Here is a 112,474-nt window from a genome sequence, read left to right on the forward strand (position 1 = left end):
GAACGCGCTTCGTCTCCCCTTTGTTGTTTCCCCCCCCCCCCCCCCCGCGACAGACCGCAACGAGTGGCGTCCTGCCACTCGACGTGACACACCTTGCGCACGCAGGCATGCTGCGGCGCAAGGTGTATTCGTCCAGGAGACCCATCAATGAATTCCGCCTCTTACCCTGCCGCCCAGCACGTCATGGTGCTCTATACCGGCGGCACCATCGGCATGCAGGCCAGCGCCAACGGCCTGGCCCCGGCGTCCGGCTTCGAAGCGCGGATGCGCGACTACCTGCACAGCCAGCCCGAACTCGTCATTCCGCAATGGCGCTTCCGGGAAATGGCGCCGCTGATCGACAGCGCCAACATGACCCCGGCGTACTGGCAGCAACTGCGCGAAGCGGTGGTCGATGCCGTGGATGTGCAGGGCTGCGACAGCGTGCTGATCCTGCACGGCACCGACACCCTGGCCTACAGTGCCGCGGCCATGAGTTTCCAACTGCTGGGCCTGCATGCACGAGTGTGCTTTACCGGCTCGATGCTGCCGGCCGGCGTGACCGACAGCGATGCCTGGGAAAACCTCAGCGGCGCGCTGGTCGCCCTCGGCCAGGGCCTGGCGCCGGGCGTGCATCTGTATTTCCACGGTGAGCTGCTGGCGCCGACCCGCTGCGCGAAGGTGCGCAGCTTCGGTCGCCATCCGTTCAAGCGCCTGGAGCGCCAGGGCGGTGGCGTGAAAGCCGCGTCCTTGTCTGCGCAATTGAATTACGACCAGCCCAAGCAGCTGGCAAATGTCGCCGCGCTGCCGCTATTCCCCGGCATCAGCGCCGAAATCGTCGACGGCCTGTTGGGCAGCGGCGTAAAGGGGCTGGTGCTGGAATGCTACGGCAGCGGCACCGGGCCAAGCGACAACCCGGCCTTCCTCGCCAGCCTGGCGCGGGCACGGGACAATGGCGTGGTGGTCGTAGCGGTGACGCAATGCCATGAAGGCGGCGTCGAGCTGGACGTCTACGAGGCCGGCAGCCGTTTGCGCGGGGTCGGCGTGCTGTCCGGCGGCGGCATGACCCGCGAGGCGGCGTTCGGCAAGTTGCAGGCGTTGATTGGCGCCGGGCTGGCGGTGGAAGAGGTTCGGCGGCTGGTTGAGCTGGATCTGTGTGGTGAGCTTATCTGACACGGCCCTCCATCAACTTGTGGTGAGGGGCTTTTGTGGCGAGGGAGCTTGCTCCCGCTCGGCTGCGCAGCAGTCGTAAAGCAGACAGCGCCATTTGACCTGGATAGAGCCGGTTGCCTGTTGGGGGCTGCTGCGCAGCCCAGCGGGAGCAAGCTCCCTCGCCACAACAGCGACGTCACACTAAAGTACCCGGCATATAACTTGCTCCGTTTCCAGCTTCCCAAGGCTGGAAACGGACATGCTGCATTCCCACCTCACCACCCTTAACGCCGTCTCCCTGGTCCTCAGCACCTTTGAACACGAAGGGCTGTCCGGTGAGGTATTGCTGGCCGGCAGCGGCATCAGCCCGGCGGACCTGAGCCGCGCCGACACGCGCATCACCACCAACCAGGAACTGCAGGTCTGCGCCAACGCCGTGGCCCTCAAGCGCGACATCGGCCTGGAGTTGGGGCGCAGCATGCACGTTTCGTCCTACGGCATGCTCGGCTATGCCCTGCTCACCAGTGCCACCTTAGGTGACGCCCTGCAACTGGCGCTGCGCTACCCGGCGCTATTGGGAACACTTTTCGACCTGAGCCTGGTGGAAGACGGCGAGCACATCTGGTTCAGCGCCAGCAACTACCGGGAGGACCCGGCCCTGGCCGCGTTCAATGCCGAGTTCTGCATGGTTTCGCTGAAAGTCATCTGCAACGACCTGCTCGGCCACCCGCTGCCCCTGCACGCGGCGCGCTTCGAACACCCGGCGCCCGATTACCAAGGGCGCTATGGGACCTGCTTCGATTGCCCGGTGCAGTTCGACAGCCTCGACAATGCGTTCGCCTTCGACCGGCGCTGGCTCGCACAACCGCTGCCGCTGGCCGACCCGATCACGCACCAGGCCATGGCCGAACGCTGCCGCCGGCAAAACACCGAATTCACCGGCCGCCAGGCCTGGCTCGGGCGAATCCGCCAACTGCTCGACGCCCAACTGGACGCCGCCCCCGGCCTGGAAGGCCTGGCCGAACAGATGAACTGCTCGGCACGCACCTTGCGCCGACACCTCAAGGGCCTGGGTTGCAGCTACCAGGACTTGCTGGACGAGCTGCGCTTCGAGCGGGCCAAGCAAATGCTCTGCGAAGCCCAACTGCCGATCTACCGGATCGCCGAAAAGCTGGGCTTCAGCGAAACCGCCAGCTTCCGCCACGCCTTTGTACGCTGGAGCGGCGTCGCGCCGAGCCAGTTCAGGAGCTGAAACCAAACCAGGGCTTCATGCACAACCGCTAGCCCCGTGACGAGGGAGCTTGCTCCCGCTGGGCGGCAAAGCCGCCCCGCACCGGCTGCCCTCATCGCGAGCAGGCTCGCTCCCACAGGTATTGGCGGCGATCACGCATTTTTGCGAACACCTCGGAACACTGTGGGAGCGAGCCTGCTCGCGAAAGCGCTTTCATCAATCCCGCAAAAAAGCCCGGTGCAACTCATCCACCGTCTGGAAGTGATACGCCGGGCTTTCGGCGCTGAGTTCTTCGTGGCTGCCGAACCCGTAGCCCACCGCCACTGCGCTCAAGCCGTTGCTGCGGGCACCGATCAGGTCGTGTTTGCGGTCGCCGATCATCAATGTGTCGTTTGGGTCGAGGCCTTCTTCAGCGAGCAGGTGGGCGATCAATTCGACTTTATCGGTGCGGGTGCCGTCCAGTTCGCTGCCATAGATCACTTTGAAGTGCCGGGCGAAGTCGAAGTGGCGGGCGATTTCCCGGGCGAAGACCCAGGGCTTGGACGTCGCGATGTACAACTGCCGGCCCTGGCTGCCCAGGGTTTCCAGCAACGGCAGCACGCCGTCGAAGACGCGGTTTTCATACAACCCGGTGACCTTGAACCGCTCGCGATAGAAATTCACCGCTTCCCAAGCCTTCGCTTCGTCGAAGTCGTAGAACTGCATGAACGCCTGCAACAGCGGCGGGCCGATGAAATGTTCGAGGCGGGTCAGGTCGGGTTCGTCGATGCCCAGTTTGCCCAGGGCGAACTGAATCGAACGGGTGATGCCTTCGCGCGGGTCGGTAAGGGTGCCGTCGAGGTCGAAGAGTAGGGTTTGGTGGTGCATGAAAGCTCCCAGCAGCGGTGCAATTGCCGTCCATTTTAAGGACTGAAACGAGTACGTGGCGAGGGAGCTTGCTCCCGCTTGACCGGGCTGGCGCTCCAGCGCGAAGCGCTCACAAAAAAAAGAGGACTGCTTCGCAGCCCAGCGGGAGCAAGCTCCCTCGCCACGATGAATCACCGTGATCGACAGCGGGCGCCTCAAACCTGATCGTAACCTTCCGCCAGGTGCAAATCCTTGAGCTTCACGTAGTTCGCCGCGCTGTAGGTGAAAAACGCTCGTTCCTTGTCGGTCAGCGGCCGCGCCTGTTTGACCGGGCTGCCCACGTACAGGAAGCCGCTTTCCAGGCGTTTGCCCGGCGGCACCAGGCTGCCGGCGCCAATGATCACGTCGTCCTCGACCACCGCGCCGTCCATGACGATGCTGCCCATGCCGATCAATACCCGGCTGCCCACCGAGCAGCCGTGCAGCATGACTTTGTGGGCGATGGTCACGTCGTCGCCGATCAGCAACGGGAAGCCATCGGGGTTGAAGGGACCTGCGTGGGTGATGTGCAGCACGCAGCCATCCTGCACGCTGGTGCGGGCGCCGATGCGGATGCGGTGCATGTCGCCGCGGATGACCGTCAGCGGCCAGACGGAGCTGTCTTCGCCGATTTCGACGTCGCCGATCACCACCGAGGTGTTGTCGACAAAGGCACCTCGGGCAAGCCGCGGGCGGTGATTCTGGTACGTGCGAAGGGTCACGATAGGCTCTCTCTCTGCTACTGATAGGCGCTGCTAGCTGCGGTGGACGTCGATTGTAATTACTATGGCTGCAAGTTTCTTCCAGCCAAGGTGCCAACCGTGAGCGTGAACAATCCTCTTTTGCAGCCCTACGACCTGCCGCCATTCTCGGCGATCCGTGCCGAGCATGTGCAACCGGCCATCGAACAGATCCTGGCTGACAACCGCGCCGCCATCGCTGAAATCCTCAAGACCCAGGGTCAACAACCGTCCTGGGCCGGCCTGGTGCTGGCGATGGACGAGCTCAATGACCGCCTGGGCGCCGCCTGGAGCCCGGTCAGCCATTTGAACGCCGTGCGCAACAGCCCTGAATTGCGCGAAGCCTACGAGGCCTGCCTGCCGGCATTGAGTGCCTACTCAACCGAGCTGGGCCAGAACCGCGAGTTGTTCCAGGCCTTCGAAGCCTTGGCGAACAGCCCCGAAGCTGCCGGCTTTGACGTCGCGCAGAAAACCATCCTCGAACATTCCCTGCGGGACTTCCGCCTGTCGGGCATCGACCTGCCGCCCGAGCAGCAAAAGCGCTACGCCGAGGTGCAGAGCAAGCTGTCCGAGCTGGGCAGTCGCTTCTCCAACCAGTTGCTGGACGCGACCCAGGCCTGGACCAAGCACGTCACCGATGAAGCCGCCCTCGCTGGCCTGACCGACTCGGCCAAGGCGCAAATGGCTGCGGCCGCCCAGGCCAAGGGGCTGGACGGTTGGCTGATCAACCTGGAATTCCCCAGCTATTACGCGGTGATGACCTACGCCGAAGACCGCGCCCTGCGCGAAGAAGTCTACGCCGCCTACTGCACCCGCGCCTCGGACCAGGGTCCGAACGCCGGCCAGAATGACAACGGCCCGGTGATGGAACAGATCCTCGACCTGCGCCAGGAACTGGCCCGATTGCTGGGCTTCGCCAACTTCGCAGAGTTGAGCCTGGCGACCAAGATGGCTGAATCCAGCGATCAGGTGCTGAGCTTCCTGCGCGACCTGGCCAAACGCAGCAAACCGTTCGCCGCCCAGGACCTGGAACAGCTCAAAGCCTTCGCCGCCGAACAGGGCTGCCCCGACCTGCAAAGCTGGGACAGCGGTTTCTACGGTGAAAAACTGCGCCAGCAACGCTACAGCGTCGCCCAGGAAGCCCTGCGCGCCTACTTCCCGATCGACAAAGTGCTCAGCGGCCTGTTCGCCATCGTGCAACGCCTGTACGGCATCGAGATCGCCGAGCTGAAGGGTTTCGACAGCTGGCACCCGGACGTACGCCTGTTCGAGATCAAGGAAAACGGCCAGCACGTCGGTCGCTTCTTCTTCGACCTCTACGCCCGCGCCAACAAGCGCGGCGGCGCCTGGATGGACGGTGCCCGCGACCGTCGTCGCACCGTCGACGGCGTGCTGCAAAGCCCGGTCGCCAACCTGGTGTGCAACTTCACCCCGGCCGACAGCGGCAAACCGGCGCTGTTGACCCACGACGAAGTCACCACCCTGTTCCACGAATTCGGCCATGGCCTGCACCACCTGCTGACCCGCGTCGATCATGCCGGCGTGTCCGGCATCAACGGCGTGGCCTGGGACGCAGTGGAACTGCCGAGCCAGTTCATGGAGAACTGGTGCTGGGAGCCGGAAGGCCTGGCGCTGATTTCCGGCCACTACGAAACCGGCGAACCGCTGCCCCAGGACCTGCTGGAGAAGATGCTCGCGGCGAAGAACTTCCAGTCCGGGCTGATGATGGTCCGCCAACTGGAGTTCTCGCTCTTCGACTTCGAACTGCACGCCACCCACGGCGACGGTCGCAGCGTGGCGCAAGTGCTCGAAGGCGTGCGCGACGAAGTCTCGGTGATGCGTCCGCCGGCCTACAACCGCTTCCCCACCAGCTTCGCCCACATTTTCGCCGGCGGTTATGCGGCGGGCTACTACAGCTACAAATGGGCCGAAGTGCTGTCGGCCGATGCGTTCTCCAGATTCGAGGAAGAAGGCGTACTCAATGCCGACACCGGCCGCGCCTTCCGCGAAGCCATCCTCGCCCGTGGCGGTTCCCAGGAGCCGATGGTGCTGTTCGTCGACTTCCGTGGCCGCGAGCCGTCGATTGACGCACTCTTGCGCCACAGCGGCCTGAGCGAGGACGCGGCAGCATGAGTGAGGGGCCTGTGATTACCAAGAAACGCTTCATCGCCGGGGCGGTCTGCCCGGCGTGCAGTGAGCCGGACAAATTGATGATGTGGAACGAAGACGGCGTACCGCACCGCGAGTGCGTGGCCTGCGGTTACAGCGACACGCTCAACGAGCAAGGCCTGTCGGTGCCCAAGGAATTGGGTACCCGGGTCAACACCTCAACGCTCAAAGTGCCGGACGCCAAGGTCCAGGCGGTGCAATTCTTCCCCAACCCCAAGTTGAAGAAGAAACCCGACTGAATGAACCTTATGCTGTTCACTAAAGGACAGCGCGAAACCCGTGGCGAGGGAGCTTGCTCCCGCTGGGGAGCGTAGCGGCCCCTTCTTGTGGGTGCTGCGCACCCAAGCGGGAGCAAGCTCCCTCGCCACAAATGTATTCATCCTGTCGTAAGTGAGCGGACTGAATGATCCGGTATCACCCCCACCCCGGGGGCGATACATAGTTACCGCAGGCGCGCTTCCCTTCCTTTGCAGACTGGCCATCAAGCCCAGACTCACAGGAAGCTTTCCATGCTCGACGAAGACAATCCGCTGTTGCAGGCCTATGACCTGCCGCCGTTTGCCCAGATCCAGGCCCGGCATTTCGCGCCGGCCCTCGACCGCCTCCTTGCCCAGAGCCACGCTCAAGTGGCCGACATCATCCGAACCCAGACGCCCTTTCCCACCTGGGACGATCTCGTGCTGGCGATGGATGGAATCCACACACGCCTGGAAGGCTTCGGTTATCTGCTGCACGTTTTGACCACGACCCGGACCGGCGACGCCTGGGCGCGGGCCGCGTTTGATTGCAACGACCGGCTGCATGACTTCCAGGCGTCGTTGAAACGGCATCCCGCGCTGTTCACGCTCTATCAACGCCTGGCGAGCAGCCAGATTGCCCAGCATTTTTCAGCGCCTCGCAAACGCGCCCTGGAGAAAATCCTTCGCGAATTCCAGCAGAACGGCTCGGCTGACAGCCTGCCGGCCGACCTGAGCCTGTTGAAACTGCGCATGAAAGAGGTGCAGGGGCTGTTCCTGGAAAACCTGCACCTGGCCAACAAAGCCTGGAGCAAAACCGTTGACGACGAAACCCGGCTGAGCGGCCTGCCATCATCCTTCAAGCAACAGATGGCCCTCCAGGCAAAAAACGCCGGTCACTCAGGATGGTTGCTGACCCTGAGCGATGAATCGTTTCGCATCGTGACCCACTATGCCGACAATCGCCTGTTGCGCCAGGAAATGTACGAGGCCTACAGCACCCGCGCCTCGGACCAAGGCCCTCAGGCCGGCCAGTTCGACAACGGCGATGTCCTCAGGCAATTGCTCGGCGACCGTCATCAGTACGCCAGGGCCCTGGGCTACAGCGACTTTGCCCAAATGGCGGTCGAGCCGGAGCAAGCCGCGTCCACCGAGGAAGTCCTGGCGTTCCTGCGGGCACAGCTGGAACGACAGCGCCGGATGTTCAAGCACGACGCCCAGCAGCTAAAGGTGTTTGCCGCACAGCAAGGTTTCAACCAACTCCAGCCCTGGGACTACCCCTACCTGGCGAACCGGCTTCGCCAGCAGACAGCGGGTATTTCCAGGCAGGCACTGAGCGCCTGGTTCGAGCTGGAGTCGACATTTTCACAGCTGCTGCTGATCGCAACGCAGCTGTTCGGGGTGACCTTCACCGAGCGCCAGGACGTGGCGACCTGGCACCCGGACGTGCGTCTTTTCGAGGTCAGCGAATGGGGTGCGGTGATTGGCTATCTCTATTTCGACCCGTTCGCGGACAGCCACCGAGACGGCTTTCCCAACACCACCACACTGCGCAATCGCCAGATCACCGCCGAAGGCCGGCCCCGGCATCCCATCGCCGCGCTGCATGCCTGGCTACCGCGCAGCTCGGGACCGGAACCGGTGCTGCTCGATCATCTGCAATTGCGAATCCTGTTCCATGAGTTCGGCCACTGCCTGCAACATGTCCTGACCCGTGCCGAATATCGCGACCTGTCAGGCATCACCGGCCTGTCCCGCGACACCGCCGAATTTGCCGGGGTGTTGTTCGAACAATGGTGCTTCTCCAAACAGTGCCTGGTGCGCGTTTCGAAGCATCATCAGACCGGCGCGACGATGCCTGACGAGGTCGCCGATCAACTGCTGGCCTTCGCCACGACCCAGGCCAGTTGGGAAACCGCCGCCCTGTTGCGCGACGCATTGTTCGACATCGAGCTGCACCGCACCCATGGCGACGGGCGCAGCGTGCAGCAGGTCTACGAATATGCCAGCGCGGAGGTCGGGCACTTGCCGATGACGGAAAATGACCGCTGGGCCAATAGCCTGGACTATCTGGTGACAGGCTATGGCGCACGGATCTACGCCTACGCCTGGTCGAAGGAGATGGCTGTCACGGTGTTCCGCCGATTCCAACGCGAGGGGCTGTTCAACCCGGCAACGGGACGAGCGCTACGGGAAACCATTTTCGCTCCAGGGGATTCGCGGCCTCTGGCTGAGTCCATAGCGGCTTTCTCGGCTACTTGATCGATCAGTGACCGGGAAGGGCCGCTTGCGGATCCAGGTGTCGGGGCGGCGTCGTCGAGTTGACCCAGCTTTCCAGGGAGCAAAGGGCAAATACGCTGGTACTGCAATCGCCGTTCGCCAACGCGGTGCGAAGTTTTTCCACATCGGCCTGCATCATGTAGCGCACCCCGTCCTTGAAGTGGTGACTGTCACCGAAGCCCCCTTCAGTCATTTCGTTCAGCGCGTCTTCCTTGCTCCAGCCCTGCACCACCACCCGGTACATGGCGGCCACCAGCCCGGTGCGGTCCGAGCCATGCTTGCAGTGCATCAGCACCGGCCCCTTGGCTTCGGCGGCCTGCACCGCGCGCAAGGCCTTGAGTATGTCGCTGTCGTCGACGTGATTGGTGCGGTAAGGCAACTGCACCTGCTCAATGCCCGGTGTGGACAGCCAGCGTGCGTCAGACTCCGGCAGAAAGGTGATGACCGTGCCGATCCTGAGTTTCGTCAGCAATGGCAGGGCCCCGCCGTCCGGCAGCGAACTGCGGTAGAGCGTGGGGGACATCTGGTAAAGGTTGTAGTCCTTTTCCACTGGCTGGGCCCATTCCGGCGGTCGGGTTTCAGTGGCATCGGCCGCCTGGGCCGCGGTCTGGGCAAATCCGGCGAACAGGGCGAGGCACAGCAGTGAACCAAAACAGAGCTTGAGCATGTACGGACGACCGCGACCATGAAATAGAAGGCCAGCAGTTTCGGTTCGCCCCGGTTAAAAACCCGTAACAAGGACGTCAAAGCGTTGTGAACTGGCTGCGATTTCATCATGGCGTGAGGTCGGCCTGCCAAACGGCACTGGCCTGAACCGCGAGGGGAAGATACTGTATGCACATACAGTTTTCGGAGTACCCCCATGTCAGCTCCTCTTCCGCCTCGCGGCCGTGGCACCGCTGCCAACCCGCACAATCGCTTCGCGCCGAGTCGTTCGGTGGCCGAGGATGACGGCTGGTACCACGAAGTACCGCCGACCCAGGGCACCGAAGTGCGCATCGAGACGGCCAAGACCATCATTACCCGCAACACCTCGCCGGACATTCCGTTCGATCGCTCGATCAACCCTTATCGCGGCTGCGAGCATGGCTGCATTTATTGCTTTGCGCGGCCCAGCCATGCGTACTGGGATCTCTCGCCAGGGCTGGATTTCGAAACGAAGCTGATCGCCAAGACCAACGCCGCCGATGTGCTGGAAGAGCAACTGTCCAAGCGCGGCTACCAGTGCGCGCCGATCGCCCTGGGCTCCAACACCGATCCTTATCAGCCCATCGAACGCGAGCAACGAATCACTCGGCGGATCCTCGAAGTGCTGCTGCGCTACCGGCATCCGGTGACCATCGTGACCAAGGGCTCGCTGATCCTGCGGGACCTGGACCTGCTGGCCGAACTTGCGAAACAGCGGCTGGTGGCGGTGATGATCAGCCTCACCACGCTGGATGATGAACTCAAGCGCATCCTCGAACCTCGGGCGGCGGCGCCCAAGGCGCGGTTGCGGGCGATCAGGGTCATGCGCGAGGCGGGAATCCCGGTGGGGGTGCTGTGTGCACCGATGATTCCGATGATCAACGACAGCGAGATCGAGGCGCTGCTGGCCGAAGCCCATGCCGCCGGCGCCCAGACGGCTTCCTACATCATGTTGCGCCTGCCTTTGGAGGTGGCGCCACTGTTCGAAGAATGGTTGCAGGCGCACTACCCGCAGCGCGTCGCCCATGTGCTGAGCCTGGTGCGCCAGAGCCGTGGCGGCGAGCTGTACGACAGTCAGTTCGGCAAACGCATGCGTGGCGAAGGGCCGTTCGCCGAGCTGCTGGCCCAGCGCTTCACCAAGGCGATCAAGCGCCTGGGGCTCAATCGCCGCGAAGGTTACAATCTCGATTGCGAGGCCTTCTGTCCGCCGGGTCGACAGATGTCTTTGATTTAAATACGGTTGCCCTTAAATTGGGGCTCGGCATACCGGCGGTCCGGGGTTCCAAGCGTTCTGGTCACGCTTGGGAATCTACGTCCTAGAGCCTTCGATTCAGTTTGAGTTAAGTTTCGGCCGCTACCTTGTTCATCGAGTGACTGATGGGTCGGGCCTTTCGACCTGGACGTTTTTCAACAGCCACTGGCGTCTCAAAGAGGATGAATCATGAGTGACAAGGATAAACAGCCGTTGGCTGCGTCGGCTTCAGCCCAACCCCAGGCGGAGACCGCCGATGCAGCGCTGCAGCACATTGTTGACGGCTTTTTGCATTTCCATCACGAGGTCTTCCCCCAGCAGGAAGAACTCTTCAAGAAACTCGCCACCGCCCAGGCACCCCGGGCGATGTTCATCACCTGCGCCGACTCGCGCATCGTGCCCGAGTTGATCACCCATAGTTCTCCTGGCGATCTGTTCGTGACCCGTAACGTGGGCAACGTCGTTCCGCCGTACGGGCAAATGAACGGCGGCGTTTCCACCGCCATCGAATACGCGGTACTGGCCCTCGGCGTGCAGCACATCATCGTCTGCGGCCATTCCGATTGCGGTGCCATGCGCGCAGTCCTCAACCCCGAGACCCTGGAGAAGATGCCCACGGTCAAAGCCTGGTTGCGCCACGCCGAAGTGGCCAAGACCATGATCCATGACAACTGCCCGTGCGGCGACGAAAAACAGACCATGCCCATCCTCACCGAAGAGAACGTGATCGCGCAGCTGCACCATCTGCGAACGCATCCCTCGGTGGCTTCGCGCATGGCCAGCGGTCAGTTGTTCATCCACGGTTGGGTGTACAACATCGAGACCAGCGAGATCAAAGCCTTCGACGCGGACCAGGGCCGTTTCCTGCCGCTCGATGGCAGCCATCCGATCCCGGTGGCGACGCCCAAAGCGCGCTTCTAACCGCTCCTAAACATCCTTGCGTGGTTCTGCCCTGCCTGCCGTTCGGGCGGGAGGGCCTTGCCATGCCTGAAGAAAACGTCGGGAGAGTCTCCATGCGTGCTGCTCAATTAAAAGCTGTCCTGCCACGGGAGCTGCTGGCTTCGGTGGTGGTGTTTCTGGTGGCGCTGCCCTTGTGCATGGGCATCGCCATCGCGTCCGGCCTGCCGCCCGCCAAGGGCCTGATCACCGGGATCGTCGGCGGACTGATCGTCGGTTTCCTGGCCGGCTCCAAGCTGCAAGTCAGCGGCCCGGCCGCGGGCCTGGCGGTGTTGGTGTTCGAATTGGTACGCCAGCACGGCGTGGCCATGCTCGGGCCGATCCTGCTGCTGGCCGGGCTTTTGCAACTGCTGGCCGGGCGTTTTCGCCTGGGCTGCTGGTTCCGGGTGACGGCGCCGGCGGTGGTCTACGGAATGTTGGCCGGTATCGGCGTGCTGATCGTGTTGTCCCAGGTGCATGTGATGATCGACGCGGCGCCCAAACCGTCCGGGCTGGAAAACCTGACCGCGTTTCCTGGCGCCCTGGCCCAGGCCTTGCCGTCGTTTGGCTGGCAGGCTGGCTTGCTGGGCCTGTCGACGATTGCAGTGATGTGGCTGTGGGAAAAGCTGCGCCCCCACAGTCTGCGTTTCATCCCCGGCGCCTTGCTCGGCGTGGGTTTGGCGACGATTGCCAGCCTGATGCTGGCGTTGCAGGTCAAGCGGGTGGAAGTCCCGGAAAACCTCGCCGAAGCCATCGACTGGCTGCGCCCCGCGGATCTGCTGAACCTGGCCGACCCGAGCGTGCTGATCGCCGCGTTCGCCGTGGCCTTCATCGCCAGCGCCGAGACCTTGCTGTCAGCGGCGGCGGTGGACCGCATGCACAGCGGTGAGCGTGCGGACTTCGACCGGGAGCTGTCGGCTCAAGGCATCGGCAACATGCTCTGCGGCCTGCTCGGCGCCCTGCCGATGACCGGCGTGATCGTGCGCAGCTCGGCCAACGTCCAGGCCGGCGCGACCACGCGGATGTCGACGATTTTCCATGGCTTGTGGTTGCTGTTGTTCGTGCTGTTGCTGTCCAGCGTGCTGCAAAGCATTCCGGTGGCGAGCCTGGCGGGCGTGCTGGTGTACACCGGTTTCAAACTGGTGGACCTCAAGGCCTTCCGTGGCCTGGGCCGCTATGGCCGGATGCCGATGTTCACCTATGCCGCGACGGCCTTGGCGATCATCTTCACCGACCTGCTGACCGGCGTGCTGATCGGTTTCGGCCTGACCCTGGCGAAACTGGCCTGGAAAGCCTCGCGCCTGAAAATCAGCCTGATCGACCTGCCCCAGGAAGGCGAGATGGAACTGCGCCTGGTCGGCGCGGCCACCTTTCTCAAGGTCCCGGCGCTGACCCAAGTGCTGGGCACCATTCCCGAGGGCGCGACGGTACACGTGCCGCTCAACAACCTGAGCTACATCGACCACTCCTGCCTGGAGCTGCTGGAAGAATGGGGCCGAGCGAACGCCAGCAAGGGCTCGAAACTGCTGATCGAATCCCGCGGGCTCAAGCGTCGATTGGAAGGAAGGTTGCGGACGAATGTGGGGGTGGGTGCAGCGTCTGCCTGAGGCCCCCACAGGCAACCGCTCACTTAAAGTTTGCTTGATTCATTGTGGCGAGGGAGCTTGCTCCCGCTGGACTGCGCAGCAGGCCCATTTTATGAGTGCTTCGCACTCAAGCGGGAGCAAGCTCCCTCGCCACGGGCTCAGTGAATGCCTTAAGTGAGTAGCTCGCTCCCACAGGGGTTGAGGTTTCAATCTCGCTCAAGCCACCGGCTGTTCCAGCTCCAGGCCGACGCCCAAACGGCGGGACATGCACGGCCAGCGCTTCCAGGCGGCGCCGGTTTGCGGGCTGCTGAGTTTCTCGCGGTAGGTTTCTACCGACTCCAGTGCAAAGGTCTCTTCGTTGAGCATTTCATCGAAGGCGTGGTGCACCACTTCGTCGAGTTGGTTGGCAAATTCCTCACCGATCAACTGGTGAGCAATCAGGTTGGCGACCGTCATGTCCAAGGGGATCAAGGGCTGGCCGAAATGCTTGATATACAAGTCGTTGACCTCTTCAACGAACCGGTGCGCCAGGTAGGCCTCATCCAGCAGGCTGTCGAGCCCGACATGGCCGGCCATGATCGACGGTGGCTGGAGGAAGTACTGCTCGGCGATCTTCAACACTGGCTTGATCTGCGACTCGATCCCCGCTTCCCGGGCGACGTCGTTGGCGGCGTCCAGCAGGTCAGGGACTTCATCGATGTAGGCGGCGACGAAACGCGCCAGCACGTCGTTGGCGTTGACTTCAGGTAACTGGATGGCACGGTGCAGGTGTGGCAGTTGGGCTTCCAGCTGTCGGGTCAATTGGCCGGTCTGGGCCTCATGTTGTTGGGCTTTTTGGATCTGCTCGCGCAATGCGGCGGTGTTCATGAAAACTCCAGGAAAACTCAAGGCAATGAAATAGGAAGACATAACTTAGCTGGCGAATAAACACTCCTAAGACCTATTTTTCATAACCCCCTCTTCCTTGATGCGTCAAAGTTATATCGGTTTGCCATCATCTGGTGACGCATCCTTCTCCATTCGCGGGCTCTGGCGCAAGCCCCCTGTGTTTCAAAAACGATTTTCACCATCGCGTTGCGAGGTTCGAGTCGCTGTCTATACTCGGTTTTGAATGGAGTTAGCTGATGACACCCGATGCATAAGCAGCAAGGCACGGCGGTGGAGTTCGCAGTCTGATGGAGCCGCTCTCCCTTGCCGCAGGCGTTACGCCTACGGGATAACAAGAACGATAAGGGGAACCCGCAATGACGCGACATCCACACGTATGGATGGGCCTCCTGTTGTGGTCGATTTTCAGCCCGGCGCAAGCAGCCTGGACTGTGAATATGGCGCCTGGAGCGACACAGATCAGCCACGCAGTGTTCGACCTGCACATGACCATATTCTGGATCTGTGTGGTGATCGGCATCATCGTCTTCGGCGCCATGTTCTGGTCGATGATGATGCACCGCCGCTCCACCGGCCAGAATGCGGCGCACTTTCACGAAAACACCCGCGTTGAAATCCTCTGGACCATCGTGCCGTTCCTGATCCTGGTGGCCATGGCGATTCCCGCCACCGCCACCCTGATCAAGATGTACGACCCCAGCGAGTCGGAGATCGATGTCCAGATCACCGGCTACCAGTGGAAGTGGCACTACAAATACCTGGGCCAGGACGTCGAGTTCTTCAGCAACCTGGCCACCCCCGCCGAACAGATCCATAACCAGACCACCAAGGGCGAGCATTACCTGCTGGAAGTCGACAAGCCGCTGGTGCTGCCGGTCGACGCCAAGGTGCGCTTTCTGGTGACGTCCGCCGACGTGATCCACTCCTGGTGGGTGCCGGCGTTCGCGGTCAAGCGCGACGCAATCCCAGGGTTCGTCAACGAGGCCTGGACCAAGGTCGACAAGCCCGGCATCTATCGCGGCCAGTGCGCCGAGCTGTGCGGCAAAGACCACGGCTTCATGCCGATCGTGGTGGAGGTCAAGAGCAAGCCCGATTACGAGAAATGGCTTGGCGAACGCAAGGCCGAAGCGGCGCAGCTCAAGGAGCTGACCAGCAAGGAATGGACCCTCGACGAGCTCAAGGAGCGCGGCGACAAGATCTATCACACCACCTGCGCGGCCTGTCACCAGGCCGAAGGCCAGGGCTTGCCGCCGATGTTCCCGGCGCTCAAGGGCTCGAAGATCGCCACCGGGCCCAAGGCTGATCACCTGAGCATCGTCTACCACGGCAAACCCGGCACCGCCATGGCCGCCTTCGGCAAGCAGTTGTCGGAAGTCGATATCGCGGCGGTCGTGACCTATGAACGCAACGCCTGGGGCAACAACAAGGGCGACATGGTCACGCCGAAAGAAGTGCTGGAACTCAAACAGGCGGAAAGCAAATGAGCCGGCCTGACGTGTATTCCCGCAACCGGTCGGGGCTCATTGCCCCGCGCCGTCCAGCCCATTCGTTCGAAGGAGACAGGACATGAGTGCTGTGATCGATGACCACGGTCATGCCGGCGCCGACCACGCCCACGGCCCCGCCAAGGGTCTGATGCGCTGGGTATTGACCACCAACCACAAGGACATCGGCACGCTGTACCTGTGGTTCGCGTTTTCCATGTTCCTCCTGGGCGGCTCGTTCGCCATGGTGATCCGCGCCGAGCTGTTCCAACCCGGCCTGCAGATCGTGCAGCCGGAATTCTTCAACCAGATGACCACCATGCATGGCCTGGTAATGGTGTTCGGCGCGGTGATGCCGGCCTTCGTCGGCCTCGCCAACTGGATGGTCCCGTTGATGATCGGCGCGCCGGACATGGCCCTGCCGCGCATGAACAACTTCAGCTTCTGGCTGTTGCCGGCGGCGTTCCTGCTGCTGGTGTCCACGCTGTTCACACCGGGCGGCGGGCCGAACTTCGGCTGGACCTTCTACGCGCCGCTGTCCACCACCTATGCGCCGGAAAGCGTGACGTTCTTCATTTTCGCGATCCACCTGATGGGCATCAGCTCGATCATGGGCGCGATCAACGTGATCGCCACCATCCTCAACCTGCGCGCCCCCGGCATGACGCTGATGAAAATGCCGCTGTTCGTCTGGACCTGGCTGATCACCGCGTTCCTGCTGATCGCGGTGATGCCGGTGCTGGCCGGGTGCGTGACGATGATGCTGATGGACATCCACTTCGGCACCAGCTTCTTCAGCGCCGCCGGCGGCGGTGACCCGGTACTGTTCCAGCACGTGTTCTGGTTCTTCGGCCACCCCGAGGTGTACATCATGATCCTGCCGGCCTTCGGCGCCGTCAGCTCGATCATCCCGGCGTTCTCGCGCAAGCCGCTGTTCGGCTACACCTCGATGGTCTACGCCACAGCGGCCATTGCGTTCCTGTCGTTCATCGTCTGGGCGCACCACATGTTCGTGGTGGGCATTCCGCTGGTGGGCGAGCTGTTCTTCATGTACGCGACCCTGCTGATCGCCGTGCCCACCGGGGTCAAGGTGTTCAACTGGGCCAGCACCATGTGGCAAGGCTCGCTGACCTTCGAGACGCCGATGCTGTTCGCCGTGGCCTTCGTGATCCTGTTTTCCATCGGCGGTTTCTCCGGATTGATGCTCGCCATCGCCCCGGCGGACTTCCAGTACCAGGACACCTACTTCGTGGTCGCGCACTTCCACTACGTGCTGGTTCCCGGCGCGATCTTCGGGATCTTCGCCTCGGCGTACTACTGGCTGCCGAAATGGACCGGCCACATGTATGACGAAACCCTCGGCAAGCTGCACTTCTGGCTGTCGTTCATCGGGATGAACATGGCGTTCTTCCCCATGCACTTCGTGGGGCTGGCGGGCATGCCGCGGCGGATTCCCGACTACAACCTGCAGTTCGCCGACTTCAACATGGTCTCGTCCATCGGCGCGTTCATGTTCGGCACCACGCAGATCTTCTTCCTGTTCATCGTGATCAAGACCATCCGTGGCGGCCCACCGGCACCGGCCAAGCCATGGGACGGCGCCGAAGGGCTGGAGTGGAGCGTGCCATCGCCGGCGCCCTACCACACCTTCACTACGCCGCCGGAAGTGAAATGAGATGACACACAGGCCTCCTGTGGGAGCGGGCTTGCTCGCGAATCAGACGACGCGGTCTGACAGAAACACCGCGTCATCGTTCTTCGCGAGCAAGCCCGCTCCCACAGGGTTCGGTGCAAGGAGCCGATGCCATGGCTGATTCGATTTCGCTGAAGAAACTCGTCACCCGCCTGCTGATCGTGGTGGTGGCGATGTTTGTCTTCGGCTTTGCCCTGGTGCCGATCTACGACGTGATGTGCAAGGCGTTCGGCATCAATGGCAAGACCGCCGGGCAGTACGAGGGCGAGCAGACTGTCGATGCATCACGCCAGGTGCGCGTGCAGTTCCTGTCGACCAATGCGGTGGACATGCCCTGGGACTTTTTCCCCAAGGGTGACCAATTGGTGGTCCAGCCGGGGGCCGTGAATGAAATGGTGTTCGTCGCCCACAACCCCACCGACCGGCCGATGAGCGCCCAGGCGGTTCCGAGTATCTCGCCCAGCACTGCGGCAGCCTATTTCCACAAGACCGAATGCTTTTGTTTTACCCAGCAAGTGCTGCAACCCGGCGAACGCATCGAAATGCCCATGCGCTTCATCGTCGACCGGGACATGCCCAAGGAAGTGAAGCACCTGACGCTGTCCTACACGCTGTTCGATATCACCGCTCGTCATCCACCGGTGGCTCTAAACACTGAACGATAGCGTGCCCGATAAGGAGAACAATAAATGGCAACTCATGAGCACTATTACGTTCCGGCCCAGAGCAAATGGCCGATCATCGCCACGGTCGGGATGTTCGTCACGGTGTATGGGCTGGCGACCTGGTTCAACGACCTGAAAGCCGCCCGCCCGGAATCCCACGGCCCGCTGGTCTTTTTCGTCGGTGGCCTGTTGCTGGCCTACATGCTGTTCGGCTGGTTCGGCGCGGTAATCAAGGAAAGCCGCGCCGGGCTCTACAGCCCACAGCTCGACCGCTCGTTCCGCTGGGGCATGAGCTGGTTCATCTTTTCCGAAGTGATGTTCTTCATTGCCTTCTTCGGCGCGCTGTTTTATGTGCGCCACGTCTCCGGTCCGGCCCTGGGCGGTGAAGGCACCAAGGGCCTGGCCCACATGCTCTGGCCGAACTTCCAGTTCACCTGGCCGCTGCTCAACAACCCAGACTCGAAGCTGTTCCCGCCGCCCAAGGACGTCATCAGCCCGTGGGGCCTGCCGTTGCTCAACACCGTGCTGCTGGTGAGCTCCAGCGTCACCGTGACCATCGCCCACCACGCCTTGAAAAAGGGCCATCGTGGCGCGTTGAAACTCTGGCTGGCGATCACCGTGCTGCTGGGTTGCGCGTTCCTGGCGTTCCAGGCCGAGGAATACATCCACGCCTATAAAGAGCTGGGCCTGACCTTGGGTTCGGGGATCTACGGCGCGACGTTCTTCATGCTTACCGGTTTTCACGGCGCCCACGTCACCATCGGCACGATCATCCTGTTCGTGATGCTGATGCGCATCCAGCGCGGGCACTTCGACAACGAGCATCAGTTCGGCTTCGAGGCCGCGAGCTGGTACTGGCACTTCGTCGATGTGGTGTGGATCGGCTTGTTCATCTTCGTCTACGTGCTCTGAGGCAACCGCTACCAGGGCGCATGCGATACCAACTGGCCGCTGAAAAAACCCCAGGCGATCAAGCCGACGGTGACAGCGGCCAGACTGACGCGCACCGCCAGGGCGATGACCAGCCGATTGGACTCTCTACCGTCCTTGACCAGAAAAAACAGGCCGCCGAACAGGCTCACGACGGTCGCAATCAGCATCAGGACGATGGCTGCTTTTAGCATCAGGAACACTCCGGGGGGACGCAATGCACCTGAGTATAGCTAGCTCGCTCAACGGTTTTCGGACGGCGCCATGAACGGCTTCCGGCCGGGCCTCGTGCCGTCATTGGTGGTGGCCGTGCTGGTGCCGGTGATGGTGTGCCTGGGGTTCTGGCAACTGGGCCGGGGCGAACAGAAACGCGTGCTCATGCAGACCTACGCCGAGCGCCGCGTCGCGCCGGCGCTGGACAGCACCGAGCTGCAACACACGGCCGATCCGGCGTTTCGCCCCGTGCAGCTCAACGGTCAGTTCGACGCCGAGCACAGCATCCTGTTGGACAACCGCCAGCACGACGGCAAGGTCGGCGTCGAATTGCTCCAGCCATTCCTCGACCACGCCAGTGGCCTGTGGTTGCTGGTCAATCGCGGCTGGCTGCCGTGGCCCGACCGCCGCACCGCGCCGGTCTTCGACACTCCCGAACGCCCCGTGAGCCTGCAGGCCTGGGTCTACATCGCGCCGGGCGCCACCTTCCAACTGCACGCCGACCCGGCCAACGCGCCGTGGCCGCGCCTGGTCACGGCCATCGAGCCGGACAAGCTCTGGGCCGAACTGGGCCGCAGCGGTTTCGCCTATGAACTGCGCCAGCAAAGCGGCCCCGGCGCCTACCGCACCGATTGGCCGGTGGTGAGCATGGGCCCGGAAAAACACCTCGGTTATGCCGTGCAGTGGTTCGCCATGGCGGCGGCGCTGTTCGGCCTTTTTCTTTATCTCGGATGGCATAACGCAGGGAGACACCATGGGAAGCGCCATGAATCCAACCAACACGTCTGAGGCACCCTCGGCCCACACCCGCCGCAAGGGACGCCTGCAATTGCTGCTGATCGTGTTCGGGGTCGTCGGCCCGATGATCCTCGCCACCGGCATGTACAAATTCCAGTTCTGGGTGCCCGACAGCCGCAGCTACCACGGCGAACTGATCGGCACCGGCCAGACCCGCGCCGAGATCGGCGTGCAGGCCGATGAACAGCGCTGGCAGATCCTCGTCACCGCGCCGAAGGAATGCGCGGTGGACTGCCGGCAACTGGTCTACCTGGCCCGCCAAGTGCAGATCGGCCTGGGCCGCGACGCCGCCCGCGCCAGCCACGCCCTGGCCATCGCCCAGCCGCTGGACGCCGAGTACGACGCCCAGTTGCAACGCGAATACCCGCAACTGCAACGCTACCCGCTGGACCTGCCCGCCTATGAAAAAGGCGCCCAGGGCTCCGGCGGCGCGCAGCTGTGGATCATCGACCCCCACAGCAACCTGGTGCTGCGCTACGACGCCCGCGTCAAAGGCAAGGACCTGCTCAACGACCTGCGCCACTTGCTGAAACTGTCGAACATCGGATGAGGGCATCGACATGGCCAAACCTGGATTTCGCCTCGCGCTGTTCGCCACGCTGCTGGCACTGATCGTCGTATTGCTGGGCGCCTACACCCGACTCACCCACGCCGGCCTCGGTTGCCCGGACTGGCCCGGCTGCTACGGTTTCATCAGCGTGCCCAAAAGCGAAGCCCAACTGGCCCATGCCGAGCTGCATTTTCCCGACGCACCGGTGGAAGCTCATAAAGGCTGGAACGAGATGGTCCATCGTTACTTCGCCGGGACCCTGGCCTTGATGATCGTCGCGTTGGCAGCACGCTCCTGGATGAACCGCCACCGCCCGGGCCAGCCGTTGAAGTTGCCGCTGTTCCTGTTGGCGGTGGTGTTCGCCCAGGCCGCGTTCGGCATGTGGACGGTGACGCTCAAGCTCTGGCCGCAGGTGGTCACCGGGCACTTGCTGGGCGGCTTCGCGACCTTGAGCCTGTTGTTTCTGCTGACCCTGAGATTGTCCGGCGTACTGCCCGCGCTGACCGTGCCCAAGCGCCTGCAACACTGGGCCACCGCCGGGCTGTTGCTGGTGATCGGCCAGATCGCCCTGGGCGGTTGGGTCAGTTCCAACTACGCCGCCGTGGCCTGCATCGACTTCCCTACCTGCCACGGCCAATGGCTGCCGCCTGCGGATTTTGCCAACGGCTTCCACCTGACCCAACACATCGGCCCGAACTACCTGGGCGGCCAGCTCGACAGCGATGCCCGCACGGCCATCCACCTGACCCATCGCATCGGCGCTTTATTGGTGACGCTGGTACTGCTCGGCCTGGCCTGGCAATTGAAAACCGTGGGCATGACCCGCCTCGCCGGCCTGGTGCTGGCCGCCCTGGCCGCGCAAATCACCCTGGGCATCAGCAACGTGCTGTTCCACTTGCCGTTGCCGGTGGCCGTCGCTCACAACGCCGGGGGCGCCGCGCTGCTGCTGACCCTGGTGTTGGTCAATTATCACGCGCGCACCAGCCTGGTCCGGGTGCGGCATCAGGTCCCGCTGCGCTGGCGCTTCAATCCGCATAAACACAGCATCAGCCCCATTACGATAAAAGGAGAGATGCCATGGCAACCCTGACCGGTGAACGCCACAGCCGGGCGATCTGGCGCGATTACCTGGAACTGACCAAACCCAAGGTCGTGGTGCTGATGCTCATTACTTCGCTGGTGGGCATGTTCCTCGCCACCCGCGCCGGCGTACCGTGGACCGTGCTGGTGTTCGGCAACCTGGGCATCGCCCTGTGTGCCGGCGGCGCGGCGGCGGTCAACCATGTGGTCGACCGGCGCATCGACGCCGTCATGGCCCGCACCCATAAACGCCCCCTCGCCGAAGGCCGCGTCTCCCCCGCCGCCGCCCTGGCCTTCGCCCTGGCGTTGGCCGTGGCTGGGCAAGCGCTGCTGCTGGCCTTCACCAACCCGCTGACCGCTTGGCTGACCCTGGCCTCCCTGCTCGGTTACGCGGTGGTTTACACCGGTTTCCTCAAACGGGCCACGCCGCAGAACATCGTCATCGGCGGCTTGGCCGGCGCCGCCCCGCCGCTGCTGGGCTGGGTCGCCGCCACCGGCCACGTCAGCGCCGAACCGCTGTTGTTGGTGCTGATCATCTTCGCCTGGACCCCGCCGCACTTCTGGGCGTTGGCGATCCACCGCAAAGAGGAATATGCGAAGGCCGACATTCCAATGCTGCCGGTGACCCACGGCGAGCACTACACCAAGGTGCATATCCTGCTCTATACGCTGGTGCTGCTGGCGGTGAGCCTGATGCCCTTCGTGATCCAGATGAGCGGCATGCTCTACCTGGTTTGCGCCCTGGTACTCGGCGCCCGGTTCCTGCAATGGGCCGTGGTGTTGTACCGTGGCAGTCGGCCGCATGCCGCGATCAACACCTTCAAGTACTCTATCTACTACTTGTTCCTGCTGTTCATCGCCCTGCTTGTCGATCACTACTTACTGTTGAGCCTATGACCCGAACCCAGAAAACCGTCTTCATCCTCGTGGCCGTGATCGCGCTGATCCTCGGCCTTACCATCAACAAGGTGCTGTCGGGCAAAGGCCAGGGCGACCCGACGGCCCTGATCGACGCCGGCATCATCCTGCTGCCGCAAAGCCGTCACCTGCCGGACGTGAAAATGACCGACCAGGACGGCCAGCCCGTGGTCATGGACGCGTTGAAAGACAAATGGAGCCTGCTGTTCTTCGGCTACACCTTCTGCCCGGACATCTGCCCCACCACCCTCGCCCAACTGCGCCAGATCAAAAGCGAACTGCCGCCCGAGGCCGTGGATAAACTGCAAATCGTCCTGGTCAGCGTCGACCCGAACCGCGACACGCCCAAACAACTCAAGCAATACCTGGGCTACTTCGACCCCCAATTCAAAGGCCTGACCCCGAGCTCCATCGAAGACCTGCAAAAACTCGCCAACGCCGTCAGCATCCCCTTCATCCCGGCCGACACCAGCAAACCCAACTACACCGTCGACCACAGCGGCAACCTCGCCGTCATCGGCCCCGACGGCACACAACGCGGCTTCATCCGCGCCCCGCTGAACAACCAGAAACTGGTCGCCCAGTTGCCGGAAATGCTCAAACGCAAATAGCCCCATCCATCAAGCCCACTCCCACCACCCTCCCCTGTGGGAGCGAGCTTGCTCGCGATGAAATCAACACAATCCCGGTGGCGAGGGAGCTTGCTCCCGCTCGGCTGCACAGCAGCCGCAAACCCAGACAACGCGGTTTACCTGAAGAAACACAGAAGCCAGCTACACAGACCAGCAGAAGCGAGCCCCCGAGCCACAGCGGCTGGCGATAAAACCCACTATCCGCAACACCCCCGCCCCCCTGTGGGAGCGAGCCTGCTCGCGATGAAAACAACACGATCCCAGCGCCAAACACCCCACCCACACCAACAAAAATCCCTTCTCCTACAGCCCCCACCTACCCCCCTCCAACAAGCTACGAATCCTTGCGACTTTAACTACAACCGCATCGGAATCCGCCGGCTTTTCAGCTTTGCCCTCGGGCTCTATCGTTTCCTCACCACTGGCCGAGCCGGTATCGATGACACTCAGGCATGCTAGCACCCCGGGAAAGTCATAGGCTCGACCGCATCAAGCTTTCGGCAGCTGGCTTTGGTGGCTCATGTTCACCGGTACACACCGTCTATATACTCAAATCATGGAACGTATCCAATCAATCAATCTCGCGCGGATAGACTGGTGTTGTACCGATCACGGTATGACGCGGGACGAGCTCGCCCGTGAGATCGATATAGCACCTGCCAGCTTTGAAAAAGTGATGGCCGGCGAGGCGGGGCTGACCTTCAACCAGCTGCGTAAGCTGGCGGCCTTTTTCGGGCGAGGCACCTTATTTTTCATGGAGCCAGGGCCGGTCAACGAGGCAAAGGTGCACTCGCCGCAGTTCCGCACCTTGAGCAATCAGAAACCGGAGCTTTCGCACCGCCTGAAGCTGCTGGTTGAGCGAGTGGAGCACCATCGCACCGTGTACCTTGCACTACGTGAAGAGCTTGATCCAGCGGAGGCCGTGCGTTTCTCGCCGCCAGACCTGGCGGGCCTGAGTATCCCCGATGCGGCCAGCCGTGTGCGTGACTGGCTAGGCCTGGCGAGCCGCAACAATTTTGACAGTTACCGTAAGGCCATCGAAGCACGCGGCTTGCTGGTCTTCCGCAGCAATGGCTACAACGGTAAATGGCAGATTGCGAAGGAAAGCCCGATTCTCGGTTTTTCGCTCTACGACCCTGAATGCCCGGTAATCGTCGTCAAAAAGCAAGATGCGGATACCCGCCAAAGCTTCACGTTGATGCATGAGTTGGGGCACCTGCTTATCCATCGTGCAAGCTCGATTGACGATGAAGAAGATTTGTATTCGACGGACGATGAAGAGCAAGAAGCGAACGCCTTCGCCGGTCATCTATTGGTCCCAGATCGGTTTCTGTTGAGCATTCATGACAATGAGCGCCCTGTTGAGGCGGCCGAGTTTGATGGCTGGCTGGAACCACAACGCAGGGCGTGGGGTGTGAGCGGCGAGATGATTCTACGGCGTCTGATGGATGCCGGACGTTTGCCAAGCGAAGCCTATGCCGCATACCGGCGGTGGAGCACGCAACGAGTAACGCCTGAAAAAGAGGGTGGCAGCCGAGAGCACCGCAATCGCGAACCTAGGCACATTTTCGGCGATGGTTACGTGCGCACAGTGCTTGAAGCCATGAACGCTCGTCGTATTACTCTCGCTAAGGCAAGCAGCTATCTCGACAACCTTAAGATCTCGGACCTGCACAAGCTGGAACGCTTCTATGCAGGTGTTTGATGCCTCATCCATGCTTTACGCATGGGATAACTACCCTATCGCGCAGTTTCCGGGTCTTTGGGCATGGATGGCGGATCGAGTGATGCAAGGGGTGATTCGCATGTCCGAGGTTGCCGCCGAAGAGGTTGGACACAAAGCACCGGAGTGCGTGACCTGGCTGAAGGAGGGAAACCTGCAAAAGATGCCCGTGACCGAGGCGATCCTGTTGGAAGCCTTCCGTATCAAAGGATTGCTCGAGATCGAAGAAGACAAATACGGTGCTGGGGTCGATGAAAACGATCTATATATCATTGCCACCGCGAAGCTACATGGCTGCGAGTTAGTTACGGATGAGGCGTTTCAGCCTTCTGCGAACAAGCTCAAACGCAATTGGAAGATTCCTGCTGTTTGCAATATGGAAAGTGTGCAAACCCCCTGGATCAACTTCCTCGACTACATCAAGCGATCACAAGCGGTTTTTGGTTGATGACTTCAAGTGGACATGGGATGGCCCCGAAGCCGGCTCGCCATAGCATTCTGTCTGTTAACAGAGATGTCGACTGATACGGCCCCATCGCGAGCAAGCTCGCTCCCACAGGGGGATTGTGGTCTGGTCATTAACCGAGCGGCGCTTTTTGGGGTGCTTCGCATAAAAAACCCGGCGTCTTGCGCCGGGTTTTGGTTAGCACGCGATCATTACTTGGCACTGGCCTGCGCCGCTTCAACGATCAGCTCTGCAACTTTGTCCGGGTTGGACGTCATCACCACATGGGAGGCGCCTGGGACGGTGACAGTCTTTTTAGAGCCGGCGCGGTCGGCCATGAATTTCAGGGCGGCTTCGGGGATGTTTTTGTCCGCCGAGCCGTAGATGAACCAGGACGGCAGTTTTTTCCAGGCCGGGTCGCCAGACGCTTCCTTCAAGGCCGCCTCGCTGATGGGGCGTTGGGTGGCAGCCATCAGTGCGGACTCGGCGGCTGGGACGTCGGCGGCGAACTGTTGGCCGAATTTGTCCTGCTGGATGTAGAGGTCTTTATTGCCGTCGTCCAGCGGTACCGGAGCGGCCAAGGTCGGTCCGAGGGTGCCGCCAGGGTAGCGGCCGGACAGTTCGATGGCGGTTTCGCCTTTGTCCGGCGCGAAGGCCGCGACGTAGACCAGTGCCTTGACCCGAGGGTTGTCGTGCACGGCGTTGGTGATCACGGCGCCGCCGTAGGAGTGGCCCACGAGGATCACCGGGCCGGCGGTGTGCTCGACGATGTCGGCGACGTAGTCGGCATCCTGCTTCACGCCGCGCAGCGGGTTGGCTGCGGCCACCACCGGGTAGCCCTGGTTCAGTAAGCGGGCGGCCACGCCGTTCCAGCTGGACGATTCGGCGAAGGCGCCATGCACCAGTACGACGGTGGGCTTGGCGGCGTCGGGTTGCGCGGCGGCGGTGCTGTGGAGGGAGGTCAGCGCCAACGCAGCGGTAATGGTGGCGGCCAGGAGCGATTTGATATTGAGCATGATGATTCCGTTTTCATTATTGGTATGAGCCGTGATCGTGCCGCGCTGGGCGGCACACGGGCAGGTGCGATGGGCTTACTGGCCCAGGAAGCCCAACAGGTCCTGGTTCAGACGGTCCTTATGGGTGTCGGTCAGGCCGTGAGGCGCACCCGGATAAACCTTCAATTCAGCGTTCTGCACCAGCTCGGCAGCGGCATGTGCGGAGGCGTCAATCGGGACGATCTGGTCATCGTCACCGTGCACGATCAGAGTGGGTACGTCGAACTTGGCCAGGTCGGCGCGGAAGTCCGTCGCCGAGAACGCCGCGATGCAGTCATAGGTGTTTTTGTGGCCGGCTTGCATGCCCTGTACCCAGAACGAATCGATCAGCCCTTGGGAGACTTTCGCCCCGTCGCGGTTGAAGCCGAAGAACGGGCCAGAGGCGATGTCGCGATACAGTTGCGAACGGTTGTCCAGCGAGGCCTGACGCAGGCCATCGAAGACTTCGATCGGCAGGCCGCCTGGGTAGTCTTCGGTCTTGAGCATCATCGGCGGCACGGCGCTGATCAGCGCGGCCCTCTTCACCCGATCGGTGCCGTGGCGACCGATGTAGCGGGTGATTTCGCCACCACCGGTCGAGAAACCCACCAGGGTGATGTCTTTGAGATCCAGGGTGTTGATCACCGCAGCCAGGTCATCGGCGTAGTGATCCATGTCGTTGCCTTCCCACGGTTGGCTGGAGCGGCCATGGCCGCGGCGGTCGTGGGCGATGACCCGATAACCCTTGTCCGCCAGGAACAGCATCTGCGACTCCCAGCTATCGGAATTCAGCGGCCAGCCGTGGCTGAAGGTGACGACTTGTCCATCCTTCGGGCCCCAATCCTTGTAGTAGAGCTGTACGCCATCCTGGGTGGTGATATAGCTGCCGGTTTGGGTAGGGATGCTGGTGCTCATTCTTTTGCTTCCTTGTTTTAGGCAGTCGGGATGACTGCTTCTGAGAACTGTATTGGAGAAATATGTCGTGCCTGAGAAGGCGACTTCGCTTGTTGCGGATCAGGAGGCCACTGCTGCCCGGCGTATCGACGCCTGCCTGGCTTGGCTGCGTTTGTTGGCCATGGCCAGCTTGCCGACCAGTCGAATCGCCACCGCGGCGCAGATGAGGCCGAAAGGCAGTACGTACCAGTCGCTCATGGGGATGCGCTTGAAGTTGGAGAAAGCAAATACGGCGGCGATGACCCACATGCCAGTGACGTGCAACGTCTTCCATGCCTTGGGGCCCATCAGCCGGGCGGGTCCCTTGAATGAGGTCAGTGCCATCAGCAGGATGAAGGCGTAAGCGGTTCCGCCAGGGATGTTGTTCGCCACGGTGCGGGCCGGCCAGAACTCGGTATTGAGCTGCCCGTAGGCGTAGATCAACACGGCATGCACCAGGTGCGAGAAGGCGAAGGCGAGGCCGATGAAGCGCCTTTCACGAACCAGTGCCTTGGAGAGCGCCGACGGCACCAGTACGGCAAAGGCCGAGGCGGTGAATGCGATCAGAAACAGTGCGAAGGAGGAACGGGCGGTGGCGCGAATAGCGCTGCGCAATCCCTCGACCAGGTCAGGTTGCGCAGCGACTGCCGTGACACTCATCGCCACCACCAAGGCTGCGACCAGGCCGAACAGTTGCCAGCCCTGGGGACGGAAGGTTGATGTATTCATGGCAAGAACTCCTGTAGTCAGGTCTCGCTATTCGGGGATCCGATGGCGAGTCGATGGGGAGAATTCTTGCAGGGGCATGTATACCGGCTATGTTCGGCAACCGGCGCTTATACGTTCTTTTGAGTCTGTGAATACGCTGGATACAATGGCTTACAAACCGCCGCAATGGGCGCCGGCCGGTACGGGCTGCACTTGACGTGCAGCCCGCAATACCTATCGATTGGGGCCGAAATCGAGGGTTACGCAGAGACCGCCGCCGTCGCGGTTGCGCAGGCTCAGCGCCCCACCAATCGCGACAGCCAATTGCTGGGCGATGGCCAGCCCCAGGCCGGTGCCGCCGGTACTGCGGTTGCGTGAGCTTTCCACCCGATAGAACGGCTTGACCACCTCGGCCAGGACCTCTTCGGGAATGCCCGGGCCTCGGTCGAGCACACTGATCGAAACGCCCGTGCTCGCGTCGCCACCGATTTCCACCTCGGCGGTGCCGGCGTACTTCAGCGCGTTATCCACCAGATTCACCAGGATCCGGCGCAGGGCATGAGGGCGTGTCTCGATGACCGCGCCGTTCGTGCCGCGCAGGCTGACCTCCCGACCGGTGTCCTGATAGTCGCAGACCAGGCTGTCGAGAAAGGAATCCAGCCCGATGCGGCAACTGGCCTCGGTCGCCCCATGGACACTGCGAGCATAGGCAACACCTTCGCGCACCAGGTGCTCGATTTCGTTCAGGTCGTTGCCCAGTTTGTCTTTCTCTACCGAGTCGTCCATGAATTCGGCGCGCAGCTTCATGCGCGTGATGGGCGTCTGCAAGTCGTGGGAAATGGCCGCCAGCAGTTGCATGCGCTCTTTCAGGTATGCGGCGATACGCGCCTGCATGCTGTTGAAGGCCCGGGCGGCGTACGCCACTTCCCGAGGGCCGCTTTCATCCAGCTGCACGGGGTGTGCGTTCGGGTCGAGGTTCTCGACCGCCTCGGCCAGGCGACTGAGTGGGCGTATCGCGATCCGCACGGCCAGCCAGGTGCAGCCGATCAGCAACACCAGTTGACCCAACAGGACAAAGGGCAACCAAGGCGACAAGGGCCTGACCGAGGGGCGCACGTCGATGGTGACCGGACTGCCGTCAGCCAGCCGCACCTGGGCCTGGAAATGCTGCTGCGGACCGGGGATCTGGACGAAGGTCAGGGCATAGTTGCGACCCAGCGCGACTTGAAGCGATTGCGCAGCCGTCGCCGCGAGATCACCCGACGCCAGTGCAATGCCGGGGTCATGTTCGCGCAGCAGGTAGTCATAGTTGCGCCGCTGCAGGCGCTTGGTCCACGCCGGGCGCTCGTCGACAGGCAGACGATCGAGGATGGCGATGGAGGTCGCCGTGTCATGCTCGAAGTTGCCCAACATCGCCGTCTTGGTGCTTTGGTAGCGTTCGTAATACTGGGCGGCGAATGTCAGGGACTGGGCGAGTATCAGACCGACCAGGAACACCAGCCATAGCCGCGACGCCAGCGTGCGGGGCCATTGCAACGCGAGTTTCATGCCTGCTCCTCGAGCATTTCGACCGCAAAGGTAAAGACGTAGCCTTCATTGCGCACGGTCTTCAAGTAGAGCGGTTCGCGGGCGTCATCCAGCAAGCGCTGCCGCACGCGGCTGACCAGCAGGTCAATGGAGCGGTCGAAGATGTCCGCGTCACGGCCCTGGGTCAGGTTGAGCAACTGGTCGCGACTCAGCACCCGCTGAGGATGATCGAGGAACACCCGCAGCAGCCTGTACTCGGCGCCGCTCAGCGAGACGAGGGTGTCGTCTTCATCGAGCAGATGTCGGGCGGTGGTGTCCAGGCGCCAGCGACCGAACTTGAGCAGGCGACCGCTTTCGCTGACGACGAAGTTGGGCGGCAGCATGCGGGTACGCCGCAGCACGGCGTTGATACGCGCGAGCAGCTCCCGGGCGGCGAAAGGTTTGGCCAGGTAGTCGTCAGCGCCCATTTCCAGGCCAATGATGCGATCGGTCTCGTCGGTGCGAGCGGTCAGCATCAGCACCGGAGTCGCCTTGTGCTTTCCGACGCGCAGTTCGCGGCACAGCAGCAACCCATCATCCCCCGGCAGCATGATGTCGAGGACGATCAGATCCACCTGGTTGGTTTCGAGAAAGGCCCGCATCTGACGACCATCGGCGACCACGGTGGTGCGCAGACCATTCTTCTTCAGGTAGTTGCCGACCAGCTCCCTGATCTCGCGATCATCATCCACGATCAATACGTGATCGACATGTTCCATGCCCTGCTCTCCGAAATACGCGCAACCATTGCGCAATGTGCGATGCCCTGTTGCCGGTTGGCTGGGCTGCGTGGATCGATGTGGCCAGCTCGATATAAAGCCAGAGCCCTGTCAAAACAGCGGCGATTGTATCGCTCCGTACGTGCGGCTTGGTGAATGCGCAGCTACGAGTGATACCCTGCTTTGATAACTCTTCAAGGCCGTCATATGGACATACCGCCTCGCTTCATCATTTATGAGTCAACGCACTGGGTTGTGAACCACCGTATGGACAGTGCGTTGCCTGGCTATCTGATGCTCAGCGCAAGGGAGATGACCAACTCGTTGGCCGCGCTTCCGGCGCAAGCGCTCGTAGAGTTAGGGGCGCTCCAGGCAAGAATCCAGCTGGCCATCGAAACGCACCTGCATCCACAACGCTTGTACATCAGCCGTTTTGGTCATGATGCGGGATATTCCATCCATTTCCACTTCATCCCGATTTACCCTTGGATCGAGGCTCTGTTCTGGCAAGACGACAGGTACAGGTCGCTCCAGGCTTTTGGCTCGCTCGATGATACCGTGCTTGAAACGGACGGTGCGGAGCTGACCCTTTTTGTATGGCGGGAGTTTTGCGAGCGTCCTGATCCTCCGGTGGTACAAGGCCCATCCATCGAACAAACCATCAGCGTACTGCGCAGGGAATTGCGTGATCAAAGTCTTGCTGAGCAACGACAATAAGGTACGGCGGCGCACAAAAACGCCCTTACCGATCAAAAACGAAGGAAGCAGTGGCATCTGGAAAACGATCTGCTTGCTGGGTTTTAAAGCGGTTTCCGGGCCCTGATTCTCGCTGGCGTAGAAAAGGTGAGGCCTGCATATAGGTCTCACCCCTTTTCAGCTCATCGGTCAGAGAGCGCTTGATTGATACTTACGGAGCCTTTTCCGCATTGAAACCATCAGCGTTTTCAAATACGCCCATGAATCCCGCAACAGTCGATTCCCGCGCCCAATCACGCTGGAGTTCGCAATACATCTGCACGCGGCTGATCAGTTTGGCTCCCGCCTGCTCGATTCGGCGTAACGCGGCCTCGTGTGCGGCAACGGACGTGCCGCCGACGGCATCGACCGGTACGTAGACTTCATAACCTTCCTGTATGGCATCGAGTACCAGAAAGGTCAGACACGCTTCAGTCCAGAGTGCGGTCATGATGAGTTTGCGCCGGCCAGTGGCCTTGACCGCTTGATTGAACTCGACGTCTTCCCAACTGTTGATCGAGGTTCGGTCATGAGTGGGCAGACCGCCGCCTCCGGCAGGGGCCTATGTCGTGCGCCCACCAGGGCTGCATCCGGCTCGGAAGATACATGCACTCACCGAGCTGTTGATCGAGTCGTTCGGGCAGTCGCCGCACTTTGCCAAGCCGGTGCCCGTATGACTTTTTGTGGGAGCTTCGCACCCAAGCGGGAGCAGGCCCCCTCGCCACAGGTTGGAGTCACTGAGGCTTTGTCAGCAGCATCACAATACGCTGCTAATCTCAAAAAAAGCGGCTAGAGCAGTGCCGTCACTATGACTGATATTGACGCGGTGCTCAGAGCTAAAGCCCATGAAGACATTGAATTTAGCCTTACTGCTTTTCTGTTTTCCCTATTCCGCTCTCGCTGAAACCCTCACCTTCGCAACATGGAACCTGGCTTGGCAGCGATCAGCGCCTCTGAGCCAGAGCCAGTTCGATGAATGCATCAAAATCAAGCCGGCCAAGCGCGAGCAACTTGAAGAAACACACCCCTACCGCTGGGAGTGCAAATCCCCTGCGCAGATAGAGGACTTGAAGGCAGTGGCGAAAAAGCTGAATGCGGACGTGATCGCTGTACAGGAAGTCGAGAGTCCGCAAGCGCTTCAGCAAATCTGGCCGAAGGATGAATACGATTTTTACGTGAACATGCGCAGCCCCTGGATTCAGCGCACCGGATTCGTTGTTCGCAGATCCAGCGGGTTTGAAGTCGGGACGATGGGCGATATTGAGTCGCTGGGCGACGCCTTTGAAAACCATGCTCGACATGGAACGGAGTTACCCGTGACCATCAACGGCATGACCACCAAGCTTCTATCCGTGCACCTCAAAAGCGGTTGCTTTGATCACGCGTTGAATAGCGGGTATGCGACCCAGCGCGACAAAGCCAGCGGCGTCATCACCTGCGAGGTGCTTAAGAAGCAAGCGCCTGCGCTTGAAGCGTGGCTCGATAGTTCAATCAAGTCAGGCTTTCCCTCCATGATCATCGGCGATTTCAACCGTCGATTCGATACTCCCATCGAACGCAAGTCGGATCCTGAAGTAAGTCTCTTCGCCGAGCTTTCAGATGGCGAACCGTCAGCGGCCCAGTTGTTTCGTCCAAGTGAGGGCTTCAAGGCGCTATCTGAATGTCGGGGCGGAGGGTCGAAGTGGTTGATCGACCATGCGCTGATGAGCAGCGATTTGAGAGAGCACTATGTGACAGGGTCGTTATTGGAGTTTCCCGTCCCGCTGAAAGGTTCGGATCATTGTCCCGTGAGTTTCAAGATGAAGTTCTAACTACCGGCGGTCCCATCGAGTGTATTGGGCAGGAAAAAGGGAAAGGGTTCATTTCAGAGAACGAACCCTTTCCCACTTTCAAAGTGAAACATCCCTTTAGCCGGACCTAAAAGCTGTCCCCTTCAACATGGTAGACCTTCGGTTCCTCCGAAAAATAATCCTCCAACCCCAGCATGAACAGGCGATGGTCTTCGCTCGCTTCGAAGCCGGGTGTGTGGTCTTCCAGCGATTGCCATCGCACGATCAGGTTGAACTGCTCGGGGGTTTCGATCCCTTGCGCCAGCATGTGGCCGCCGTAGCCCTTGGCCCGGGTGAGCAATGGGGCGACTTCGGCAAATGCGCTTCGGAACGTTTCGATGCGTTCTTTGTGAACGGGGAGCACAGCGATTTCATAAATCATGGCGTACCTCTGAATTGTCTGAAACTGCGCGCTCACGGAATGAGCGATGGCTCGACGGCAATCGCGATTTTGCCTTGCAGACCATTGTTGGGGCTTTCCAGTCGAGCGTGGGCCAGGGGAATGTCGGCCAGCGAGTAGACGGCGCCGACGTGGGGGCGCAGCTGACCGCGGGCTATCAATGCACTCAATTCGTCGAGCTTGCCGCGGTTCTGTCGGGTGAACACGAAGTGATAGCTCGCGTTCTTGCCCCAGGCCTGGACGAGGTTTTGTGGCTGGGCGATGTCGACGATCGAGACGACGCGGCCCAGTTGGGCGAGCACGTCGGGGCTGCGTGAGAGTGTGTTGCCGCCGATGGTGTCGAACACGACATCCACGCCGTGGCCAGCGGTTTGCCGAAGGACGGCGTCGACATAATCTTCTTTCTCGTAGTCGATGATCACGTCGGCACCCAGGTTGCGGGCGAACTCCGCGTTCGCTTCGCGCACGGTGGTGAACACGCGGGCGCCCATGGCTTTTGCCACCTGGATTGCGACATGACCGACGCCTCCGGCGCCGCCGTGGACAAGGATGCTCTCCCCGACCCTGAGCGCCGCACGCACCACCAGGGCTTCCCACACCGTCCCGCCCACCAGGGTCAGGCTCGCGGCCTCGAGATGGCTCAGCTCGGGCGGCTTCTTCCCGACGATGCTTTCGGCCGCGACGTGGTACTCGGCATAACTGCCGTGCCCGTCAAATATCTGCGGCGTGTACCAGACTTCGTCCCCTGGCTTGAAGGTGGTCACGCCAGGCCCTACGGCTTCGACCACACCCGATACATCGTGGCCGGTGATGGCCGGCAATGGCACCAGATCAGCATAGTCGCCGCGTCGAACCTGGTAATCCAACGGGTTGATGGAAGTGGCGTATACCCGGACCAGGACCTGGCCCGCTTGCGGCACGGGCTTGGGCACCTCGCGCAGTTCGAACGATTCAGGACCGCCGAATGATTCCAGCATCATCGCTTTCATGGTAAATCCTCGTATCTAGAAAAAGGGATATCGAGATATCTCGATATCATGCGGTAAAAAAATGCTACAGATCTTTCCCGATGATCTCGGCGAGCGCACTGATGGTTGCTTCATTGCGCTTGTAGTAGGTCCACTGACCGATACGCCTGACTTCCACCAGGCCCACCCGTTGCAGCGTCGCCAGATAACCGGACACCGTTGACTGCGACAGGCCGATCCCTTCCTGGATACTGCTGACGCAGACGCCGACCGTATGAACGTCACCCTCATCCTGCGGGGGGAAGTTCTTTGCCGGATCCTTCAAACCTTTCAGGATTTGGAGTCGTGTCGGGTTTGAGAGGGCTTTGAAGATTTCGAGTAGGTCCATGCGGCGAGGATATCGAGATTTTACGATATGTCAATACACGGATTGAACGACGCTTGGCTGGGGCTCTGGGGCCGCTTCGCAGCCCAGCGGGGATAAATCCCCTCGCCACACAAAGGTCCGGGCGTTTTTTGTGAGTGCTGCGCACTCAAGCGGGAGCAAGCTCCCTCGCCACGGGTGCTCTTTGACGGTAGTGCGAGCCGTCTGTAGGAAGCTTGAACCGAAGGCGCATATAGAAACTTGAGATGACAAAAAACCGCAATTAGCTTCTACGCAGGTCTTCATTCCTGTTGAAAACTCCAGGCCTTACGGATTCGTTAAGGACGCTATACATGGAGTTCACTAGGCACCAGCTCACCGCCCATCACGGCATTATCTTCTGCATCACTCGTTTCACCGTCATGCCAAGTGACCGTGGCAGGCTCGGCACGCTGTATTTTCAGGAAGCCAAAGCGGCGCATTTCGAGGTCACTCGGCTGCTGGTGGAGCTCTATGACAAGATGCTCGCCCGGGATCTGCCCTGCGTAATGAGCGTCGCAATCTCCCGTCCGCTGACACGTAAGCAGGGGGATACGCTCAACGATCAGCGCACAGACGTCATCAACATCACCACCGGATTCTTCACAGGGGTGACTGGTCAAGTACCGGTAGTGGGTCTAGCTATCGCACCGGTGGCGGGCTACGTAGGCAGAAGGTGGGCGAAGGGCATCTTGCCGACCTATCACGCCGGCGACGTCATTGTCAGCCTGGATGCGCAGGTCAGCGGCGGTATCGGGCCACAGCGTTCGATGTCTTCCATGATCATCCAGTCCTGAGGAGCTATAGGCCATGAGTGTAACAACCCAATATCTGCTGGCCGGCCTGGGGATTGTGCTGCTGCATCTTTGTGTGAGGCGTTATGTACTCAGGTTACGACTAGGCCTGACCCTGGTTTGCTTGGGTTTTGTTGTGCTATTTGTTTTGCCACCCTTCATTGGCAGCATCGATGTCGGGATTTTTGCAATCGCAGCGGTAGCGGCGGGATCGGGGATGTTTTCCAGCCGGAGGATGTATGAGAAATGAACTGGGCAGAGCGGTCGAGTCGCTGCGGGCTTAGGGGTGGCGGTCGAGTTTTTTGAGGAACACGGTCATTTCTTTTTCGGCTTGTTTGTCGCCATGGGCTTGGGCGGCTTGCAGGCCTTGTTCCCAGGCTTGGCGGGCGGCGGGGAGGTTGCCTTGGCCTTGGTGGGCCTTGCCCAGGAGTTTCCAGGCGGCGGAGTATTTGGGGTCGAGTTCGATGCAGCGTTGCAGGTGTTCGGCAGCGCGGGGGAAGTCGCCGAGGTCGAGGTAGCCTTTGCCCAGGCCGAAGCGTAGCAGGGGGTTGTCGATGCCCTTGGCTAGCATTTTTTCCAGGGATTCGAGCATGGGGGGCATGTCCTTTTTCTGGTGTTTCCAGTGACTGATTTGTTGAATGTTAGATGGCTATCGTCGGATCGCCGGCCGGAGCAAGCTCGCTCCCACAATGGATCTGCGTTGTTCACAATTGTCGTTAACAACCCCAAACCCTTGTGGGAGCGGGCTTGCTCCGGGCGGCGATCCGACGAAAGCAATCGACCAAGCACCCCATATTCTGGATCAGAAAAAGCTCAACCCCACATGAAACAGCTTCTCGACATCGCGAATGTGCTTCTTGTCCACCAAAAACAGGATCACATGGTCGCCCGTCTGAATCCTGGTGTCGTCATGGGCGATCAGCACTTCCTCGTCGCGGATGATCGCGCCGATGGTGGTGCCGGGCGGTAGGCCGAGGTCGCGGATGGCTTTGCCGATGACTTTGCTGGACTTGGCGTCGCCGTGGGCGATCGCCTCGATGGCTTCGGCGGCGCCGCGGCGCAGGGAGTGGACGCTGACGATGTCGCCGCGCCGTACGTGGGCGAGCAAGGTGCCGATGGTTGCCAGTTGCGGGCTGATGGCGATGTCGATGTCGCCGCCCTGGATCAGGTCGACATAGGCTGGGTTGTTGATGATGGTCATGACCTTCTTCGCCCCCAGGCGCTTGGCTAGCAGCGAAGACATGATGTTGGCTTCGTCGTCGTTGGTCAGGGCCAGGAAGATATCGGCGTCGGCGATGTTTTCTTCCAGCAGCAGGTCGCGATCCGAGGCGCTGCCTTGCAGGACCACGGTGCTGTCGAGGGTGTCGGAGAGGTAACGGCAGCGCGCCGGGTTCATCTCGATGATCTTGACCTGATAGCGGCTTTCGATGGCTTCGGCCAGGCGTTCGCCGATCTGCCCGCCGCCGGCGATCACGATGCGTTTGTAGTTCTCGTCGAGGCGGCGCATTTCGCTCATCACTGCACGAATATTCGCCTTGGCGGCGATGAAGAAGACTTCGTCGTCGGCTTCGATCAGCGTATCGCCCTGGGGCAGGATCGGCCGGTCCCGGCGGAAGATCGCCGCGACCCGGGTCTCGACATTCGGCATGTGCTCGCGCAACTGGCGCAGTTGCTGGCCGACCAACGGCCCACCGTAGTACGCCTTGACCGCCACCAGTTGCGCCTTGCCTTCGGCGAAGTCGATCACCTGCAACGCACCCGGGTGTTCGATCAGGCGCTTGATGTAGTTGGTCACCACCTGTTCGGGGCTGATCAGCACGTCCACCGGGATCGCTTCGTTGTCGAACAGGTCATTGCGGGTCAGGTAGGCCGCCTCGCGGACCCGAGCGATCTTGGTCGGGGTGTGGAACAGCGTGTGGGCCACCTGACAGGCGACCATGTTGGTTTCGTCGCTGTTGGTCACGGCCACCAGCATGTCGGCATCGTCGGCGCCGGCCTGACGCAGCACGGTCGGCAACGAACCGCGCCCTTGCACGGTGCGGATGTCGAGGCGATCACCCAGGTCGCGCAAGCGCTCGCCGTTGGTGTCGACCACGGTAATGTCGTTGGCCTCGCTGGCCAGGTGTTCCGCCAGCGATCCGCCGACCTGCCCTGCGCCGAGGATGATGATTTTCATCCGCTCACTCCTTTCGAATCGGTCTTAACCGCGTGCGGCGGCGATCTTGATCAGCTTGGCGTAGTAGAACCCGTCGTGGCCACCTTCCTGGGCCAGCAACTGGCGACCGTGGGGCTGCTTCAGACCGGCCTGACTGGCGATGTCCAGCTCCCGGGCGCCGGGGGTGCGAGCGAGGAAGGCTTGAATCACTTCGGTGTTCTCGGTCGGCAGCGTCGAGCAAGTGGCGTAGAGCAACATGCCGCCCACGTCGAGGGTCGGCCACAGGGCATCGAGCAGTTCGCCCTGCAACACCGCCAATGCGGCGATGTCGTCCGGCTGGCGGGTGAGCTTGATGTCCGGGTGACGGCGGATCACCCCGGTGGCCGAGCATGGCGCGTCCAGCAGAATGCGCTGGAATGGCTTGCCGTCCCACCAGCTCCCGGTGTCGCGGCCGTCAGCGGCGATCAGCTCGGCGTCGAGGCCCAGGCGTTCGAGGTTTTCCTTGACCCGCACCAGACGCTTGGCTTCCAGGTCCACGGCCACCACGCCGGCCAGCTTCGGCTCGACTTCAAGGATGTGGCAGGTCTTACCGCCCGGCGCGCAGCAAGCGTCGAGCACCCGCTGGCCCGGCGCCAGTTCCAGCAGGTCGGCGGCCAACTGCGCGGCTTCGTCCTGGACGCTGATCCAGCCTTCGGCAAACCCTGGCAGGCTGCGCACGTCAGCGGGAGTTTCGAGGACAATGCCGTCGCGGCTGTACTGGCAGGGGATCGCCGGGACGCCCGCCTCGCCCAGCAAGGCCAGGTAGGCATCGCGGCTGTGGTGGCGACGGTTGATCCGCAGGATCATCGGCGGATGAGCGTTGTTGGCCGCGCAGATGGCTTCCCACTGCTCGGGCCAGAAGGCTTTCAGGGATTTCTGCAACCAGCGTGGGTGGGCGGTGCGCACCACCGGGTCGTGTTCCAGCTCGGCCAGCAGAGCTTCGCCTTCGCGTTGGGCGCGGCGCAGCACGGCATTGAGCAGGGCCTTGGCCCAGGGCTTTTTCAGTTTGTCGGCGCAGCCCACGGTTTCACCGATGGCGGCGTGGGCGGGGACGCGGCTGTAGAGCAATTGATAGAGCCCGACCAGCAGCAGCGCTTCGACGTCGGCATCCGCAGCCTTGAAAGGCTTTTGCAGCAGCTTGGCCGCCAGCGCCGACAAGCGCGGCTGCCAGCGGGCGGTGCCGAACGCCAGGTCCTGGGTGAAACCGCGATCACGGTCCTCGACCTTTTCCAATTGGGTCGGCAGGGAACTGTTGAGAGAGGCTTTACCGCTGAGGACAGCGGCCAGGGCCTTGGCGGCGGCCAGACGTGGATTCATGAGGCGTCCGCCGCTTGGCCGAGCACGGTGCCGAGGGCGAATTTCTCACGGCGGCTGTTGAACAGATCGCTGAAGTTCAGCGCCTTGCCGCCGGGCAATTGCAGGCGGGTCAGGCACAGCGCCTGTTCGCCACAAGCGACGACGAGGCCGTCCTTGCTGGCGCCGAGGATTTCACCCGGTGCGCCCTGCCCTTCGGCCAGACTGGCCGCCAGGACTTTCAGGGCTTCGCCGTTCAAGGTGCTGTGGCAGATCGGCCACGGGTTGAAGGCGCGCACCAGGCGTTCCAGTTCGATGGCCGGGCGGCTCCAGGCGATGCGCGCCTCGTCCTTGTTCAACTTGTGAGCGTAGGTGGCGAGGCTGTCATCCTGCACTTCGCCCGGCAGGGTGCCGGCGGCCAGTCCGGCGATGGCCTGGACCACCGCTGGCGGGCCGATCAGCGCGAGACGATCATGCAGGCTGCCGCCGGTGTCTTCGGCGCTGACAGGCGTGCTGACCTTGAGCAGCATCGGCCCGGTGTCCAGGCCGGCTTCCATGCGCATCACGGTCACGCCGCTTTCGGCATCGCCCGCTTCCACGGCGCGCTGGATCGGCGCCGCACCGCGCCAGCGCGGCAGCAGCGAGGCGTGGCTGTTGATGCAACCCAGGCGCGGGATGTCCAGCACCACTTGCGGCAGGATCAAGCCGTAGGCGACCACCACCATCAAGTCCGGCTTCAGCGCGGCCAGTTCGGCCTGGGCCTGCGGGTCGCGCAGGGTCGGCGGCTGCAACACCTGAATGCCATTTTCCACAGCCAGCTGTTTGACCGGGCTGGGCATCAGTTTTTGCCCGCGACCGGCCGGGCGATCCGGCTGGGTGTAGACCGCGACGATCTCATGGGGGCTGGCCAGCAGGGCCTTGAGGTGTTCGGCGGCAAATTCGGGGGTGCCGGCAAAGACGATGCGCAGTGGCTCAGTCATGGAAGGCTCTCAGTTCAAAGCAGTCGCAAAAAGAAAAAGGCTTGCCGCGGCAAGCCTTTGAAGGGGGGCATCAAGCATTCTGGCGATGAATCTTTTCCAGTTTTTTCTTGATCCGGTCACGCTTGAGGGTCGACAGGTAATCGACGAACAACTTGCCGTTGAGGTGGTCACACTCGTGCTGGATGCACACCGCCAGCAGGCCTTCGGCGATCAGCTCGTAGGGCTGGCCGTCGCGGTCCAGGGCCTTGATCCTGATCTTCTGCGGGCGGTCGACGTTTTCGTAGAAGCCCGGCACCGAGAGGCAGCCTTCCTGGTATTGGTCCATCTCGTCGGTCAGGGTTTCGAACTCGGGGTTGATGAACACCCGGGGCTCGCTGCGGTCTTCGGAGAGGTCCATGACGACAATACGCTTGTGCACATTGACCTGGGTCGCGGCGAGGCCGATGCCCGGCGCCTCATACATTGTTTCAAACATGTCATCGACCAACTGACGCACTTCGTCGTCCACTACGGCCACCGGTTTGGCGATAGTGCGCAGGCGCGGGTCCGGAAATTCGAGAATGTTCAAAATGGCCATAAGCTTGATAAATGCACGTGTGAGGTAAAGTCGGGTGGCTGGCCTGGCGTGTCTGGGGATGCAGGCTACCGTTGTAAAACACAGCTTCGAAGCACAGCGATCGAATCGGAGCGAGCCACGGGGGCTCTGGCGTTTTACGCGAACGCACATAATAAAGGGATTCACCGCATGAGGAAATCACTACTCGCCCTGCTGCTCCTGGCCTCGGCCGGTATCGCACATGGGCAAGTGCAACTTCGGGAAGGTTTTCCCCAGCAATACACGGTGGTGACGGGCGACACGCTTTGGGACATTTCCGGCAAATACCTGCGCGAGCCCTGGAAGTGGCCGGAACTCTGGCAGGCCAACCCGCAAATCGAAAACCCCAACCTGATCTACCCCGGCGACACCCTGACCCTGGTCTACGTCAACGGCCAGCCGCGCCTGACCCTCAATCGCGGCGCCTCGCGGGGCACCATCAAACTGTCCCCACGGGTGCGCAGCTCACCGGTGGCCGATGCCATCCCGAGCATTCCGCTGCAAGCGATCAACAGCTTCCTGCTGAGCAACCGCATCGTCGACAGACTCGAAGACTTCGACAAGGCGCCGTACATCGTCGCCGGCGATGCCGAACGGGTGCTCAGCGGCACCGGGGACCGAATCTTCGCCCGCGGCAAATTCGATGACAATCAGTCGGCCTACGGCATCTTCCGCCAGGGCAAGGTCTACACCGATCCCGAAACCAAGGAATTCTTGGGCATCAACGCCGATGACATCGGCGGCGGCGAGGTGATCGCCACCGAAGGCGATGTCACCACACTGGCGCTGCAACGCACCACCCAGGAAGTGCGCCTCGGCGACAGGCTGTTCAGCGGCGAGGAACGCTCGATCAATTCGACCTTCATGCCCAGCGCGCCGAACACCGAGGTCAACGGGCTGATTCTCGACGTGCCTCGCGGCGTGACCCAGATCGGTGCGCTGGACGTGGTGACGGTGAACAAGGGCCGGCGCGACGGCCTGGTCGAAGGCAACGTGCTGGCGGTGATGAAGACCGGCGAAACCGTGCGCGACCGTATCAATGGCCAATCAGTGAAGATCCCAGATGAAAGGGCCGGTTTGCTGATGGTGTTCCGCACCTACGACAAGCTCAGCTATGGCTTGGTGCTCTATGCCTCGCGCTCGTTGGCGGTGCTCGACAAGGTGCGTAATCCGTAACGGGTCTCACAACTTACCAACAGAGTTATCCACAGCTTGTTCCCGTTTCTGCGGGACCTATAACGATCAAGGATGATCGCATGTCATTACCTGAATCTGCTCCGGTTTCCCCGGCGGAACTGGAGGCGCGGCTACGCCTTCATCGGTTGCCGCAACTTGGGCCTAAACGTTTCATGACCCTGATGGAGGCCTTCGGCTCGGCCTCGAAAGCCATCAGCGCGCCGGCCAGTGCCTGGCGAGCGCTGGGGTTGCCGGCGGCCTGTGCCGAGGCGCGGCGTGATCCGGATGTACGCGATGGCGCGGCCCATGCATTGGCCTGGCTAGAGCGTCCGGGCCAGCATTTACTGATGTGGGACCAGCCTGGTTACCCTGCGCTGCTGGGGGAAATCAGCGACGCGCCAGCGCTGTTGTTCGTCGCCGGTGACCCGACGATTCTGGAGAAACCGCAGCTGGCGATGGTGGGCAGCCGCCGAGCGTCGCGTCCAGGCATGGACACGGCGGCGGCGTTTTCCCGCAGCCTGGCCGGGGCCGGTTTTGTCATCACCAGCGGCCTGGCCTTAGGGATTGATGCGGCGGCCCATCAGGCAGCACTGGATGTGGGTGGGCGCACCGTCGGGGTGCTCGGCACCGGGCTGGAAAACTTTTATCCACAGCGCAATCGTCGGCTGGCCGATGCGATGATCGACCAGGGCAGCGCGGTGCTGTCGGAGTTCGCGTTGGACGCAGCACCCCATGCCAGCAACTTTCCGCGGCGCAATCGAATAATCAGCGGTTTGTCCCTGGGGGTGCTGGTGATCGAGGCCAGTATCGCCAGCGGCTCGCTGATTACCGCGCGATTGGCCGCCGAACAGGGCCGCGAGGTGTATGCCATACCGGGTTCGATTCATCATCCCGGCGCCCGGGGCTGCCATCAGTTGATCCGCGACGGTGCGGCGCTGGTGGAAACCGTCGAGCATATTCTTGAAGCCTTGCGCGGCTGGCAGCGGTTGCCGCCAGCCTCCACGCCGGAGCCGGCAACCCATCCGCTGTTGCGCCTGCTGCACGCCGCGCCGCAGAGCAGCGAGGCGTTGGCCGACGCCAGCGGCTGGGGCCTGCCCAAGGTGCTGGCGGCGCTGACGGAACTGGAGATGGAGGGACGAGCCATCTGCGATAACGGCCGCTGGTTTGCACGCTAGGTTTTACGAGGAAGATCGGTAAACTGCGCACAGCCTTATTTGCGTTGCGGAGAATCTTTCATGGTCAACAGTTGGCGTGTGCAACAAGCCGCACGAGAAGTTCGTGCCGGGGCGGTGATTGCCTATCCAACCGAAGCGGTCTGGGGTCTGGGTTGCGATCCGTGGAACGAAGAGGCGGTGGACCGGCTGCTGGCGATCAAGTCGCGGCGGCCGGACAAAGGCCTGATCCTGGTGGCGGACAACATCCATCAGTTCGATTTCCTGTTCGAAGACTTCCCCGACACCTGGATGGACCGCATGGCCAGCACCTGGCCGGGCCCCAATACCTGGCTGGTGCCGCACCAGAACCTGCTGCCCGAATGGATCACCGGCGTGCACGACACCGTCGCATTGCGGGTCAGCGACCACCCGACCGTGCGCGACTTGTGCTCGCTGGTCGGCCCGCTGGTCTCCACGTCGGCCAACCCCCAAGGCCGCCCGGCGGCACGCACGCGGATCCGCGTCGAGCAGTACTTCCGCGGGCAGCTCGACCTGGTCCTTGGCGGCAACCTGGGCGGACGCAAGAACCCCAGCGTCATCCGCGACCTGGCGACCGGTAAAGTCGTCCGCCCGGACTGAGCCCAAACACATCCCCGCCTGGCCCTATGTGGGAGCGAGCTTGCTCGTGATGGCGTCCGGTCAGCCAGCACCGATGTTGACTGACAAACCGCTATCGCGAGCAGGCTCGCTCCCACAGTGGTTTTGTGTCGGACCCAGCTTTTGTGAGCACCACAGCCCATGTGGGAGCGGGCTTGCTCGCGAAGACGCCGGCACATTCAGCACAGATGCAAGCTGATCCACCGCTATCGCGAGCAAGCTCGCTCCCACAGTAGTTTTGTGTCGGACGCAGCTTTTGTGAGCACCAAAGCCCATGTGGGAGCGAGCTTGCTCGCGATAGCGTCGGGTCAGCCAGCACTGATGTTGACTGACACCCCGCTATCGCGAGCAGGCTCGCTCCCACAGTGGTTTTGTGTCACACGCAATAGTTGTGAGCTGCACAGGGTTTGACGCCTGACTCAAGGCAAGAGGACGGTCGACCCGGTCGTGCGTCGGGCCGACAACTCAGCCTGGGCCTTGGCCGCTTCCGCCAGTGGATAACGCTGGTTGATGTCCACCGTGAGCTTGCCGCTGCTGATCATTGCGAACAGTTCATCGGCCATGCGTTGCAGGTTTTCGGCGTTGTTGGCGTAGGTCGCCAGGGTCGGGCGGGTGACGTAGAGCGAGCCCTTGGCCGAAAGGATGCCCAGGTTCACGCCCTCCACCGCGCCCGAGGCATTGCCAAAGCTCACCAGCAATCCACGAGGGGCCACGCAGTCCAGGGAGGTCAGCCAGGTGTCTTTGCCGACGCCGTCGTACACCACCGGGACTTTCTTGCCGTCGGTCAATTCCAGCACGCGCTGTACGACATTTTCCTTGCTGTAGTCGATGGTTTCCCAAGCGCCATGGGCCTTGGCGATGGCGGCTTTTTCCGGCGAGCTGACGGTGCCGATCAACTTCACGCCCAAGGCCTTGGCCCACTGGCAGGCCAACGACCCCACGCCACCGGCCGCCGCGTGGAACAGAATGGTTTCGCCACCCTTGAGCTCATAGGTCTGACGTAACAAGTACTGCACGGTCAGCCCCTTGAGCATCACCCCGGCGGCCTGCTCAAAGCTGATGGATTCCGGCAGGTGCACCAGATTGGCCTCAGGCAGCACATGCACATCGCTATAGGCCCCCAGCGGACCGCTGCCATACGCCACCCGGTCACCGACCTTGAAGCGCTTGACCTCGCTGCCGACCGCCTCGACCACGCCCGCGCCTTCCGCGCCCAGGCCCGACGGCATCGCCGGTGGCGGATAGAGACCGCTGCGGTAATAGGTGTCGATGAAATTCAGGCCGATCGCCCGATTGCTCACGCGCACTTGTTGCGGGCCCGGCTCGGCGGGCTGGTAGTCCACGTACTCGAGCACGTCGGGGCCGCCGTGGGAACTGAACTGGATACGTTTGGCCATCTTCACTTTCTCCTTGTCGCGGGACTTTTTACCAAGCCTGCTATCGGACTCCTAAGCTTGACCGACGTCAACTGTGGCGTGGGCAGGTGCGGTGGTATCCTGTGCGCCCATTTGCCACCGGCCCTTTGTATGCCGCGTAGCGTAGCCCTGATCAAGGTGATGTCATGTCCACTCGCACCGAGGCGGTGAAAGCCTATCTGCTCGACCTGCAAGACCGTATCTGCGCCGCCCTGGAAACCGAGGACGGCGGCACGCGCTTCGTCGAAGATGCCTGGACACGGCCTGCCGGCGGTGGCGGTCGTACGCGAGTGATCGAAAACGGCACGGTCATCGAAAAAGGCGGTGTGAACTTTTCCCACGTCTTCGGCAGCGGCCTGCCACCGTCGGCCAGTGCCCATCGGCCGGAACTGGCCGGGCGCGGGTTCGAGGCCCTGGGCGTGTCGCTGGTGATCCACCCGCACAATCCCCATGTGCCGACGTCCCACGCCAACGTGCGCTTTTTCATCGCCGAAAAAGAAGGCGAGGAGCCGGTCTGGTGGTTCGGCGGCGGCTTCGATCTGACGCCTTACTACGGCGTCGCGGAAGATTGCGTGCACTGGCACCGAGTCGCCGAACAGGCCTGCGCCCCGTTCGGCCCCGAGGTGTACCCACGCTACAAGGCCTGGTGCGACAGCTATTTCCACCTCAAGCATCGCAATGAGCCCCGGGGCATCGGCGGCCTGTTCTTCGATGATCTGAACGAGTGGGATTTCGACACCAGCTTCGCTTTCATGCGCGCCATTGGCGACGCCTACATCGATGCCTATCTGCCGATCATGCGCCGCCGCAAGCACGACCCATTCACCGCCAAACAACGGGAATTCCAGGAGTACCGCCGCGGACGGTACGTGGAATTCAACCTGGTCTACGACCGCGGCACCCTGTTCGGCCTGCAATCGGGCGGGCGTACCGAATCGATCCTGATGTCGCTGCCGCCGCAAGTGCGCTGGGGCTACGACTGGAAAGCCGAGCCGGGCAGCGAAGAAGCACGCCTGACCGAGTATTTCCTGCAGGATCGCGATTGGCTGGCGACGGCCTGAGGGGATGTCCATGGATCGCTACGTTGTCATGGGTAACCCGATCGGCCACAGCAAGTCGCCACTGATTCATCGCCTGTTTGCCGAACAGACCGGGCAAGCGTTGGACTACACCACGCTGCTGGCGCCGCTGGAGGATTTTGCCGGTTGTGCGCGAGAGTTTTTCCGCGAGGGTCGTGGGGCAAATATCACCGTGCCGTTCAAGGAAGACGCCTACCGCTTGGCCGACAGCCTGACCGAGCGCGCGCAGCGGGCCGGGGCGGTCAACACCTTGAGCAAACTGACTGACGGTCGTCTGCTGGGTGATAACACCGATGGCGCCGGGCTGGTCCGCGACCTGACCGTCAACGCCGGTTTCAGCCTCAAGGGCAAGCGCATCCTGTTGTTAGGTGCCGGTGGTGCGGTGCGTGGTGCCCTGGAGCCGCTGCTGGCCGAGGGCCCGGCTTCGGTGATCATTGCCAATCGTACGGTGGAGAAAGCCGAATTGTTGGCCGAACTGTTCGCCGACCTGGGCCCGGTCTCGGCCAGTGGTTTCGACTGGCTGCAAGAGCCGGTGGACCTGATCATTAACGCCACGTCGGCCAGCCTGTCGGGGGATGTACCGCCGATTGCCGGAAGTTTGATCGAGCCCGGCAAGACGCTTTGCTACGACATGATGTATGGCAAGGAGCCTACGTCGTTCTGCCGTTGGGCCAGCGAACAAAACGCCGCGGTGGCGATGGATGGCTTGGGGATGCTGGCTGAGCAGGCGGGCGAAGCGTTCTACCTGTGGCGTGGGGTGCGTCCGGATACGGCGCCGGTGCTGGCTGAGCTTCGAAGACAGCTAGTGCTATAAACCGTGGCGAGGGAGCTTGCTCCCGCTGGGCTGCGCAGCGGCCCCAAGAAACTGAGGACACCGTTTATTGGGGAGGGCTTCGCCCTCCAGCGGGAGCAAGCTCCCTCGCCACAGGGGATATCTCAAGTCGCTGGGAATGTTCATTCCTCAAAGAGAATCGGGCATTTCTCCGCGCCCTCCAGCTTCTTCAACTCCTCCACCACCTGCGGCCTGGCCTGACGCAGGGTCAGGCTGCGGCCCTGGCTGCGCAGGCGTCGGGCTTCCTGGTGGAGCATTTCCACCCCGGAGTAATCGATGAAGTTGATCTGCTGGGCATCGATCACCACCTGTTGCCCCTGCAACCGTTGCAGGCGCACTTGCAAGTAATGGCTGGCGCCGAAGAAGATCGAGCCACCGACCCGCAAGATATCTGCCTCGCCTTCGCGCAAATGCTGTACCCGAGGTTGCGAGGTGCGCTTGAGGTAGAAGAACAACGACGCCAGCACTCCCGCGTAGATCGCGGTTTGCAGCTCCAGCAGCAAGGTCGCCAGACAGGTCAGGCTCATCACCATGAACTCTGAACGGCTCACCCGGTACAACGCCCGGATGCCGCGATGATCCACCAGGCCCCAGGCGATCAGCAGGATGCTGCCGGCCATGGCCGGAATCGGGATGTGTGCGATCAGTTGCGCCCCCGCCACGGCAAACAGCGCCACCCACAACGCCGAGAACACCCCGGCCAACGGCGAGCACGCCCCCGCTTCATAGCTGAGACCGGAACGGGTAAAGGAACCGGCCGACAACGACCCGGCGAAAAATCCGCCGACAAGATTGGAAAGTCCCTGCGCCCTCACCTCCTGGTTCGCATCGAGCAACTGCCCGGAGCGCACCGACAGTGAACGGGCGATGGACAGACTGGTCACCAGCCCGAGCATGCCCACCGCGACGGCACCGGGCAGCAGCCGCAGGATCAGTTCCAGATCCAAGGGCAGCGGCGTGAACGGTGGCAAACGTCCGGCAAAGGCGCTGACCAGCGCCACATGCCCGAACATGGCCGGCCACGCCCAGACCACCAGACTGCCGATGACCAAAGTTATCAACAAACTCGGCCAGCGCGGCAACAAGCGCTTGAGCACGATGCCCAGCACCAGCGTCCCCACCCCCAGCAACAGCGACGGGTTATCCACAGCCCCGATATGACTAAGCAACGCCAGCAAGCCTTTCAGTGCGGTGGCCTCGTTCGGCAGGTCCAGGCCCAGCAGGTTCGGCAGTTGCCCCAAGGCAATGACCACCGCCGCCCCCAGGGTGAACCCCAGCACCACCGAGTGCGAGACGAAATTGACCAGCGCCCCGAACCGCAACAGCCCCAGCAACCACTGGAAAATACCCGCCAGCACCGTCAGCAACAGGATCAGCGTGACGTAATCCTGCGTAGCCGGTACGGCCAGTGGACTGACGCTGGCATACAGGACGATGGAGATCGCCGCCGTCGGCCCACAGATCAAGTGCCACGATGAACCCCACAGGCATGCGATCAGCACCGGCACAATCGCTGCGTACAAACCGTACTCCGGTGGCAACCCGGCGATCAGGGCGTAGGCGATCGATTGTGGCAGGGCCAGGATCGCGCCACTCAGGCCGACGATAAGATCTCGCCCGACACTGGCCCGGGTCTGCCGGGGCAGCCAGCTCAGGAATGGAAAAAGCGAATGGCGCGAAGGGATTGCCATGGAGCCTCAAGGATGGGGTTTGGTGAAAGAGTAACAGGCGATCTCATGACAAGGGCTTACCGTGGCGAGGGAGCTTGCTCCCGCTGGAGGGCAAAGCCCTCCCATAACCGGTCCCTCCGGTTTTTGGGGCCGCTTCGCAGCCCAGCGGGAGCAAGCTCCCTCGCCACCAAAGCCGCTGGCAGGATATGAAGTTTCAGAGCTTCGCCTTCACCGCCGCCAACGCATCCTGACCATCAACCGTCTTCACACCGTCCAGCCATTTATCCAGCACCGCCGGGTTGGCCTTGATCCAGGCCTTGGCCGCGTCGGCGTTGCTGACTTTCTTGTTCACGACTTCGGCCATGATGCTGTTTTCCATTTCCTGGGTGAAGCTCAGGTTGCTCAGCAGCTTGCCAACGTTCGGGCAGGCCTGTGCATAACCCTTGCGGGTCAGGGTGTAGACGCTGCCGGTTTCGCCAAAGTATTTCTCGCCGCCTTTGAGGTAATGCATTTTCAGTTGCACGTTCATCGGGTGCGGCGTCCAACCGAGGAAGGTCACGAATTTCTGCTTCTTCACCGCCCGGGAGACTTCCGCCAGCATCGCCTGCTCGCTGGATTCCACCAGTTTCCACTCGCCCATGCCGAAATCGTTGGCCTTGATGATCTCTTTCAAGGACAGGTTGGCCGGAGCACCGGAGCCGATGCCGTAGATCTTTTTCTCGAACTTGTCGGCGAATTTGTTCAGGTCGGCAAAGTTATGCACACCCGCATCCCAGACGTAGTCCGGAACCGCCAGGGTGAATTCGGTGCCATCGAGGTTCTTCGCCAGTTGGGTGACGTCGCCATTGGCGACGAATTTGTCATAGAAGCCCTGCTGCGCCGGCATCCAGTTCCCCAGGAACACGTCCACCTGCCCGTCCTTCAGGCCACCGAAGGTAATCGGCACCGCCAGGGTGTCGACCTTGGGCTTGTAGCCCATTCCTTCCAGCAGGAACCCGGTGATGGCGTTAGTCGCCGCGATGTCGCTCCAGCCCGGGTCGGCCATCCTCACCGTCTCGCAGCTCTGCTCGGCCCACGCCGAAGCACTGCTCAACGCCAGCAGCCCGGCGGCCAGTACTGTGGATAACTTTTGCATGTGCTTCCCCTTACGTTATTGGTGTTGGCAGGGTTGTGGATAACGGGCCTTGCGTTCCAGATCGTCGAGGTCGATGTGGTTACGCATGTATTGCTGGCTGGCGTCCACCAGCGGCTGGTGATCCCAGCTCTTGAGTTTGCCCAGGGTCAGCGCCTGGGCAACGAAACGACGGCGTCGCTGGCTGGCGAGCACCTGTTGGTGAATGGTCGGGATGTCCCATTTGGCGCGCGCTTCGGCGAGAAAATCACTGAACAGTTGCTGATGTTCGGCGGACCGGCTGAGGTCTTCCAGCTCCTCGGGATCGTTACGTACGTCGAACAACAGACACGGATCGTCCTCGCTGTAGATGAATTTCCAAGGTCCGCGACGGATCATCATCAACGGGCTGATGGTGCCTTCGGCCATGTATTCGCCAAACACTTCGTCGTGCCCGCCCTGCCCTTGCAGATGCGGCACCAGGGATCGGCCATCCAGCGGCAAACCCGATTCCAGCGTGCCGCCGGCCAGTTCGACCAGGGTTGGCAACAGGTCGGCGGTGGATACGGAGGCGCTCACGCGGCCGCTGGCGAACTGCCCCGGCGCGCTGATCAACAGCGGTACGCGTGCCGCCATCTCGAACCAGTGCATTTTGTACCAGAGGCCCTTTTCGCCGAGCATGTCCCCATGATCGCCGGAGAACACGATGATCGTATCTTCCAATAGCCCGGTGTCCTCCAGGGTTTGCAGCAGCTTGCCGATGTTGCTGTCGATGTAGCTGCAAGCGCCGAAATAGGCACGGCGTGCATCGCGGATCTTATCCACAGGCAACGGCTTGTCCCACAGATCGTAGACTTTCAACAGGCGCTGGGAGTGCGGATCGAGTTCGAATTGCGCCGGGGTGTGCGGCAGAGGAATGTCGTTGTCGTCGTACAGGTCCCAGAAGGCCCTGGGGATGGTGTAGGGATCGTGGGGATGGGTCATCGACACCGTCAGGCAGAACGGCTGGTCGCCGTCTTCGCGGATGTGATCGAACAGGTATTGCTGGGCCTTGAACACCACTTCTTCGTCGAAATCCAGCTGGTTGGTGCGCACGCAAGGCCCGGCTTGCAACACCGAAGACATGTTGTGGTACCAACTCGGCCGCACATCCGGCTCGTCCCAGTTCACCGCCCAGCCGTAGTCGGCCGGGTAGATGTCACTGGTGAGACGTTCCTCGTACCCGTGCAACTGGTCCGGACCGCAAAAGTGCATCTTGCCGGACAATGCCGTGCGATAGCCGAGACGGCGCAGGTAGTGGGCGTAGGTCGGCACATCCGCCGGGAAATCCGCCGCGTTGTCGTAGGCGCCGATCTTGCTGGGCAACTGCCCGCTGACCAGGGTGAAGCGCGACGGCGCGCACAGCGGGCTGTTGCAATAGGCAGAGTCGAACACCACGCCTTGCTCGGCCAGACGCGTCAGGTTAGGCAGCTTGATCGGCGAAGGGCCGTGGATCGGCAACATTGGCGCGGCCATTTGATCGGCCATGATGAAAAGAATGTTCTTGCGCTTCATGTGATCGCGGCATTCCATAGTAGGCAGTTATGCGAGATTGCTGCTATCGAGCATGTAGCCCCCAACTATTGGGGTAAAGCCCACGCAGGATAATGACTAGGATAAGCACAGCTTATGTATGACGCTTTGGGTGACCTGTCCCTCGAACTGCTGCGCTCCTTCGAATCGGCGGCCCGCCAGCAAAGCTTTACGGCAGCGGCGATTGAGCTAGGTACCACGCAGCCGGCCATCAGCCAGCAGATCAAGCGCCTGGAAGAACAACTGGGCACCCGGTTGTTCGATCGTATCTACCGAGGGATCGAGCTGACCGAGGCCGGGTCGATCCTGTTCGAGCAGGTGCAGGCCGGTTTGCAATGCATCGACGCGGGGCTCAGCGCGATCACCGCCCAGCAGCAACACGAAGTGCTGCAAGTGGCCACGGACTTCGCTTTTGCAGCTTATTGGCTGATGCCTCGACTGCACCGGTTTCACGCGGCCAACCCGCAGGTGGACGTTAGCCTGGTAACGGGTGAACGCAACCACAACATGCTGCGCACCGATATCGACGTAGCCGTGCTGTTCGGCGATGGTCGCTTCAAACAAGGCGAAAGTCGCTGGCTGTTCAGCGAAGAAGTGTTTCCAGTATGTAGCCCCCTGCTGCTCAAGGATCGCCCGCCGCCCCTGCCCGCCCAGGCCCTGGCAGAGTTTCCATTGCTGCATTTGCGGGCTGGGAATGGCAGCAGCTGGTTCGATTGGAGCGGCGTGTTTCGCGAGCTGGGCATCACCTCGCCCCCGGCCCCTGGGCAGTTGCGCTTCGACAATTACACACTGCTGATCCAGGCGGCGATTGGCGGCCAGGGCGTCGCCATTGGCTGGCGCCACCTTGTGGATAATTTGTTGGCCCAAGGACTGTTGTGTCGGCCGATCAGCGAAACCGTGCTGTCGCGGCTGGGCTACTACGTGGTCCTGCCCCAGCGTAAGAGGCGCGGGGCGTTGATCCGGCAGTTCGTGGATTGGTTGATGGAGGAACAGGCCAACAGTGCCGAGTCGCTCACGGGACTGCCGCTGCCTTCCATTGCTGTGTGACTGTGGCGAGGGAGCTTGCTCCCGCTGGGCTGCGTAGCGGCCCTCGCTTTTCTGCGGTCGCTACGCAACCGAGCGGGAGCAAGCTCCCTCGCCACAAGTTTTACGCAGCCGTCAGGTGGCTGGCACGAAATTCACGTGCTGGCCTATGTGCAAGTTCAAGCGCAACTCATCGGCGATGCCGACCGCCACCCGGTTGAGCCGTTCCAGGGCTTCGGCCATGCCGGACTCCAGGCTGGTGCTGACCTGGCTGAAATGCTCGATGCCCAGGCCGGGCGTGGCATACGGGGCGTTGATCAAAGTCCATTGCAGGGAGCTGTTCTTCAGCGCGTCGAGCACTTCTTCAGCGGCGTGGCGCTGCAAATCATCGTCGCCCTGCTCCTCGTCGAGCACGGCAAAATCCCCGATCAGGAATAACCGCGAAACATTCACCGCCTGCATCCCGGCGATCAACGCATCCACCGCCAATACCTGCTCCACGGGCCCTGGAATCAGCGTACGCTCCACCTGTTCGCTGCTCATCGGCAGGCCCGGTGCGTTCAGCAGGCACACCACGGCGCTGGCACCGGCCACACTTTGCTTGACCCGCTCGGGATCGAACAGATCGCCGGTCTTGGTCCGCAGGCCCGGACGCGGAGCCAGGGCCGTGAGGTCGTCAAGAATGGCAATGATTTCATGCTGGCGCCGCAGCATCTCCGCCATCAATGCACTGCCGAGGCTGCTCATGGCACCATAAAGCACCACTTTGATGACCGGGGTTTCGGCATTTTTCATGGCTACTGTTCCTTTTTCCCGCGTATAAGCCCTCTGACCCGCGGAAATCGGATAGGGTTCGGCCTGTTTTACGGGAGCGACACATGCAGCGGATCAAGGGTTACCACGCCCACGTGTATTTCAACGCCGAAACCATCGACCAGGCGCGGGCGCTATGCGAGGCGGCCGCGCAACTGTTCCCGCTGAAAATGGGCCGCGTCCACCAGCGCCCGGTCGGCCCGCATCCGGACTGGAGCTGCCAACTGGCATTCGATCCGCAGTACATCGGCGTGGTCCTGCCGTGGCTGGCGCTCAATCGCAAGGGGCTGGTGATCTTTCTGCACCCCAACACTGGCGATGACTTGCTGGACCACACCGAGCATGCGATCTGGATGGGCGCGATGCGACCGTTGGATCTTTCGGCGTTCTGAGCTTCTGTGGCGAGGGAGCTTGCTCCCGCTGTGCTACGCAGTAGCCCCAAAAAGCAAAGGGCCGCTTCGCGCCCCAGCGGGAGCAAGCTCCCTCGCCACGGGTTCGCCACGCCTCCAAACCAAGACGTTTGCGGTTGACCGCTACGACAGCGAAAGCTGGCTGAAAGCTTGCCCGATTAGGATCGCCTCACTACCGGCACAAGACCGGTGGCCAGAAACGGATTTCCACATCCTGTTTGGCCCTTTTAACAACAACAATGGTGATTCTGATGTCCGCTGTTACCTACCTCGTCGCACCCACTCCATTCGTCCGCCCCGCGTTTTTCGTTCTGCGCTGACCTGCCCGGTTCGCCTTCGCCCGCCGCGCCACGCCTGGAGTATTTCCTATGCTGACTTTCCTTGGCTTCGCCATGGTCATCACGTTCATGTTCCTGATCATGACCAAGCGCCTGTCGGCGCTGATCGCCCTGATCATCATCCCGATCCTGTTCGCCTTGTTCGGTGGCTTCGCGCCGAAGATCGGCCCGATGATGCTCGAAGGCATCACCAAGCTCGCCCCGACCGGGGTGATGCTGATGTTCGCCATTCTCTATTTTGCCTTGATGATCGACTCCGGCCTGTTCGACCCGGCTGTGCGCAAGATCCTCAAGCTGGTCAAGGGCGACCCCTTGAAAGTTTCGGTCGGTACCGCCGTTCTGGCGCTCGTCGTTTCCCTCGATGGTGACGGCGCGACCACTTACATGATCTGCGTGGCCGCGATGCTGCCTCTGTACAGCCGGATCGGCATGAGTCCACGGATTATGGCGGGCCTGATCATCCTCGCCGGTGGCGTGATGAACATGACCCCTTGGGGTGGCCCGACCGCCCGTGCGGCCAGTGCGCTGCATGTCGATCCGTCGGACATTTTCGTACCAATGATTCCGGCGATGGGTTTCGGTGTGGTGGCGATCCTGATCATTGCCTACTTCTACGGCAAACGTGAACGTGCGCGCCTGGGTGAGTTGCACCTGATCGGCGACGAGATCGATCACAGCGAAATCAGTGTCTCGCAATTCCCGGATGCCCGTCGTCCGAAACTGATCTGGTTCAACGGCCTGCTGACCCTCGCGCTGATGTGCACCCTGATCGCCGGTCTCCTGCCGCTGCCCGTGCTGTTCATGGTGGCGTTCAGCATCGCCATGATCGTCAACTACCCATGCCTGCAACAGCAGAAGGATCGCGTCGCGGCCCACGCTGGCAGCGTATTGTCGGTGGTCAGCCTGATTTTCGCGGCAGGTATCTTCACCGGCATCCTGTCCGGCACCGGCATGGTCGATGCCATGTCCAAGAGCCTGCTGGCGGTGATCCCGGACTTCCTCGGGCCGTACCTGGCCGTCATCACTGCCCTGGTGAGCATGCCGTTTACTTTCTTCATGTCTAACGATGCATTTTATTACGGGGTGTTACCGGTTCTCGCCGAAGCGGCCAGCCATTACGGCATCACCGCCGTCGAAATGGCCCGTGCCTCGATTGTCGGCCAACCCGTGCACCTGCTGAGCCCGCTGGTTCCGTCCACCTATCTGCTGGTGGCCCTGGCCGGGATCGAATTCGGCGATCACCAGCGCTTTACCCTGAAGTGGGCAGTATTGGTTTGCCTGTGCATAATGGTTGCCGCCTTGCTGATGGGGACCTTTCCGCTGTTCAGCACTCTATAAAAGCAATGCCCGTCGCCTCGCGCCCTCGACTGTCCGAAGGCGCGATGTGGCCTAACACTCGCTAAAGGAACTCACATGGAATGGCTGACCAACCCGGAAATCTGGGTTGCCTTCTTTACCCTGACCGCCCTGGAAATTGTCCTGGGCATCGACAACATCATCATGATCTCGATCCTGGTCAGCCGCATGCCCAAGCACATGCAGGCACGTACCCGGATCTTCGGTCTGGCGCTGGCCATGATCACCCGGATCCTGCTGCTGCTGTCTATCACCTGGGTGATGCGCCTGACCGCCGATCTGTTCGAAGTGTTCGGCCAGGGCATCTCCGGGCGTGACCTGATCCTGTTCTTCGGTGGCCTGTTCCTGCTGTGGAAAAGCTCCCAGGAGATGTACCACGCGCTGGAAGGCGAAGATGAGAGCAGCGACGAACCTTCGGGCAAGGGCGGCAACTTCCTCTACACCATCATCCAGATCGCGATCATCGATATCGTGTTTTCCCTGGACTCGGTCATCACCGCCGTCGGCATGGTTTCCCATGTACCGGTCATGGTCGCGGCCATCATCGTCGCCGTGCTGGTGATGATGCTCGCCTCGGGCACCATCAGCGAGTTCATCGACAAGCACCCGTCGTTGAAAATGCTCGCGCTGTCGTTCCTGCTGGTGGTCGGCACCGTGCTGATCGCCGAATCGTTCGATGTGCACGTGCCAAAAGGCTATGTCTACTTCGCCATGGCGTTCTCCCTGGCCGTGGAAGCGATCAACATCAAGATGCGCACCACGATTGCCCGCAAGCGCAAGCAGCAGGATCCAGTGAAACTGCGCAAGGACGTCCCCGGTCAGTAACTTACGGGGCAATGAACGAAGGGGCTCTTGGAGCCCCTTTTCTTGTCCATTGGAAAGTACCAAACCCTGTGGGAGCGAGCTTGCTCGCGATAGCGTCGGGTCAGTCACCACCTGTGTCCACTGACATACCGCTATCGCGAGCAGGCTCGCTCCCACAGGGTTTTGTGGTGGATTTGAGGGGCGGGCTTTATGACAGTTTTGTTTCAATCGGTTCTTTAGCTGTGCGATGCTGGCGTCCAGGCCTTTTGCCAACTAAATCTTTAAGTACAAGTAGAACGAAGTGGCATCGTCAATTGGTCCCTTTGGGACGCTAACAGGGGGCTACTCATGCTGACCCTGCTGAATCTGCTCTCCGCCGTGGCCCTGTTGATCTGGGGCACGCATATCGTGCGTACCGGCATCCTGCGGGTCTACGGATCGAACCTGCGCCATGTCATCGGCCAGAACATGTCCCGGCGCTGGCTGGCGTTTATCGCCGGGATCATGGTCACCGCCATGGTCCAGAGCAGCAACGCCACGGCCATGCTTGTTACCTCGTTCGTCGGCCAGGGGCTGATGGCGCTGACTCCGGCCCTGGCGACCATGCTCGGGGCCGATGTCGGTACGGCGCTGATGGCGCGGGTGCTGACCCTGGACCTGTCGTGGCTGTCGCCGTTGCTGATTTTCCTCGGGGTGATTTTTTTCCTGTCGCGCAAACAGACCCGGGTCGGGCAAATGGGCCGGGTCGCCATCGGCCTGGGCCTGATCATCCTGGCGCTGCAACTGATCGTCGAAGCCGCGACGCCCATCACCCATGCCCAAGGCGTGAAAGTGATCTTCGCCTCGCTGACCGGCGACATCCTGCTCGATGCCCTGGTGGGTGCGCTGTTCGCCATGATTTCCTATTCGAGCCTGGCCGCCGTGCTGCTGACCGCGACCCTGGCCGGCGCGGCGGTGATCAGCCTGCCGGTGGCAATCGGCTTGGTGATCGGCGCCAACATCGGCAGCGGCGTACTGGCGTTCCTCAGCACCAGCATGCAGAACGCCGCCGGGCGCCAGGTGGCGCTGGGCAGCCTGCTGTACAAACTGATCGGCCTGCTGTTGATCATCCCGGTGCTCGACCCGCTGGTGAACTGGCTGGACAGCCTGGATTTCAGCCCCCAGGAAACGGTCATCGGTTTCCACTTGCTCTACAACAGCGTGCGCTGCCTGGTGCTGCTGCCCAGTGTCGCGCCGATGGCCCGGCTGTGTGCCTGGCTGCTGCCGGAGCGTCCGGAGGTCAACGGCACCGCCAAGCCCCGCCACCTGGACGCCACGGCCCTCGCCACCCCGAGCCTGGCGTTGGCGAACGCAGCCCGGGAAACCCTGCGCATCGGCGACCTGATCGAAAACATGCTTCAAGCCATGCTCGACGTGCTGCGCGGCCAGCAGACGGCAGTCACCCAGGACGTGCGGCGCATGGGCGATGACGTTGAGGCATTGTGCAGCGCCATCAAGTTGTACCTGGCCCAGATGCCCCGCGAGGACCTCAGCGAGCAGGACAGTCGCCGTTGGGCGGAAATCATTGAGCTGGCGATCAACCTGAAGCTGTCCAGCGACCTCATCGAACGCATGCTGCGCAAGGTCCAGCAGCAGAAAACCGCGCAACGCCGCTCGTTTTCCGACGTCGGCCTGGAAGAGTTGGCGGGGCTGCACAGCCAGCTGATCGCCAACCTGCGGCTGGGGATGTCGGTGTTCCTCAGTGCCGACCGGGAAAGCGCCCGTCAATTGCTGCGTGAAAAACGGCGCTTTCGCGCCCAGGAACGGCGAATGGCCCACGCCCACGTCAGCCGCCTGCAACGCAAGGTCCTGCAAAGCCTGGAGACCAGCGCCCTGCACCTGGAGCTGATCGCCGACATGCGGCGCCTCAATTCGCTGTTCTGCAGTAGCGCCTACGTGGTGCTGGAAACCTCCGAGACAGGCGCCCTGGCGGTGGATGAAATTTCTGACATCACCCATTCGCCTTGAACATCTGGCGCGTTGTCCAGTCAGTAAGATTGGACTCGTCAGCCGCCAGGAAGCCCTTATGCGTTGTCTGTTGCTCACCGTTCTATTGCTCGGCTCGCTGCCTGCACTGGCCCTGGATCGGTTCCAGGTCGAAGGCTATGCGTTGCCCAACGGTATGCAACTGTTACTCAAGCCCGGCAATGACCGCGGGCACGTGGCGATCCGCCTGGTGGTGGGCGTAGGCCTGGATGACTTCAGCTGCGCAGACAAGGAACTGCCGCATCTGCTCGAACACCTGCTGTTCAGTGGCGTCGATGAAACCGGCGAGGGCGGCCTCGAAGAACGTATGCAGGCCCTGGGCGGCGAGTGGAACGCCTTCACCAACAACGCCGACACCACCTTCGTCATCGAGGCACCGGCGAGCAATCAACGGAAAATCCTCGACCTGCTGCTGGCCCTGTTGACACGCACCCGCATCGACGAAAAAGCCTTGGACGCCGCCAAACGGGTGGTGGAACGCGAGGACGGCGGCCACTACACCCATTTGCAGCGCTGGCTCGATCGCCAGGACCTGAGCCACAAGGCCAGTAATCAACTGGCGGTCGAACTGGGCCTGCGCTGCGCCGAACGGGCCGAGGTCGGGCCCTTGACCCTCGCTCGGATCGAGCAGGTCCGCAAGGCTTGGTACGCGCCCAACAACATGACGCTGATCGTGGTTGGCGACCTCGACCGCTTGCTCCCCGCCTACCTGGAACGCACCTTCGGCAGCCTCAAGCCGGTCGAACCGAGCATCCATGAGCCCTTGGCGCAGATCCGCTACAGCGCTGTCGCCAAGCGCAACCTGATCCGCGGCATGGTCGGCAACAATGCCAAGCTGCACTGGCTGTTTCCCGAACCGGTGCTGGACGAACAACACGACGAAACCTTCGACCTGCTCAAGGACTACCTGGACTGGGCGCTCTATCGCCAGCTGCGCCTGGCCCACGGCCTGTCGTACGGGCCGTGGACCGAGCGCGAAGTGTTCGGCGGCGTCGGCTTCTTCAGCCTGAACGCCGACCTGGCCCGCGAAGACCTGCCCGAAGCCGAGCAAGCCCTCGAAGCACTGCGCGGCAGTCTGCTCAAGGACGGCCTGGACCCCGACACATTCATGCGCATCAAACGCGCAGCCATCGCCCACCAGACCTGGGCGGTCCAAGGCAACAGCGCCCTGGCCGACTACTACTGGAGCGCCCTGGGCGACTACGAAGACGGTCGCTTCGCCAACCCCGCCGTACGCTTGCAGGCCGTAAGCCTTGAACAAGCCAACCTGGCCCTGCGCGAACTGCTCAAAGACCCCGGCTACCTGCGCATCGAGAAGCCGCTGTTCAGTGACGATGAGATTGTGTGGGGCGTGGGTGGGTTGCTTGGGTTGTTACTGTTGGGGTTGGTGATGTGGCGGGTGCGGCGCCGAGCCTGACCGACCGCTATCGCGAGCAGGCTCGCTCCCACATTTAAACTTAGGCACAACCGGAAGAAACAGGCCGGCCGCTAGGCAGCCTCGCTTTTGCTTTGCTTTGGCTTTTGATCTTGAACGCCCCATTAACCACAAGGGCCGAACGCAGGCATTGCGCAGTGGGCATCCCGGCATGGATGCCGGAATAGCCGCGTTGGGCCATGGAGGGCCCTTCGCGGCGGGCCCACGGAGCAATGCCGGAGTGAGGGAACACCGAGCCTTGGCGAGGTGCCTAGTGGTGGGGCGAGGCGCTTTTGGTTACTTTTGGCGCTCTTCCAAAAGTGACCCGCCGTAAGGGCGGAACCCTAAGTGGCCGTTACCGCAGAAATGGATATGTACACAGAGGGCCAATGGCGATAAACGCGCTCGTCACATCGAGTGGCTGACGATACCCTGTCAGGGATATTTCCTACGACTTACTGCGAAACCGCCTAATGCAAACCCTGACCCATCTCATCCAGCGCATCCTTGAATTAATGAAGCGCTACCCAGGCGTCATTGCATTCGGTGGTTTCGTCTCCGGGGTCGGCAGTTTCATGCTGGTAGACCGCCAACAGGGCCTGGCGACCTGGATCGCCGTGTTGATGCTGGTGAGCTGGCTGTGGCTGATGGTAGAGAACAGCATGACCCGGCTGTTCACCCGCATCTTCAAACGGGAAATTCCCCAGCCGCTGCTGCGTTACGCCACGCAGATGATTCACCAGGAAAGCCTGTTTTTCGTATTGCCGTTTTTCTTCATTACCACCACCTGGAACAGCAGCCAGCTGATTTTCACCGGCCTGCTCGGGGCGGCAGCGCTGATTTCGATTACCGACCCGCTTTATTACAAGTGGCTGGCACCTCGGCGCTGGGCGTTCCTGGCGTTGCACACGCTGACGCTGTTCGCCGCGCTGCTGACCGCGTTGCCGGTCATTGTGCACCTGACCACCGACCAGAGCTTCAAGCTGGCCCTGGGGACCGCCATGCTGCTGTCGTTTCCAAGCCTGGCGTCGATCTTTCCGATCCGCACGGTGCGCAACGCTCTGGCGATCCTGTGCATCACCCTGGGGATCGGCGCCGCCGGATGGGTGCTGCGCTCCTGGGTACCGCCGGCGACCTTGTGGATGACGGAAGTGGCGATCAGCACCCAGGTCGAAGACCGCACCCCGGGCGACAGCCTCAAGGAAGTGAGCGCGGCGCAGATCCGCGGCAATGGGCTATACGCCTATACGGCCATCAACGCCCCGCGTGGGCTGGATGAGCGGATCTATCATGTCTGGCAGTTCAATGGCAAAGAAGTGGACCGCATCGCCCTGGACATCCATGGCGGGCGCAAGGAAGGCTATCGGGCCTGGACCCACAAGCAGAACTTCCCGGACGACCCGACCGGCAAATGGCAAGTGCGGGTGCTGACGGAGAATGGGCAGATGATCGGGGTGTTGCGGTTCAATGTGACTGGATCAGCAGGTGGCTGAACACCGTGGCGAGGGAGCTTGCTCCCGCTGGGGGGCGAAGCACCCACCGCAAAGGGGCCGCTGCGCAGCCCAGCGGGAGCAAGCTCCCTCGCCACAATGAATGTCGCCAGGCTGAGTCGCTGGCCTCAGCCAAAGAACCAGTAGCAAACCCCGATCGCCGACAAGACCCCCGCCAGCTCAGCCAGCAGCGCGCAGCCCACGGCATGACGGGCCCGCTGGATGCCCACGGCGCCGAAATACACCGCCAGCACATAGAACGTGGTCTCGGTACTGCCCTGGATTGTCGCGGCTATCAGCGCGGGAAAGCTGTCCACGCCGGAGGTCTTCATGGTTTCGATCAGCATCGCCCGGGCGGCGCTGCCGGAGAACGGCTTGACCATGGCCGTGGGCAAAGCATCGACGAAGCGCGTGTCCCAACCGGCCCACTGGACCAGGTGTCGGATGCCATCCAGGCCGAAATCCAGCGCCCCCGAAGCGCGCAGTACACCGACCGCGCACAGCATCGCCACCAGGTAGGGCAACAGGTTCTTGGCGACGTCGAACCCTTCCTTGGCCCCTTCGATGAACGTTTCATAGACCTTGACCTTGCGCAGCGCGCCGATCACCAGGAAGACGATGATCAAGCCAAACAGCGTCAGGTTGCCGAGGATCGAGGACAAGCTCGCCAGCGCGGTGGCCGAGAGCGTCGCCAACAGCGCCATGAAACCGCCCAGCGCCAGGGCACCGGGAATCAGGTAAGCCAGCACCACCGGGTCCCACAGCCGCAGGCGCTGCATGAACGCCACCGACAGCAGCCCCACCAGCGTCGAGCCGCTGGTGGCGATCAGAATCGGCAGGAACACCAGGGTCGGATCCGGCGCGCCTTGTTGGGCGCGATACATGAAGATCGTCACCGGCAGCAGCGTCAGCGAAGAGGCGTTGAGCACCAGGAATAGGATCTGCGCATTGCTGGCGATGGTCGCGCTGGGGTTGAGGTCCTGCAGGGCGCGCATCGCCTTCAGGCCAATAGGGGTGGCGGCGTTGTCCAGACCCAGGCCGTTGGCGGCAAAGTTCAGGGTAATCAGGCCGATGGCCGGGTGACCGGCGGGCACTTCCGGCATCAAGCGCAGGAACAACGGCCCGAGGACCTTCGCCAGCCAGTCGACGATGCCGGCTTTTTCGGCGATCCGCAGGAAGCCCAGCCACAAGGTCAAGGTGCCGAACAGCAGGACCATGACCTCCACCGACAGCTTGGCCATGGCGAAAATGCTCTCGACCATGGCCGCGAAAATCCCGGCGTTGCCGCCGACCAGCCACTGCACCAGCGCCGACACGGCTGCCACGATAAAGAAGCCAAGCCACAGGCCATTGAGCATCGGTCTAATTCCCCGGAAGATGCCGCGAATGATAGCGGGGCTGGCAGAAACGACAAACCCCGGATTTCTCCGGGGTTTGTCTTGGTCGCAATGGGATCGAAAGATCCCTGCTCACTTGAGGTTGCTGGATCATTGTGCGAGGGAGCTTGCTCCCGCTGGGCTGCGCAGCAGCCCTTTTTTATGAGTGCTTCGCACTGGAGCGCCAGCCCGGTCAAGCGGGAGCAAGCTCCCTCGCCACAGGTTTTGCGTTTTACGAATAAACCTGGGGAGCAGCTTCAAGCCTGCCTCACCGGCTGGAAGTTTCCCCCGTCGGCAGCGGCTCTTTGCTGCGCCAGTGCGGCAGGGAATTCCAGTAGCGCTGGCCCTTGGCATCGTCGTACATGCCTTCCCAGCGGGCGATGACCAGCACGGCCAGAGCGTTGCCAATAACATTCAGGGCGGTCCGGGCCATGTCCATGACGCGGTCGACGCCAGCGATGAACGCCAGGCCTTCCAGCGGAATGCCCACGCTGCCCAAGGTCGCCAGCAACACCACGAACGACACGCCCGGCACGCCGGCGATGCCTTTGGAGGTGACCATCAGGGTCAGGACCAGCAGCAATTGCTGACTGATGGACAGGTCGATGCCGTATAGCTGGGCGATGAAAATCGCCGCGATGCTCTGGTACAGGGTCGAACCGTCGAGGTTGAACGAATAACCGGTCGGCACCACGAAGCTGCAGATGGCCTTCGGCGCGCCGTAGGCTTCCATCTTCTCGATCACCCGCGGCAGCACGGTTTCGGAGCTGGCGGTGGAGTAGGCCAGGACCAGCTCATCCTTGAAGATGCGCATCAGCTTGAGCACCGAGAAGCCGAACAGCCGCGCAATCAGACCCAGCACCACAAAGGCGAAGAACGCGATGGCGACGTAAACCAGGATCACCAGTTTCGCCAGGGGCAGCAGGGAGGCGAAGCCGAAGTTGGCGACCGTCACCGCGATCAGCGCAAACACACCGATCGGCGCGTACTGCATGATCATGTGCGTGACCTTGAACATGCTTTCCGACACGCCCTGGAACATTTTCACCAACGGCTCGCGCAGGTCCGCTTGCAAGCTGGACAGGCCCAGGCCGAACAACACGGAAAAGAAAATGATCGGCAGCATCTCGCCACGGGTCAGTGCGGCGAAAATGTTGGAAGGGATCAGGTTGAGAATAGTCTGGACGAACGCATGCTCGTGCTGGACTTCAGCGGCGGTGGCCTGGTACTTGGAAATATCCACGGTACCCAGCGTGCTCATGTCGATGCCTGCACCAGGCTGGAAGAAGTTGGCCAGCAGCAGGCCGACGACAATGGCGATGGTGGTGACGATTTCGAAGTACAAGATGGTCTTGATACCGATGCGCCCGAGCTTCTTGGCGTCACCGACCCCGGCAATCCCGACGATCAGCGAAGAAATCACGATCGGGATAACGATCATCTTGATCAGACGGATAAAGATATCGCCCGCCGGTTGCAGCACGTTGCTGATCCACCAGGCCTTCTCGGCGCTGAAATGATTGAGCAATGCGCCCAGTGCAATCCCCAGAACCAGACCGATGAGGATCTGCCAGGCGAGGCTCAGCTTTGCCTTCTTCATATCTTTACCCTTGCTTCAGTTGGACTCGGACAGCGGCACCGTCCGTTATCGCCAAGACGATAAAGGAGGGTGCCGCTGCCCCCGTATAAGGTCACCCCGAGCGCTCGATCGGCTTGCTGGCAGGCGAAAAAAGGCGCAACTATTGCGATGCGGGGATGGTCCGTCTAATGCCGTAACCGCCTACCCCATGCCGAATCGGCATGAAGATTTTCAAACGAGACCGGCGTCAAGGCCGGTTCGAATGCGTCACTTCAGCAGGCATAAGTGCCGTGAGGCGGCCATTTCGGCGTCTGCGGCTTTTTCCTGCCTGAATTGCGGGCCGATGTGAAATTGACCCATTACGAAGCCGTCGGCGACGAAATCCGTGCATGCATTCTCCGATATACGGTCAGGCACGAGGGAAGAAATCTATGAGAGGAGACAATATGCCGCAGCGAAGTGTGGTGGATGGCGTCCATTGCCTGACCGCTCTGGCTCAAGCCTTTTCGGCTCAAGCTCTTCGCAAGTTCGCCAAGTCACAGGGACTTTGCGAACCTGCGTCGCAGCTTTTTTCCTGACCCGGCCCTTTCGCAGGCACCCCTTGTGCCCGTAGGTCACTCCGACCCGAATCGGTCAGAACGTCCCAGCCCCCTGGTCATGCACCGGCCCTCCTCGGGCTGTGCAGCAGAGAAAAGCACGGCGCTTTTCCCGTTTTCAAATTCAGTACCAGTTCGGATCTTTCTTGAGCTGCTCCATTAACAGTTCCTGCATACCTTCATCCGGTTTGCCAAGGAAACGGTAGTCGGCGTGACGGGTCGGTGACTTGTCGGCCGGCAACCCGGCGGGGACTTGCACCCACATCGCGTAAGCCTCGTCCTTGTCGAAACTGAAGGCAACGATCAGGCGATTGCTGCGGCAGGTTGCCTGGGTTTCGCACAACGGACCGACCAGGTATTTGTCGCCATCTTCCTCGACAGCATTCATCTGCTCGGAATCGCCTGACAGATTCATCACCCATTCCGGCAGACGCTCTTCCTTCTTGACGACCTGCTGCCAGGTTTCACGGTATTGCGGGTCCGCCTCAAGTAGCTGGTTGACTCGCATTTGCCCGTCGTTGGCAGCCATTGCCGTGGCACTGCCGCCCAGTAACAGGGCGGCGGCCAGTCCTTTAAGGAACACGCTCATGGTCAGCCTCGACCGCGACGGCCAAAGAAGAAGGAAGCGATGAACATCACCAGGAACACGACAAAGAGAATCTTGGCGATGCCCGTGGCGGTGCCGGCGATACCACCGAAGCCCAGTACGGCAGCGATGATGGCAATGATCAGGAAGGTAATTGCCCAACTCAACATGGTGATTCTCCTTACGCTTTTCTACTTAGTTAGGGTCTGACGGTGATGGTTCCGGTGCGACGGACGACCGGTCCATCGAGTTAAAACACCCAACGCTCCTGGCGAGGCAGGTCGGTTACAGGCTGAGCCTGGTCGACGTCCATCATGCGCATCGAGGTGGAAGCTTCTGCGACGCTGCTGACAGCGCTGAAATGACTCTGCGGGGCGCGATAAACCGAAACCTGCGGCGCTTCGGGTTTCTGGCTCTCCTGCCAGAGCAGCCATTGCTGCCCGGCAATCAGCGTCACCAATAACGCCAGCACTGCCCACAGGCCCTGCTGGATATGCAAGGAAGAGATCCGAAACTGGGCGGCACGTTGACGATTCATCCTGGAATTCCTCCCCACCCGGGGTGCAGTGATCTGGTTAAGGCGCGCTGACGCCACGTTTGAAGAGGTTATTGCAGTCGGCGTGCCAGAATTTTCCGACAGAAAAATTCTTATAAATCAAGCAATTACAATATGTTGTCAAAACACTGGGGGCGCATCCTGCACGATGGGCCCGTGGGACGTCGTGCGTAATGCACGACTGAGAGGAGGAGACGTTAGATTCTTTTCGAATGTTCCGTCAGAAACAGCTGTCGGATGGAGCGAAGCGAATCGGCCAAGCGCTGCGGCTGGGGAAAAAAACGGATCCAAATCAACCATTTAGGAGTCTGAGGCCCACAGGGTCGATTTCAATGGGTAATATTCCATCAGAATTAACCATGCAACTTGCCCGATTTTTCTGACACTAACCAAGACATTCATGAAAGGAGCGTAGGAAAGATGGAATCCGCCACCGAGCACCAAGGCCGCATTCTGCTGGTAGACGATGAGTCCGCCATCCTGCGTACGTTCCGTTACTGTCTGGAAGATGAAGGCTATACAGTCGCTACTGCCAACAGCGCTGCCCAGGCCGACGCACTGCTGCAACGCCAGGTCTTCGACCTGTGCTTCCTCGACCTGCGCCTGGGGGAGGACAACGGCCTGGATGTCCTGGCCCAGATGCGTATCCAGGCGCCGTGGATGCGCGTGGTGATCGTCACCGCTCATTCGGCAGTCGACACGGCCGTCGATGCGATCCAAGCCGGGGCCGCCGATTATCTGGTCAAGCCGTGCAGCCCGGATCAGCTGCGCCTGGCCACCGCCAAGCAGCTGGAAGTGCGACAATTGTCCGCCAGGCTCGAAGCGCTGGAAGGGGAAATCCGCAAACCCAAGGACGGCCTCGACTCCCACAGCCCGGCGATGAAGGTCGTTCTAGAAACCGCCCGCCAAGTGGCCAGCACCGATGCGAACATCCTGATCCTCGGCGAGTCCGGTACCGGTAAAGGCGAGCTGGCCCGGGCGATCCATGGCTGGAGTAAACGGGCAAAGAAGTCCTGCGTGACCATCAATTGCCCGTCGCTGACCGCCGAACTGATGGAAAGCGAATTGTTCGGCCATAGCCGCGGCGCCTTTACCGGCGCCAGCGAGAGCACGCTGGGGCGGGTCAACCAAGCCGACGGCGGTACGCTGTTTCTCGACGAGATCGGCGATTTTCCCCTGACCTTGCAGCCCAAGTTGCTGCGTTTCATTCAGGATAAGGAATACGAGCGGGTAGGGGACCCCGTCACCCGCCGTGCCGACGTACGGATCCTTGCGGCAACCAACCTCAATCTCGAAGACATGGTGCGCGACGGGCGTTTTCGCGAAGACCTGCTGTATCGCCTGAACGTCATTACCCTGCACCTGCCGCCCTTGCGCGAGCGCGCCGAGGACATCCTGACCCTGGCCGACCGCTTCCTGGCCCGCTTCGTCAAGGAATATGCACGCCCGGCCCGTGGCTTCAGCGACGAGGCGCGCGAAGCGCTGCTAGGCTATCGCTGGCCGGGCAATATCCGGGAGCTGCGCAACGTGGTGGAACGCGCCAGCATCATTTGCCCACAGGAAAAGGTCGAAATCAGCCACTTGGGGATGGCCGAGCAACCGGTGAACAACGCACCGCGCATCGGCGCCGCGCTGAGCCTCGATGAATTGGAAAAAGCCCATATCGGCGCCGTGCTGGCAACGGCCGACACTCTTGATCAGGCCGCCAAGACCCTGGGTATCGATGCCTCCACGCTGTATCGCAAACGCAAGCAGTACAACCTGTGAGCGACACCTTATGAAATTGGCGATGAAGCTGCGCACCCGGCTGTTCCTCAGTATCTCGGCGCTGATCACTGTGGCCTTGCTGGGGCTGTTGCTGGGCCTGGTCAGCGTGATGCAGATGGCCAGCACCCAGGAACAATCGGTACGCGACAATTTCATACTGCTGGATCTTGGGCTCAAGCTGCGCCAGACCCTGGGCGATCAGTTGATGATCATGCTCGACGAAAAGCCCGACCTCCCATCGCTGGAAGCCTCCAAACAGCAATACCTGGCGTTGATCGATGAAGGCATCGCCCATGAGCGGGAGCTGGACAGCACCGCGCTCAGCTTCACCAAGGCCAAGGCCGATTACATGGAATTTCTCGATGCCTTCAGCGCATCGCGCCAGCCTGACGGACAACTTGCAGGCATCCAGACGCTCACGGAGAAATTCAATGTCCTGCGCAATGGCCTGATCGAAGGCTACCGGCAGGCATTGAACAATATCAGCGATACCCAGACCCGCGCTCGCGAGCGGGCGCTGTTGATTTCCGGTCTATTGGGGCTGGTGGGGTTGGCGGTATTGATCATCGGCTTCATCACCGCCCACGGCATCGCCAAGCGTTTCGGCGCGCCGATCGAGGCGCTGGCCGCCGCTGCGGACGACATCGGCCAGGGCAATTTCGAAGTGACGCTGCCGGTTTCCACCGCTGCGGAGCTGAATCTGCTTACCCGGCGTTTCGGCGTCATGGCCCAGGCATTGCGCGAACATCAAGCCACCAACGTCGATGAACTGCTGGCCGGCCAGCAGCGCTTGCAAGCGGTGCTCGACAGCATCGACGACGGCTTGCTGATGATCGACCGCCAGGGCCGGCTGGAACACCTCAATCCGGTGGCCCAACGGCAGCTGGGCTGGGACGGCGAACGCCTGGGCATGGGCCTGGGCGAGGCGCTCGGGCGCCTTGAGCTGGACGATGAGCTGCAACTGGTGCTGCGCGGTGGAACGCTGGAGCGGGCGCCGGAAGACTTGAGCATCGAGGTGGACGGCGAATCCCGCGTGCTGACCTACAGCCTCACCCCCGTGAGCCATACCCAGGGACATATCCTCGGCGCCGTGATGGTGCTGCACGACGTCACCGAGCAACGGGCGTTCGAGCGAGTGCGCAGCGAGTTCGTCCTGCGGGCGTCCCACGAACTGCGCACGCCGGTGACGGGCATGCACATGGCGTTCGGCCTGTTGCAGGAGCGCCTGCACTTCCCGGCGGAATCTCGTGAAGCGGACCTGCTCAACACCGTCACCGAAGAGATGCAGCGGCTGATGCAACTGATCAATGACCTGCTGAACTTCTCGCGCTACCAGAACGGTTTGCAAAAACTGGTGCTGGCACCGTGTTCCATCGAGGATTTGCTGGAAGCAGCCCGGCTGCGCTTTGCAGCCCAGGCGCAAGCCAAGGGGATCGAATTGCTGGTAGCACTCCAGGGGCCGCTGCCGCACCTGCACGCCGATGCGTCGCAGTTGGAGAGGGTGCTGGATAACCTGATCGATAACGCGATGCGCCACACCGGCGATCACGGGCAGATTCGCTTGCAGGCTCGTCGCCACGGCGAGCGCGTGATCATCAGCGTCGAAGACAATGGCGAGGGCATTGCCTACGGCCAGCAGGGACGCATCTTCGAGCCCTTCGTCCAGGTGGGACACAAGAAGGGCGGCGCCGGCCTTGGCCTGGCATTGTGCAAGGAAATCGTCCAGTTGCATGGCGGCCGCATGGGCGTTTACTCAAGGCCGGGGCAGGGCACGCAGTTCTACATGGCGCTGGCGGTCTGAAGACCCTCAGGCCTCGTCGTCCAGGCGCCGGGACAGCAGGCGTCGGCCACGGGTAATCAGCTCGATGAGCTGCACTGCGCTGAGGGCATGGGCGAACAGCCAACCCTGGCCGAACTTCACCCCTTCGCTGCTCAGGTAGGACGCCTGGGCTTCGTATTCGATACCTTCGGCGATCACCTTGAGCTCCAGCGCGTGGGCCATGCGGATGATATGCGGGGCTACACCGCTGCTGGCGGCATCGTGTCCCAAGGCGTCGATAAACGCCTTGTCGATCTTCAGGTAGTCCACCGGCAACGTTTGCAGGTACGCCAGGCTGCTGTAACCGGTGCCGAAATCATCGATCAGCACCTGATGCCCGAGGTCGCGCAGCGATTGCAGGTTATCCCGCGCAACCAATGCGTCGACCAACCCGCGCTCCGTCACCTCGAAGGCAATCTGGCGCGCCGACACCCGGTGTCGCGCCAGCAGACGGGCGATCACTTCGCCGATACGGGGCACCATCACATCGCAGGCCGCCAGGTTCACCGAGATGTAGAGCTGCGGATTGGCCCGCAATAGCTGACCCAACTGGTCAAACAACCGTTGCAGCACGAAATCGGTGATCTGGCGGATTTGCCCGGTGTCTTCTGCCATCGGGATAAACAGATCCGGGCTGGTCAGGGTGCCGTCCGGTCGTCGCCAGCGCAACAAGGCTTCCGCGCCCACACAATTGCGGCTGTTCAGGTCGAAGATCGGCTGGTAGAGCACCTGCAATTCTCCGCGGCGGATGGCGCCATGCAGTTCGGCGTCCATCGACTGACGCTGGCGCGCCAGCAGGAAGACCTGGAAACCGATGCCCAGGCCCAGCGCCAGGCTGACGGGCAGCATCCACCAGGCGTTGTCCGGAACGTGGAAACCCTTGCGCTGGGCGATCAGCACCAATTGATATTCCGGGCTGTCGGTGGGCATCCGATAAATCAGTCGGCTCTGGGTGACTTGCAGGGCTTTATGGCTTTGAGGCGGCCAGGGCTCAGTCGGCGGCCAGTATTGGTCGCTTCCCAACACCGGGATGGCGCGCCTGCCATGATCCAGGACCACCAGCAGGCTGCTGCCAGACGGCAGATCGACCACATCGGTCAGATGCCCGCGAGAGGTGGCGACTCGAAAATTACCGCGCCCCAGCATCAACACAGCGCGGTCTTCATCGGGTTCGGACGTCGTGTTCAGCCAGTAGCTGTAGGTCGGTCCGCGCAGGTCGGGCGCACGGGTGACTGCCAGGCCGCCCTGGCGCGGACGATTGGAGCAGACGCCGCTGCCATCGATATATACCGCTTCATACACGAAGCGGTAATTGAAGCTGACTTGGCGTAATGTCGCGATCATCTCGTCGTCGCAGCCGCGCAGTGGCTGGTTCTGCAAGTCGTCGAGGCCTTCGCGCAACTGCCCGAACAGTTGTTCCAGGCGTTGCAGGAAGCGCTCGCCCTGGGCATTCATCTGCTCGCTCTCGCGTTGCTGGATCTGTTGCATCACTACGAACAGACTCCCCGCCAACAGCAGGGCCGTACTCAAGGCAGCCGCCACCATCGCCAGGAACAAGGGGCGATGCAACCAGCTCTGCAAGGTTTCGCGGGCAGCCGTCATCAGCGGTAATCCGAAAGTTACCAATGAGTTATAGCTGCTGATTTGAATTTGGCCCGATCCGTCAGACGGGCGTCATTATTTTGTCTGGTTGAGCACCTGCAAAATCGCCGCGCTTTGCGCATCCGGCGTGCCATCGAAACGGGACGGCCGGTAGTGCATCTGAAACGCGGCCAATACATGGCGGGTGGCCACATCCCATTCGCCAGTCTGGGGCGTCGGGTAGCCGAGACGGGCCAGTTCAGCCTGGAACCAGCTGGCTGCGGGTAACTGCGTCGCGAAGGACGCTTGCTGGCGCGCCACGGCCTGCTCGTCCGGCCAGACACCCAGACCCGCTTGTGCCAGGCGCTTCCAGGGAAACAGCGGACCCGGATCGAGTTTGCGCAACGGCGCGATGTCGCTATGGCCAATGATGCTGCGTGGGCTGATGCCGTTGCGCTGGATGATGTCCTTGAGCAGGACGATCAGGGCCTGGACTTGGGCTTCGCTGTACGGATACCAAAGGCGCCCGGTCGGCGTATCGACGTAGCCCGGATTGACGATTTCAATGCCGATAGAGCTGGAGTTGAGCCAGGTCCGTCCTTCCCACTCGCTTTCCCCGGCGTGCCAGGCGCGACGGCTCTCATCCACCAGCTTATAAATAGTCGCGTTCTTGTCGTCGCCGATCAGGTAATGGGCACTGACCTCCCCGTGGGTCAACAGCGCCAGGGAGCGTTCCAGGGAAGCCGAGGTGTAATGGACCACGACGAACTGAATACGGTTGTCATGGTTGACCGAGGGATGACTGGTATCGAGCCGCGGCCCGCTGGTGCAGCCGGCCAGAGCCAACAGAGCAACAATAAGCGAGAAAAACTTCATGGTGAAATGCTGTACGCGCTGAAAATAATGCAACAGTGTAACGTATCGCTTCGGAATGATCCGGTACACGCCGCGATATTAAACAAAATGGAACAAAAATGGCCTCAGCCCAGTTCCACGCGGTTGCGCCCAGAATTTTTCGCGCGATACAGCGCCTGATCGGCTCTTTTCAGCACCAGATCACTGTTTTCACCGGCTTTGAAAGCCGTCATGCCCATGGACACCGTTACGGTCACCGGCTCGCCCTTGAAGTGGAACGGGCAAGCCTCGATGGCAGCCCTCAGCGTCTCGGCTAACTGGACGCCGGTCGCCAGCGGGGTATCCGGCACCAGCAGGACAAATTCCTCGCCACCGAACCGGGCGATGAAATCTCCGCCACGCAGGCGCTTACGCAAGACCGAGGCGATGAGCTTCAACACCCGGTCACCGGCCAGATGGCCGTAGTTGTCATTGATCCGCTTGAAGTGGTCCAGATCGAGCATCGCCAGGAGCAGGCTGTTGCCGTGTTGCTGCCATTGGGTGACTTCCTGTTCGAGACGCTCGGACCAGGCGGCGCGGTTGGGCAGTCCGGTCAAGGGATCGACCAGGGCTTTCTGGCGCTGTTCTTCCAGGTTTTCACGAACGATCAGAGCATCCTGTTCCATCAGCGCAACGCGCTCGGCCAGGCTTTTCAGGCGAGCCGAAACCTCCTGCTCGCGCAGATCCCGCTGCTTCTGGTGCTGATCCATGGTTCCGAGCAAGCCTTCAAGGTGGTTCTCCAGCACCTGTTTGAGGCCTTCGAGGTCGTCGGCTTGTTGCACGCTGCTTTGCAGGCCGTCCACTTGCTCGCGAATCTGCGTGTCCATTTCCCGAGAGGCCGACAGGCCGTCGGCATGATCTTCGCTGGCGGCGCGCAGGCTGCTCTGGAATGACTCGAGCCGATCGTTGAGGCGCTGTAAGTACGCTTCGAATTCATGCTGGCCGCTGTCGGTGATCGCCAGCATGAGGACCGCCAGGTCATCGAGGATCGGCAGCAACTCGTACCAGTTCAGCCCATTTTGCAGGCGCTCACGCATGGCTTCGGCCTGGGGTCGATGACGCTCTGGCAAGGTCAGGTCGCCCAACAGGCCTAAAAGAGTGTCTTCGATATGCCTGGCCACCGAGCTGTAGGAGGGTTCCGGCGAGTCGGGCAGGGCGTAGTGAGCGTCGGTCGCTTCGGTTGGTGGCGTGGACTCGCTCGATTCGGCTGGAACGAGCGGCGTGTCGGGCAGGGCCGGGGCCGGCTCCTCGGGCATCAGCTCGTCCGGGTTTTCGAGGGCGGCTTCCGATGCCGGTTGTTGCTCAGGAGCAGGTTCAACGGCCTCGCTGGTAGACTCGACGACTTCGGGAACCGGTATCGGAGCGGCGGCAGGTTCGGCCTCCGGCTCAGTTTGGGTGAGCGACTCGGATTCCGTTTTCAACAGGGGAGCTTGCGCCGGTGCCGGTGCCGGTGCCGGTGCCGGTGCCGGTGCCGGTGCCGGTGCCGGTGTAATGGATTGTGCATCCGCTGCAGGCTGTACGGGTGTGAAAGGTACCGGCTGCGCCGTTTCCACTACGGGCGCCACGCTGGTCGGGGCGGCCTCTTGCGGCTGGGGTGCGGCTTCGTCGTGACCATGGCCGCCAAACAAACGTTGCAGCAGGCCTGGGCGACTCGGTTCTTGCGGAGTTTCCAGTGCGCTGAGCGCTTTGCCCTGCAAACTGCTCAATTCACTGAGCAAAAGCGGAATCTCGCGTGCCTGGCCGACCCGATCCTCCAACTGCTTGGAAAACTTCTTCAGGGGACGGCTGACTTCCTTGGGTAGCGGCAAGGTTTGCAACTGGGTTACCAGGGCCGTCAAGGCGGCGTTCATCTGCTCGATCCGCGTCTCGCGGCGTTGCTCGGAATCGAGTACGGCTTTCTCCAGGCGCGGCAGCAAGGCGGCCAGTCCCGCGTCCATGTCGTCGGCGCGCACCACTTCGCGCATTTCTTTCATGCACTGATCGACAGCCTTGTCAGTACCCTCGGCAGCCAAGGTGCTGCGCACCAGCCCGCGACGCAGCAAGTCGAGCCGGGCGTCCCAGCGGCGCTCGAGCTTTTCCTGCTGTTCGATACTCTTGAGGTACTTTTCTCTCCAGCGTTCGGCGTCGTCGCTCATTCTTCGGATCCGCGAGGGGCAGGACTCAGCGCGGGAAATGCATCGGCCGTGAGCGAACCCGGCAAACGAATCTCGACCGCGACCGGCAGGTGATCGGAAATGGGTTGGGCCAGCACCTCGACGCGTTCAAGGGTCAGGCTCGGGCTCAATAGAATATGGTCCAGGCAGCGTTGGGGGCGCCAGCTGGGGAATGTTGCCTGCAATTGAGGTGCGAGCAGGCCGAGATCGCGCAACGGTGACGTTTGCAGCAGGTCGTTGGCGTGGGTATTCATGTCGCCCATCAGCACCTGGTGCTTGTAGCCACCGATCAGCTCGCGGATATAGGCCAACTGCATCGTACGGGTCCTGGCGCCCAGCGCCAGGTGCATCATGACCACCACCAGCGCCTCCGGCCCTTCGCCGAAACGCGCCAGGATCGCCCCGCGCCCCTTGGGCCCGGGCAGCGGATGATCCTCGATCGCCCAGGGTCGCAGGCGGCTCAACACACCATTGCTGTGCTGGCCGAGACGTCCCAGATTGCGATTGAGTTGTTGGTACCAGTAGGGAAATGCGCCCAATTGAGCCAGATGCTCGACCTGATTGACGTAGCCGGACCGCAGGCTCCCGCCATCGGCCTCTTGCAGCGCCACCAGGTCGAAATCCTTCAGCAGATCGCCGATTTTCTGCAAGTTGTCGGCGCGCCCGGTGTGCGGTAGCAGATGTTGCCAGCCCCGCGTCAGGTAATGTCGGTAGCGCTCGGTGCTGATGCCCACCTGGATATTGAAGCTGAGCAGCCGTAAACGGCTGTCGGCGGGCAGGCCCGTGGACGTGAGGTGATGCTCGTTGACCTGCGGTTCATGCAGGCCAACGATGCGTTCGCTGCTCCAGCGGGCCATGGGCGTAGCCGCGCTTAGTTGGCGACAGCCTTACCGGAAGCCCGCTCCTTGGCGATCAGCTTGTCAGCCAGCGCCAGCGCATTTTCCGCGCTGCCGGCAGAACCGATGTCAAAGCGGTATTTGCCGTTGACGATCATGGTCGGTACGCCAGTGATTTCGTATTTTTTCGCCAGGTCCTTGGCCTTGGCAATCTGGCCTTTGATGGCAAAGGAGTCAAAAGTGGCCAGGAACTTGTCCTTGTCCACGCCTTGGGTCGCGAGGAAATCGGCCATGTCTTCTTTCTTGACCAGCTTCTTGCCTTCCTTCTGGATGGCATTGAACACAGCGGCGTGAACCTTGTGCTCCACACCCATGCTCTCAAGGGTCAGGAACATCTGGCCGTGGGCGTCCCACGGGCCGCCGAACATGGCAGGGATGCGTACGAAATTGACGTCAGAAGGCAGTTTGTCGACCCATGGGTTGATGACCGGCTCAAACGCGTAGCAATGCGGGCAGCCGTACCAGAACAGCTCCACCACTTCGATCTTGCCAGGCACCGCCACCGGAACAGGATTGTTCAGTTGGACGTAGGGGGCCTTCGTTTCGTCGGCATTGGCTTGGACGCCGATGCCGAACAGACTGGCGACGACGAGCGCGGCGCTGATGATCAGATTACGCATGCTTTACTCCTGGACAATAAAATGGCCTCGCGGGGCGTGTTGTTCAGACAGGCCGTGGCGGGTTCAGGTTCGCTAGTGTAACGGCAGCGGCCACAAAAAAGGGCGGCCAAAGCCACCCTTTTGATGCTTGCATCGACAGATTAATCGAGCGTTAACGTTGCAAGAGGTGTAGCCCCCTCGCAACGCCCGACGCAGAGCCCTGATGCAGTTTCAACTCAGTGCAGACCCTGGATGTAGCTGGACAAGGCGGCAATGTCTTCGTCGCTCAGCTTCTTGGCGATGGTGCGCATGGTCATCGCGTCGCCGTCGTTGGCACGACCGCCTTCTTCCTTGCGGAAATCGGTCAACTGCTTGGCCACGTACTGGGCATGCTGGCCACCCAGGTGCGGGAAACCGGCCGGTGCGTTGCCGGCGCCGTTCGGCGAATGGCAACCGGTGCAGGATGGCAGGCCTTTATCCAGGTTGCCGCCGCGAAACAGGGCTTCGCCGCGTGCCACGAGTTTTGGATCGGCAGCGCCGACGCTGCCCTTCTGGCTGGCGAAATAGGCCGAGATATCCGCCAGGTCCTGGTCGCTCAGGTTGTTCAACAGGCCGGTCATCTCCAGCACCGTGCGCTTACCGGACTTGATGTCGTGCAACTGCTTGTTCAGGTAGCGCTCGCCCTGGCCCGCCAGTTTCGGGAAGTTGGGCGCCATGCTATTGCCGTCCGGACCATGGCAGGCCCCGCATACCGCCGCTTTCGCCTGACCGGCAGCGGCATCGCCAGCGGCGTGGGCTACGCCGGTCATCCCCAAGGTCAACAGCAGACTCACGATCAGTTTGTTCATCAGCTAATCCAACTACGGCTAAGGGTTAAAGAGTTATGGACCGGGATTACTCGCTCATCCACTGGATGATGGCTCGGTAATCCTCGGCACTGCAGTCCATGCACAAACCACGCGGCGGCATCGCCTTGAAACCCTGGGTCACGTGTTGCACCAGCGTCTCCATACCTTTCGCCAACCTCGGCGTCCAAGCTTCCCGATCGCCCTTGCGGGGCGCCATGGGGAGTTGGCCAGAATGACAGGCACCACAAACACGGTCGTACACAGCTTCCGGATCCTGTGTAGCCTGAGCGCTGTAAAGCGGCATCAAGACACCGGCAGCTAGCAGCCATTTCGTCATAAAACGACCTTTTCAGGGTTGAGAGCGAGCTGCGTTCTAGTGCGCAATTTCGGTCAATCGCTCCCGTGAGCCTCATCCTACGCTGGGACAAAGCGCACACAAAATCTGCGGCATTATATACTGGCGTCACTGAAACGGAAACGACACCGCTTGCCGCGTCCTTTCCCGACGCCGCCCACATCGGAAATCCCATGCAACTGAAAAACCCCATCCTTGGTCTGTGCCAACAGTCCACCTTCATGCTCAGCGCCGCCAAAGTCGATCAATGTCCTGACGACGAAGGCTTCGAAGTGGCATTTGCCGGTCGTTCCAACGCCGGTAAATCCAGTGCGCTGAACACCCTGACCCACGCCAGCCTGGCCCGCACTTCGAAAACCCCAGGCCGCACGCAACTGTTGAATTTCTTCAAGCTAGACGACGAACGCCGTTTGGTCGACCTGCCCGGCTACGGCTACGCCAAGGTGCCGATCCCGCTCAAGCAACACTGGCAGCGTCACCTGGAAGCCTACCTGGGCAGCCGCGAAAGTTTGAAGGGGTTGATTCTGATGATGGACATCCGCCATCCGATGACCGACTTCGACACGCTGATGCTCGACTGGGCCGTTGCCAGTGGCATGCCCATGCACATCCTGCTGACCAAGGCCGACAAGCTGACCTACGGCGCGGCAAAGAACACATTACTCAAGGTGCAGTCGCAGATTCGTAAGGGCTGGGGCGACGCGATCACCATCCAGCTGTTCTCGGCGCCCAAGCGCATGGGCCTGGAAGAGGCCTACACGGTCTTGGCCGACTGGATGGAATTGGCGGACAAGGGCAGCGACGCGGCTGAATAAGCCAAATCGCAGGCAAAAAAAACCCCGGACTTCGTATGGGGAGGGGGAAGTTCGGGGTCCAAGTTCCGGACCGCTAGGGCGGGGTCCAGATATCTGCCAACACTTAACACAACATAGGAGCATTGAAGGGCTTCACCAGCCATTCAGAATCTCTGAGTGGCAATTCACGGGTTTAGTTCAGATTATTTTTGGAAATAACCGTAGGACTTTTCCGAACTGAAACGTTTTTGCCGGTCGCGCAGTGCTCGCTGTGGCGAGGGAGCTTGCTCTCGCTGGGTGGCGTAGCCGCCCCAAAAACTTGTGAGCGCTTCGCACTCAAGCGGGAGCAAGCTCCCTCGCCACGGGGTTCATTGCTGGGCTCAGTGTGCCTCATCCCAGTTGTTGCCTACGCCCACTTCCACCAGCAGCGGCACGTCCAGGGTGGCGGCCGCGCTCATGTGCTGGCGGATTTCAGTACTGACCTGTTCGACCAGGTCTTCGCGCACTTCCAGCACCAGTTCGTCGTGGACCTGCAGGATGACTTTCGCGTCCAGTCCGGAGCTGGTCAGCCAACGATCAACCGCGACCATGGCCTTCTTGATGATGTCCGCTGCCGTGCCTTGCATCGGTGCGTTGATCGCCGTGCGTTCGGCGCCTTTGCGCAGGGCCGGATTTTTTGCGTTGATGTCCGGCAGGTACAGGCGGCGACCGAAGATGGTTTCGACGAACCCCTGCTCTGCGGCCTGAGTCCGGGTGCGCTCCATGTACGCCAGCACGCCCGGGTAACGGGCGAAGTAGCGGTCGATGTAGGCCTGGGACTGCTTGCGGTCGACGCCGATCTGCTTGGCCAGGCCAAACGCGCTCATGCCGTAGATCAGGCCGAAGTTGATCGCCTTCGCGCTGCGCCGCTGGTCGTGGGTGACAGCTTCCAACTCGACGCCGAAAACCTCGGCCGCCGTTGCCCGGTGCACGTCCAGGTCATTGCGGAATGCATGCAGTAAGCCTTCATCTTTCGCCAGGTGCGCCATGATCCGCAGCTCGATCTGCGAATAGTCCGCCGCCAGCAGCTTGTAGCCCTTCGGCGCGACGAACGCCTGGCGGATCCGCCGGCCTTCGGCGGTGCGGATCGGAATGTTCTGCAGGTTCGGGTCGATGGACGACAGGCGCCCGGTGGCGGCGACGGCCTGTTGATAATTGGTGTGCACGCGCCCGGTGCGGCTGTTGATCTGTTCCGGCAGACGGTCGGTGTAGGTGCTCTTGAGTTTGCTCAGCGAGCGATACTGCATCAGGACCTTGGGCAGCGGGTAATCCTGCTCGGCCAGTTCGGCCAGCACTGCTTCGGCGGTGGACGCCTGGCCCTTGGCGGTCTTGCTGAGCACCGGCAAGCCGAGTTTTTCGTAGAGGATCACGCCCAATTGCTTCGGCGAACCGAGATTGAATTCCTCGCCGGCGATGGCAAACGCCTCACGCTCCAGCGCCACCAGTTTCTCGCCCAGCTCGACGCTTTGCACGCCCAGCAGATTGGCATCCACCAACGCGCCCTGGCGCTCGATGCGCGCCAGGACCGGCATCAGCGGCATTTCGATTTCATTGAGCACGTTGCCCAGGCTTGGCGTGGCAGCGAGCTTTTCCTGCAACGCCTGGTGCAGACGGAAGGTCACGTCCGCGTCTTCGGCGGCGTAAGGGCCGGCCAGTTCCAGGGCGATCTGGTCGAAGGTCAGCTGCTTGACGCCTTTGCCGGCGATGTCCTGGAAATCCGTCTTGCTCTGGCCCAGGTACTTGAGCGCCAGGCTGTCCATGTCGTGGCGGGTCGCGGTGGAGTCCAGGACGTAGGATTCCAGCATGGTGTCGAAGGCGATGCCCTGAACGTAAATACCGTTGTCCTGATCACCACCGATGGCGCAGTTGGCGAGGATATTGGTCTCGAATTTGGCATGCTGGCCGACCTTGGGCTTGTCGGGGTTTTCCAGCAGCGGCTTGAGGGCCTTGAGCACGGTGTCGCGGTCCAACTGCTCCGGCACGCCCATGTAGGAATGGGTCAGCGGGATGTAGGCAGCTTCGAACGACGCCACGGCGAACGACAAGCCCACGAGCTGCGAGTGCTGGGCATCGGTGCCGTTGGTTTCGGTGACGAAGGCAAACAGCGGGGCTTTTTCCAGCTTGCTCAGCCAAGCCTCAAAGCGCGCCTGATCGAGGATGACCTCGTATTTGGCTTCGGCGCTCGGCTGCTCGTCGGCCACTTCGGCGATTTCCTGGCCGGAACGCTTGGCGTCACGCTGGTTTTCTTCGAACCAGCTCTTGAATTCCAGCAGGGTGTAGAGCTCGGCGAGCTTCTCGTGATCCGGCTCGCCCATCTTCAAGTCGTCGAGGCCGATATCCAGCGGCACGTCGGTCTTGATCGTGGCCAGCTCGTAGGACAGGAAAGCCATTTCCTTGTGCTCTTCAAGCTTGGCGGGCAGGGTCTTGGCGCCACGGATCGGCAGCGTCGGCACGATGTCCAGTTGCGCGTACAGCTCGGTCAGGCCGCCGTTGACGCCCACCAGCAATCCAGACGCGGTCTTCGGTCCGATACCCGGAACGCCCGGGATGTTGTCGGACGAATCGCCCATCAGCGCCAAGTAATCGATGATCTGCTCCGGAGCGACGCCAAACTTCTCCTTCACGCCAGCCACGTCCAGCGAACTACCGGTCATGGTATTGACCAGGGTAATGTGCCCGTCGACCAACTGCGCCATGTCCTTGTCGCCGGTGGAGATCACCACCGGACGGTCGGCCGCCGCGCTGCTGCGAGCCAGAGTGCCGATCACGTCATCGGCCTCGACGTTATCCACGCATAGCAGCGGGAAGCCCAGGGCCTTGACGCTGGCATGCAGCGGTTCGATCTGCACGCGCATGTCGTCGGGCATGCTCGGGCGGTTGGCCTTGTATTCGGCGTACAGCGCATCGCGAAACGTCCCACCCTTGGCGTCGAAGACCACAGCGAAGGGGCTGTCCGGATACTGCTTGCGCAGGCTCTTGAGCATGTTGAGCACGCCCTTGACCGCGCCGGTCGGCAGGCCTTTGGAGGTAGTCAAAGGTGGCAGCGCGTGAAAGGCGCGGTACAGATAAGAAGAACCGTCCACCAGGACGAGGGGAGCTTGGCTCATGAGCACGATCAACCTTTTCGGCGGGTCCGGGGCTAGAATAGCGGGACCGTTGACGACAAAGGGACAAGGTTATCATGCGTACATTAAATCGCCTGTTACTGGCTGGCTTGTTTGCAATCACCCCGTTGGCCGTCATGGCGGCGGACGATGCACCTTCGGCCGACCCGGACGTCACCATTCGCACGGACGGCGATAAGACTATCCAGGAGTATCGGCAAAACGGTTTCCTGTACGCGATCAAGGTCACGCCCAAGAACGGCAAGCCTTATTTCCTGGTGCGTGCCGACGGTAGCGATGCAAACTTCATTCGTTCGGACCAGCCGGATATGCTGATCCCCTCGTGGAAAATCTTTGAGTGGTAATGCCGCTCTCGACTTCAACCGGCGCCCGCTGAAGGGCGCCCGTACTGGCAGTTCTAACCATGTCTGTGTTCACCCCCCTGGCTCGGCCCGAGCTGGAAACCTTTCTCGCCCCTTACGGGCTTGGCCGCCTGCTTGATTTCCAGGGGATCGCCGCCGGCAGCGAAAACACCAATTTCTTCATCAGCCTGGAGCAGGGCGAATTCGTCCTGACCCTGGTCGAGCGCGGCCCGGTCCAGGAAATGCCGTTCTTCATCGAGCTGCTGGATGTGCTGCACGAGGCCGACCTGCCGGTGCCTTACGCCTTGCGCACCACCGACGGCGTGGCGCTGCGCGAGCTAGCGGGCAAGCCAGCGCTGCTGCAACCGCGCCTGGCGGGCAAGCACATCAAGCAGGCCAACGCGCAGCACTGCGCTCAGGTGGGCGAATTGCTGGCGCATCTGCACCTGGCAACCCGCGACAACATGATCAAGCGCAAGACCGACCGCGGGCTGGACTGGATGCAGGAGGAGGGCGCCAAGCTCTTGTCACACCTGGACACCGAGGCCCGTGGGCTGCTTGAAGCAGCGCTGGATGAAATCGCTGTGCAAAAGACCGCGATCCTGGCGCTGCCTCGGGCCAACATCCACGCGGACCTGTTTCGCGACAACGCGATGTTCGAAGGCACGCACCTCACCGGGCTGATCGACTTCTACAACGCCTGCTCCGGGCCAATGCTGTATGACGTCGCCATCGCCTTGAACGACTGGTGCTCGGATGACGACGGCGTGCTCGATGGCGCCCGGACGCGGGCGCTGCTGGGGGCCTACGCGGCGCTGCGACCATTCACCGCCGCCGAGGCCGAGCTATGGCCGACCATGCTGCGCGTGGCCTGCGTGCGGTTCTGGTTGTCGCGGTTGATCGCCGCTGAGTCGTTTGCCGGGCAGGATGTACTGATTCATGACCCGATGGAGTTCCAGCAGCGGTTGGGGCAGCGGCAGGATGTTCACACACTGTTGCCGTTCGCCCTGTAACAGCAAAGCCGAGCGCTCTTGTGGCGAGGGAGCTTGCTCCCGCTGGGGTGCGCAGCAGCCCCAAGATCTTGCGGTCGCTGCGCAACCGAGCGGGAGCAAGCTCCCTCGCCACGAGGTTCTGCAAAGCAGGGGGTTAAAGTGACTCCAGACACCCCGCCAAATCATTCCCCAACTTCTCCAATAGCTGCTCATACCCCTGCGCCGTCGCCGGGGTGTAGCCGCCCAGCGCATCCAGTTCCGCCAGTTTCACCGGCAACCCGGCCACCAGGGTTTCGGCCAGACGCGGGCGCAGGGGCGGTTCGCTGAAAACGCAGGTCTTGCCTACCGCCTGCAAGCGCGTGCGCATCGCCGCCACGTGCTGAGCGCCGGGCTGGACCTCGGCGGCCACGGCGAAGACCCCGGCGTGCTTGAGCCCGTAGGTGTCTTCGAAATAGTCGAACGCTTCGTGGAACACGAAATAGGGTTTGCCCGCGATCCCGGCCAAACGCGACTTCAGGCGCGCGTCCAAGGCATCGAGACGCTGGCTGAAGCCCTTCAGGTTACTTTGATAGCGAGCGGCATTGGCGGGATCGGCCGCACTCAGGTCGGCGGCCATTTTCGCCGCGATCACCCGGGCATTGATGGGAGACAGCCACAGGTGGGCGTCGATGGTGCCGGGGCGGTGGTCATGATCGTGCTCATCGCCGTCATCGTCGGTATGGGAATGGCTGTCCTCGGCAAAGTGCCGCAGCTTGAGCCCCGGCAGTTCCTGCACAGCAACGGAGGGCAGCGTACGCCCATTCAGCACTCGCGGCAGGAAGCCTTCCATGTCCGGGCCGATCCAGTACAGCAGGTCCACCGACTGCACCTTGCGTACATCGGAGGGGCGCAGCGCGTAGTGATGGGGCGACGCACCGGGTGGCAACAGCACCTCGGGAGTACCCACGCCGTCCTGCACCGCCGCGGCGATCAACTGTAAGGGCTTGATGCTGGTAAGGACCTTGACGTCGGCCTGGGCCGGGCCGATCAACAGAAAACTTGCGACAAAAGCGACAAACAGCGAAAAAAATCGGGACACGATGACCACTCAACGAGGCGAGAACCGGTAACATAATAACGTCTCTCACTGAACTCGTCGCTGCCCATGCCTATTACACCCCTTGCCAGTCGCCCCCACGATCACTCCCACTGCGTGCACAGCGCGCTGTCCGAGGCCGACGCCATCTGCGCGCGCCAGGGGCTGCGCCTGACCGCCCTGCGTCGGCGGGTGCTGGAACTGGTCTGGCAAAGCCACAAGCCGTTGGGCGCCTACGACATCCTGGCCGTGCTCAGCGAGCAGGACGGCCGTCGTGCCGCACCGCCAACGGTTTACCGTGCGCTGGATTTCCTGTTGGAAAACGGCCTGGTGCATCGCATTTCCTCACTGAACGCTTTCGTCGGCTGCAACCATCCGGAGCACGCCCACCAGGGCCAGTTCCTGATCTGCCGCGAATGCCACGCCGCCATCGAGCTGGAACAGAAGTCCATCAGCGATGCCATCGTCGCCAGCGCCGAGGAGGTCGGCTTCGTGGTCGACACCCAGACCGTCGAAGTGGTCGGCCTCTGCTCCGGTTGCCAGGGGGCCTGATGAGCAATGCCTTGATCCGCCTCGAACAGGTGGCCGTGACTTTCGCCGGGCAGAACGTGCTGGATAACATCCACCTGAGCGTCGAGCCACGGCAGATCGTCACGCTGATCGGCCCCAACGGCGCCGGCAAGACGACGCTGGTGCGCGCCGTGCTCGGTTTGCTCAAGCCGGACAGCGGCAGCGTCTGGCGCAAGCCGAAGCTGCGGATCGGCTACATGCCGCAAAAACTCCACGTGGACCCGACGCTGCCGCTGTCGGTCCTGCGCTTCCTGCGCCTGGTGCCCGGCGTGGACCGCGCACGCGCCCTGGCGGCGCTCAATGAGGTAGGCGCCGAACAGGTGATCGACAGCCCGGTGCAAGGTATTTCCGGCGGCGAAATGCAACGCGTGCTGCTGGCCCGTGCCTTGCTGCGCGAGCCTGAGCTGCTGGTGCTCGACGAGCCGGTGCAAGGCGTCGATGTGGCCGGTCAGGCCGAGCTGTACAGCCTGATCACTCGCCTGCGCGACCGTCACGGCTGCGGCGTGCTGATGGTGTCCCACGATCTGCACCTGGTGATGAGCACGACCGATCAGGTCGTCTGCCTCAATCGCCATGTCTGCTGTTCCGGACACCCGGAGCAGGTCAGCGGCGACCCGGCGTTCGTCGAGCTGTTCGGCAAGAATGCCCCCAGTCTGGCGATCTATCACCACCACCATGACCATGCCCACGACCTGCACGGTTCAGTGGTCATCGGTGCACCGGTTACCCCCCACGTTCATGGAGATGGCTGCAAGCATGGCTGATTTTTTGTTGTACGCCCTGCTTGCAGGCCTGGCCTTGGCGTTGGTGGCCGGTCCCCTGGGCTCGTTCGTGGTCTGGCGACGCATGGCCTATTTCGGCGACACCTTGTCCCACGCCGCCTTGCTCGGCGTGGCCCTGGGGTTCCTGCTGGACGTCAGCCCGACGGTGGCGGTGACAGTCGGTTGCCTGTTGCTGGCGGTGGTGTTGGTAACCCTGCAGCAACGCCAACCGCTGGCGTCCGACACGTTGCTGGGCATCCTGGCGCCGAGCACGCTTTCCCTCGGGTTGGTGGTGCTCAGTTTCATGCACGAGGTGCGCATCGACCTGATGGCCTACCTGTTTGGCGACCTGTTGGCGATCAGCCCGGTGGACTTGTCATGGATCCTCGGTGGCAGCGCGGGGGTGTTGCTGTTGCTGGTGGCGTTGTGGCGTCCGTTACTGGCGATTACCGTGCATGAGGAACTGGCGCGGGTCGAAGGCCTGCCCGTGACAGGCCTGCGCATGGCGTTGATGCTGCTGATCGCAGTGGTCATCGCGGTGGCGATGAAAATCGTCGGTGTGTTGCTGATCACTTCGTTGCTGATCATTCCGGCGGCTGCGGCACAGCGTCACGCCCGCTCGCCGGAACAGATGGCCCTGGGCGCGAGCCTGCTGGGCATGCTTGCGGTGTGTGGCGGGCTGGCGCTTTCCTGGTTCAAGGACACCCCGGCCGGCCCGTCAATCGTGGTCAGTGCCGCTGCGCTGTTTCTGCTGAGTTTTGTCCTGCCCCGTCGAGGGGTGTAGACTTGCTCGCTTTTTGCGCAAATAGAGAGTCGCAGGAATGAAGCCGTTCGCCTCCCGTTATCTGCTCCTTGTCGCGTTTTCCCTGCTGCTGGGTGCTTGCCAGAGCACCCCGCCGGTCACCGAGGCTCCCGATACCCGGGGCCCGGCCATCGCACAGTTGGAACAAAGCCTGGCCACCAATGAGCTGGCCACCGCTGAAGACCAGCTTGCCGCGTTGCAGGCACAGTCGTCCGCAGACCCGTCGCTGGAGCCGTATCAACGGCAACTGGCCGAGGCCTATCTGCGTCGCAGCCAGATCGACCTGCAAAAAGGCGATGTGAACGCCGCCGCGACGGCCCTGAGCCGCGCCCGCGCGTTAATGCCCAAGGCCCCGGCGCTGACCGGTGAAGTCAACAACGCCATTGCCGAAGCCCGGAAAGCCGAGCTGGATAAGGCCGAAGCCGACCTCAAGGCCGCCGAGACCAAACCCGTCGCCAAGCTCATCGACCCGAGCGCGGAGAGCACCACGGTTGCGTTGAATATTGGCGATATTCAGCAAATGCGTCGGCAACTGGATGCTATCGCCGCTGATGTGGTGGCTTATCAGTGTGACGTCAGCCTCCAGGTGCCGCGTACCGATGATTACCCGTGGTTAGCGAACCTGCTGACCAAACGGGTCAAAAAGCTCGACCCCGGGTTTGAACTGAAACTGCGCAAACAGATTTTGCGTAGCGTACCGGCGCAGATGGTCCTCACACCGCGCAAGCATTAAAAGCATCGCGAGCAGGCTCGCTCCCACAGTAGGGTGTGGTGGATACAAAATTTGTATTCACACCAAATCCACTTTGAGAGCGAACCTGCTCGCGATGGCGGTGGGTCAGCCAGGCAGATGTTGAACGTACCGCCGCCTTCGCGGGTAAACCCGCTCCCACAGGGTTCTTTGGCGGATACCAAATCTGTATTCACACCAAATCCACTGTGGGAGCGAGCCCGCTCGCGATGGCGTCCTACCAGCCGCCACTCATCAAGCCGGAACCGCCTTGGCCTTGGGCTCCCGTGCCCAAACTCGATGCTGTGCAATCGCCGCAAAAAACCGCGAAAAACCGCTCGCCTCTGCATCCTCTATCAAGCCTGCATCCACCTCCAGCTTCAACTCCACCAGCAACTGCCGAGCCTCACCATGAAGCCCGATGGCCTTCAGATGCTTGTAGGCTTCCAGCACGTAATGCAACGCCACGCCGTCCCGGCTCAGGGCCTTGATCGACTCTGCGCCGCCCGGTACGAATACCGCGTCGAAAGCAATCGACGGCATGCCTTCCATGGATGCATCCACCGCCAGAGGCAGCCCATCGGCCGTGGTCACCGGCGCGGAAGACGGCCCGAGCACTTTGGCGTGAGCACCCTCGGCCTTCAGGGCCTGTTTGAGCGCATCGATAATTGCCCCATCCACCCCGTTCGCGACCAGCACCGCGACTTTGCGCGTCTTGATGTCACCCGATAACAGGTTCGCCTGGCTCAATGCCGGCGATTTCTCCAGCGAAGGCGTCGGCACATCGACTGTGCAAGCAGTCGGCGCCGGTAACCCCAGGTTCTTCGCAACCCGTGCCGCCAGCTCCAGATCAATGTTGGCAAGGATCTCATTGACCTGCCGCGCCCGGATGAACTCGCGCTCCACCTTGCCCAGCTCGAAGCTGTAGGCGGCGATGATATGCTCCTGCTCGTGCGGGCTCATGCTCTTATAGAACAACCGCGCCTGGGAGAAATGATCGCCGAACGAGTCGCTGCGCTGGCGGATCTTGTAGGCATCGATCCGCTCCGGATAGCTCTCGAAACCGCCATCCGCGGGACCTGCCGGGGTTTCCTTCGGCCAGCCACCGTCGATGGAGTTCGGCTCGTAGGAGGTGCGCCCCTTGTCGATGGTGCTGCGGTGCATGCCGTCGCGCTGGCCGTTGTGTACCGGGGTGATCGCCCGGTTGATCGGCAGCTCATGAAAATTCGGCCCGCCGAGTCGGCTGATCTGCGTATCCGTGTAGGAAAACAGCCGGCCTTGCAACAACGGGTCGTTGGTGAAGTCGATACCCGGCACGATATGCCCTGGGCAGAACGCGACCTGCTCAACCTCGGCAAAGAAGTTGTCCGGGTTGCGGTTCAGCACCATCTTGCCCAATGGCGTTATGGGCACGAGTTCTTCCGGGATCAGCTTGGTCGGGTCGAGCAGGTCGAAGTCGAACTTATGCTCGTCTTCCTCGGCGACGATCTGTACGCCCAGTTCCCATTCCGGGTAGTCCCCCATCTCGATCGCCTCCCAGAGATCGCGACGGTGAAAGTCGGTATCTTTACCCGCCAGTTTCTGGGCTTCGTCCCACACCAGTGAACAGGTCCCGACCTTGGGCCGCCAGTGGAATTTGACGAAGCTGCTGCGACCTTCGGCATTGATCATGCGGAAGGTGTGCACGCCGAAACCCTGCATGCTGCGCAGGCTCTTCGGAATGGCCCGGTCGGACATCGCCCAGATCACCATGTGCGCCGATTCCGGCACCAGCGAAACGAAATCCCAGAACGTGTCATGGGCCGAGCCGCCAGTAGGAATCTCGTTGTGCGGTTCGGGTTTTACCGCATGGACAAAGTCGGGAAACTTCACCGCGTCCTGGATGAAGAACACCGGCATGTTGTTACCTACCAGGTCGAAGTTGCCTTCGTCGGTGAAGAACTTCACGGCGAAGCCACGTACGTCACGCACGGTGTCACCGGAACCCCGTGGACCTTGCACCGTGGAAAAGCGCACGAATACTGGCGTTTTTTTCGCCGGATCCTGTAGGAATCCGGCCTTGGTCAACGCCGAATGCGCTTCATAGCTCTGGAAGTAACCATGGGCGCCGGTGCCGCGGGCGTGAACGATGCGCTCCGGGATGCGCTCATGGTCAAAGTGCGTGATTTTCTCACGCATGATGAAGTCTTCCAGCAGCGACGGCCCGCGAGCCCCGGCGCGTAGGGTGTTCTGGTTGTCCGAGATTTTCACGCCCTGGTTGGTGCGCAACGCCTGCTCGGTGGCGTCGGAGCGGAACTGTTCCAGGCTCTCGAGCTTGGCATTGGTGTTGCCGCGATCCAGGGTGTCGGTTCCGGCCAGTTGGCTCTCGGTGCCGGTGGGCTTTTGGGTACTCATCAGGCGTAACTCCTCTTTTGCATCCCTGCCAGGGCCAGGATTCTTGAGTGGTTTAATGAGTGACCGACACCGTTGCGCTGCGTTCCTTTTTTGTGTCCTTTGATCGTCTTATTGCCAAATCACTGGCCCAATCGCAAATAAATGCTAAGTACCTCTATACGGACAGGCTAAAATGCGCGCCCGGCTAACCGCTGACCCTTTTCCAACGCGCCTCACAAGGTTCGCTACGTGATCGAGTTTCAAAACGTCCATAAAACCTACCGGGTTGCCGGTAAGGATATCCCCGCCCTGCATCCGACCAATCTGAGGATTGAGAATGGCCAGGTCTTTGGTCTGATCGGCCATTCCGGTGCGGGAAAAAGTACCCTGCTGCGTCTTATCAATCGCCTGGAAGAGTCCAGCGGCGGCAAGATCATCGTCGACGGCGAGGAGATCACTGCCCTGGACGCCAACGGCTTACGGCGTTTCCGTCAGCAGGTCGGGATGATTTTCCAGCACTTCAACCTGCTGGCCTCCAAGACCGTTGCCGACAACGTGGCGCTGCCGCTGACCCTGGCCGGCGAGTTGTCACGCCATGAAATCGACCAGCGCGTTGCCGAGCTGCTGGCTCGCGTGGGTTTGTCCGACCATGCCAGGAAATACCCGGCGCAATTGTCCGGCGGCCAGAAACAGCGCGTCGGCATTGCACGCGCCTTGGCGACCAAGCCCAAGATTTTGCTGTGCGACGAGGCCACCAGCGCCCTCGACCCGCAGACCACTGCGTCAGTGCTGCAACTGCTGGCGCAGATCAACCGCGAGCTGAAGCTGACCATCGTGCTGATCACTCATGAAATGGACGTGATCCGTCGGGTCTGCGATGAAGTCGGTGTGATGGACGCCGGTGTGATCGTCGAGCAAGGCCCGGTGGCCCAGGTGTTCCTGCACCCCAAGCACCCGACCACCAAGCGTTTCGTCCAGGAAGACGAGCAGATCGACGAAAGCGAACAGCGCGACGACTTTGCCCACGTACCGGGGCGCATCGTGCGTCTGACATTCCAGGGCAACGCGACCTACGCGCCGCTGCTCGGAACCGTCGCTCGGGAAACCGGGGTGGACTACAGCATCCTGGCCGGCCGCATCGACCGCATCAAAGACACCCCCTACGGGCAACTGACCCTCGCCATCACCGGCGGTGACATGGACGCGGCGTTTGCCCGCTTCACCGCAGCCGATGTCCACATGGAGGTGCTGCGCTGATGGAATTTTTTGCAAATATCGACTGGCTGGAAATCTGGCTGGCCACCGGCGACACCTTCCTCATGCTGTTCGGTTCGCTGCTGTTTACCGTACTGCTCGGCCTGCCGCTGGGGGTGCTGCTGTTCCTGTGCAGCCCGCGTCAGTTGCTCGAAGCCCGGGGCGTTTATGCGCTGCTGTCGCTGATCGTCAACATCCTGCGTTCGCTGCCGTTCATCATCCTGTTGATCGTGATGATCCCGTTCACGGTATTGATCACCGGTACCTCGCTGGGCGTAGCCGGGGCGATTCCGCCGCTGGTGGTCGGTGCGACACCGTTCTTCGCCCGCCTGGTGGAAACCGCCCTGCGCGAAGTCGATCGCGGCATCATCGAAGCAACCCAGGCCATGGGCGCAACGACCCGGCAGATCATCGTCAACGCCCTGCTGCCGGAGGCCCGCCCGGGCATCTTCGCCGCGATTACGGTGACAGCCATTACGCTGGTGTCCTACACGGCCATGGCCGGCGTGGTCGGCGCCGGTGGCTTGGGCGACCTGGCGATCCGTTTCGGTTACCAGCGTTTCCAGACCGACGTGATGGTAGTCACGGTGGTGTTGCTGCTGTTGCTGGTCCAGGTCCTGCAAACCGTGGGCGACAAACTGGTTGTGCATTTTTCAAGAAAATAAGGCCTCGCGCCCATAAACCATGAGCCAGCCATTCGCTGGCAGGCGCCGCAAGCGGGCGCCCAAAGGAGTTAGCTGAATGAAGAAATTACTGGTTGCCTTCGCTGCCGTCGCAGCGTTTTCCGCCCACGCCGACACCCTGACCGTCGCGGCCACGCCGGTGCCCCACGCGGAAATCCTCGAATTCGTCAAACCGGCGTTGGCCAAGGAAGGCGTGGACCTCAAGGTCAAGGTCTTCACCGACTACATCCAGCCGAACGTACAAGTTGCCGAAAAACGCCTGGACGCCAACTTCTTCCAGCACAAGCCGTACCTGGATGAATTCAACAAGGCCAAGGGCACACACTTGGTGGGCGTGACCGGCGTGCACCTGGAACCTCTGGGCGCGTACTCCAGCAAGTACAAGAAACTGGAAGAACTGCCGGGCGGCGCCAATGTGGTGATCCCTAACGACGCCACCAACGGTGGCCGTGCGCTTCTGCTGCTGGCAAAAGCCAAGGTGATCACGCTGAAGGATCCGACCAACATCCTCTCGACCACCAAAGACATCATCGAGAATCCCAAGGACCTGAAATTCCGCGAACTGGAAGCCGCGACCATCCCGCGGGTGCTGACCCAGGTTGACTTGGCGCTGATCAACACCAACTATGCGCTGGAAGCCAAACTCGATCCGTCCAAGGATGCGCTGGTGATCGAAGGCAGCGACTCGCCTTACGTGAACATCCTGGTGGCGCGTGAGGATGATAAGGACAGTGAAGCGATGAAGAAGCTGGAGGCGGCGCTGCATAGCCCGGAAGTGAAGGCGTTTATTCTGGAGAAGTACAAAGGCGCGGTTTTGCCGGCGTTCTGATTTGATCGGGTAGTAAAAAAAACGGGGCTGCGGGGGAATGCAGCCCCATTTTTTTTGGAATGTTGATGCCATTTCTCGGAACTCAGTCATAGCAATATGGATAGCCCCATCCGGCCGATAAGAAACACCAGTAAAAAAAGAAACAATATACGAATTAATCCACTCCCATACCGTAAGGCCAAAAAAGTCCCCGTTAAAGCCCCCGCCATATTACACACCGCAACCCATCCACCGATGAGCCACAGCACATGTCCTGAAGGTATAAAAAACAATAGCGCCGCGCTAAACGTTCCCAAGTTGATCAGTTTTGCTGAAGCCGACGCATTGAGGAAATCGTAGCCAAAATATTTGACAAAAATAAATAACAGAAGGCTACCACTGCCAGGACCAAAAACCCCATCGTAAAACCCTACCAACCCACCAAAAAAAATCCCTAATAAGACTTCTCTGGTTCCACACTGAACGTTTGAGTGAACACGCCCTAAATCTTTTTTTGCAAATGTATAGATAGCCATCGCTACCAATATGAAAAAGACAACATATTCCATAATCGCTTTTGGCACGAGCGAAACGGAAAGTGCGCCCAGAAAGGAGAATACAAAGGCTGAAGCCATCGTTGGAAGCATGAGCCTCCAAACGATTTTTATTTTCTTGAGGTAACTGAATATAGAAGAAATATTTCCTGCAAGAACAGCCAGCTTATTGGTTCCAAAAACAGTGCTCAACGAGTAATGGGGCAATGCTTGGAGGAGAGCTGGCACTTGCACCAACCCGCCGCCTCCCACGGCCGCATCTATCATCCCACCGCAAAAAGCAAAAAAGCCCAACGCAACCATGGCATATTCAATTTGCATAAATCACCCGTCCTTGAACCCCCTGGTTTCACTATGCATTATTTCCCAATCACGAACTCACGCCTGCACAGATTTTTTTACTATTCTTTATATATACCAATGATTTTTGATTAATCCTGAAGGTTGCGGCGGGCAACGATCCAACGTCCGAGCCACCATTAAGTGCAGGTAAACGATAGAAAACCTGGACCGGGCGGACAAGCCAGCGGATTCCGGCGTAGGTGTAGGCAGAGGCGCAAGGATGGGTAGCTTGGTGGAAAGGTTAGTGATGGGGGATTAAACAGGAGCGCTTTTTGGATTGTGATTGGAGGTTGGTCTGTGGGAAAGGGGGCTGGGTTGCGGCGGCTGCACAGCCCAGCGTGAGCAAGCACCCTCGCCACGGTGGGCCCGTTTAAGACGGGGGACAACTCGCGCCTGGGTTGGAAATCTCCAAAGCGGGTTTCCATGAGCCATTGCGTTCAAATTTTCATACGAACCGCCTTGGCAGCGTTTCGGCGTATGGCGTTTCGCCTGCCGTCTACGCTGCCAACCCTAGGATCTGCTTCATTGTTTTACACCCGCCATGATAAATTCCCGCCGCGACCTCTAATCACTAGGGGGCATTCAGGGAGAGAAGTAAGTGATCAAGTCTTTGTTGGTTGGGGCATTGCTGGCAATGGCATCCGCGTCAGCATCTGCGATGAGCTGCGATAACCCTAGAAACGCCTATGACAGGACCTATTGCGCGTCGCTGAAAATGGTTCAGTCGGATCAGGAAATCAACGATCAATACAAGAAGACCATGAGTGCGCTGAACCCGGAACAAAAGAAAAAGGTGAAAGCCGCTCAGATCCAGTGGATCAAGATTCGCGACAACGCCTGTTCCAACGATGGCCTGCTTTACCTGGACTGCGCCAACGAGAAGACCGAGGCGCGTATCGTCATCCTCAAAGCTGTCGAGCGCGAGTGCCGTGCGGCCGGTTGCGACGACGCCAAGCTGTCGCAAGTCGAGTAATTCGGCCAAGAGCCGCTGACATCTATCGCTTAGAAGTCGCGATCGGACAAGCGAAGAGTCGTACCGAAAACCCGACGTCAAGCGTCGGGTTTTTCTTTGGCCGATTGTCTGTAGGATTAGTTACGGCTGCTTCGCAACCCAGCGGGAGCAAGCGCCCTCGCCACGGGTTTGGTCCAATCGGGGTTGTGGTGTATTTCAGTTGTTTACGCTAGTGGCAGGGTGCCACAATCGCCACTTTAGCTGCATTACGATCAGGTGGAACACATGGATGGCCCAAGATCTTGCAAAGGCCAGGATTCATTCATCGCCGAACAGGTACGAACGGACCGCTTGCAGCAACTGTTCCGCCAATCCGTCTCCGCGGTGTTGGGGAGCTACCTTGCCGCAATCATGCTCAGTTGGCTGTGTTGGGATCGCCTGGGACATAGCCTGATCCTTGGTTGGCTGGCGATACTGACCGCCTCGACGCTGCTGCGCATCTCAATGTTCGTGATCTATTTCCGCAGCCCGAAAAGCGAACGAACGCCCCAACGCTGGGAACGCAAATACTGGATCACCCTGGTGCTCTCCGCCAGCATCTGGGGCGGCGGGGCGTTCATGGTCATGCCGGCCGACGATCTTCTGTCCCAGGCCCTGGTCATGCTCTTTGCCGTCGGCATGTGCGTCAGCGCCGTGTCCTGCTACTCGGCCTACCGCGACATGACGCTGGTTTCCATCGGCCTGGTCCTGTTGCCGTGCACCGCCTGGTTGCTGTTTCAGCCGTCCACACTTCAAATCGGCATGGCCCTCTCGATCATCGTATTCGCCGCCTTCGCCGCCCGCGCCACCCACAAAATGTCCCAAGCCCTGGAAACCGCCTTTCGCCTGACCCGCGAAATGGAACAGGCCAACAGCATCTCAACCCGCGCCGCCCAGACCGACGAACTCACCGGCCTGAAAAGCCGCCGCGCCTTCTTCGAACACGCCCAACAGCTCTACGACGAATGCGAAGCCAATCGGCTCGGGCTATGCGCGGTGATGTTGGACATGGACCACTTCAAGCACATCAACGACACCTATGGGCATCAGGTCGGGGATCAGGTGCTGCGTCAGATGGGACGGGTGATCAGTTCGTCGTTCCGCTCTACGGATATCCACGGACGGCTGGGAGGAGAGGAATTCGCGGTTTTGCTACCGGATACTTCGATTGAGGTTGCCATCGAGATTGCCGAAGAACTGGTGCAGACGATTGGAGAATTGATGATCGAGCCTGTTCACCGTGTCACCGCCAGCCTTGGCGTGGCCTCGACGGAAGCCGGGCATAAGGATTTGCATAGCTTGATGAACAACGCGGATAAGGCGTTGTATCGGGCGAAGGCGTTGGGGCGCAATCAGGTGGCGGTGGAACAGTAGGGTTCGATTTGCCCTGGGCAAATGTGGGCTACCGCTGACGCGTTGATCTACAGCTACACCATAGCTCAAGGAGCACGCGGTCCCGTGGCGAGGGAGCTTGCTCCCGCTCGGCGGCGCAGCCGTCGCAAACCGGTGAATGCGTTCCAACTGGACGAACCCGGTGGCCTTGTTGAGAACGGAGCTGCACATGATCGCAGCCCCCGTTTTTTTGCAGCCCGCTAAACAATGCTATCCACCACCCCGCCATCAACACGCAACGCCGCACCCGTCGTAGCCGAAGCCTGCTCCGAGCTGGCATAAATAATCATGTTGGCAACTTCCTCAACACGCGCCGCCCGTTGAATGATCGACGTACTCCGATGCTGTTTGACGAAATCCGCCCCCACCTTTTCCAGACTTTCCCCAGTGCGCTCGACATCCGCCTGGAGCATCTGCGCAACCCCTTCGGAAAGCGTCGGCCCGGGCAACACCGAGTTCACCGTAACGCCGGTGCCTGCAAGACGCTTGGCCAAACCGCGAGCGATGGAAAGCTGGGCAGTTTTGGTGAGGCCGTAGTGAATCATGTCGGCCGGGATATTCACGCCCGATTCGGACGAAACAAACACAATCCGCCCCCAGCCGCGCTCGACCATGCCCTGCGCATAGGCCCTGGAAACCCGCACACCGGACATCACGTTGGTTTCGAAGAAGCGCTGCCATTCGCTATCCGGGGTTTCGAAAAAGTCTTCCAGCTTGAAAATGCCCAGGTTGTTGATGACGACGTCAAAGCTTGGGTGTTTGGCAACCAGCGCCTGGCAGCCGGACTCGTTGCTGAGATCGCCGACGAAACCCGTGGCTCTGGAGGCGAGGTCGCCCAGACGCTGCAAGGCGTCCTTGACGCTGCTCTCGCTGCGACCGTTGATGACCACGTTGGCACCGGATTCGAGGAAGCCTTTGGCCGTTGCGAAACCGATACCGCTGGTGGAGCCGGTGACTAGGACGTGACGGCCGGTGAAGTCGATTTTCATGGGAGGGACTCCTTGATGAAGGGACCAGGGGGATCGTGGATTATTTCTTGGACGGATGATGATCCGAGGGATTCAAAATGACCTTTCAGACATTTCGAATACACAACCACCCGACAGCTCCAATATCGCAGGCAGTAATCATGGACACGATTGAGAGTTTTCGCCTGTTCGTGAACAACCCGCTATCAGGAAGCCGACCACACCATTAGCGGAAATAGCCGGCAAACCCGACGCAGGAGGCCGGGTTTGCTGTGTTTCCCGGTTATCGCTGTTCGACGTTATCCAACACCCGATTCGCCATCATCGAACTCAGCTCAATCAGCTGCTGAATCCCCAGCGCCGAATGACGTCGTGAACCATTCAGGTCAAACGCCAGCTCGGCAATCATCGCCTCGGCCGAAGCCAGGGTTTCGCTGAGGTTGGCGAGAAGGCATTCGTTGTCGACGTCTTTGGCGACGGTGAATATCTGGCCGGGTTTGGGTACGTCTTTGGGTTCTGCCGGTTTTGGCGACAGGTAGTGCTCCAGGACGCGCTCGGCGGTTTCGTCGAGTTTCTTAGTATTGGATTTGGCTTGCGAGGAGGCTTGGTCCGCCTTGGGCGGATTGGGCGTCGGTTTGAACATGTGCTGATACTCCATGGTTAAGCCGAAACCTCTTCCCTACTAAAAGAAGGGTGGCGGCTGTACGCAGGTTAGTAGACCGGGGAGATCAGCATTGCCGGCGCGCCGAAGCGCCCTGCGCACAGCCACCATCAAGAGCAGGATTTGAACCTGCCTGGATGAAAGCTCATGCATCTTACTGACACAACCCCGGGCTACTAAACCCGACCACTGATGGGCAGTGGCAGGAAGACAATAGAACCCGGGGGCAAGGCGCACAAGCGGGCGGATTCTGGCGTAGTTGTAGGTAAAGGCGCAAGGATGTGTGGGTGGGTGGACGGGTTTGGGTGGGGGGATAAACAAGGGCTGATTATGGCTGGGGTTGGCTGTAGGAAATGGGTGGTTTGGGTTGGGACTGCTGCGCAGTCCAGCGGGAGCAAGCTCCCTCGCCACGGGAGGTTGGGTCAGTTAGTCATGTGGCAGTTGTCAGGGCGCTATCGCGAGCAGGCTCGCTCCCACAGGGGTTCTCGGTTGTGTGCAGATTCTGCATTCACCCTGAATCCCGGTGGGGCTGATCTTGTGAAGTGGTGGGCCTTCAGTACCAGCGGGCTTCGCCCGGCGGGCGCTTCTTGAAGCGTTTCATGCTCCACATGTATTGGCTCGGGTAGGCACGCACGTAGCGTTCGACCACCTGGCTCATGGCGGCGCAGGCGGTTTCGGTGTCGGTGCTGTACATGGCGTCTGGCGCGGCTTCGAGAATGACTTTGTAGCCGGAGCCGTCGGGCAGGCGCAGGGCATGGAGGAAGACGCCGACCGCTTTGCCACCGGCGAGCATGTTCGGGACGAATTTGCTGGTCAGGGCCTGGGTGGCGAAGAACGGCACGAAAATACCGGCGGATTCGGCCGGTTCCGGGTCGGCGGGGATGCCGACCTGGCCGCCCTTGCGCACTTCCTTGATGACGCTGAGGATGCCTTCCTTGGTGGACGCCGCGACTTTGTTGCCCAGTTGTACGCGCTGCTTTTGCAGCAACTCATCCACCGCCTTGAGCTTCGGCGGGCGATAGAAAATGATCGGTTTGCACTGGCTGCAATAGAAGTGGTTGAGCACTTCCCAGTTGCCCAGGTGGCTGGTGATGCCGACTACGCCTTTGCCGGAGGCCAGCGCGTCTTTAAGCACCTCGAGGCCTTCGACTTCGCGCACCAGTTCGATGGAACGCTGGGCTGGCCAGATCCAGGCGCAGGCGCTTTCGGTCAGGGATTTGCCGATGTCCTTGAGGCTTTGGCCCACCAAGCGCTCGCGCTCGGCCGGGTCCATCTCGGGAAAGCATTTGGCGAGGTTGATCCGCACCACGTCGCGGGAACGGTTGGGCAGCTTCCACATCAGCCAACCGATGGCCGATCCCACCGCTTGCACCGCGCGCCAGGGCAGCAGCGCAAACAACCGCAGAGCGCCGACCAGCAAGGCGCCTTTCAACTTATCCACAGGTCACTCCTGAATTCATGGGCGTGTCGCGAGCCGGCTATTCTAACCGCCGTTTGCCAGCTCGGCGTAGCGGTCACAATCCTGGGTATGATCCATGACCATGCCCGAGGCCTGCATGAAGGCGTAGCAAATGGTCGGGCCGACGAAGGTGAACCCGGCTTTTTTCAGGCCTTTGCTCATCGCCAGGGCTTCGGGGGTGATGGCCGGCACTTCGCTGCGGTCCTTGAAATGGTTGATCAGCGGCTTGTCACCGACGAATGACCAAAGGAATGCCACCGGATCCTCCAGCGCCATCCAGGCCTGGGCGTTGCGGCGGGCGGCCTTGAGCTTGAGGCGGTTGCGGATGATGCCGGGGTCAAGCATCAGATCTTCGATTTCCGCATCGCTCATTTGCGCCACGCGGTGTACGTCAAAGCCGTAGAGCACCTTGCGGTAATGCTCGCGTTTGCGCAGCACAGTGATCCAGGACAGGCCGGCCTGGAACCCTTCGAGCAAAAGCAACTCGAACAAACCCTGCGCATCGCGCAGCGGCGTGCCCCACTCCTGATCGTGATAAGCCATGTACAGCGGATCGTCAGAACACCAAAAGCAGCGTGGCATAAGGCTCCAGGGGGCGTGCGCACGAACGAATCGGGTATACTCCCGCTCTTTAAATCGCAGCCCAAGAAACAGGTGAATTTCGTGAGCCAGCCTACGCCAGCCGTGCGTACCTTCCAAGACTTGATCCTCGCCCTCCAGCAATACTGGGCCGAGCAAGGTTGCGTGGTACTTCAGCCCTACGATATGGAAGTAGGCGCCGGCACTTTCCACACTGCCACGTTCCTGCGTGCCATCGGCCCGGAAACCTGGAATGCCGCCTATGTCCAGCCCAGCCGCCGCCCGACTGACGGCCGCTACGGCGAAAACCCGAACCGCCTGCAGCATTACTACCAGTTCCAGGTGGTCCTGAAGCCGAACCCGGAGAATTTCCAGGAACTGTACCTGGGCTCCCTCAAGCACGTGGGCCTCGACCCACTGGTGCACGACATCCGCTTCGTCGAAGACAACTGGGAATCGCCGACCCTGGGCGCCTGGGGCCTGGGCTGGGAAGTCTGGCTCAACGGCATGGAAGTGACCCAGTTCACCTACTTCCAGCAAGCGGGCGGCATCGAGTGCTACCCGGTGACCGGCGAGATCACCTACGGCCTGGAACGCCTGGCGATGTACCTGCAAGGCGTGGATTCGGTCTACGACCTGGTGTGGGCCGACGGCCCGTTCGGCAAAGTGACCTACGGCGACGTGTTCCACCAGAACGAAGTGGAGCAGTCGACCTACAACTTCGAACACGCCAATGTCGACAAGCTGTTCGAACTGTTCGATTTCTACGAAAGCGAGGCCAAGCGTCTGATCGAACTGGATCAGCCGCTGCCGTTGCCGAGCTATGAAATGGTGCTGAAGGCGTCCCACACCTTCAACCTGCTGGACGCACGCCGGGCGATTTCCGTGACGGCGCGCCAGCAATATATCCTGCGTGTACGCACCCTGGCGCGTTCCGTTGCGCAAGCCTATCTGCTGGCCCGTGCCAAGCTGGGCTTCCCGATGGCGACCCCGGATCTGCGTGATGAAGTGTTGGCTAAGCTGGAGGCTGCACAATGAGTGCTCAAGATTTTCTGGTTGAACTGGGCACCGAAGAACTGCCACCCAAAGCCCTGAACACCCTGGCCGATGCGTTTTTGGCCGGCATCGACAAAGGCCTGCAAGCTGCCGGCCTGAACTTCGAAACCAAACACGTCTATGCCGCGCCGCGTCGCCTGGCCGTGCTGATCACCGGCCTGGCGACCCAGCAGCCGGACCGCAGCATCAACCTCGACGGCCCACCACGCCAGGCTGCGTTCGATGCCGACGGCAATCCGACCCAGGCCGCCCTGGGCTTCGCCAAGAAGTGCGGCGTGGACCTGAGCGAAATCGACCAGAGCGGTCCGAAGCTGCGCTACAGCCAGAGCATCAAGGGCAAGCCGACCGCCAGCCTGTTGCCGACCATCGTCGAAGACTCCCTCAATGACTTGCCTATTCCCAAGCGCATGCGCTGGGCCGCGCGCAAGGAAGAGTTCGTACGTCCGACCCAATGGCTGGTGATGCTGCTGGGTGACCAGGTCATCGATTGCACGATCCTGGCGCAGAAGGCCGGTCGCGACTCCCGCGGTCACCGCTTCCATCACCCCCACAGCGTGCGCATTACCTCGCCGGCCAACTACTTGGCCGACCTGCGGGCCGCCTACGTGCTGGCCGACGCCAACGAGCGCCGCGAACTGATCAGCAAGCGCACCGAAGAGCTGGCGACCCGCCAGGAAGGCACCGCCATCGTGCCGCAGGATTTGCTCGACGAGGTGACCGCCCTGGTGGAATGGCCAGTGCCGCTGGTGTGCTCGTTCGAGGAACGTTTCCTTGAAGTGCCCCAGGAAGCGCTGATCACCACCATGCAGGACAACCAGAAGTATTTCTGCCTGCTGGACGCCGAAGGCAAATTGCTGCCGCGTTTCATCACCGTGGCCAACATCGAGAGCAAGGACCCGGCACAGATCATCGCCGGTAACGAAAAAGTCGTTCGCCCGCGCCTGACCGACGCCGAGTTCTTCTTCAAGCAAGACAAGAAACAGCCGCTCGAAAGCTTCAACGAGCGCCTGCAGAACGTGGTGTTCCAGGAAAAACTCGGCAGCGTCTACGATAAGGCAGAGCGTGTGTCGAAGCTGGCGGCGTACATTGCGCCGCGTATCGGCGGCGACGCCCAGCGTGCGACGCGTGCCGGCATCCTGTCCAAGTGCGACCTGTCCACCGAGATGGTCGGTGAGTTCCCGGAGATGCAAGGTATCGCCGGCTACTACTACGCCCTCAACGACGGCGAGCCGCAAGACGTGGCCCTGGCGCTGAACGAGCAGTACATGCCCCGCGGCGCCGGCGCTGAACTGCCAAGCACCCTGACCGGTGCAGCCGTGGCAATCGCCGACAAGCTCGACACTCTGGTCGGCATCTTCGGCATCGGCATGCTGCCCACCGGCAGCAAAGACCCGTATGCCCTGCGTCGTGCGGCGTTGGGCGTGTTGCGGATCCTGATCGACAAGCAACTGGACCTGGACCTGAACGACGCCGTGGCCTTTGCCGTCAATGCGTTCGGCAGCAAGGTCAAGGCCGCCGGCCTGGCCGATGCGGTGCTGGAATTCATCTTCGACCGCCTGCGTGCGCGTTACGAAGACGAAGGCGTCGATGTCGCGACCTACCTGTCGGTGCGCGCCCTGAAGCCAGGCTCGGCCCTGGACTTCGACCAGCGCGTACAGGCGGTGCAGGCCTTCCGCAAACTGCCGGAAGCGGCGGCGCTGGCGGCGGTGAACAAGCGTGTGTCGAACCTGCTGGGCAAGGCCGAAGGCAACATCGCGAGCACCGTCGAAGCCAAGTACTTCGACAACGCCAACGAGTTCTCCCTGTACTCTGCGATCCAGCAGGCGGACCAGGCGGTCCAGCCGATGGCGGCGGCGCGTCAGTACAGCGAAACCCTGGCACGCCTGGCGGCTTTGCGTGAGCCGGTGGATGCGTTTTTCGAAGCAGTGATGGTCAATGCCGAAGACGCCAATGTACGGGCCAACCGCTACGCGCTGCTGGCGCGTCTGCGTGGCCTGTTCCTCGGCGTTGCCGACATTTCGCTGCTGGGGTAATCCTTGAAACTGCTGATTCTCGATCGGGACGGGGTGATCAATCACGACTCCGACGCTTACATCAAATCGGTGGAGGAGTGGTTGCCGATCGAAGGCTCGATCGAAGCCATCGCGCAGTTGAGCAAGGCCGGCTGGACGGTGGCGGTCGCCACCAACCAGTCGGGCATTGCTCGCGGTTACTACGACCTGGCCGTGCTGGAGGCCATGCACGAGCGTTTGCGTGCACTGGTGGCGGAGCAGGGCGGCGAGGTCGGCTTGATCGTTTATTGCCCACACGGGCCGGATGAAGGCTGCGATTGCCGCAAGCCCAAGCCGGGCATGCTGAAAACCATTGCCGCGCATTACGACGTGGCACTGGCGGGTGTGTGGTTCGTCGGCGACAGCCTCGGTGACCTGGAGGCGGCCAAGGCCGTCGATTGTCAGCCAGTTTTGGTAAAGACCGGAAAAGGCCAGAAGACCTTGGGCAAGACCCTGCCGGTAGGCACCTTGATTTTTGACGATCTGGCGGCGATTGCCGCTGAACTTATCCACAACTAGGGCTCCCAAGACATCCTGATCAGGGATTGTTCGGGAAGCGCTTGAACAGGCGGGCATTGCCCGCAACGGTAAACGCCGCTATGTCGATATTGCAGGCCATCAGAACCTTTCTCTTTTACCTGCTGTTGGGCACCAGCTCCTTGCTGTGGTGCACCTTGAGTTTTTTTGTCGCGCCTTTCCTGCCGTTCAAGGCGCGCTACCGTTTCATCAACGTGTACTGGTGCCGCTGCGCCCTGTGGCTGAGCAGGGTTTTCCTGGGCATTCACTATGAAGTGAAGGGCGCCGAGAACGTGCCTGACCGCCCGTGCGTGATCCAGTCCAACCACCAGAGCACTTGGGAGACGTTCTTTCTCTCTGCCTATTTCGAACCGTTGAGCCAGGTCCTCAAGCGCGAGCTGCTGTTCGTGCCCTTCTTCGGCTGGGCCATGGCGATGCTGCGACCGATTGCCATTGATCGCGACAACCCCAAGGTTGCGCTCAAGCAAGTGGCGAAGCAGGGGGACGAATTGCTAAAGGACAATGTCTGGGTACTGATATTCCCCGAGGGCACCCGCGTGCCTTATGGAACGGTGGGCAAATTCTCCCGCAGCGGTTCGGCATTGGCGGTCAACGCCGGGCTTCCTGTATTGCCGATTGCACACAATGCCGGCAAATTCTGGCCCAAGGCTGGGTGGAACAGAAAGCCAGGAACCATCACGGTAATCATCGGCGCACCGATGTACGCCGAAGGCACGGGGCCTCGCGCTATCGCCGATCTCAATGACCGGGTCCAGACCTGGAACGAACAGACCCAACGCGAGATGGGTTCGTTGCCTCCGGCAGCCGCAGCACCGGCGGCGACCGATCAACTTGCTGTTTGAGATCTGTGGATAACCTGTGTACCGTTTTTCCTGAAACTTCGATTCTTATGCAGTAACTCTATGTTTTATATACATATTTCATAAACACATAAAACCTCAGAGCAGGTGCATAAGTTTTTATAGCGTTTGGGATCGCAGCTACGGCGCTGCGGTCCTTCAATCTTCCAGCATCGGAAGCCTCATGCTGAATGTGGTGCCTTCACCCACCACGCTCCGGCATTCGATCTGCCCACCGTGATGATCGATCACAGCCTTGACCATGGACAGCCCCAAGCCAACACCATCCACGCCGTGAGCTGACGAAAACCGTCGGTACTGACAGAACAGGTCCGGCAACTCCTGCGGTTCAATGCCCTTGCCCTGGTCTATGACTTCGCAGACCAGCCAATCCTCCCTGCCGTAGACCTGCAATGAAATACAGGTCTCAGGTGCGCTGTACTTGATGGCGTTTTCCAACAGATTGAACAGCGCCCGGGTCAGCAAGGATTGGTCCGCCCTGACCATCACCTCTTCGTTGTCCAGTTGATGCGTCAAGCGGATGCGCTTGGCCTGGGCCAGGGGCAAGGCTTGGTCGATCACATCCAGCACCAGCATTGCAAACAGTGTCGGCTGAAATTGATAAGCCTCGGATTCGGCCCTGGCCAACTGCACGAAGCCGTCAGTCAGTTCCAAGGCACGCCGGACCTGACGCTCGATCTGATCAAATACCGGTTGATCGCCGCCCGCCTGATGCCGCTGCACGTCCAGCAACGCCAGGATGGCCGAGTGCGGCGCACGCAAGTCGTGGGATAGAAAGCGCAGCATCACGCTGCGCTGCTCTTCAACTTCGCGTTCGGCGCTCAGATCCGTGAGGCTCAGCAACCAACCAATCGGTGCATCACCTTCCACCGGCAACAGCGCCGCCCGTTCCAGACGCAGGCTGCGTTCGCGAATGTCGCGGAACTCCACCAAGGGCAAGGTCGATAAACGATGCTGCGCGCCGCGCTCCAGCCCTGGATAACCCAATTGCGCGAGGTACTCCACCACATCGCCACCGGCCAGGCCATGACCGAACAGATCACGGGCCCTGCGGTTGCCGAGCAGCAATTTGCCTTGGGGATCGCAGATCATGGTGGCCACGGGCAGGTATTCCAGGCCGTCGGCAATAAAGCGCCGGGTATCGCGGGTTCGACTCATGGCTTGTTCCAGGGCCATGATCTGGCCCTGCAAACGGTCACTGCCGGTATAAGGCGCACGACGGCGTTCGGGAAACACCTTGGGCTCCGCATCCAGGCGCGCCAGTTCCCAGCCGAAATAGGCCAGCACCACGCTCAGGCGCCGCCAGTTCCAGATCAGATAGCCAAACAGCATGCCCAACACACTGGCCATGGGCGACCACTCCCAGTCCTCTGCTTCCAGCAGGGCACTGATCAACAAGGCCAGGCTCATCCCACCGACCGTCGACCACAGCGCCAGACGCGGACGCAACAACAGCAGCCCCAACACACCCGCCACCAGCAGTACCGACAACGCGGCCGCGCCTGCACCGTCGCGAGTCTGGCTGGTGTAAGAGAGCAAGGCCGTCGGTGGCAACAGCAGCAGACTTATCCACAACCATTCGTGCACCAATTGGCGAAACAAGCGCTGGACCTGGGTGGGCTCACGACTTTCACGGCGGCGCGGGTGGTTCATGGCAGGATAATGTTTCATGGAGGAGGAGGCGAACCGGCAAGCTGAAAGCCTATGACTATAGCGGACTCGATGGGCGGTGCGCTGCTGCCTTTCCCTGCCTGTCGCGAGCCGGTATTGTCGCAAGCCAGCGACAGGGGCCGTTGCCATGCAGCGCCACCTGAGTTGTCCATTACTTCCGAGATAAGGAAATCGCGTTCCATGCGTATCGCCATACTGGATGACGAACCGGCCGAGTTGCGCCGGGTAGAACAGACGCTGCACCACATTTCCGCCAGGGGCGAGCCAGCCTGGACAATGCACTGCTTCGAGCGCGGCGAGGACCTGTTGCGACAGCTGCGCCGGGAAACCTTCGATCTGTTGATCCTCGACTGGCAGTTGCCGGATATCAGCGGTCTGGCACTGTTACGCTGGACCCGCGAGCACATGGACGCGCCGCCGGCTGCCATCATGCTCACCAGCCGTGACGGCGAACATGACATCGTCCAGGCCCTCAACGCCGGCGCCGACGACTATGTGAGCAAACCCTTCAGACCCAACGAACTCAAGGCCAGGGTCACCGCCGTGCTGCGTCGCCACAACCTGCAACGCACGCCTGCCAGCGAAGTCTTGGTTTTCAACGACCTGGCGTTCGACGACGCCGAGCTGACCGTCACCCGCGCCGACGTCCCCATCAGCCTGACTGAACGGGAATACCGGCTGGCCCGCTGCCTGTTCGCCAACCTTGGCCGGCCACTGTCCCGGGAATATTTCTACGAACGTTTCTGGACCCACGAGGAAATGACCTCGTCCCGACCGCTGGACACGCATATCTATCGCCTGCGCAATAAGTTGGGGCTGACAGCGGATCGGGGTTGGCAGTTGGTGACGATCTACGGATATGGGTATCGGTTGGAAAGTGTGACGGTGGGGAGTGAAGCATCAGTCGCAAGCTAGAGAAGCGACTGATTGAATTCGTGGCGAGGGAGCTTGCTCCCGCTGGGCTGCAAAGCAGCCCCTTTTATTGAGCGCTCCACGCTGGAGCCCCAGCCCGATCCAGCGGGAGCAAGCTCCCTCGCCACAATGAGTTTTCACCCGATCGTTTGCGCCAGGCGTCCTGCGTCCGTACCCCGACGACGCTGCAATAGCAATCCGCACGCCACCACCAGAATGCTAAGCAGGCCAGTCGCAAGGATCTCCACGCGATGGGCTTCCTGGAACAGCATGATGGTCAGCGCCCCGACGATGAACACAATGACCGCGTAAGTCAGAGCAGGGAACAGCCACATGCTGAAGGCGATTTTTTCGCCGCGGGCCATACGCTGCTTGCGCATCCGTAACTGCGACACCGCAATAACCAGGTACACCAGAAGAGCGATGGCGCCCGAGCTCGCCAACAGGAATTCGAACACGGCGGCCGGAGCCACGTAGTTGGCGAATACTGCCAGGAACGCGGCAGCGGTCGATAGCATCACTGCCCAGTAAGGCGTACCGCTCTTGTTGGTGCGCTGGGAAACCGCCGGCGCATCGCCACGCTTGCCCAACGAGAACATCATGCGCGAAGCGGTGTACAGCGCCGAGTTCAGGCAGCTGGTCACCGCAACCAGTACCACAATATCGACGATCAGCTTGGCGTTGGGGATGCCCATGCGTTCCAGCACGGTCTGGTACGAACCCACGCTGGCAAGCATCGGATCGTTCCATGGCACCAGCGACACGACCATGAAAATCGACACGAGATAGAACAGGCCGATCCGCCAGATCACCGAATTGGTCGCCTTGGAAATCTGCTGGCCCGGATTCTTCGATTCGGCAGCCGCAATGGTCACGATCTCGGTGCCCATGAACGAGAACATGGTGGTCAGGATCGCGCCCAGTACCGCACCCATGCCGTTTGGCAGGAAGCCTTGGGTATCGAACAGGTGAGAAACACCGCTGACTTGGCTGGTCGGCAGCAAACCGAAGATCGCCAGCGCGCCCAGGGCCACGAAACCAATGATTGCGATGACCTTGACCAGGGCGAACCAGAATTCAAACTCGCCGTAGTTCTTCACGCTGAACAGGTTGGTAACCGTCAGCAGAAGGGTGATCACCAGGGTGAAAACCCAGATCGCCACGTTCGGGAACCAGGCATGCAGGATGGTCGCGGCCGCGTTGGCTTCCAATGGAATCACCAACACCCAGAACCACCAGTAGAGCCAGCCGATGGTGAAACCGGCCCAATGCCCGATCGCCCGATCCGCGTAAGTCGAGAAAGAACCGGTGTCCGGCGAGGCTACGGCCATTTCGCCGAGCATGCGCATCACCAACACCACCAACGCACCGGCTGCCGCATAGGCCAGCAGCACAGCCGGCCCGGCCGCTGCGATTGCGTGGCCGGAACCCACGAAAAGACCAGCGCCAATCACGCCGGCAATGGAGAGCATCGTCACATGACGGGGCTTGAGCCCTTGCTCCAGGTTGTTGGAAGCTTGCGTACCACTCATTGAGACTACCCTTGGAATTGGATTTATTCGTACCGCCTCTTGCCATCGTTTTCTGTAAATTTAAAAAAACGATGTGTTGTTTATTCAGCACGCAAGTTTTACGCCAGAAAAACTGAGATCCCGTGGTTCCGGGGGTTTACTAAGATTTGCAAGTCGTTGAGGATGAAGGCTTTGTTCCAAAGTGTTACCGGGTTACCCGGTTTTTGACCGTTCGGTTTCAGAACGGTGCATTGAATAAAGACGTAAAAAAAAAGCCAACGCTTTAGGCGTTGGCTTTTTTTTATCGCATGTGCTGGCGAGGGATTCTAGAAATCCAGGTTGGACACCGCCAACGCGTTGCTCTCGATGAAGTCTCGGCGTGGCTCGACCGCATCACCCATCAGGGTGTTGAAGATCTGATCCGCGCCAATGGCGTCTTCGATGGTTACCTTCAACATCCGGCGCGAGCCTGGGTCCATGGTGGTTTCCCACAGTTGGTCCGGGTTCATTTCGCCCAACCCTTTATATCGCTGGATGGTGTGGCGCTTGGTGCTTTCAGCCATCAGCCACTCAAGGGCTTCCTTGAATTCGGTGACCGATTTTTTGCGTTCGCCGCGCTGGATATAAGCGCCTTCATCCAACAGGGTGCTCAGTTGCGCACCGAGGGAGACCACGGTCTTGTAGTCGTTGCTGCCGAAGAAGTCGCGGTTGAAGGTGACGTAGTTCGACAGGCCGTGGGAGATCAGTTCGACCTCTGGCAGCCAGACGTTACGTTCGCGGTCTTCACGCAAGCTGGCTTTGTAGACCAGCCCGGATTTCTCGACGGTACGCAGGCGGGCTTCGTACTGGGCCAGCCAATCCTGCATCGCGGCGTGATCGGACAGCTGCTCCATGCTGACGGCCGGCAGGTAGATGAAGTGCTCGGTCAGCTCCTGTGGATAAAGACGCGACAGGCGCTTGAGGGTCTTCATCACCAGCCGGAAGTCGTTGACCAGGCGCTCGAGGGCTTCGCCGGAGATACCTGGGGCGTCTTCGTTCAGGTGCAGGCTCGCATCTTCCAGGGCCGACTGCGTCATGTACTCTTCCATGGCGTCGTCGTCTTTGATGTATTGCTCTTGCTTGCCTTTCTTGACCTTGTACAGCGGCGGTTGGGCGATATAGATGTAGCCACGCTCGATCAGCTCGGGCAACTGACGGAAGAAGAACGTCAGTAGCAGGGTGCGGATGTGCGAACCGTCGACGTCGGCGTCGGTCATGATGATGATGTTGTGATAGCGCAGCTTGTCGATGTTGTACTCTTCGCGGCCGATGCCACAGCCCAGCGCGGTGATGAGCGTGCCGACTTCGGCAGAGGAGATCATCTTGTCGAAGCGCGCCTTCTCGACGTTCAGGATCTTACCCTTGAGCGGCAGGATGGCCTGGGTGCGACGGTTGCGACCCTGCTTGGCGGAGCCACCAGCGGAGTCACCTTCCACCAGGTAAAGCTCGGAGAGGGCAGGGTCCTTTTCCTGGCAGTCAGCCAGTTTGCCCGGCAGGCCGGCGATGTCCAAGGCGCCTTTGCGGCGGGTCATCTCACGGGCCTTGCGCGCCGCTTCACGGGCGCGGGCGGCGTCGATCATCTTGCCGACCACCAGTTTGGCTTCGTTCGGGTTCTCCAGCAGGAAGTCGGAGAAGTACTTGCCCATTTCCTGTTCGACCGCGGTCTTCACTTCGGAAGAGACCAGCTTGTCCTTGGTCTGGGAGCTGAACTTCGGATCTGGAACCTTCACCGAAATGATGGCCGTCAAGCCTTCACGGGCATCGTCACCGGTGGTGGCGACCTTATGCTTCTTCGCCAGGCCTTCCTGCTCGATATAGTTGTTCAAGTTACGGGTCAGCGCCGAACGGAAGCCCACCAGATGGGTGCCGCCGTCACGCTGCGGAATGTTGTTGGTGAAGCACAACAGGTTCTCGTTGAAGCTGTCATTCCACTGCAGGGCGATTTCCACGCCGATGCCGTCGTCACGCTGGATGTTGAAGTGGAACACCTGGTTGACCGCAGTCTTGTTGGTGTTCAGATATTCGACGAACGCCCGCAGGCCTCCTTCGTACTTGAACAGCTCTTCCTTGCCGCTGCGCTCGTCCTTGAGGACGATGCCAACGCCGGAGTTAAGGAAGGACAACTCACGAATCCGCTTGGCCAGAATGTCCCAGCTGAAGTGGATGTTTTTGAAGGTTTCGCTGGAAGCCTTGAAGTGAATCTGGGTGCCGGTGGTTTCGCTGTCGCCAACGATCGCCATGGGCGCCTGTGGTACGCCGTGGACATAGGTCTGTTCCCAGATCTTGCCGCTGCGGCGAACCGTCAGCACCAATTCCTCGGACAGCGCATTCACCACCGAGACACCTACACCGTGCAGACCGCCGGAGACCTTGTATGAGTTGTCGTCGAACTTACCGCCAGCGTGCAGTACGGTCATGATGACCTCGGCGGCGGAGACACCTTCCTCTTTATGCACGTCTACCGGGATGCCACGACCGTTGTCACGTACGGTGATGGATTCATCCGGGTGAATGGTAATACTGATGTCGTCACAGTATCCGGCGAGAGCTTCGTCGATGGAGTTGTCGACGACTTCGAACACCATGTGGTGCAGACCGCTGCCATCGTCGGTGTCACCAATGTACATACCGGGACGTTTGCGTACGGCATCCAGGCCTTTCAGCACTTTAATGCTCGTTGAGTCGTACGTATTTTCTTCGCTCAATGCCTTCACTCCCGATGGTCGTGGGTCTGGGTGATACGGCCCTGTTCCACGTGGAACAGAGCGACCGGCGTTTCCATTTGCCAGCCTTCCCTCAGTAATTCGTGATCTACACAGGTGATAAAAACCTGGCAGCGTAAGTCTTCCAGCAAGCGGCACAATGCGCGGCGGTGGGCTTCGTCCAGCTCGGACGGCAAGTCATCCACCAGATAAATACACTGACCGCGACGGGCCTGGCTGACCAAGTGCCCCTGGGCGATACGCAGGGCGCACACTACCAACTTCTGCTGCCCCCGGGACAAGATGTCCGCGGCATTGTTTGCGCCCAATCTGAGGCGCAAGTCAGCGCGTTGTGGTCCGGCCTGGGTGTGGCCCATCTGCTGGTCCCGCTGCAGCGAGCCAGCCAACACGGTGCTCAGTTCCCGATCCTTGTCCCAGCCTCGGTAGTAGCTGAGCGTCAGACCTTCAAGCTCAACCAGCTCGCTCAAGGTCTGCTCGAAGACCGGTTTCAAGGCTTTGATATAAGCGCGGCGGTATTCATCGATTTCAGCGCTGGCTTGGCACAGCTCCCTGTCCCAAACCGCTTGCGAAACGGCGTCAAGTGTACCATGCCGCAGCCAAGAGTTTCGCTGGCGCAGCGCCTTCTGCAAGCGCTGCCAGGTGCTCATGAAACGCGGTTCCACGTGGAACACGCCCCAGTCGAGAAATTGCCGACGAATCTTCGGTGCGCCTTCCAACAGCCGGAAGCTGTCCGGGTTGATCAACTGCAGCGGCAGGATTTCCGCCAGTTGCGCGGCGCTGCGCGCATTCTGCCCGTCGATGCGGATCTGGAACTCGCCCTGCCTGTCTCGGGAGATACCCAAGGCGCTATGTCCGCCCTCCGCCAGCTCCACTTGCCCAAACACCGTGCACGCCAGTTGATCGTACTGGATGACCGGCAACAGACGCGTGCTACGAAACGAACGGGCAAGCCCCAACAGGTGAACGGCTTCCAGGACACTGGTTTTGCCGCTGCCGTTGGCGCCGTACAGGATATTGATGCGAGGGGAGGGGGAGAAGGTCACCGGGTGCAGATTGCGCACCGCGGTGACCGAGACGCGACTTAGAGACATCTAGCTTCTGCTGGGCATGATTACAGACGCATCGGCATGACAACGTAAGCCGAATCGTCGTTATCGGACTCCTGCACCAGCGCACTGCTGTTGGAGTCAGACAGGATCAGACGCACTTGCTCCGTGGTCATTACGCCCAGCACATCAAGCAAATAGCTGACGTTGAAGCCGATCTCCAGAGAGCCGCCGTTGTATTCAACGCCCACTTCTTCTTCCGCTTCTTCCTGCTCCGGGTTGTTCGCTTGGATCTTCAGTTGACCATTGGCCAGTTGCAAACGAATACCGCGATACTTCTCGTTGGACAGGATCGCGGTACGACTGAAAGCTTCGCGCAGGGCTTGGCGATCGCCCAATACCAGCTTGTCGCCACCTTTGGGCAGCACGCGTTCGTAATCCGGGAATTTGCCGTCCACCAGTTTCGACGTGAACGTGAATTCACCGGTGGTGGCCCGGATATGGTGCTGGCCCAGCACGATGCTGACGTTGCCGTCCGGCTCGGTCAGCAGGCGCGCCAGTTCTAGAATACCTTTGCGCGGCACGATCACCTGATGGCGATCTGGCTGACCGATATCGGCCTGCATCGAGCACATCGCCAGGCGGTGTCCGTCGGTAGCAACTGCGCGGATAACGCCAGCGGATACTTCCAGGAGCATCCCATTGAGGTAATAGCGCACATCCTGCTGGGCCATGGCGAAGCTGGTGCGTTCAATCAGACGACGCAACTTGCTTTGTTCCAGGCTGCAGGTCAGCGAGCCCGGGCCTTCTTCCACGGTCGGGAAGTCATTGGCCGGCAGGGTCGACAAGGTGAAACGGCTGCGGCCGGCCTTGACCACGAGCTTCTGCTCATCGACCTTGATGTCGATCAGCGCGTCGTTGGGCAGGCTTTTGCAGATGTCCATCAGCTTACGCGCAGGCACGGTTATGGAACCCGGATCGGCAGGCTCTTCAAGCTGCACGCGACCGACCAGCTCGACTTCCAGGTCGGTACCGGTCAGCGACAGTTGCTGGCCTTCGACAACCAGCAGCACGTTGGAAAGTACCGGCAAGGTCTGGCGGCGTTCGACGACGCCTGCGACCAGTTGCAGGGGTTTCAACAGGGCTTCGCGTTGAATGGTGAAATGCATGGTCTAGTCCCTTGCCTTAATAAGCTGCGCTGGTGGTCATCAAGTGGTCAGTGTACGCAGCAGGTTCTTGTAGTCCTCGCGGATGTCCGCGTCGGATTCCTTAAGTTCGTTGATCTTGCGGCAGGCGTGCAGCACGGTGGTATGGTCGCGGCCGCCGAACACATCGCCGATTTCCGGCAGGCTGTGGTTGGTCAGTTCCTTGGACAATGCCATGGCCACCTGGCGCGGACGGGCTACCGAGCGCGAACGGCGCTTGGATAACAGGTCGGAAATCTTGATCTTGTAGTACTCGGCAACAGTTCGCTGGATGTTATCCACAGACACCAGCTTGTCCTGGAGGGCCAGAAGATCTTTCAGCGACTCACGAATCAGCTCGATGGTGATGTCGCGCCCCATGAAGTGGGAGTGGGCAATCACCCGCTTGAGGGCACCTTCGAGCTCACGCACGTTGGAGCGGATCCGCTGAGCGATGAAAAACGCAGCGTCGTGGGGAAGCTCGACCTTGGCCTGGTCGGCCTTCTTCATCAGGATCGCGACCCGGGTTTCCAGCTCCGGTGGCTCGACGGCCACCGTCAAGCCCCAACCGAAACGCGACTTGAGGCGTTCTTCGAGGCCCTCGATTTCCTTGGGGTAACGGTCGCTGGTGAGAATGACCTGCTGCCCACCTTCAAGCAAGGCGTTGAAGGTGTGGAAAAACTCTTCTTGGGAGCGCTCCTTGCGAGCGAAGAACTGAATATCGTCGATCAGCAGGGCGTCTACCGAACGGTAGAAGCGCTTGAATTCATTGATCGCGTTCAGTTGCAACGCCTTGACCATGTCGGCTACGAAGCGCTCGGAATGCAGGTACACGACCTTGGCATTCGGGTTCTTCTTTAATAGATGGTTGCCCACGGCATGCATCAAGTGGGTCTTACCCAAGCCCACGCCGCCATAAAGGAAGAGCGGGTTATAGCCGTGCTTGGGATTGTCCGCGACCTGCCAGGCGGCCGCTCGGGCCAGTTGGTTGGATTTACCTTCGACGAAGTTCTCGAAAGTGAAGGTCCGGTTCAGGTAGCTGGTGTGCTTGAGTGCGCCTTCGACCTGGACGGTGCGCTGTTCGGCCCGTACCGGTGCCTGCTGGCTGCTGGCGCCGGCCATGGGGTCGAAGCTATCCCGAGATGGCTCTTCGCTGACCTCTTCTACCTTTTGTGCGTTGCGCTTGTTCGGCGCAGGCGTCGAGGCAGGCGCGGCATGGTTATTGACAGGTGCCGCAGCCGCCTGAGCCTGGGAGGCCGCCGCCGCCAGCGGCGCATTGGGGGCGGCTCGCGGTGCAGAGCTGCGCTTGCTGCCTATCAATAAGGACAACGCAGGCGCCATGCC

103 protein-coding genes and 2 pseudogenes (1 of these 105 cut by a window edge) are annotated in these 112,474 nt (G+C 61.1%); 55 read left to right on the plus strand and 50 right to left on the minus strand.

Annotation, left to right across the window (positions count from 1 at the left end; genetic code table 11):
* Positions 1 to 147: 147 nt before the first annotated feature.
* Together ACLEJR_RS06390 and ACLEJR_RS06395 are read left to right on the plus strand one after the other, a co-directional pair.
* On the plus strand, positions 148 to 1,152 hold the full coding sequence (locus tag ACLEJR_RS06390; RefSeq protein ID WP_440812816.1) for an asparaginase: 1,005 nt from the start codon (positions 148 to 150) through the stop codon (positions 1,150 to 1,152).
* A 238-nt stretch (positions 1,153 to 1,390) separates the two neighbouring features.
* Positions 1,391 to 2,383, plus strand: coding sequence for an AraC family transcriptional regulator (locus ACLEJR_RS06395; RefSeq protein ID WP_440812818.1), 993 nt, complete (start codon positions 1,391 to 1,393; stop codon positions 2,381 to 2,383).
* A gap of 195 nt (positions 2,384 to 2,578) precedes the next feature.
* Here ACLEJR_RS06395 and ACLEJR_RS06400 read toward each other — a convergent pair whose 3' ends face one another.
* Positions 2,579 to 3,229: an HAD family hydrolase gene (locus tag ACLEJR_RS06400; RefSeq protein ID WP_440798926.1), complete on the minus strand. Its 651-nt coding sequence runs from the start codon at positions 3,227 to 3,229 to the stop codon at positions 2,579 to 2,581.
* Positions 3,230 to 3,423: 194 nt separating this feature from the next.
* Entirely contained in the window at positions 3,424 to 3,969 is a 546-nt protein-coding gene (locus ACLEJR_RS06405; protein ID WP_440812821.1) for a gamma carbonic anhydrase family protein, read from the minus strand.
* 99 nt (positions 3,970 to 4,068) lie between these two features.
* Between ACLEJR_RS06405 and prlC the strand changes: the two genes are divergently transcribed.
* The 3 genes from prlC (at position 4,069) to ACLEJR_RS06420 (ending at position 8,654) form a co-directional block, all read left to right on the plus strand.
* Entirely contained in the window at positions 4,069 to 6,120 is a 2,052-nt protein-coding gene (gene prlC, locus ACLEJR_RS06410; protein WP_440812822.1) for an oligopeptidase A, read from the plus strand.
* The gene (locus tag ACLEJR_RS06415) at positions 6,117 to 6,395 is read left to right on the plus strand and encodes a YheV family putative zinc ribbon protein (protein ID WP_440812825.1); all 279 of its coding nucleotides are present in this window, start codon (positions 6,117 to 6,119) and stop codon (positions 6,393 to 6,395) included. Before prlC ends, ACLEJR_RS06415 begins: the two co-directional genes overlap by 4 nt.
* A 270-nt stretch (positions 6,396 to 6,665) precedes the next feature.
* Positions 6,666 to 8,654 (plus strand): M3 family metallopeptidase, encoded by a 1,989-nt coding sequence (locus ACLEJR_RS06420; protein WP_440812827.1) that lies wholly within the window; start codon positions 6,666 to 6,668, stop codon positions 8,652 to 8,654.
* Between the two features lie 4 nt (positions 8,655 to 8,658).
* Here the strand turns inward: ACLEJR_RS06420 and ACLEJR_RS06425 are convergent, their stop codons facing one another.
* Complete coding sequence (locus ACLEJR_RS06425; RefSeq protein WP_440812830.1) at positions 8,659 to 9,339, minus strand: phosphatase domain-containing protein; 681 nt, start codon at positions 9,337 to 9,339, stop codon at positions 8,659 to 8,661.
* Positions 9,340 to 9,534: 195 nt separating this feature from the next.
* On the opposite strand from ACLEJR_RS06425, the gene ACLEJR_RS06430 reads away from it, so the two are divergent.
* From ACLEJR_RS06430 to ACLEJR_RS06440, 3 genes are all read left to right on the plus strand, one after another.
* Positions 9,535 to 10,593 (plus strand): PA0069 family radical SAM protein, encoded by a 1,059-nt coding sequence (locus ACLEJR_RS06430; protein ID WP_440812832.1) that lies wholly within the window; start codon positions 9,535 to 9,537, stop codon positions 10,591 to 10,593.
* A gap of 207 nt (positions 10,594 to 10,800) precedes the next feature.
* Positions 10,801 to 11,532: a carbonic anhydrase gene (locus tag ACLEJR_RS06435; protein ID WP_440812835.1), complete on the plus strand. Its 732-nt coding sequence runs from the start codon at positions 10,801 to 10,803 to the stop codon at positions 11,530 to 11,532.
* 92 nt (positions 11,533 to 11,624) lie between these two features.
* Complete coding sequence (locus ACLEJR_RS06440; RefSeq protein WP_440812838.1) at positions 11,625 to 13,154, plus strand: SulP family inorganic anion transporter; 1,530 nt, start codon at positions 11,625 to 11,627, stop codon at positions 13,152 to 13,154.
* Between the two features lie 195 nt (positions 13,155 to 13,349).
* Here the strand turns inward: ACLEJR_RS06440 and ACLEJR_RS06445 are convergent, their stop codons facing one another.
* Positions 13,350 to 14,000, minus strand: coding sequence for a hypothetical protein (locus tag ACLEJR_RS06445; protein ID WP_440812840.1), 651 nt, complete (start codon positions 13,998 to 14,000; stop codon positions 13,350 to 13,352).
* A 377-nt stretch (positions 14,001 to 14,377) separates the two neighbouring features.
* Here ACLEJR_RS06445 and coxB point away from each other — a divergent pair, with 377 nt between their 5' ends.
* From coxB to ACLEJR_RS06465, 4 genes are all read left to right on the plus strand, one after another.
* Positions 14,378 to 15,505, plus strand: a complete 1,128-nt coding sequence (coxB, locus tag ACLEJR_RS06450) for a cytochrome c oxidase subunit II (RefSeq protein ID WP_440812842.1) — start codon at positions 14,378 to 14,380, stop codon at positions 15,503 to 15,505.
* 82 nt (positions 15,506 to 15,587) lie between these two features.
* Complete coding sequence (gene ctaD, locus ACLEJR_RS06455) at positions 15,588 to 17,180, plus strand: cytochrome c oxidase subunit I (protein WP_440798948.1); 1,593 nt, start codon at positions 15,588 to 15,590, stop codon at positions 17,178 to 17,180.
* A 131-nt stretch (positions 17,181 to 17,311) separates the two neighbouring features.
* On the plus strand, positions 17,312 to 17,863 hold the full coding sequence (locus ACLEJR_RS06460) for a cytochrome c oxidase assembly protein (RefSeq protein ID WP_440794425.1): 552 nt from the start codon (positions 17,312 to 17,314) through the stop codon (positions 17,861 to 17,863).
* 24 nt (positions 17,864 to 17,887) lie between these two features.
* Positions 17,888 to 18,775 (plus strand): cytochrome c oxidase subunit 3, encoded by an 888-nt coding sequence (locus ACLEJR_RS06465; RefSeq protein ID WP_440794427.1) that lies wholly within the window; start codon positions 17,888 to 17,890, stop codon positions 18,773 to 18,775.
* 8 nt (positions 18,776 to 18,783) lie between these two features.
* Here the strand turns inward: ACLEJR_RS06465 and ACLEJR_RS06470 are convergent, their stop codons facing one another.
* On the minus strand, positions 18,784 to 18,987 hold the full coding sequence (locus ACLEJR_RS06470) for a twin transmembrane helix small protein (RefSeq protein ID WP_440812844.1): 204 nt from the start codon (positions 18,985 to 18,987) through the stop codon (positions 18,784 to 18,786).
* Positions 18,988 to 19,057: 70 nt separating this feature from the next.
* On the opposite strand from ACLEJR_RS06470, the gene ACLEJR_RS06475 reads away from it, so the two are divergent.
* From ACLEJR_RS06475 to ACLEJR_RS06505, 7 genes are all read left to right on the plus strand, one after another.
* Positions 19,058 to 19,795 carry an SURF1 family protein gene (locus ACLEJR_RS06475; RefSeq protein ID WP_440794431.1) on the plus strand — a complete coding sequence of 246 codons (738 nt, stop codon included), beginning with the start codon at positions 19,058 to 19,060 and terminating at the stop codon, positions 19,793 to 19,795.
* Positions 19,761 to 20,354, plus strand: a complete 594-nt coding sequence (locus tag ACLEJR_RS06480) for a hypothetical protein (protein WP_440812845.1) — start codon at positions 19,761 to 19,763, stop codon at positions 20,352 to 20,354. Before ACLEJR_RS06475 ends, ACLEJR_RS06480 begins: the two co-directional genes overlap by 35 nt.
* A gap of 10 nt (positions 20,355 to 20,364) precedes the next feature.
* On the plus strand, positions 20,365 to 21,444 hold the full coding sequence (locus ACLEJR_RS06485) for a COX15/CtaA family protein (RefSeq protein ID WP_440794434.1): 1,080 nt from the start codon (positions 20,365 to 20,367) through the stop codon (positions 21,442 to 21,444).
* Positions 21,432 to 22,331, plus strand: a complete 900-nt coding sequence (cyoE, locus tag ACLEJR_RS06490; RefSeq protein WP_440812846.1) for a heme o synthase — start codon at positions 21,432 to 21,434, stop codon at positions 22,329 to 22,331. Before ACLEJR_RS06485 ends, cyoE begins: the two co-directional genes overlap by 13 nt.
* Positions 22,328 to 22,963 (plus strand): SCO family protein, encoded by a 636-nt coding sequence (locus ACLEJR_RS06495; RefSeq protein WP_440812848.1) that lies wholly within the window; start codon positions 22,328 to 22,330, stop codon positions 22,961 to 22,963. The genes cyoE and ACLEJR_RS06495 overlap by 4 nt, the downstream gene beginning before the upstream one ends.
* 577 nt (positions 22,964 to 23,540) lie before the next feature.
* Positions 23,541 to 24,689, plus strand: a complete 1,149-nt coding sequence (locus ACLEJR_RS06500) for an ImmA/IrrE family metallo-endopeptidase (protein WP_440812851.1) — start codon at positions 23,541 to 23,543, stop codon at positions 24,687 to 24,689.
* Entirely contained in the window at positions 24,676 to 25,155 is a 480-nt protein-coding gene (locus ACLEJR_RS06505) for a DUF4411 family protein (protein ID WP_440812853.1), read from the plus strand. Before ACLEJR_RS06500 ends, ACLEJR_RS06505 begins: the two co-directional genes overlap by 14 nt.
* Positions 25,156 to 25,364: 209 nt before the next feature.
* Here the strand turns inward: ACLEJR_RS06505 and ACLEJR_RS06510 are convergent, their stop codons facing one another.
* The 5 genes from ACLEJR_RS06510 to ACLEJR_RS06530 form a co-directional block, all read right to left on the minus strand.
* Complete coding sequence (locus ACLEJR_RS06510; RefSeq protein WP_440794455.1) at positions 25,365 to 26,168, minus strand: alpha/beta fold hydrolase; 804 nt, start codon at positions 26,166 to 26,168, stop codon at positions 25,365 to 25,367.
* Positions 26,169 to 26,243: 75 nt separating this feature from the next.
* Positions 26,244 to 27,101: an alpha/beta fold hydrolase gene (locus ACLEJR_RS06515; RefSeq protein ID WP_440812855.1), complete on the minus strand. Its 858-nt coding sequence runs from the start codon at positions 27,099 to 27,101 to the stop codon at positions 26,244 to 26,246.
* 99 nt (positions 27,102 to 27,200) lie between these two features.
* Complete coding sequence (locus ACLEJR_RS06520) at positions 27,201 to 27,848, minus strand: ferric reductase-like transmembrane domain-containing protein (protein WP_440812858.1); 648 nt, start codon at positions 27,846 to 27,848, stop codon at positions 27,201 to 27,203.
* Between the two features lie 213 nt (positions 27,849 to 28,061).
* On the minus strand, positions 28,062 to 29,375 hold the full coding sequence (locus tag ACLEJR_RS06525; protein WP_440812860.1) for an ATP-binding protein: 1,314 nt from the start codon (positions 29,373 to 29,375) through the stop codon (positions 28,062 to 28,064).
* Positions 29,372 to 30,112, minus strand: coding sequence for a response regulator (locus tag ACLEJR_RS06530; RefSeq protein ID WP_440794463.1), 741 nt, complete (start codon positions 30,110 to 30,112; stop codon positions 29,372 to 29,374). Before ACLEJR_RS06530 ends, ACLEJR_RS06525 begins: the two co-directional genes overlap by 4 nt.
* Before the next feature lie 207 nt (positions 30,113 to 30,319).
* Between ACLEJR_RS06530 and ACLEJR_RS06535 the strand changes: the two genes are divergently transcribed.
* Positions 30,320 to 30,829, plus strand: a complete 510-nt coding sequence (locus ACLEJR_RS06535; protein WP_440812862.1) for an HIT family protein — start codon at positions 30,320 to 30,322, stop codon at positions 30,827 to 30,829.
* Between the two features lie 190 nt (positions 30,830 to 31,019).
* Here the strand turns inward: ACLEJR_RS06535 and ACLEJR_RS06540 are convergent.
* A pseudogene (locus ACLEJR_RS06540) lies at positions 31,020 to 31,394 on the minus strand (isochorismatase family protein); the annotation flags it as partial.
* On the opposite strand from ACLEJR_RS06540, the pseudogene ACLEJR_RS06545 reads away from it, so the two are divergent.
* Positions 31,390 to 31,524, plus strand: a pseudogene (locus tag ACLEJR_RS06545) (LysR family transcriptional regulator); the annotation flags it as partial. The pseudogenes ACLEJR_RS06540 and ACLEJR_RS06545 overlap by 5 nt on opposite strands.
* A gap of 168 nt (positions 31,525 to 31,692) precedes the next feature.
* Complete coding sequence (locus tag ACLEJR_RS06550; RefSeq protein ID WP_440812865.1) at positions 31,693 to 32,658, plus strand: endonuclease/exonuclease/phosphatase family protein; 966 nt, start codon at positions 31,693 to 31,695, stop codon at positions 32,656 to 32,658.
* Positions 32,659 to 32,764: 106 nt separating this feature from the next.
* Here the strand turns inward: ACLEJR_RS06550 and ACLEJR_RS06555 are convergent, their stop codons facing one another.
* The 3 genes from ACLEJR_RS06555 to ACLEJR_RS06565 form a co-directional block, all read right to left on the minus strand.
* Entirely contained in the window at positions 32,765 to 33,058 is a 294-nt protein-coding gene (locus tag ACLEJR_RS06555; protein ID WP_440812867.1) for an antibiotic biosynthesis monooxygenase family protein, read from the minus strand.
* Positions 33,059 to 33,090: 32 nt separating this feature from the next.
* Positions 33,091 to 34,065, minus strand: a complete 975-nt coding sequence (locus ACLEJR_RS06560; RefSeq protein WP_440812870.1) for a zinc-dependent alcohol dehydrogenase family protein — start codon at positions 34,063 to 34,065, stop codon at positions 33,091 to 33,093.
* 64 nt (positions 34,066 to 34,129) lie between these two features.
* Positions 34,130 to 34,432 carry an ArsR/SmtB family transcription factor gene (locus ACLEJR_RS06565; protein WP_003177098.1) on the minus strand — a complete coding sequence of 101 codons (303 nt, stop codon included), beginning with the start codon at positions 34,430 to 34,432 and terminating at the stop codon, positions 34,130 to 34,132.
* Between the two features lie 329 nt (positions 34,433 to 34,761).
* On the opposite strand from ACLEJR_RS06565, the gene ACLEJR_RS06570 reads away from it, so the two are divergent.
* Positions 34,762 to 35,244, plus strand: a complete 483-nt coding sequence (locus ACLEJR_RS06570) for a hypothetical protein (protein WP_440812873.1) — start codon at positions 34,762 to 34,764, stop codon at positions 35,242 to 35,244.
* A 13-nt stretch (positions 35,245 to 35,257) separates the two neighbouring features.
* Positions 35,258 to 35,491, plus strand: coding sequence for a hypothetical protein (locus ACLEJR_RS06575; protein ID WP_440794474.1), 234 nt, complete (start codon positions 35,258 to 35,260; stop codon positions 35,489 to 35,491).
* A 30-nt stretch (positions 35,492 to 35,521) separates the two neighbouring features.
* Here the strand turns inward: ACLEJR_RS06575 and ACLEJR_RS06580 are convergent, their stop codons facing one another.
* From ACLEJR_RS06580 to def, 5 genes are all read right to left on the minus strand, one after another.
* On the minus strand, positions 35,522 to 35,833 hold the full coding sequence (locus ACLEJR_RS06580; RefSeq protein WP_440794475.1) for a tetratricopeptide repeat protein: 312 nt from the start codon (positions 35,831 to 35,833) through the stop codon (positions 35,522 to 35,524).
* A gap of 210 nt (positions 35,834 to 36,043) precedes the next feature.
* Positions 36,044 to 37,417 carry a Trk system potassium transporter TrkA gene (trkA, locus tag ACLEJR_RS06585; RefSeq protein WP_440794477.1) on the minus strand — a complete coding sequence of 458 codons (1,374 nt, stop codon included), beginning with the start codon at positions 37,415 to 37,417 and terminating at the stop codon, positions 36,044 to 36,046.
* Between the two features lie 24 nt (positions 37,418 to 37,441).
* Entirely contained in the window at positions 37,442 to 38,752 is a 1,311-nt protein-coding gene (gene rsmB, locus ACLEJR_RS06590; protein WP_440812876.1) for a 16S rRNA (cytosine(967)-C(5))-methyltransferase RsmB, read from the minus strand.
* Positions 38,749 to 39,708, minus strand: a complete 960-nt coding sequence (gene fmt, locus ACLEJR_RS06595; protein WP_440794481.1) for a methionyl-tRNA formyltransferase — start codon at positions 39,706 to 39,708, stop codon at positions 38,749 to 38,751. Before fmt ends, rsmB begins: the two co-directional genes overlap by 4 nt.
* A gap of 70 nt (positions 39,709 to 39,778) precedes the next feature.
* Positions 39,779 to 40,285, minus strand: coding sequence for a peptide deformylase (gene def, locus ACLEJR_RS06600; RefSeq protein ID WP_440812878.1), 507 nt, complete (start codon positions 40,283 to 40,285; stop codon positions 39,779 to 39,781).
* Between the two features lie 168 nt (positions 40,286 to 40,453).
* Between def and ACLEJR_RS06605 the strand changes: the two genes are divergently transcribed.
* The 3 genes from ACLEJR_RS06605 to ACLEJR_RS06615 all read left to right on the plus strand — a co-directional run bounded on the left by ACLEJR_RS06605 (position 40,454) and on the right by ACLEJR_RS06615 (position 43,272).
* The gene (locus tag ACLEJR_RS06605) at positions 40,454 to 41,479 is read left to right on the plus strand and encodes a LysM peptidoglycan-binding domain-containing protein (protein WP_440794484.1); all 1,026 of its coding nucleotides are present in this window, start codon (positions 40,454 to 40,456) and stop codon (positions 41,477 to 41,479) included.
* Positions 41,480 to 41,559: 80 nt separating this feature from the next.
* The gene (dprA, locus tag ACLEJR_RS06610) at positions 41,560 to 42,654 is read left to right on the plus strand and encodes a DNA-processing protein DprA (RefSeq protein ID WP_440794486.1); all 1,095 of its coding nucleotides are present in this window, start codon (positions 41,560 to 41,562) and stop codon (positions 42,652 to 42,654) included.
* Between the two features lie 60 nt (positions 42,655 to 42,714).
* Positions 42,715 to 43,272 carry an L-threonylcarbamoyladenylate synthase gene (locus tag ACLEJR_RS06615; protein WP_440794488.1) on the plus strand — a complete coding sequence of 186 codons (558 nt, stop codon included), beginning with the start codon at positions 42,715 to 42,717 and terminating at the stop codon, positions 43,270 to 43,272.
* Positions 43,273 to 43,709: 437 nt separating this feature from the next.
* On the opposite strand, the gene ACLEJR_RS06620 is transcribed toward ACLEJR_RS06615, so the two are convergent.
* Positions 43,710 to 44,687 (minus strand): NADPH:quinone reductase, encoded by a 978-nt coding sequence (locus ACLEJR_RS06620; protein ID WP_440812881.1) that lies wholly within the window; start codon positions 44,685 to 44,687, stop codon positions 43,710 to 43,712.
* A 164-nt stretch (positions 44,688 to 44,851) separates the two neighbouring features.
* On the opposite strand from ACLEJR_RS06620, the gene hemF reads away from it, so the two are divergent.
* Together hemF and aroE are read left to right on the plus strand one after the other, a co-directional pair.
* Complete coding sequence (gene hemF, locus ACLEJR_RS06625; RefSeq protein ID WP_440812882.1) at positions 44,852 to 45,766, plus strand: oxygen-dependent coproporphyrinogen oxidase; 915 nt, start codon at positions 44,852 to 44,854, stop codon at positions 45,764 to 45,766.
* Positions 45,767 to 45,776: 10 nt separating this feature from the next.
* Entirely contained in the window at positions 45,777 to 46,598 is an 822-nt protein-coding gene (gene aroE, locus ACLEJR_RS06630) for a shikimate dehydrogenase (RefSeq protein WP_440812883.1), read from the plus strand.
* Between the two features lie 140 nt (positions 46,599 to 46,738).
* Here the strand turns inward: aroE and ACLEJR_RS06635 are convergent, their stop codons facing one another.
* The 3 genes from ACLEJR_RS06635 to betC all read right to left on the minus strand — a co-directional run bounded on the left by ACLEJR_RS06635 (position 46,739) and on the right by betC (position 50,951).
* Positions 46,739 to 48,307 (minus strand): SulP family inorganic anion transporter, encoded by a 1,569-nt coding sequence (locus ACLEJR_RS06635; RefSeq protein WP_440812885.1) that lies wholly within the window; start codon positions 48,305 to 48,307, stop codon positions 46,739 to 46,741.
* Positions 48,308 to 48,500: 193 nt separating this feature from the next.
* On the minus strand, positions 48,501 to 49,421 hold the full coding sequence (gene choX / locus ACLEJR_RS06640; RefSeq protein ID WP_440812887.1) for a choline ABC transporter substrate-binding protein: 921 nt from the start codon (positions 49,419 to 49,421) through the stop codon (positions 48,501 to 48,503).
* 15 nt (positions 49,422 to 49,436) lie between these two features.
* A complete protein-coding gene (betC, locus tag ACLEJR_RS06645; RefSeq protein WP_440812889.1) occupies positions 49,437 to 50,951 on the minus strand; it encodes a choline-sulfatase in 1,515 nt (504 codons plus the stop codon).
* Between the two features lie 114 nt (positions 50,952 to 51,065).
* On the opposite strand from betC, the gene ACLEJR_RS06650 reads away from it, so the two are divergent.
* Entirely contained in the window at positions 51,066 to 52,016 is a 951-nt protein-coding gene (locus ACLEJR_RS06650) for a choline sulfate utilization transcriptional regulator (protein WP_440812891.1), read from the plus strand.
* A 111-nt stretch (positions 52,017 to 52,127) separates the two neighbouring features.
* Here the strand turns inward: ACLEJR_RS06650 and ACLEJR_RS06655 are convergent, their stop codons facing one another.
* The gene (locus ACLEJR_RS06655; protein WP_440794504.1) at positions 52,128 to 52,787 is read right to left on the minus strand and encodes an NAD(P)-dependent oxidoreductase; all 660 of its coding nucleotides are present in this window, start codon (positions 52,785 to 52,787) and stop codon (positions 52,128 to 52,130) included.
* Positions 52,788 to 52,870: 83 nt separating this feature from the next.
* Here ACLEJR_RS06655 and ACLEJR_RS06660 point away from each other — a divergent pair, with 83 nt between their 5' ends.
* The 6 genes from ACLEJR_RS06660 to ACLEJR_RS06685 all read left to right on the plus strand — a co-directional run bounded on the left by ACLEJR_RS06660 (position 52,871) and on the right by ACLEJR_RS06685 (position 60,645).
* On the plus strand, positions 52,871 to 53,197 hold the full coding sequence (locus tag ACLEJR_RS06660) for a DOPA 4,5-dioxygenase family protein (protein WP_440794506.1): 327 nt from the start codon (positions 52,871 to 52,873) through the stop codon (positions 53,195 to 53,197).
* Between the two features lie 386 nt (positions 53,198 to 53,583).
* A complete protein-coding gene (locus ACLEJR_RS06665; protein ID WP_440794508.1) occupies positions 53,584 to 54,891 on the plus strand; it encodes a CitMHS family transporter in 1,308 nt (435 codons plus the stop codon).
* A gap of 75 nt (positions 54,892 to 54,966) precedes the next feature.
* Positions 54,967 to 55,734, plus strand: coding sequence for a TerC family protein (locus ACLEJR_RS06670; protein ID WP_440794511.1), 768 nt, complete (start codon positions 54,967 to 54,969; stop codon positions 55,732 to 55,734).
* A 327-nt stretch (positions 55,735 to 56,061) separates the two neighbouring features.
* Positions 56,062 to 57,720, plus strand: a complete 1,659-nt coding sequence (locus ACLEJR_RS06675; protein ID WP_440812893.1) for a Na/Pi cotransporter family protein — start codon at positions 56,062 to 56,064, stop codon at positions 57,718 to 57,720.
* Positions 57,721 to 57,778: 58 nt separating this feature from the next.
* The gene (locus ACLEJR_RS06680) at positions 57,779 to 59,155 is read left to right on the plus strand and encodes a M16 family metallopeptidase (RefSeq protein ID WP_440812895.1); all 1,377 of its coding nucleotides are present in this window, start codon (positions 57,779 to 57,781) and stop codon (positions 59,153 to 59,155) included.
* Between the two features lie 470 nt (positions 59,156 to 59,625).
* Positions 59,626 to 60,645, plus strand: coding sequence for a DUF5924 family protein (locus tag ACLEJR_RS06685; RefSeq protein WP_440794517.1), 1,020 nt, complete (start codon positions 59,626 to 59,628; stop codon positions 60,643 to 60,645).
* Between the two features lie 125 nt (positions 60,646 to 60,770).
* Here ACLEJR_RS06685 and ACLEJR_RS06690 read toward each other — a convergent pair whose 3' ends face one another.
* The 5 genes from ACLEJR_RS06690 to ACLEJR_RS06710 form a co-directional block, all read right to left on the minus strand.
* Entirely contained in the window at positions 60,771 to 62,000 is a 1,230-nt protein-coding gene (locus tag ACLEJR_RS06690; RefSeq protein ID WP_440812896.1) for a nucleoside recognition domain-containing protein, read from the minus strand.
* A 286-nt stretch (positions 62,001 to 62,286) separates the two neighbouring features.
* The gene (gltP, locus tag ACLEJR_RS06695) at positions 62,287 to 63,618 is read right to left on the minus strand and encodes a glutamate/aspartate:proton symporter GltP (protein ID WP_440794521.1); all 1,332 of its coding nucleotides are present in this window, start codon (positions 63,616 to 63,618) and stop codon (positions 62,287 to 62,289) included.
* Between the two features lie 699 nt (positions 63,619 to 64,317).
* Positions 64,318 to 64,782, minus strand: coding sequence for an inhibitor of vertebrate lysozyme family protein (locus tag ACLEJR_RS06700; protein ID WP_440794523.1), 465 nt, complete (start codon positions 64,780 to 64,782; stop codon positions 64,318 to 64,320).
* A 2-nt stretch (positions 64,783 to 64,784) separates the two neighbouring features.
* On the minus strand, positions 64,785 to 64,949 hold the full coding sequence (locus tag ACLEJR_RS06705) for a DUF1328 domain-containing protein (protein WP_003177151.1): 165 nt from the start codon (positions 64,947 to 64,949) through the stop codon (positions 64,785 to 64,787).
* A gap of 80 nt (positions 64,950 to 65,029) precedes the next feature.
* Positions 65,030 to 65,317, minus strand: a complete 288-nt coding sequence (locus tag ACLEJR_RS06710; RefSeq protein ID WP_440794525.1) for a hypothetical protein — start codon at positions 65,315 to 65,317, stop codon at positions 65,030 to 65,032.
* A gap of 438 nt (positions 65,318 to 65,755) precedes the next feature.
* Here ACLEJR_RS06710 and algB point away from each other — a divergent pair, with 438 nt between their 5' ends.
* The gene (gene algB / locus ACLEJR_RS06715; protein WP_245145367.1) at positions 65,756 to 67,102 is read left to right on the plus strand and encodes a sigma-54-dependent response regulator transcription factor AlgB; all 1,347 of its coding nucleotides are present in this window, start codon (positions 65,756 to 65,758) and stop codon (positions 67,100 to 67,102) included.
* A 10-nt stretch (positions 67,103 to 67,112) separates the two neighbouring features.
* Positions 67,113 to 68,903 (plus strand): ATP-binding protein, encoded by a 1,791-nt coding sequence (locus ACLEJR_RS06720; RefSeq protein WP_440812898.1) that lies wholly within the window; start codon positions 67,113 to 67,115, stop codon positions 68,901 to 68,903.
* A gap of 6 nt (positions 68,904 to 68,909) precedes the next feature.
* On the opposite strand, the gene ACLEJR_RS06725 is transcribed toward ACLEJR_RS06720, so the two are convergent.
* The 7 genes from ACLEJR_RS06725 to ACLEJR_RS06755 all read right to left on the minus strand — a co-directional run bounded on the left by ACLEJR_RS06725 (position 68,910) and on the right by ACLEJR_RS06755 (position 76,229).
* A complete protein-coding gene (locus tag ACLEJR_RS06725; protein WP_440812900.1) occupies positions 68,910 to 70,523 on the minus strand; it encodes an EAL domain-containing protein in 1,614 nt (537 codons plus the stop codon).
* Positions 70,524 to 70,598: 75 nt separating this feature from the next.
* A complete protein-coding gene (locus tag ACLEJR_RS06730) occupies positions 70,599 to 71,378 on the minus strand; it encodes an N-acetylmuramoyl-L-alanine amidase (RefSeq protein WP_440812903.1) in 780 nt (259 codons plus the stop codon).
* 104 nt (positions 71,379 to 71,482) lie between these two features.
* Positions 71,483 to 73,531, minus strand: coding sequence for a GGDEF domain-containing protein (locus ACLEJR_RS06735; protein ID WP_440812905.1), 2,049 nt, complete (start codon positions 73,529 to 73,531; stop codon positions 71,483 to 71,485).
* Positions 73,528 to 74,406 (minus strand): endonuclease/exonuclease/phosphatase family protein, encoded by an 879-nt coding sequence (locus tag ACLEJR_RS06740; protein ID WP_440794536.1) that lies wholly within the window; start codon positions 74,404 to 74,406, stop codon positions 73,528 to 73,530. Before ACLEJR_RS06740 ends, ACLEJR_RS06735 begins: the two co-directional genes overlap by 4 nt.
* 14 nt (positions 74,407 to 74,420) lie before the next feature.
* Positions 74,421 to 75,065 (minus strand): thiol:disulfide interchange protein DsbA/DsbL, encoded by a 645-nt coding sequence (locus ACLEJR_RS06745; protein WP_440812907.1) that lies wholly within the window; start codon positions 75,063 to 75,065, stop codon positions 74,421 to 74,423.
* A 215-nt stretch (positions 75,066 to 75,280) separates the two neighbouring features.
* Positions 75,281 to 75,892 carry a c-type cytochrome gene (locus ACLEJR_RS06750; protein ID WP_440794539.1) on the minus strand — a complete coding sequence of 204 codons (612 nt, stop codon included), beginning with the start codon at positions 75,890 to 75,892 and terminating at the stop codon, positions 75,281 to 75,283.
* 46 nt (positions 75,893 to 75,938) lie between these two features.
* Positions 75,939 to 76,229 carry a c-type cytochrome gene (locus tag ACLEJR_RS06755; RefSeq protein WP_440794541.1) on the minus strand — a complete coding sequence of 97 codons (291 nt, stop codon included), beginning with the start codon at positions 76,227 to 76,229 and terminating at the stop codon, positions 75,939 to 75,941.
* A 191-nt stretch (positions 76,230 to 76,420) separates the two neighbouring features.
* Between ACLEJR_RS06755 and yihA the strand changes: the two genes are divergently transcribed.
* The gene (yihA, locus tag ACLEJR_RS06760; RefSeq protein WP_440794543.1) at positions 76,421 to 77,062 is read left to right on the plus strand and encodes a ribosome biogenesis GTP-binding protein YihA/YsxC; all 642 of its coding nucleotides are present in this window, start codon (positions 76,421 to 76,423) and stop codon (positions 77,060 to 77,062) included.
* Between the two features lie 359 nt (positions 77,063 to 77,421).
* Here the strand turns inward: yihA and polA are convergent, their stop codons facing one another.
* A complete protein-coding gene (polA, locus tag ACLEJR_RS06765; protein WP_440812910.1) occupies positions 77,422 to 80,187 on the minus strand; it encodes a DNA polymerase I in 2,766 nt (921 codons plus the stop codon).
* 74 nt (positions 80,188 to 80,261) lie between these two features.
* On the opposite strand from polA, the gene ACLEJR_RS06770 reads away from it, so the two are divergent.
* Together ACLEJR_RS06770 and ACLEJR_RS06775 are read left to right on the plus strand one after the other, a co-directional pair.
* Entirely contained in the window at positions 80,262 to 80,549 is a 288-nt protein-coding gene (locus ACLEJR_RS06770) for a DUF2782 domain-containing protein (RefSeq protein ID WP_440812912.1), read from the plus strand.
* A 59-nt stretch (positions 80,550 to 80,608) separates the two neighbouring features.
* Positions 80,609 to 81,559 carry a homoserine kinase gene (locus tag ACLEJR_RS06775; RefSeq protein WP_440812914.1) on the plus strand — a complete coding sequence of 317 codons (951 nt, stop codon included), beginning with the start codon at positions 80,609 to 80,611 and terminating at the stop codon, positions 81,557 to 81,559.
* 133 nt (positions 81,560 to 81,692) lie between these two features.
* Here ACLEJR_RS06775 and ACLEJR_RS06780 read toward each other — a convergent pair whose 3' ends face one another.
* Positions 81,693 to 82,616 (minus strand): zinc ABC transporter substrate-binding protein, encoded by a 924-nt coding sequence (locus tag ACLEJR_RS06780; RefSeq protein ID WP_440812917.1) that lies wholly within the window; start codon positions 82,614 to 82,616, stop codon positions 81,693 to 81,695.
* Between the two features lie 66 nt (positions 82,617 to 82,682).
* On the opposite strand from ACLEJR_RS06780, the gene zur reads away from it, so the two are divergent.
* The 4 genes from zur to ACLEJR_RS06800 are packed head-to-tail and all read left to right on the plus strand — an operon-like array spanning position 82,683 to position 85,479.
* A complete protein-coding gene (gene zur, locus ACLEJR_RS06785; RefSeq protein WP_440794551.1) occupies positions 82,683 to 83,165 on the plus strand; it encodes a zinc uptake transcriptional repressor Zur in 483 nt (160 codons plus the stop codon).
* Positions 83,165 to 83,947, plus strand: a complete 783-nt coding sequence (znuC, locus tag ACLEJR_RS06790; RefSeq protein ID WP_440794553.1) for a zinc ABC transporter ATP-binding protein ZnuC — start codon at positions 83,165 to 83,167, stop codon at positions 83,945 to 83,947. The genes zur and znuC overlap by 1 nt, the downstream gene beginning before the upstream one ends.
* A complete protein-coding gene (znuB, locus tag ACLEJR_RS06795) occupies positions 83,940 to 84,728 on the plus strand; it encodes a zinc ABC transporter permease subunit ZnuB (RefSeq protein WP_440794555.1) in 789 nt (262 codons plus the stop codon). The genes znuC and znuB overlap by 8 nt, the downstream gene beginning before the upstream one ends.
* Positions 84,729 to 84,765: 37 nt before the next feature.
* The gene (locus ACLEJR_RS06800; RefSeq protein ID WP_440812920.1) at positions 84,766 to 85,479 is read left to right on the plus strand and encodes a PA5502 family lipoprotein; all 714 of its coding nucleotides are present in this window, start codon (positions 84,766 to 84,768) and stop codon (positions 85,477 to 85,479) included.
* A gap of 252 nt (positions 85,480 to 85,731) precedes the next feature.
* Here the strand turns inward: ACLEJR_RS06800 and katE are convergent, their stop codons facing one another.
* Positions 85,732 to 87,927, minus strand: coding sequence for a catalase HPII (katE, locus tag ACLEJR_RS06805; RefSeq protein WP_440813096.1), 2,196 nt, complete (start codon positions 87,925 to 87,927; stop codon positions 85,732 to 85,734).
* Positions 87,928 to 88,098: 171 nt separating this feature from the next.
* On the opposite strand from katE, the gene ACLEJR_RS06810 reads away from it, so the two are divergent.
* The 3 genes from ACLEJR_RS06810 to ACLEJR_RS06820 all read left to right on the plus strand — a co-directional run bounded on the left by ACLEJR_RS06810 (position 88,099) and on the right by ACLEJR_RS06820 (position 90,615).
* Positions 88,099 to 89,106: a methionine ABC transporter ATP-binding protein gene (locus ACLEJR_RS06810; RefSeq protein WP_440812923.1), complete on the plus strand. Its 1,008-nt coding sequence runs from the start codon at positions 88,099 to 88,101 to the stop codon at positions 89,104 to 89,106.
* The gene (locus ACLEJR_RS06815; RefSeq protein ID WP_440812926.1) at positions 89,106 to 89,768 is read left to right on the plus strand and encodes a methionine ABC transporter permease; all 663 of its coding nucleotides are present in this window, start codon (positions 89,106 to 89,108) and stop codon (positions 89,766 to 89,768) included. The genes ACLEJR_RS06810 and ACLEJR_RS06815 overlap by 1 nt, the downstream gene beginning before the upstream one ends.
* Positions 89,769 to 89,844: 76 nt before the next feature.
* A complete protein-coding gene (locus ACLEJR_RS06820; protein WP_440812929.1) occupies positions 89,845 to 90,615 on the plus strand; it encodes a MetQ/NlpA family ABC transporter substrate-binding protein in 771 nt (256 codons plus the stop codon).
* Between the two features lie 86 nt (positions 90,616 to 90,701).
* On the opposite strand, the gene ACLEJR_RS06825 is transcribed toward ACLEJR_RS06820, so the two are convergent.
* Positions 90,702 to 91,469, minus strand: a complete 768-nt coding sequence (locus tag ACLEJR_RS06825; protein WP_440812932.1) for a sulfite exporter TauE/SafE family protein — start codon at positions 91,467 to 91,469, stop codon at positions 90,702 to 90,704.
* Between the two features lie 679 nt (positions 91,470 to 92,148).
* Between ACLEJR_RS06825 and ACLEJR_RS06830 the strand changes: the two genes are divergently transcribed.
* A complete protein-coding gene (locus ACLEJR_RS06830; protein ID WP_440794566.1) occupies positions 92,149 to 92,463 on the plus strand; it encodes a lysozyme inhibitor LprI family protein in 315 nt (104 codons plus the stop codon).
* A gap of 264 nt (positions 92,464 to 92,727) precedes the next feature.
* Entirely contained in the window at positions 92,728 to 93,855 is a 1,128-nt protein-coding gene (locus tag ACLEJR_RS06835; RefSeq protein WP_440794568.1) for a diguanylate cyclase, read from the plus strand.
* Between the two features lie 218 nt (positions 93,856 to 94,073).
* Here ACLEJR_RS06835 and ACLEJR_RS06840 read toward each other — a convergent pair whose 3' ends face one another.
* The 4 genes from ACLEJR_RS06840 to ACLEJR_RS06855 all read right to left on the minus strand — a co-directional run bounded on the left by ACLEJR_RS06840 (position 94,074) and on the right by ACLEJR_RS06855 (position 97,543).
* Positions 94,074 to 94,862, minus strand: coding sequence for an SDR family NAD(P)-dependent oxidoreductase (locus ACLEJR_RS06840; RefSeq protein ID WP_440812935.1), 789 nt, complete (start codon positions 94,860 to 94,862; stop codon positions 94,074 to 94,076).
* Positions 94,863 to 95,124: 262 nt separating this feature from the next.
* Positions 95,125 to 95,484, minus strand: a complete 360-nt coding sequence (locus ACLEJR_RS06845) for a DUF6124 family protein (RefSeq protein WP_440812937.1) — start codon at positions 95,482 to 95,484, stop codon at positions 95,125 to 95,127.
* 571 nt (positions 95,485 to 96,055) lie between these two features.
* The gene (locus ACLEJR_RS06850) at positions 96,056 to 96,943 is read right to left on the minus strand and encodes a lysophospholipid acyltransferase (RefSeq protein ID WP_440794574.1); all 888 of its coding nucleotides are present in this window, start codon (positions 96,941 to 96,943) and stop codon (positions 96,056 to 96,058) included.
* A 42-nt stretch (positions 96,944 to 96,985) separates the two neighbouring features.
* On the minus strand, positions 96,986 to 97,543 hold the full coding sequence (locus tag ACLEJR_RS06855; RefSeq protein WP_440794576.1) for a DNA-3-methyladenine glycosylase I: 558 nt from the start codon (positions 97,541 to 97,543) through the stop codon (positions 96,986 to 96,988).
* 81 nt (positions 97,544 to 97,624) lie between these two features.
* Between ACLEJR_RS06855 and glyQ the strand changes: the two genes are divergently transcribed.
* From glyQ to ACLEJR_RS06875, 4 genes are all read left to right on the plus strand, one after another.
* Positions 97,625 to 98,578 carry a glycine--tRNA ligase subunit alpha gene (glyQ, locus tag ACLEJR_RS06860; RefSeq protein WP_022641565.1) on the plus strand — a complete coding sequence of 318 codons (954 nt, stop codon included), beginning with the start codon at positions 97,625 to 97,627 and terminating at the stop codon, positions 98,576 to 98,578.
* Positions 98,575 to 100,629, plus strand: a complete 2,055-nt coding sequence (gene glyS / locus ACLEJR_RS06865; RefSeq protein ID WP_440812940.1) for a glycine--tRNA ligase subunit beta — start codon at positions 98,575 to 98,577, stop codon at positions 100,627 to 100,629. Before glyQ ends, glyS begins: the two co-directional genes overlap by 4 nt.
* A gap of 3 nt (positions 100,630 to 100,632) precedes the next feature.
* Entirely contained in the window at positions 100,633 to 101,166 is a 534-nt protein-coding gene (gmhB, locus tag ACLEJR_RS06870) for a D-glycero-beta-D-manno-heptose 1,7-bisphosphate 7-phosphatase (protein ID WP_440794580.1), read from the plus strand.
* Positions 101,167 to 101,246: 80 nt separating this feature from the next.
* The gene (locus tag ACLEJR_RS06875; RefSeq protein ID WP_440794582.1) at positions 101,247 to 102,026 is read left to right on the plus strand and encodes a lysophospholipid acyltransferase family protein; all 780 of its coding nucleotides are present in this window, start codon (positions 101,247 to 101,249) and stop codon (positions 102,024 to 102,026) included.
* 156 nt (positions 102,027 to 102,182) lie between these two features.
* Here ACLEJR_RS06875 and ACLEJR_RS06880 read toward each other — a convergent pair whose 3' ends face one another.
* Entirely contained in the window at positions 102,183 to 103,697 is a 1,515-nt protein-coding gene (locus ACLEJR_RS06880) for an ATP-binding protein (RefSeq protein WP_440813098.1), read from the minus strand.
* A gap of 198 nt (positions 103,698 to 103,895) precedes the next feature.
* On the opposite strand from ACLEJR_RS06880, the gene ACLEJR_RS06885 reads away from it, so the two are divergent.
* The gene (locus ACLEJR_RS06885) at positions 103,896 to 104,630 is read left to right on the plus strand and encodes a response regulator transcription factor (RefSeq protein ID WP_440794584.1); all 735 of its coding nucleotides are present in this window, start codon (positions 103,896 to 103,898) and stop codon (positions 104,628 to 104,630) included.
* A 134-nt stretch (positions 104,631 to 104,764) separates the two neighbouring features.
* On the opposite strand, the gene gabP is transcribed toward ACLEJR_RS06885, so the two are convergent.
* The 5 genes from gabP to dnaA form a co-directional block, all read right to left on the minus strand.
* Positions 104,765 to 106,159: a GABA permease gene (gabP, locus tag ACLEJR_RS06890; RefSeq protein ID WP_440812942.1), complete on the minus strand. Its 1,395-nt coding sequence runs from the start codon at positions 106,157 to 106,159 to the stop codon at positions 104,765 to 104,767.
* Positions 106,160 to 106,464: 305 nt separating this feature from the next.
* Positions 106,465 to 108,882, minus strand: coding sequence for a DNA topoisomerase (ATP-hydrolyzing) subunit B (gyrB, locus tag ACLEJR_RS06895; protein WP_440794588.1), 2,418 nt, complete (start codon positions 108,880 to 108,882; stop codon positions 106,465 to 106,467).
* Positions 108,883 to 108,887: 5 nt separating this feature from the next.
* Positions 108,888 to 109,991, minus strand: coding sequence for a DNA replication/repair protein RecF (gene recF / locus ACLEJR_RS06900; protein ID WP_440794590.1), 1,104 nt, complete (start codon positions 109,989 to 109,991; stop codon positions 108,888 to 108,890).
* Between the two features lie 20 nt (positions 109,992 to 110,011).
* Positions 110,012 to 111,115, minus strand: coding sequence for a DNA polymerase III subunit beta (dnaN, locus tag ACLEJR_RS06905; RefSeq protein WP_030132563.1), 1,104 nt, complete (start codon positions 111,113 to 111,115; stop codon positions 110,012 to 110,014).
* A 39-nt stretch (positions 111,116 to 111,154) separates the two neighbouring features.
* Positions 111,155 to 112,474, minus strand: partial view of a chromosomal replication initiator protein DnaA gene (dnaA, locus tag ACLEJR_RS06910; RefSeq protein ID WP_440794593.1) — the 3' portion only. 204 nt of this gene lie beyond the right edge of the window; only the last 1,320 of its 1,524 coding nucleotides appear in the window; the start codon falls outside the window, past its right edge — the gene reads right to left on this strand; the stop codon is at positions 111,155 to 111,157.

The organism is Pseudomonas sp. SMN5, assembly GCF_052041925.1.
Taxonomy (GTDB): Bacteria; Pseudomonadota; Gammaproteobacteria; order Pseudomonadales; family Pseudomonadaceae; genus Aquipseudomonas.

Coding starts and splice junctions, on each gene's coding strand:
- ACLEJR_RS06390 (WP_440812816.1), top strand. CDS start 148: ATGAATTCCGCCTCTTACCCTGCCGCCCAGCACGTCATGGTGCTCTAT.
- ACLEJR_RS06395 (WP_440812818.1), top strand. CDS start 1,391: ATGCTGCATTCCCACCTCACCACCCTTAACGCCGTCTCCCTGGTCCTC.
- ACLEJR_RS06400 (WP_440798926.1), bottom strand. CDS start 3,229: ATGCACCACCAAACCCTACTCTTCGACCTCGACGGCACCCTTACCGAC.
- ACLEJR_RS06415 (WP_440812825.1), top strand. CDS start 6,117: ATGAGTGAGGGGCCTGTGATTACCAAGAAACGCTTCATCGCCGGGGCG.
- ACLEJR_RS06420 (WP_440812827.1), top strand. CDS start 6,666: ATGCTCGACGAAGACAATCCGCTGTTGCAGGCCTATGACCTGCCGCCG.
- ACLEJR_RS06425 (WP_440812830.1), bottom strand. CDS start 9,339: ATGCTCAAGCTCTGTTTTGGTTCACTGCTGTGCCTCGCCCTGTTCGCC.
- ACLEJR_RS06430 (WP_440812832.1), top strand. CDS start 9,535: ATGTCAGCTCCTCTTCCGCCTCGCGGCCGTGGCACCGCTGCCAACCCG.
- ACLEJR_RS06435 (WP_440812835.1), top strand. CDS start 10,801: ATGAGTGACAAGGATAAACAGCCGTTGGCTGCGTCGGCTTCAGCCCAA.
- ACLEJR_RS06440 (WP_440812838.1), top strand. CDS start 11,625: ATGCGTGCTGCTCAATTAAAAGCTGTCCTGCCACGGGAGCTGCTGGCT.
- ACLEJR_RS06445 (WP_440812840.1), bottom strand. CDS start 14,000: ATGAACACCGCCGCATTGCGCGAGCAGATCCAAAAAGCCCAACAACAT.
- coxB (WP_440812842.1), top strand. CDS start 14,378: ATGACGCGACATCCACACGTATGGATGGGCCTCCTGTTGTGGTCGATT.
- ctaD (WP_440798948.1), top strand. CDS start 15,588: ATGAGTGCTGTGATCGATGACCACGGTCATGCCGGCGCCGACCACGCC.
- ACLEJR_RS06460 (WP_440794425.1), top strand. CDS start 17,312: ATGGCTGATTCGATTTCGCTGAAGAAACTCGTCACCCGCCTGCTGATC.
- ACLEJR_RS06465 (WP_440794427.1), top strand. CDS start 17,888: ATGGCAACTCATGAGCACTATTACGTTCCGGCCCAGAGCAAATGGCCG.
- ACLEJR_RS06470 (WP_440812844.1), bottom strand. CDS start 18,987: ATGCTAAAAGCAGCCATCGTCCTGATGCTGATTGCGACCGTCGTGAGC.
- ACLEJR_RS06475 (WP_440794431.1), top strand. CDS start 19,058: ATGAACGGCTTCCGGCCGGGCCTCGTGCCGTCATTGGTGGTGGCCGTG.
- ACLEJR_RS06480 (WP_440812845.1), top strand. CDS start 19,761: ATGGGAAGCGCCATGAATCCAACCAACACGTCTGAGGCACCCTCGGCC.
- ACLEJR_RS06485 (WP_440794434.1), top strand. CDS start 20,365: ATGGCCAAACCTGGATTTCGCCTCGCGCTGTTCGCCACGCTGCTGGCA.
- cyoE (WP_440812846.1), top strand. CDS start 21,432: ATGGCAACCCTGACCGGTGAACGCCACAGCCGGGCGATCTGGCGCGAT.
- ACLEJR_RS06495 (WP_440812848.1), top strand. CDS start 22,328: ATGACCCGAACCCAGAAAACCGTCTTCATCCTCGTGGCCGTGATCGCG.
- ACLEJR_RS06500 (WP_440812851.1), top strand. CDS start 23,541: ATGGAACGTATCCAATCAATCAATCTCGCGCGGATAGACTGGTGTTGT.
- ACLEJR_RS06505 (WP_440812853.1), top strand. CDS start 24,676: ATGCAGGTGTTTGATGCCTCATCCATGCTTTACGCATGGGATAACTAC.
- ACLEJR_RS06510 (WP_440794455.1), bottom strand. CDS start 26,168: ATGCTCAATATCAAATCGCTCCTGGCCGCCACCATTACCGCTGCGTTG.
- ACLEJR_RS06515 (WP_440812855.1), bottom strand. CDS start 27,101: ATGAGCACCAGCATCCCTACCCAAACCGGCAGCTATATCACCACCCAG.
- ACLEJR_RS06520 (WP_440812858.1), bottom strand. CDS start 27,848: ATGAATACATCAACCTTCCGTCCCCAGGGCTGGCAACTGTTCGGCCTG.
- ACLEJR_RS06525 (WP_440812860.1), bottom strand. CDS start 29,375: ATGAAACTCGCGTTGCAATGGCCCCGCACGCTGGCGTCGCGGCTATGG.
- ACLEJR_RS06530 (WP_440794463.1), bottom strand. CDS start 30,112: ATGGAACATGTCGATCACGTATTGATCGTGGATGATGATCGCGAGATC.
- ACLEJR_RS06535 (WP_440812862.1), top strand. CDS start 30,320: ATGGACATACCGCCTCGCTTCATCATTTATGAGTCAACGCACTGGGTT.
- ACLEJR_RS06550 (WP_440812865.1), top strand. CDS start 31,693: ATGAAGACATTGAATTTAGCCTTACTGCTTTTCTGTTTTCCCTATTCC.
- ACLEJR_RS06555 (WP_440812867.1), bottom strand. CDS start 33,058: ATGATTTATGAAATCGCTGTGCTCCCCGTTCACAAAGAACGCATCGAA.
- ACLEJR_RS06560 (WP_440812870.1), bottom strand. CDS start 34,065: ATGAAAGCGATGATGCTGGAATCATTCGGCGGTCCTGAATCGTTCGAA.
- ACLEJR_RS06565 (WP_003177098.1), bottom strand. CDS start 34,432: ATGGACCTACTCGAAATCTTCAAAGCCCTCTCAAACCCGACACGACTC.
- ACLEJR_RS06570 (WP_440812873.1), top strand. CDS start 34,762: ATGGAGTTCACTAGGCACCAGCTCACCGCCCATCACGGCATTATCTTC.
- ACLEJR_RS06575 (WP_440794474.1), top strand. CDS start 35,258: ATGAGTGTAACAACCCAATATCTGCTGGCCGGCCTGGGGATTGTGCTG.
- ACLEJR_RS06580 (WP_440794475.1), bottom strand. CDS start 35,833: ATGCTCGAATCCCTGGAAAAAATGCTAGCCAAGGGCATCGACAACCCC.
- trkA (WP_440794477.1), bottom strand. CDS start 37,417: ATGAAAATCATCATCCTCGGCGCAGGGCAGGTCGGCGGATCGCTGGCG.
- rsmB (WP_440812876.1), bottom strand. CDS start 38,752: ATGAATCCACGTCTGGCCGCCGCCAAGGCCCTGGCCGCTGTCCTCAGC.
- fmt (WP_440794481.1), bottom strand. CDS start 39,708: ATGACTGAGCCACTGCGCATCGTCTTTGCCGGCACCCCCGAATTTGCC.
- def (WP_440812878.1), bottom strand. CDS start 40,285: ATGGCCATTTTGAACATTCTCGAATTTCCGGACCCGCGCCTGCGCACT.
- ACLEJR_RS06605 (WP_440794484.1), top strand. CDS start 40,454: ATGAGGAAATCACTACTCGCCCTGCTGCTCCTGGCCTCGGCCGGTATC.
- dprA (WP_440794486.1), top strand. CDS start 41,560: ATGTCATTACCTGAATCTGCTCCGGTTTCCCCGGCGGAACTGGAGGCG.
- ACLEJR_RS06615 (WP_440794488.1), top strand. CDS start 42,715: ATGGTCAACAGTTGGCGTGTGCAACAAGCCGCACGAGAAGTTCGTGCC.
- ACLEJR_RS06620 (WP_440812881.1), bottom strand. CDS start 44,687: ATGGCCAAACGTATCCAGTTCAGTTCCCACGGCGGCCCCGACGTGCTC.
- hemF (WP_440812882.1), top strand. CDS start 44,852: ATGTCCACTCGCACCGAGGCGGTGAAAGCCTATCTGCTCGACCTGCAA.
- aroE (WP_440812883.1), top strand. CDS start 45,777: ATGGATCGCTACGTTGTCATGGGTAACCCGATCGGCCACAGCAAGTCG.
- ACLEJR_RS06635 (WP_440812885.1), bottom strand. CDS start 48,307: ATGGCAATCCCTTCGCGCCATTCGCTTTTTCCATTCCTGAGCTGGCTG.
- choX (WP_440812887.1), bottom strand. CDS start 49,421: ATGCAAAAGTTATCCACAGTACTGGCCGCCGGGCTGCTGGCGTTGAGC.
- betC (WP_440812889.1), bottom strand. CDS start 50,951: ATGAAGCGCAAGAACATTCTTTTCATCATGGCCGATCAAATGGCCGCG.
- ACLEJR_RS06650 (WP_440812891.1), top strand. CDS start 51,066: ATGTATGACGCTTTGGGTGACCTGTCCCTCGAACTGCTGCGCTCCTTC.
- ACLEJR_RS06655 (WP_440794504.1), bottom strand. CDS start 52,787: ATGAAAAATGCCGAAACCCCGGTCATCAAAGTGGTGCTTTATGGTGCC.
- ACLEJR_RS06660 (WP_440794506.1), top strand. CDS start 52,871: ATGCAGCGGATCAAGGGTTACCACGCCCACGTGTATTTCAACGCCGAA.
- ACLEJR_RS06665 (WP_440794508.1), top strand. CDS start 53,584: ATGCTGACTTTCCTTGGCTTCGCCATGGTCATCACGTTCATGTTCCTG.
- ACLEJR_RS06670 (WP_440794511.1), top strand. CDS start 54,967: ATGGAATGGCTGACCAACCCGGAAATCTGGGTTGCCTTCTTTACCCTG.
- ACLEJR_RS06675 (WP_440812893.1), top strand. CDS start 56,062: ATGCTGACCCTGCTGAATCTGCTCTCCGCCGTGGCCCTGTTGATCTGG.
- ACLEJR_RS06680 (WP_440812895.1), top strand. CDS start 57,779: ATGCGTTGTCTGTTGCTCACCGTTCTATTGCTCGGCTCGCTGCCTGCA.
- ACLEJR_RS06685 (WP_440794517.1), top strand. CDS start 59,626: ATGCAAACCCTGACCCATCTCATCCAGCGCATCCTTGAATTAATGAAG.
- ACLEJR_RS06690 (WP_440812896.1), bottom strand. CDS start 62,000: ATGCTCAATGGCCTGTGGCTTGGCTTCTTTATCGTGGCAGCCGTGTCG.
- gltP (WP_440794521.1), bottom strand. CDS start 63,618: ATGAAGAAGGCAAAGCTGAGCCTCGCCTGGCAGATCCTCATCGGTCTG.
- ACLEJR_RS06700 (WP_440794523.1), bottom strand. CDS start 64,782: ATGAGCGTGTTCCTTAAAGGACTGGCCGCCGCCCTGTTACTGGGCGGC.
- ACLEJR_RS06705 (WP_003177151.1), bottom strand. CDS start 64,949: ATGTTGAGTTGGGCAATTACCTTCCTGATCATTGCCATCATCGCTGCC.
- ACLEJR_RS06710 (WP_440794525.1), bottom strand. CDS start 65,317: ATGAATCGTCAACGTGCCGCCCAGTTTCGGATCTCTTCCTTGCATATC.
- algB (WP_245145367.1), top strand. CDS start 65,756: ATGGAATCCGCCACCGAGCACCAAGGCCGCATTCTGCTGGTAGACGAT.
- ACLEJR_RS06720 (WP_440812898.1), top strand. CDS start 67,113: ATGAAATTGGCGATGAAGCTGCGCACCCGGCTGTTCCTCAGTATCTCG.
- ACLEJR_RS06725 (WP_440812900.1), bottom strand. CDS start 70,523: ATGACGGCTGCCCGCGAAACCTTGCAGAGCTGGTTGCATCGCCCCTTG.
- ACLEJR_RS06730 (WP_440812903.1), bottom strand. CDS start 71,378: ATGAAGTTTTTCTCGCTTATTGTTGCTCTGTTGGCTCTGGCCGGCTGC.
- ACLEJR_RS06735 (WP_440812905.1), bottom strand. CDS start 73,531: ATGAGCGACGACGCCGAACGCTGGAGAGAAAAGTACCTCAAGAGTATC.
- ACLEJR_RS06740 (WP_440794536.1), bottom strand. CDS start 74,406: ATGGCCCGCTGGAGCAGCGAACGCATCGTTGGCCTGCATGAACCGCAG.
- ACLEJR_RS06745 (WP_440812907.1), bottom strand. CDS start 75,065: ATGCGTAATCTGATCATCAGCGCCGCGCTCGTCGTCGCCAGTCTGTTC.
- ACLEJR_RS06750 (WP_440794539.1), bottom strand. CDS start 75,892: ATGAACAAACTGATCGTGAGTCTGCTGTTGACCTTGGGGATGACCGGC.
- ACLEJR_RS06755 (WP_440794541.1), bottom strand. CDS start 76,229: ATGACGAAATGGCTGCTAGCTGCCGGTGTCTTGATGCCGCTTTACAGC.
- yihA (WP_440794543.1), top strand. CDS start 76,421: ATGCAACTGAAAAACCCCATCCTTGGTCTGTGCCAACAGTCCACCTTC.
- polA (WP_440812910.1), bottom strand. CDS start 80,187: ATGAGCCAAGCTCCCCTCGTCCTGGTGGACGGTTCTTCTTATCTGTAC.
- ACLEJR_RS06770 (WP_440812912.1), top strand. CDS start 80,262: ATGCGTACATTAAATCGCCTGTTACTGGCTGGCTTGTTTGCAATCACC.
- ACLEJR_RS06775 (WP_440812914.1), top strand. CDS start 80,609: ATGTCTGTGTTCACCCCCCTGGCTCGGCCCGAGCTGGAAACCTTTCTC.
- zur (WP_440794551.1), top strand. CDS start 82,683: ATGCCTATTACACCCCTTGCCAGTCGCCCCCACGATCACTCCCACTGC.
- znuC (WP_440794553.1), top strand. CDS start 83,165: ATGAGCAATGCCTTGATCCGCCTCGAACAGGTGGCCGTGACTTTCGCC.
- znuB (WP_440794555.1), top strand. CDS start 83,940: ATGGCTGATTTTTTGTTGTACGCCCTGCTTGCAGGCCTGGCCTTGGCG.
- ACLEJR_RS06800 (WP_440812920.1), top strand. CDS start 84,766: ATGAAGCCGTTCGCCTCCCGTTATCTGCTCCTTGTCGCGTTTTCCCTG.
- ACLEJR_RS06815 (WP_440812926.1), top strand. CDS start 89,106: ATGGAATTTTTTGCAAATATCGACTGGCTGGAAATCTGGCTGGCCACC.
- ACLEJR_RS06820 (WP_440812929.1), top strand. CDS start 89,845: ATGAAGAAATTACTGGTTGCCTTCGCTGCCGTCGCAGCGTTTTCCGCC.
- ACLEJR_RS06825 (WP_440812932.1), bottom strand. CDS start 91,469: ATGCAAATTGAATATGCCATGGTTGCGTTGGGCTTTTTTGCTTTTTGC.
- ACLEJR_RS06830 (WP_440794566.1), top strand. CDS start 92,149: ATGAGCTGCGATAACCCTAGAAACGCCTATGACAGGACCTATTGCGCG.
- ACLEJR_RS06835 (WP_440794568.1), top strand. CDS start 92,728: ATGGATGGCCCAAGATCTTGCAAAGGCCAGGATTCATTCATCGCCGAA.
- ACLEJR_RS06840 (WP_440812935.1), bottom strand. CDS start 94,862: ATGAAAATCGACTTCACCGGCCGTCACGTCCTAGTCACCGGCTCCACC.
- ACLEJR_RS06845 (WP_440812937.1), bottom strand. CDS start 95,484: ATGTTCAAACCGACGCCCAATCCGCCCAAGGCGGACCAAGCCTCCTCG.
- ACLEJR_RS06855 (WP_440794576.1), bottom strand. CDS start 97,543: ATGCCACGCTGCTTTTGGTGTTCTGACGATCCGCTGTACATGGCTTAT.
- glyS (WP_440812940.1), top strand. CDS start 98,575: ATGAGTGCTCAAGATTTTCTGGTTGAACTGGGCACCGAAGAACTGCCA.
- ACLEJR_RS06875 (WP_440794582.1), top strand. CDS start 101,247: ATGTCGATATTGCAGGCCATCAGAACCTTTCTCTTTTACCTGCTGTTG.
- ACLEJR_RS06880 (WP_440813098.1), bottom strand. CDS start 103,697: ATGAACCACCCGCGCCGCCGTGAAAGTCGTGAGCCCACCCAGGTCCAG.
- ACLEJR_RS06885 (WP_440794584.1), top strand. CDS start 103,896: ATGCGTATCGCCATACTGGATGACGAACCGGCCGAGTTGCGCCGGGTA.
- gabP (WP_440812942.1), bottom strand. CDS start 106,159: ATGAGTGGTACGCAAGCTTCCAACAACCTGGAGCAAGGGCTCAAGCCC.
- recF (WP_440794590.1), bottom strand. CDS start 109,991: ATGTCTCTAAGTCGCGTCTCGGTCACCGCGGTGCGCAATCTGCACCCG.
- dnaN (WP_030132563.1), bottom strand. CDS start 111,115: ATGCATTTCACCATTCAACGCGAAGCCCTGTTGAAACCCCTGCAACTG.